84 protein-coding genes and 3 rRNA genes (1 of these 87 running past the window's edge) are annotated in these 115,343 nt (G+C 70.7%); 51 read left to right on the forward strand and 36 right to left on the reverse strand.

All coding sequences use genetic code 11. The features are described from left to right. Window positions 1–68 precede the first annotated feature (68 nt). The 4 genes from EDD93_RS15120 to EDD93_RS15135 are packed head-to-tail and all read left to right on the forward strand — an operon-like array spanning window position 69 to window position 4,403. A complete protein-coding gene (locus EDD93_RS15120) occupies window positions 69–749 on the forward strand; it encodes a peptidase (RefSeq protein ID WP_123525639.1) in 681 nt (226 codons plus the stop codon). 44 nt (window positions 750–793) lie between these two features. Further along, the gene (locus EDD93_RS15125) at window positions 794–1,840 is read left to right on the forward strand and encodes a hypothetical protein (RefSeq protein ID WP_185092323.1); all 1,047 of its coding nucleotides are present in this window, start codon (window positions 794–796) and stop codon (window positions 1,838–1,840) included. After that, on the forward strand, window positions 1,837–2,982 hold the full coding sequence (locus tag EDD93_RS15130; RefSeq protein ID WP_398903730.1) for a hypothetical protein: 1,146 nt from the start codon (window positions 1,837–1,839) through the stop codon (window positions 2,980–2,982). The genes EDD93_RS15125 and EDD93_RS15130 overlap by 4 nt, the downstream gene beginning before the upstream one ends. A gap of 38 nt (window positions 2,983–3,020) precedes the next feature. Next, complete coding sequence (locus tag EDD93_RS15135; protein ID WP_185092495.1) at window positions 3,021–4,403, forward strand: hypothetical protein; 1,383 nt, start codon at window positions 3,021–3,023, stop codon at window positions 4,401–4,403. 76 nt (window positions 4,404–4,479) lie between these two features. On the opposite strand, the gene EDD93_RS15140 is transcribed toward EDD93_RS15135, so the two are convergent. After that, window positions 4,480–5,976, reverse strand: a complete 1,497-nt coding sequence (locus tag EDD93_RS15140; RefSeq protein WP_123525641.1) for a peptide MFS transporter — start codon at window positions 5,974–5,976, stop codon at window positions 4,480–4,482. 419 nt (window positions 5,977–6,395) lie between these two features. Between EDD93_RS15140 and EDD93_RS15145 the strand changes: the two genes are divergently transcribed. Together EDD93_RS15145 and EDD93_RS15150 are read left to right on the forward strand one after the other, a co-directional pair. Further along, complete coding sequence (locus EDD93_RS15145) at window positions 6,396–7,073, forward strand: response regulator transcription factor (RefSeq protein ID WP_123525642.1); 678 nt, start codon at window positions 6,396–6,398, stop codon at window positions 7,071–7,073. A 15-nt stretch (window positions 7,074–7,088) separates the two neighbouring features. Next, complete coding sequence (locus EDD93_RS15150; RefSeq protein ID WP_123525643.1) at window positions 7,089–8,354, forward strand: ATP-binding protein; 1,266 nt, start codon at window positions 7,089–7,091, stop codon at window positions 8,352–8,354. Between the two features lie 89 nt (window positions 8,355–8,443). Here EDD93_RS15150 and EDD93_RS15155 read toward each other — a convergent pair whose 3' ends face one another. Next, complete coding sequence (locus EDD93_RS15155; RefSeq protein ID WP_398903735.1) at window positions 8,444–9,016, reverse strand: GtrA family protein; 573 nt, start codon at window positions 9,014–9,016, stop codon at window positions 8,444–8,446. A 334-nt stretch (window positions 9,017–9,350) separates the two neighbouring features. On the opposite strand from EDD93_RS15155, the gene EDD93_RS15160 reads away from it, so the two are divergent. Genes EDD93_RS15160 through EDD93_RS15170 form a run of 3 tightly spaced genes read left to right on the forward strand, consistent with a single transcriptional unit; the run spans window position 9,351 to window position 12,287 of the window. Then, window positions 9,351–10,544, forward strand: coding sequence for a 5-(carboxyamino)imidazole ribonucleotide synthase (locus tag EDD93_RS15160; RefSeq protein ID WP_185092324.1), 1,194 nt, complete (start codon window positions 9,351–9,353; stop codon window positions 10,542–10,544). Continuing rightward, window positions 10,541–11,080: a 5-(carboxyamino)imidazole ribonucleotide mutase gene (gene purE, locus EDD93_RS15165; protein ID WP_123525645.1), complete on the forward strand. Its 540-nt coding sequence runs from the start codon at window positions 10,541–10,543 to the stop codon at window positions 11,078–11,080. The genes EDD93_RS15160 and purE overlap by 4 nt, the downstream gene beginning before the upstream one ends. Before the next feature lie 7 nt (window positions 11,081–11,087). Further along, window positions 11,088–12,287 (forward strand): dipeptidase, encoded by a 1,200-nt coding sequence (locus tag EDD93_RS15170; RefSeq protein WP_123525646.1) that lies wholly within the window; start codon window positions 11,088–11,090, stop codon window positions 12,285–12,287. A gap of 44 nt (window positions 12,288–12,331) precedes the next feature. On the opposite strand, the gene EDD93_RS15175 is transcribed toward EDD93_RS15170, so the two are convergent. Then, window positions 12,332–12,691, reverse strand: a complete 360-nt coding sequence (locus EDD93_RS15175) for a VOC family protein (protein WP_123525647.1) — start codon at window positions 12,689–12,691, stop codon at window positions 12,332–12,334. A 102-nt stretch (window positions 12,692–12,793) separates the two neighbouring features. Here EDD93_RS15175 and EDD93_RS15180 point away from each other — a divergent pair, with 102 nt between their 5' ends. Then, the gene (locus tag EDD93_RS15180) at window positions 12,794–13,306 is read left to right on the forward strand and encodes a CGNR zinc finger domain-containing protein (protein ID WP_123525648.1); all 513 of its coding nucleotides are present in this window, start codon (window positions 12,794–12,796) and stop codon (window positions 13,304–13,306) included. 45 nt (window positions 13,307–13,351) lie between these two features. Here the strand turns inward: EDD93_RS15180 and EDD93_RS15185 are convergent, their stop codons facing one another. Further along, entirely contained in the window at window positions 13,352–14,695 is a 1,344-nt protein-coding gene (locus EDD93_RS15185; protein ID WP_123525649.1) for a UDP-glucose/GDP-mannose dehydrogenase family protein, read from the reverse strand. Window positions 14,696–14,872: 177 nt separating this feature from the next. Here EDD93_RS15185 and EDD93_RS15190 point away from each other — a divergent pair, with 177 nt between their 5' ends. Then, window positions 14,873–16,030, forward strand: a complete 1,158-nt coding sequence (locus tag EDD93_RS15190; protein WP_123525650.1) for an acyl-CoA dehydrogenase family protein — start codon at window positions 14,873–14,875, stop codon at window positions 16,028–16,030. Between the two features lie 100 nt (window positions 16,031–16,130). Here the strand turns inward: EDD93_RS15190 and EDD93_RS15195 are convergent, their stop codons facing one another. Further along, window positions 16,131–16,898: a phosphotransferase gene (locus tag EDD93_RS15195; protein ID WP_123527786.1), complete on the reverse strand. Its 768-nt coding sequence runs from the start codon at window positions 16,896–16,898 to the stop codon at window positions 16,131–16,133. A gap of 58 nt (window positions 16,899–16,956) precedes the next feature. Then, on the reverse strand, window positions 16,957–17,154 hold the full coding sequence (locus EDD93_RS15200; protein WP_123525651.1) for a hypothetical protein: 198 nt from the start codon (window positions 17,152–17,154) through the stop codon (window positions 16,957–16,959). Window positions 17,155–17,243: 89 nt separating this feature from the next. Between EDD93_RS15200 and EDD93_RS15205 the strand changes: the two genes are divergently transcribed. Further along, on the forward strand, window positions 17,244–17,699 hold the full coding sequence (locus EDD93_RS15205) for a hypothetical protein (protein WP_123527788.1): 456 nt from the start codon (window positions 17,244–17,246) through the stop codon (window positions 17,697–17,699). 31 nt (window positions 17,700–17,730) lie between these two features. Here the strand turns inward: EDD93_RS15205 and EDD93_RS15210 are convergent, their stop codons facing one another. After that, entirely contained in the window at window positions 17,731–18,882 is a 1,152-nt protein-coding gene (locus tag EDD93_RS15210; protein WP_123527787.1) for an MFS transporter, read from the reverse strand. Between the two features lie 160 nt (window positions 18,883–19,042). Here EDD93_RS15210 and EDD93_RS15215 point away from each other — a divergent pair, with 160 nt between their 5' ends. Together EDD93_RS15215 and EDD93_RS15220 are read left to right on the forward strand one after the other, a co-directional pair. Continuing rightward, on the forward strand, window positions 19,043–19,537 hold the full coding sequence (locus EDD93_RS15215; protein WP_123525652.1) for a hypothetical protein: 495 nt from the start codon (window positions 19,043–19,045) through the stop codon (window positions 19,535–19,537). Further along, window positions 19,534–20,340 (forward strand): class I SAM-dependent methyltransferase, encoded by an 807-nt coding sequence (locus EDD93_RS15220; protein ID WP_123525653.1) that lies wholly within the window; start codon window positions 19,534–19,536, stop codon window positions 20,338–20,340. Before EDD93_RS15215 ends, EDD93_RS15220 begins: the two co-directional genes overlap by 4 nt. Window positions 20,341–20,413: 73 nt before the next feature. Here EDD93_RS15220 and EDD93_RS15225 read toward each other — a convergent pair whose 3' ends face one another. The 3 genes from EDD93_RS15225 to EDD93_RS15235 form a co-directional block, all read right to left on the reverse strand. After that, on the reverse strand, window positions 20,414–22,105 hold the full coding sequence (locus tag EDD93_RS15225; RefSeq protein ID WP_123525654.1) for an alpha/beta fold hydrolase: 1,692 nt from the start codon (window positions 22,103–22,105) through the stop codon (window positions 20,414–20,416). Window positions 22,106–22,190: 85 nt separating this feature from the next. After that, the gene (locus tag EDD93_RS15230; RefSeq protein WP_123525655.1) at window positions 22,191–22,748 is read right to left on the reverse strand and encodes a TetR/AcrR family transcriptional regulator; all 558 of its coding nucleotides are present in this window, start codon (window positions 22,746–22,748) and stop codon (window positions 22,191–22,193) included. 139 nt (window positions 22,749–22,887) lie between these two features. Further along, window positions 22,888–24,198, reverse strand: a complete 1,311-nt coding sequence (locus tag EDD93_RS15235) for an LCP family protein (RefSeq protein ID WP_123527789.1) — start codon at window positions 24,196–24,198, stop codon at window positions 22,888–22,890. 119 nt (window positions 24,199–24,317) lie between these two features. Here EDD93_RS15235 and EDD93_RS15240 point away from each other — a divergent pair, with 119 nt between their 5' ends. Continuing rightward, complete coding sequence (locus EDD93_RS15240; RefSeq protein WP_123525656.1) at window positions 24,318–24,866, forward strand: acyl-CoA thioesterase; 549 nt, start codon at window positions 24,318–24,320, stop codon at window positions 24,864–24,866. Between the two features lie 90 nt (window positions 24,867–24,956). On the opposite strand, the gene EDD93_RS15245 is transcribed toward EDD93_RS15240, so the two are convergent. After that, window positions 24,957–26,321, reverse strand: coding sequence for an LCP family protein (locus tag EDD93_RS15245; protein WP_123525657.1), 1,365 nt, complete (start codon window positions 26,319–26,321; stop codon window positions 24,957–24,959). 279 nt (window positions 26,322–26,600) lie between these two features. Here EDD93_RS15245 and EDD93_RS15250 point away from each other — a divergent pair, with 279 nt between their 5' ends. Continuing rightward, window positions 26,601–27,632 carry a glycosyltransferase family 2 protein gene (locus EDD93_RS15250; protein ID WP_123525658.1) on the forward strand — a complete coding sequence of 344 codons (1,032 nt, stop codon included), beginning with the start codon at window positions 26,601–26,603 and terminating at the stop codon, window positions 27,630–27,632. Between the two features lie 87 nt (window positions 27,633–27,719). On the opposite strand, the gene EDD93_RS15255 is transcribed toward EDD93_RS15250, so the two are convergent. From EDD93_RS15255 to EDD93_RS15270, 4 genes are all read right to left on the reverse strand, one after another. Further along, window positions 27,720–29,438, reverse strand: coding sequence for an LCP family protein (locus EDD93_RS15255; RefSeq protein ID WP_123525659.1), 1,719 nt, complete (start codon window positions 29,436–29,438; stop codon window positions 27,720–27,722). 49 nt (window positions 29,439–29,487) lie between these two features. Further along, window positions 29,488–31,308 carry an LCP family protein gene (locus tag EDD93_RS15260; RefSeq protein ID WP_185092325.1) on the reverse strand — a complete coding sequence of 607 codons (1,821 nt, stop codon included), beginning with the start codon at window positions 31,306–31,308 and terminating at the stop codon, window positions 29,488–29,490. 224 nt (window positions 31,309–31,532) lie between these two features. After that, on the reverse strand, window positions 31,533–33,050 hold the full coding sequence (locus EDD93_RS15265) for an LCP family protein (protein WP_123525661.1): 1,518 nt from the start codon (window positions 33,048–33,050) through the stop codon (window positions 31,533–31,535). A gap of 242 nt (window positions 33,051–33,292) precedes the next feature. Beyond that, on the reverse strand, window positions 33,293–34,042 hold the full coding sequence (locus tag EDD93_RS15270) for a TIGR03089 family protein (RefSeq protein ID WP_123525662.1): 750 nt from the start codon (window positions 34,040–34,042) through the stop codon (window positions 33,293–33,295). A gap of 138 nt (window positions 34,043–34,180) precedes the next feature. On the opposite strand from EDD93_RS15270, the gene EDD93_RS15275 reads away from it, so the two are divergent. From EDD93_RS15275 to EDD93_RS15285, 3 genes are all read left to right on the forward strand, one after another. Next, window positions 34,181–35,518 carry an N-acetylmuramoyl-L-alanine amidase gene (locus EDD93_RS15275; protein ID WP_123525663.1) on the forward strand — a complete coding sequence of 446 codons (1,338 nt, stop codon included), beginning with the start codon at window positions 34,181–34,183 and terminating at the stop codon, window positions 35,516–35,518. Window positions 35,519–35,705: 187 nt separating this feature from the next. After that, on the forward strand, window positions 35,706–36,797 hold the full coding sequence (locus EDD93_RS15280) for an NDP-sugar synthase (RefSeq protein WP_123525664.1): 1,092 nt from the start codon (window positions 35,706–35,708) through the stop codon (window positions 36,795–36,797). A gap of 89 nt (window positions 36,798–36,886) precedes the next feature. After that, window positions 36,887–37,867 carry a DNA-3-methyladenine glycosylase gene (locus EDD93_RS15285; protein WP_123525665.1) on the forward strand — a complete coding sequence of 327 codons (981 nt, stop codon included), beginning with the start codon at window positions 36,887–36,889 and terminating at the stop codon, window positions 37,865–37,867. Window positions 37,868–38,123: 256 nt separating this feature from the next. Here EDD93_RS15285 and EDD93_RS15290 read toward each other — a convergent pair whose 3' ends face one another. The 3 genes from EDD93_RS15290 to EDD93_RS15300 all read right to left on the reverse strand — a co-directional run bounded on the left by EDD93_RS15290 (window position 38,124) and on the right by EDD93_RS15300 (window position 40,966). Next, on the reverse strand, window positions 38,124–39,440 hold the full coding sequence (locus tag EDD93_RS15290; protein ID WP_123525666.1) for a coenzyme F420-0:L-glutamate ligase: 1,317 nt from the start codon (window positions 39,438–39,440) through the stop codon (window positions 38,124–38,126). Then, entirely contained in the window at window positions 39,437–40,393 is a 957-nt protein-coding gene (cofD, locus tag EDD93_RS15295; RefSeq protein ID WP_123525667.1) for a 2-phospho-L-lactate transferase, read from the reverse strand. Before cofD ends, EDD93_RS15290 begins: the two co-directional genes overlap by 4 nt. Window positions 40,394–40,462: 69 nt before the next feature. Beyond that, complete coding sequence (locus EDD93_RS15300) at window positions 40,463–40,966, reverse strand: cysteine dioxygenase family protein (protein ID WP_123525668.1); 504 nt, start codon at window positions 40,964–40,966, stop codon at window positions 40,463–40,465. 720 nt (window positions 40,967–41,686) lie between these two features. On the opposite strand from EDD93_RS15300, the gene EDD93_RS15305 reads away from it, so the two are divergent. The 3 genes from EDD93_RS15305 to EDD93_RS15315 all read left to right on the forward strand — a co-directional run bounded on the left by EDD93_RS15305 (window position 41,687) and on the right by EDD93_RS15315 (window position 47,789). Continuing rightward, complete coding sequence (locus EDD93_RS15305; RefSeq protein WP_024494319.1) at window positions 41,687–41,950, forward strand: WhiB family transcriptional regulator; 264 nt, start codon at window positions 41,687–41,689, stop codon at window positions 41,948–41,950. A gap of 380 nt (window positions 41,951–42,330) precedes the next feature. Beyond that, on the forward strand, window positions 42,331–46,257 hold the full coding sequence (locus EDD93_RS15310; RefSeq protein WP_123525669.1) for a glycosyltransferase: 3,927 nt from the start codon (window positions 42,331–42,333) through the stop codon (window positions 46,255–46,257). After that, entirely contained in the window at window positions 46,254–47,789 is a 1,536-nt protein-coding gene (locus EDD93_RS15315; RefSeq protein WP_123525670.1) for a DUF5719 family protein, read from the forward strand. The genes EDD93_RS15310 and EDD93_RS15315 overlap by 4 nt, the downstream gene beginning before the upstream one ends. Before the next feature lie 97 nt (window positions 47,790–47,886). Here the strand turns inward: EDD93_RS15315 and EDD93_RS15320 are convergent, their stop codons facing one another. Then, on the reverse strand, window positions 47,887–48,315 hold the full coding sequence (locus EDD93_RS15320) for a metallopeptidase family protein (RefSeq protein WP_123525671.1): 429 nt from the start codon (window positions 48,313–48,315) through the stop codon (window positions 47,887–47,889). A gap of 323 nt (window positions 48,316–48,638) precedes the next feature. Between EDD93_RS15320 and EDD93_RS15325 the strand changes: the two genes are divergently transcribed. The 8 genes from EDD93_RS15325 to EDD93_RS15360 all read left to right on the forward strand — a co-directional run bounded on the left by EDD93_RS15325 (window position 48,639) and on the right by EDD93_RS15360 (window position 57,252). Further along, complete coding sequence (locus EDD93_RS15325; protein WP_185092327.1) at window positions 48,639–49,019, forward strand: DUF3499 domain-containing protein; 381 nt, start codon at window positions 48,639–48,641, stop codon at window positions 49,017–49,019. An 86-nt stretch (window positions 49,020–49,105) separates the two neighbouring features. Beyond that, complete coding sequence (locus EDD93_RS15330) at window positions 49,106–50,497, forward strand: phosphomannomutase/phosphoglucomutase (RefSeq protein ID WP_123525673.1); 1,392 nt, start codon at window positions 49,106–49,108, stop codon at window positions 50,495–50,497. A 306-nt stretch (window positions 50,498–50,803) separates the two neighbouring features. Continuing rightward, entirely contained in the window at window positions 50,804–50,986 is a 183-nt protein-coding gene (locus EDD93_RS15335) for a Trm112 family protein (protein WP_123525674.1), read from the forward strand. Between the two features lie 46 nt (window positions 50,987–51,032). Continuing rightward, window positions 51,033–52,169: an SIS domain-containing protein gene (locus EDD93_RS15340; protein ID WP_123525675.1), complete on the forward strand. Its 1,137-nt coding sequence runs from the start codon at window positions 51,033–51,035 to the stop codon at window positions 52,167–52,169. Between the two features lie 158 nt (window positions 52,170–52,327). Further along, window positions 52,328–53,536 (forward strand): mannose-6-phosphate isomerase, class I, encoded by a 1,209-nt coding sequence (manA, locus tag EDD93_RS15345; protein WP_123525676.1) that lies wholly within the window; start codon window positions 52,328–52,330, stop codon window positions 53,534–53,536. A 90-nt stretch (window positions 53,537–53,626) separates the two neighbouring features. Further along, on the forward strand, window positions 53,627–54,697 hold the full coding sequence (locus EDD93_RS15350) for a cation diffusion facilitator family transporter (RefSeq protein WP_123525677.1): 1,071 nt from the start codon (window positions 53,627–53,629) through the stop codon (window positions 54,695–54,697). Window positions 54,698–54,942: 245 nt separating this feature from the next. Continuing rightward, complete coding sequence (gene ahcY / locus EDD93_RS15355) at window positions 54,943–56,400, forward strand: adenosylhomocysteinase (protein WP_123525678.1); 1,458 nt, start codon at window positions 54,943–54,945, stop codon at window positions 56,398–56,400. A gap of 240 nt (window positions 56,401–56,640) precedes the next feature. Then, the gene (locus tag EDD93_RS15360; protein ID WP_123525679.1) at window positions 56,641–57,252 is read left to right on the forward strand and encodes a hypothetical protein; all 612 of its coding nucleotides are present in this window, start codon (window positions 56,641–56,643) and stop codon (window positions 57,250–57,252) included. A gap of 33 nt (window positions 57,253–57,285) precedes the next feature. Here EDD93_RS15360 and EDD93_RS15365 read toward each other — a convergent pair whose 3' ends face one another. After that, window positions 57,286–58,278: an RDD family protein gene (locus tag EDD93_RS15365; RefSeq protein WP_123525680.1), complete on the reverse strand. Its 993-nt coding sequence runs from the start codon at window positions 58,276–58,278 to the stop codon at window positions 57,286–57,288. A 120-nt stretch (window positions 58,279–58,398) separates the two neighbouring features. On the opposite strand from EDD93_RS15365, the gene EDD93_RS15370 reads away from it, so the two are divergent. The 4 genes from EDD93_RS15370 to rrf all read left to right on the forward strand — a co-directional run bounded on the left by EDD93_RS15370 (window position 58,399) and on the right by rrf (window position 65,261). Next, on the forward strand, window positions 58,399–59,406 hold the full coding sequence (locus EDD93_RS15370; RefSeq protein WP_123525681.1) for a stage II sporulation protein M: 1,008 nt from the start codon (window positions 58,399–58,401) through the stop codon (window positions 59,404–59,406). Between the two features lie 708 nt (window positions 59,407–60,114). Beyond that, window positions 60,115–61,640: ribosomal RNA gene (locus EDD93_RS15380) — 16S ribosomal RNA — on the forward strand. Window positions 61,641–61,939: 299 nt separating this feature from the next. After that, window positions 61,940–65,065 (forward strand): 23S ribosomal RNA (locus tag EDD93_RS15385). 79 nt (window positions 65,066–65,144) lie between these two features. After that, a 5S ribosomal RNA gene (gene rrf / locus EDD93_RS15390) occupies window positions 65,145–65,261 on the forward strand. The 16S, 23S and 5S rRNA genes sit together here, the layout of an rRNA operon. Before the next feature lie 152 nt (window positions 65,262–65,413). Here the strand turns inward: rrf and EDD93_RS15395 are convergent. From EDD93_RS15395 to EDD93_RS15415, 5 genes are read right to left on the reverse strand one after another with little or no spacing between them, the layout of a single operon-like run. Continuing rightward, on the reverse strand, window positions 65,414–66,724 hold the full coding sequence (locus EDD93_RS15395) for a DUF58 domain-containing protein (RefSeq protein WP_123525682.1): 1,311 nt from the start codon (window positions 66,722–66,724) through the stop codon (window positions 65,414–65,416). Window positions 66,725–66,735: 11 nt separating this feature from the next. Beyond that, window positions 66,736–67,737 carry a MoxR family ATPase gene (locus EDD93_RS15400; protein WP_123525683.1) on the reverse strand — a complete coding sequence of 334 codons (1,002 nt, stop codon included), beginning with the start codon at window positions 67,735–67,737 and terminating at the stop codon, window positions 66,736–66,738. Further along, window positions 67,734–68,960: a DUF4350 domain-containing protein gene (locus EDD93_RS15405; protein WP_123525684.1), complete on the reverse strand. Its 1,227-nt coding sequence runs from the start codon at window positions 68,958–68,960 to the stop codon at window positions 67,734–67,736. Before EDD93_RS15405 ends, EDD93_RS15400 begins: the two co-directional genes overlap by 4 nt. Then, window positions 68,957–69,646 (reverse strand): DUF4129 domain-containing protein, encoded by a 690-nt coding sequence (locus EDD93_RS15410; RefSeq protein WP_185092328.1) that lies wholly within the window; start codon window positions 69,644–69,646, stop codon window positions 68,957–68,959. The genes EDD93_RS15405 and EDD93_RS15410 overlap by 4 nt, the downstream gene beginning before the upstream one ends. A 4-nt stretch (window positions 69,647–69,650) precedes the next feature. Further along, a complete protein-coding gene (locus EDD93_RS15415) occupies window positions 69,651–70,844 on the reverse strand; it encodes a glycerophosphoryl diester phosphodiesterase membrane domain-containing protein (RefSeq protein WP_123525685.1) in 1,194 nt (397 codons plus the stop codon). Between the two features lie 140 nt (window positions 70,845–70,984). Here EDD93_RS15415 and mtnA point away from each other — a divergent pair, with 140 nt between their 5' ends. The 7 genes from mtnA (at window position 70,985) to EDD93_RS15450 (ending at window position 79,501) form a co-directional block, all read left to right on the forward strand. Then, window positions 70,985–72,130 carry an S-methyl-5-thioribose-1-phosphate isomerase gene (mtnA, locus tag EDD93_RS15420; RefSeq protein WP_123525686.1) on the forward strand — a complete coding sequence of 382 codons (1,146 nt, stop codon included), beginning with the start codon at window positions 70,985–70,987 and terminating at the stop codon, window positions 72,128–72,130. A 4-nt stretch (window positions 72,131–72,134) separates the two neighbouring features. Then, the gene (mtrA, locus tag EDD93_RS15425; RefSeq protein ID WP_187740742.1) at window positions 72,135–72,824 is read left to right on the forward strand and encodes a two-component system response regulator MtrA; all 690 of its coding nucleotides are present in this window, start codon (window positions 72,135–72,137) and stop codon (window positions 72,822–72,824) included. Between the two features lies 1 nt (window position 72,825). After that, on the forward strand, window positions 72,826–74,850 hold the full coding sequence (gene mtrB / locus EDD93_RS15430) for an MtrAB system histidine kinase MtrB (RefSeq protein WP_185092329.1): 2,025 nt from the start codon (window positions 72,826–72,828) through the stop codon (window positions 74,848–74,850). Window positions 74,851–74,935: 85 nt separating this feature from the next. Continuing rightward, the gene (locus EDD93_RS15435; RefSeq protein WP_260255921.1) at window positions 74,936–76,705 is read left to right on the forward strand and encodes an LpqB family beta-propeller domain-containing protein; all 1,770 of its coding nucleotides are present in this window, start codon (window positions 74,936–74,938) and stop codon (window positions 76,703–76,705) included. A gap of 113 nt (window positions 76,706–76,818) precedes the next feature. Further along, complete coding sequence (locus EDD93_RS15440; protein WP_123525688.1) at window positions 76,819–77,547, forward strand: ComF family protein; 729 nt, start codon at window positions 76,819–76,821, stop codon at window positions 77,545–77,547. Window positions 77,548–77,869: 322 nt separating this feature from the next. Then, window positions 77,870–78,559: a ribosome hibernation-promoting factor, HPF/YfiA family gene (gene hpf, locus EDD93_RS15445; RefSeq protein WP_123525689.1), complete on the forward strand. Its 690-nt coding sequence runs from the start codon at window positions 77,870–77,872 to the stop codon at window positions 78,557–78,559. Window positions 78,560–78,745: 186 nt separating this feature from the next. Then, complete coding sequence (locus EDD93_RS15450; protein ID WP_123525690.1) at window positions 78,746–79,501, forward strand: response regulator transcription factor; 756 nt, start codon at window positions 78,746–78,748, stop codon at window positions 79,499–79,501. A gap of 33 nt (window positions 79,502–79,534) precedes the next feature. Here EDD93_RS15450 and EDD93_RS15455 read toward each other — a convergent pair whose 3' ends face one another. Both EDD93_RS15455 and EDD93_RS15460 read right to left on the reverse strand, forming a co-directional pair. Next, window positions 79,535–80,710, reverse strand: coding sequence for a winged helix-turn-helix domain-containing protein (locus tag EDD93_RS15455; RefSeq protein ID WP_123525691.1), 1,176 nt, complete (start codon window positions 80,708–80,710; stop codon window positions 79,535–79,537). Between the two features lie 52 nt (window positions 80,711–80,762). Then, window positions 80,763–81,350, reverse strand: a complete 588-nt coding sequence (locus EDD93_RS15460) for a GNAT family N-acetyltransferase (RefSeq protein WP_123525692.1) — start codon at window positions 81,348–81,350, stop codon at window positions 80,763–80,765. A gap of 241 nt (window positions 81,351–81,591) precedes the next feature. On the opposite strand from EDD93_RS15460, the gene secA reads away from it, so the two are divergent. Next, window positions 81,592–84,414, forward strand: coding sequence for a preprotein translocase subunit SecA (secA, locus tag EDD93_RS15465; protein WP_123525693.1), 2,823 nt, complete (start codon window positions 81,592–81,594; stop codon window positions 84,412–84,414). A gap of 885 nt (window positions 84,415–85,299) precedes the next feature. On the opposite strand, the gene EDD93_RS15470 is transcribed toward secA, so the two are convergent. Further along, entirely contained in the window at window positions 85,300–85,719 is a 420-nt protein-coding gene (locus EDD93_RS15470; protein ID WP_123525694.1) for an Rv3235 family protein, read from the reverse strand. Window positions 85,720–86,007: 288 nt separating this feature from the next. Between EDD93_RS15470 and EDD93_RS15475 the strand changes: the two genes are divergently transcribed. Continuing rightward, a complete protein-coding gene (locus tag EDD93_RS15475) occupies window positions 86,008–86,514 on the forward strand; it encodes a DUF6912 family protein (RefSeq protein ID WP_123525695.1) in 507 nt (168 codons plus the stop codon). Window positions 86,515–86,562: 48 nt separating this feature from the next. Continuing rightward, window positions 86,563–87,234: an HAD family hydrolase gene (locus EDD93_RS15480; protein WP_123525696.1), complete on the forward strand. Its 672-nt coding sequence runs from the start codon at window positions 86,563–86,565 to the stop codon at window positions 87,232–87,234. Between the two features lie 31 nt (window positions 87,235–87,265). On the opposite strand, the gene EDD93_RS15485 is transcribed toward EDD93_RS15480, so the two are convergent. Beyond that, on the reverse strand, window positions 87,266–87,832 hold the full coding sequence (locus EDD93_RS15485) for a DJ-1/PfpI family protein (RefSeq protein ID WP_123525697.1): 567 nt from the start codon (window positions 87,830–87,832) through the stop codon (window positions 87,266–87,268). Window positions 87,833–88,423: 591 nt separating this feature from the next. On the opposite strand from EDD93_RS15485, the gene EDD93_RS15490 reads away from it, so the two are divergent. Then, window positions 88,424–93,457 carry an NAD-glutamate dehydrogenase gene (locus EDD93_RS15490; protein ID WP_123525698.1) on the forward strand — a complete coding sequence of 1,678 codons (5,034 nt, stop codon included), beginning with the start codon at window positions 88,424–88,426 and terminating at the stop codon, window positions 93,455–93,457. Between the two features lie 72 nt (window positions 93,458–93,529). Here the strand turns inward: EDD93_RS15490 and EDD93_RS15495 are convergent, their stop codons facing one another. Continuing rightward, complete coding sequence (locus tag EDD93_RS15495; protein WP_123525699.1) at window positions 93,530–94,309, reverse strand: ABC transporter ATP-binding protein; 780 nt, start codon at window positions 94,307–94,309, stop codon at window positions 93,530–93,532. Continuing rightward, window positions 94,302–95,252, reverse strand: coding sequence for an ABC transporter permease (locus EDD93_RS15500; protein WP_398903771.1), 951 nt, complete (start codon window positions 95,250–95,252; stop codon window positions 94,302–94,304). The genes EDD93_RS15495 and EDD93_RS15500 overlap by 8 nt, the downstream gene beginning before the upstream one ends. A gap of 117 nt (window positions 95,253–95,369) precedes the next feature. Here EDD93_RS15500 and EDD93_RS15505 point away from each other — a divergent pair, with 117 nt between their 5' ends. The 5 genes from EDD93_RS15505 (at window position 95,370) to EDD93_RS15525 (ending at window position 103,394) form a co-directional block, all read left to right on the forward strand. Next, window positions 95,370–95,987, forward strand: a complete 618-nt coding sequence (locus EDD93_RS15505) for a TetR/AcrR family transcriptional regulator (RefSeq protein WP_123525701.1) — start codon at window positions 95,370–95,372, stop codon at window positions 95,985–95,987. Between the two features lie 323 nt (window positions 95,988–96,310). Further along, the gene (locus EDD93_RS15510; protein ID WP_260255743.1) at window positions 96,311–99,844 is read left to right on the forward strand and encodes a bifunctional glycosyltransferase family 2 protein/CDP-glycerol:glycerophosphate glycerophosphotransferase; all 3,534 of its coding nucleotides are present in this window, start codon (window positions 96,311–96,313) and stop codon (window positions 99,842–99,844) included. A 322-nt stretch (window positions 99,845–100,166) separates the two neighbouring features. Further along, window positions 100,167–101,354 (forward strand): glycosyltransferase family 39 protein, encoded by a 1,188-nt coding sequence (locus tag EDD93_RS15515; RefSeq protein WP_260255744.1) that lies wholly within the window; start codon window positions 100,167–100,169, stop codon window positions 101,352–101,354. Between the two features lie 80 nt (window positions 101,355–101,434). Further along, window positions 101,435–102,949, forward strand: coding sequence for a bifunctional glycosyltransferase/class I SAM-dependent methyltransferase (locus EDD93_RS15520; protein ID WP_123525704.1), 1,515 nt, complete (start codon window positions 101,435–101,437; stop codon window positions 102,947–102,949). 70 nt (window positions 102,950–103,019) lie between these two features. After that, the gene (locus tag EDD93_RS15525) at window positions 103,020–103,394 is read left to right on the forward strand and encodes a hypothetical protein (RefSeq protein ID WP_260255745.1); all 375 of its coding nucleotides are present in this window, start codon (window positions 103,020–103,022) and stop codon (window positions 103,392–103,394) included. A gap of 72 nt (window positions 103,395–103,466) precedes the next feature. Here the strand turns inward: EDD93_RS15525 and EDD93_RS15530 are convergent, their stop codons facing one another. The 5 genes from EDD93_RS15530 to EDD93_RS15550 form a co-directional block, all read right to left on the reverse strand. Further along, window positions 103,467–105,641 carry a bifunctional glycosyltransferase family 2 protein/CDP-glycerol:glycerophosphate glycerophosphotransferase gene (locus tag EDD93_RS15530; protein ID WP_123525705.1) on the reverse strand — a complete coding sequence of 725 codons (2,175 nt, stop codon included), beginning with the start codon at window positions 105,639–105,641 and terminating at the stop codon, window positions 103,467–103,469. A gap of 400 nt (window positions 105,642–106,041) precedes the next feature. Beyond that, on the reverse strand, window positions 106,042–106,965 hold the full coding sequence (locus EDD93_RS15535) for a carbohydrate ABC transporter permease (RefSeq protein ID WP_123525706.1): 924 nt from the start codon (window positions 106,963–106,965) through the stop codon (window positions 106,042–106,044). Next, complete coding sequence (locus EDD93_RS15540; RefSeq protein WP_123525707.1) at window positions 106,962–108,386, reverse strand: carbohydrate ABC transporter permease; 1,425 nt, start codon at window positions 108,384–108,386, stop codon at window positions 106,962–106,964. Before EDD93_RS15540 ends, EDD93_RS15535 begins: the two co-directional genes overlap by 4 nt. A gap of 4 nt (window positions 108,387–108,390) precedes the next feature. After that, a complete protein-coding gene (locus EDD93_RS15545; RefSeq protein ID WP_185092330.1) occupies window positions 108,391–109,761 on the reverse strand; it encodes an ABC transporter substrate-binding protein in 1,371 nt (456 codons plus the stop codon). 229 nt (window positions 109,762–109,990) lie between these two features. Then, a complete protein-coding gene (locus EDD93_RS15550; RefSeq protein WP_123525709.1) occupies window positions 109,991–113,560 on the reverse strand; it encodes an FHA domain-containing protein in 3,570 nt (1,189 codons plus the stop codon). 499 nt (window positions 113,561–114,059) lie between these two features. Between EDD93_RS15550 and EDD93_RS15555 the strand changes: the two genes are divergently transcribed. Beyond that, window positions 114,060–115,343: the 5' portion of a serine/threonine-protein kinase gene (locus EDD93_RS15555; RefSeq protein WP_123525710.1), read on the forward strand. 357 nt of this gene lie beyond the right edge of the window; only the first 1,284 of its 1,641 coding nucleotides appear in the window; its start codon is at window positions 114,060–114,062; its stop codon lies off the right edge, out of view.

Consider the following 115,343-nt stretch of genomic DNA (forward strand, 5'->3'; position numbering starts at 1 on the left):
TGTGTCGTCAGCTATTTGGGCCGCACGGAAGCGGCGCACGGCGACTCCCGGCATGAGGGGAATTCGAGGTGTCGTACCAGAAGCGAACAGCTCTCGCGCTGGCGTCCGGGCTGGCGGGGGCGGTGGTGCTGATGGCCGCGCCCGCCGCCCACGCGACGGTCGTCGACGTCAACTACAAGTGCAAGACCCCGATCGGGGACAAGGCCGCCGTGTCGCCCATCGACATCAAGAGCGTCAAGAGCGGCGGCGGCTACAAGCTCACCATGTCCTTCCAGAAGGGCGTCTCCTCCAGCCCGGTCGAACTGGGCAAGGGCGCGATGAACCCCAGCGCGGTGATCAAGGTGGGCGGCGCCGACCCCGGCCAGGTCCAGGTGGCCGGAGCGGCCAACTCCGCCGCGATCCCGGCCAACAGCCCCATCAAGATCAGTGACCTGTCGGGCACCTACACCCCGAAGAAGAGCGGCAAGGTCGACTTCACCGCCGGAGTGCTCACCATCAAGGCACTCGGTACGACGACGACCTGCACCCCGTCCAACAACCCGGGCCCCTCGCTCTCCCTCGACGTCAAGGCCGCGGGCGGAAGCGGGGGCGGCGGCGGGCAGAGCACGCCGGACGGCGGGAGCTCCCTGCCGAAGACCGGACCGCTCGACTCGGCGGTCGCGCTCGGCACGCTCGGCGGGACGGTGCTGCTGACCGGCGCCGCCGGGGTGCTCTGGCTGACCAGGCGCGGGCAGCGGGCCGCGGGCTGACTCCCCGCGAACCGCAGCCGCCGTCACGCACCAGGGAGCCGCCCATGCCGCCGTTGACCGGTCATCTCACCCGCTTCGCCCCAGGGCGTGTCCGCGAAGTCCCGTCATCGCGCCGACGACTGGCACACGCGCTCGCCGTACCGCTGCTCGCCGCCCTGTGGTGGACCGACGCCACGACCGGGCCGGCCGGTGCGACCGAGCACCCGGCCGCCCCGGCGTGGACGGCGCAGCCCTCGGCCAACGGCGCCGGCCGGGACGGCGGCAGACCGTACTTCTACCTGGAGGGCCTGCCCGGCAGCGTCCTCCAGGACCGTCTCTCGGTCACCAACCCGGGCCCGGACCCGCTGACCGTACGGCTGCGCGGCGCCGACGCGTACAACACCGCGAAGGGCGGCTTCGCGGTACGCGGCGCGCACGGTTCCACCGGCACCGGGGCCTGGCTGCGGACGGCCACCGACAAGGTGACCGTGCCCGGCCGGACCCGCGCCGAGGTGCCCGTGTCCGTCACGGTGCCCGGCGACGCGCTGCCCGGTGACCACCCGGGCGCGATCGTCGCCGAGAGCGGCGGCCGCTCGGTGGGCGTCCGGGTCCAGCTGCGGGTCGGCGGGCCGACGCTGGCAGCGCTCACGGTCGAGGACGTCTCGGTGTCCGGCGGCACCATCCACTACACGCTGGTCAACCGGGGCAACGCGGTCCTCGCGCCCCGGCTCGCGGTCAGCGCCGACGGGGTGTTCGGCACGCTGCTGCGGCGCGACGCCCGCACGCTGCCCGTCGAGCTGCTGCCCGGTCAGCGGGCCCGGCTCACCGAACCGTGGCGGGACACCCCCGCCCTCGACTCCGCCACCGTCCGGCTGCGCGTGAGCGCGGCGGGCGGCGCGCACGACGAGGCGACGGCCCCGGCGCTCTTCGTCCCGTGGGTGCCGGTCACCGGGGGCGGGCTGCTGCTCCTGGCCGGGGCCGCAGCGGCCGCGTACGCCTACCGGCGGCGGGCGGCACGGCGCGGCGGGCCCGACGCCGGGGCCGCGCCGTCCCCTGACCTGCAACAGCACTCCGACGAGAGGCACTTGGTGAAGGCGGGAGCGGAATCGTGACTGGACGGACCGGACCGGCGGCACTCCGGAGCGACGGCCGCGGGCGGGCGGCCCCGCTGCCTGCCGCCCTGCTCGCCGCGTTGCTGGCCGCGATACTGCCCGCCCTGCTGCTGACCGCGGCCGGCGCCCACGCCGCCGGCCGCAGTGCGGCGGACCCGAAACCGGCGGTCACGCTCTCCGGGAAGCAGGCGGGCAAGGGCGGCGAGATCACGGTCAAGGGCACCGGCTGGCGGGCGGACACCCTGCTGATGATGCTGGTCTGCGGGCAGTCCAGCCCCGCGCGCGGGGTGATCGGCGGCACCAACTCCTGTGCCAACGCCGACGGCCGGGCCGTCACCACCGACTCCAAGGGCGCGTTCAGCAAGAAGCTGCCGGTCGCGGAGCCGCCCGTGCCGTGCCCCTGCGTGGTGCACGTCGCCACCGTCACCGGGGACCAGTCCGTGGCCGACGCCGTGTTCGTCGTCGCCGGACACCCCGTCGCCGCCCTGCCCAAGGAGGACGGGAACGGCAAGCTCGCCGTCCTCGCCACCACCCGGCTGGAGGGCGACAGCGGGATCCTCACCTGGTTCGGCGCCCCGCCGTCCCGCCGCCTCGTGCTCACCGTCGGCAATCTGGGCTCCGCCGCGGTCAAGGACCCGGTCTTCCAGGTCGGCACCGCGCACGGCGTCTACGCCCCGCAATGGGAGGAGCGGCAGTGGCGCGGCACCATCGAGCCCGGCCGCAAGGCGCGGATCGAGCTGCCCGTCGAGCTGACCGCCGGCGCCCACGGGGACTACCAGGTCTCGCTGAAGTACGGCACCAAGGTGCTGGCCGAACAGCCGTGGGGGGTCGGCCGGCCCTGGGGCGTGACGCTCTTCTGGATCCTGCTCTGCCTCGTCGTGCCCGCCGCCGTGTTCCGCATCGGCATGGCGGTCGTCGACAAGGTACGGCCGCGCTCCGCGCACGCGGCGGCCCGGCCGCGCCGGCGCCCGGACCGGTTCGCCGATGTGACGGCCCGGCTGCCGGGGCTGCGGCGGACACCCGCACCGTCCGAGGGCCCCGCGCCCTCGGCGGGCGCGGGCTCCACCACGGCCGCGCTGCCGTGGTTCACCCCTGATTCCGCACCGTCAGAGCACAGACCGACGACGAAGGGACATTCGTGAGTACGCAACGCAGGACGGTCGCGGCGGGAGTCGCGATGATGATCGGCGGGGCGGGCATGCTGCTGGCCGCGAGCCCTGCCCAGGCCGCCGACATCTCGTACAAGACGGAGTGCATCCCGCCGGCCATCTCCGGACTGCCGCCGGTGGAGGGCACCACACAGGTCCAGCTGACCGCACCCGCCGAGGCGAAGGTCGGGGACACCGTCGAGGTGGTGTGGAAGACGGTCGCGGCCGCCTCCAAGAACCCCGATGTCCTCGACCTGGACAAGGACACGGTCCAGCCGACCGGCACGATCAAGCTGGGCGGCGCCGCCACCGGCGATCTGAAGATGGAGGGACCGAGGCAGAACCCGGCGATCCCCAAGAACTCCGCGATGATCCTTTCGGACATGAAGGGCTCGCTGAAGCTGGAGAAGGCGGGTGACCTGACGCTGACGCCGGACGCGTACAACATCAACGTCTCCAAGCCCATCTCCACCGACACCAAGTGCACCCCCAAGGAGACGGTGAAGCCGGGCGCGACGATCAAGGTCACGGACGGCGGCGGCGGCACCACGGACGGCGGTACGGACGCCGGTGGCACCACCGACGGAGGCACCACCGACGGCGGCACCGACGCCGGTGGCACCGACGCCGGTGGCACCGACGCCGGTGGCACCACCGACGGCGGCACGAACGCCGGTGGTACGGACGCGGGCGGCACCGACACCGGCGGCTCTGACGCCGGCGGCGCCACCTCGGGTTCCGGCGGGACCGGCGGGGCCACCGACTTCCCGGGGAAGGAGGTCGCCGTCAACTTCACCTGCAAGTCGCCGGGGCCGCCCGACATCGCGGGCAAGGTGACGATCAACGCGAAGAAGAGCGGCGGCAGCTACGGGCTCACGGTCAAGACCGCCAAGGGCGTCATGAACAGCCCTGCGGACCTGCCGGCCGGTGCGCTCAAGCCGTCCATGCAGATCGTCATCGGCGGGGCCGACAAGGGCTCCGTGAAGGTCACCGGGCCCGGCAACCCCGACCCCCTGAAGACGGGCAAGCCGGTCGACCTGCCCGACATGTCCGGCACCTACAAGCCGGGTGCCTCCGGCAAGTCCACCCTCACCCCGGGCACCCTGACGATCGACGTCACGCTCGGCGCCTCGAAGATCAACATTCCGTGCACGGTCAAGGGCGCCACCAAGGCGTCGCTCGAACTCGACACCACCGCCCAGCAGGGCGGCGCCTCCGGCGGTGACACCAGCGGCTCCGGCGGAGCCGCTGCCGCGGCGGGCGGCGGTACGGCCTCCGGCGGCGGTCTCGCGGCCACCGGTGCCGAGGACAACGGCGCCCTGCGCGCACTCGGCCTGGTCGCCGGTACGGCGATCCTGCTGGGCGGCGCGGTGTTCACGTTCACCCCGTGGCGCAGGCTGCGCTCCGGCCGGTGAGCTGAGGCGGACATACGGCAGGGGCCGCCGCACCCGTGGAATCGGTGCGGCGGCCCCTGCCTGTGGAGCGGTGAGGTCAGCTCGCGTCGCCCATGTGCTGCGTGACCTTCCTGCGGTACATCCAGATGCCGACACCGGCGATGACCGCGAGGACGGCCTCGAAGGCGACGGCCCCGGTGGTGTTCAGGTCGACGCCCAGCTGCGGGGAGGTGAGCAGACCGGTCACCGAGTCGCCCGCGGTGACGGCGAGGAACCAGACACCCATCATCTGGGAGCTGTACTTCGCCGGGGCCATCTTCGTGGTGACCGACAGGCCGACCGGCGAGAGGCAGAGCTCCGCGACGGTCTGGATGAAGTAGATCGCCACCAGCCACATCGGGCTGACCCGGCCGCCGTTGGCGGCGGTGTCGATCAGCGGGATCATGAAGACGACGAAGGAGATGCCGATCAGCACGAGGCTGGACGCGAACTTGACGGCGGTGCTCGGCTCCTTGCCGCGCCTGTTCAGCCACAGCCAGCCCGAGGCGACCACGGGGGCGATCGCCATGATGAAGATCGGGTTCAGCGACTGGTACCAGGACGTGGGGAAGTCGAACCCGAACAGGCTGTTCGTCGTCGAGTTCTCGCCGAAGATCGACAGGGTCGATCCGTTCTGGTCGTAGATCATCCAGAAGACGGCGGCGACCACGAAGAACCAGATGTAACCCGACAGCTTGGACTGCTCGGTGTTCGTCAGCTCCTTGTCGCGCTTCATCCGTACCAGGACCGCGACCGGGATGATCAGCCCGGCGATGGTGATCGGCAGCAGCGCCCAGTCGGCGAAGTTGCCGGTCATGCCGAGCAGGCCGTAGAAGACCACCGCGACGATCAGCCAGATCAGGCCCTTGCGCAGGACCGAGCGCTTCTCCTGCTCCGTCGCCGGAGTGGAGACGACATCGCTCTCCGGGCTCAGGGTGCGGGTGCCGAGCATGAACTGGGCCAGACCCAGCGCCATGCCGATCGCGGCGAGCGCGAAGCCGAAGTGCCAGTTGACGTTCTCGCCGACGGTGCCGATGGTCAGCGGGGCGAGGAAGGCGCCGAGGTTGATCCCGATGTAGAAGAGCGTGAAGCCACCGTCACGGCGCGGGTCCTCCGGGCCGTCGTAGAGGTGGCCGACCATCGTGGAGATGTTGGCCTTCAGCAGACCGGAGCCGAGCGCGACGAGCACGAGTCCCGCGAAGAAGGTCGCGGAATTGGGCACGGCGAGCGTGATGTGACCCAGGATGACCACACCGCCACCGATGGCGACCGTCTTGCGCGGCCCCCAGAAGCGGTCGGCCATCCAGCCGCCGGGCATGGCGAGCAGGTAGACCATCGCCATGTAGACGGAGTAGATCGCCGTCGCCGTGGTGGCACTCATGTGCATGCCGCCGGGCGCGATCAGGTACAGCGGGAGCAGTGCCTTCATGCCGTAGAAGCTGTAACGCTCCCACATCTCGGTCATGAAGAGCGTGGCCAGGCCCCGGGGGTGGCCGAGGAAGGTCTTCTCTACGCCAGAGGGGCTGGCAGGGTCCTTCGTCAGGCTGGACGCCATGGTCGATCCTTGCTTGCTCGGGACGCGGCGCCTCGTGAAGCGGTACGCGCCCGGTGGGGGGAGGCCGGCACCGACGCGGGTACGCCCACCACGTCGGGATCCACGCCCGGTGCCTTCGTTGGCGTTCCGGGCCCGGCCCACAGGTCATTCACTGGACTTCCGGGCTGGCGGGTACCAGCCCCGCACACAAAAGAGACCCTGGGCGCTAATAGCTGCCCAAAGGTCTTTGAGTAGTGCAACAGGCGTTGAGACACCATACGACACGACAGAAGCCGATATGAAAGGACTTGAGACATGGATCACAGGCAGGAGTGCAACCACACTCCCATATTCGAAGGTCTGGACCTGAACGGGGCGCAGACCCGCAGGGCTTTTGGATCACCTCACTCCTTGTCCGCTGCGCGGACTACCATCACTCCATGACCCGTGTACTGCTCGCCGAGGACGACGCATCCATCTCGGAGCCATTGGCCCGCGCCCTGCGTCGGGAGGGTTACGAGGTCGAGGTCCGCGAAGACGGTCCGACCGCTCTCGACGCCGGCCTCCAGGGCGGCATCGACCTGGTCGTACTCGACCTGGGGCTGCCCGGAATGGACGGCCTCGAAGTCGCCCGCAGGCTCCGTGCCGAGGGCCACTCCGTGCCGGTGCTGGTGCTGACCGCCCGCGCCGACGAGGTCGACACGGTCGTCGGCCTCGACGCCGGCGCCGACGACTACGTCACCAAGCCCTTCCGCCTCGCCGAACTCCTCGCCCGGGTCCGGGCCCTGCTGCGCCGGGGCGCCACCGAGCCCGCCCCGCAGCCCGCCACCCACGGGGTCAGGATCGACGTCGAGTCGCACCGGGCCTGGATGGGCGACGAGGAACTCCAGCTCACCGCCAAGGAGTTCGACCTGCTGCGGGTCCTGGTCCGTGACGCGGGCCGGGTCGTCACCCGCGACCAGCTGATGCGCGAGGTCTGGGACACCACCTGGTGGTCCTCGACCAAGACCCTCGACATGCACATCTCCTGGCTCCGCAAGAAGCTCGGGGACGACGCCGCCAATCCGCGCTACATCGCCACCGTCCGGGGCGTCGGCTTCCGCTTCGAGAAGAGCTGACGTACAGAAACACTCATGCGCCGAAGACTGATCAACTCCACCCTCGCCGTGGTGCTCGTGGTGATCGCCGTCTTCGGCGTCTCCCTCGTCATCGTCGAGGCCCGCACCATCAGCAGCAGCGCCCAGGAGAGCGTCGACTCCGAGGCGCTGCGCGTGATCAGTGTCATCGAGAGCCGGCTCCTGGGCTCCGAGCGGATCAACCCCGGGGTGCTGGCCGAACAGGTCGACGACAAGCGCTACGCCCTGGTCAAGATGGTCGGCCGCGAACCCATCGAGGTGGGCGAGCGCCCGAGCGGCAGTGTGATCAGCGCCACCGAGGTGGGGGAGCACGGCGAGAAGGTCACCATCGAGGAGTCCCGCTCCGCCGTCACCCGCGAGGTCGGCCGCACCCTGATGATCATCGGCGCGGTGGCGCTTCTCGCCATCGTCTCCGCCGTCCTGCTGGCCGTGCGCCAGGCCAACAAGCTGGCCTCGCCCCTCACCGACCTGGCCGAGACCGCGGAGCGCCTCGGCTCGGGGGACCCGCGCCCGCGCCACAAGCGGTACGGGGTGCCGGAGCTGGACCGGGTCGCCGACGTGCTCGACGCCTCCGCCGAACGGATCGCCCGGATGCTGACTGCCGAGCGCCGGCTCGCCGCCGACGCCTCCCACCAGCTCCGTACGCCGCTGACCGCGCTCTCCATGCGGATCGAGGAGATCTCGGTCACCGACGACCCGGAGACGGTCAAGGAGGAGGCGAACATCGCCCTCACCCAGGTCGAGCGCCTCACGGACGTGGTCCAGCGGCTCCTGACCAACGCCCGCGACCCGCGGACCGGCTCTGCGGTCGTCTTCGATCTCGACGAGGTGGTCAAGCAGCAGATCGAGGAGTGGCGCCCGGCCTACCGGGGCGAGGGCCGTGCGATCGTCCGCTCCGGCAAGCAGGGGCTGCGGGCCGTCGGCACCCCGGGCGCGGTCGCGCAGGTGCTGGCCGCGCTGATCGAGAACTCGCTGATGCACGGTGGCGGCACGGTCGCCCTGCGTACCCGGGTCACCGGCAACCAGGCGGTCATCGAGGTGACGGACGAGGGCGCCGGCGTCCCTGCGGACCTGGGCGCCCGGATCTTCGAGCGGACCATCAGCGGCCGCAACTCCACGGGGATCGGCCTCGCGGTCGCCCGGGACCTGGCGGAGGCGGACGGCGGCCGCCTCGAACTGCTCCAGCAGCAGCCCCCGGTCTTCGCCCTGTTCCTCAGCCGGGTCGCCCTGAACAGAAAAGAACCGGAACGCCCGGTGCGATGACGGCCCGTGCGGTCCGCATCGTGCCACGCGCGGCCGGCTCGAGCCCCTCCGGCGAGTGAGGGCAAGGCGTGCGTCCGGACGCCCCGGCGCTACCGCCGAGCCGTGTCCGCCTCGACCCGAACGGCGGCCGCGGGCGCGGGCACGACAGGCACGGGCACCGAAACCGCAGCCGCCGCCTCCGCCTCACTCAGTACGGACTCTTTGTCAGGCAGCGCCTTGAACACCCAGCTCCGGTACGACCAGAAGCGGAACAGCGTCGCGATCCCGATACCGAGGATCTTGAAGACATTGCTCTGCACCGGGGTGTCCCAGCCGAACCCGTACGTCGCCGCGTACAGCACACCCATCTCGATGACCGCACCCACCGCGCTGAACAGCAGGAACAGTGTCAGCTCGCGGGTCCGTCCGCTCTTGTCGCGGTCCCGGTAGGTCCAGTAGCGGAAGCCGACGTAGTTGCACAGGATGGCGACGAACGTGGCGAGCAGGCCGGCCCGCACGGTCGGGATGTCCGTGTACCGCCACAGCAGGTTGGACACGGCGATATTGACGACCAGACCGACCGCGCCGACCGCGCCGAACTTGGCGATCTCCCGGCCCAGGAGATCCAGCCGGACCCGCAGGCCCTGTCCGGAGTTCCCCCGCGGCGTCGCGGAGTCCGGCACCGCCGCCTCCGGCGTTGTCGTCAGTCGCGATGTTCCCCGAGCTCTCGGCTTCGCTCGAGCAGGGGAGGCCCCACCCGCCGTCGCTCCGTCCTCCGCCTCGGATTCGACGGCACCGGACTCCGATCCTTCTCCCGCGCTGGAACTCCAGACAGGACCTGGTGCGCCCCGTTCACTCATGGTGATTGCTCAGCCCGTCTGTCGGTTCGTCTTCAGGTTCCGTCAACCCCGCCATGCTAACCAGCCCGCCGACCGCCCGCCCAGGAGTACCGGTACGGGTGTGGCGAGGCCGTGACGCCCGTACGGCGACTCCTGGGCGGGCGGATACCCTGGAGGAGTGACGTTCCCGGTAGTCGGCATGGTCGGTGGCGGTCAGCTCGCCCGTATGACCCACGAGGCGGGCATCCCCCTCGGCATCAAGTTCAAGCTCCTCAGCGACACCGCTCAGGACTCGGCGGCCCTGGTCGTGAATGAAGTCGTCGTGGGCGACTATCGCGACCTGGACACGCTGCGCGCCTTCGCGCGCGGCTGTGACGTGATCACCTTCGATCACGAACACGTGCCGACCGAGCACCTGCGGGCCCTGGAGGCGGACGGCATCCCCGTGCGCCCCGGCCCCGACGCGCTGGTGCACGCCCAGGACAAGGGGGTGATGCGCGCCAGGCTCACCGAGATCGGCGCGCCCTGCCCCCGCCACCGCATCGTGGAGGACCCGGCCGACGCCGCGGCCTTCGCGCACGAAATCAGCGGGGGCGGCGCGCAGCGCCTCGGTGAGGGGCGGTGGCCGGGCGACGGGTCGGGAGGCTTCCCCGTCATCCTCAAGACCGTGCGCGGCGGCTACGACGGCAAGGGTGTCTGGGTGGTCCGCTCCGAGGCGGACGCCGCAGACGCCTTCCGGGCCGGTGTCCCGGTCCTCGCGGAGGAGAAGGTCGACTTCGTACGGGAGCTGGCGGCCAACATCGTCCGCTCGCCGCACGGCCAGGCCGTCGCCTACCCGGTCGTCGAGTCCATCCAGGTGGACGGCGTCTGCGACACGGTGATCGCCCCGGCCCCCGAGCTGGACGAGCGCCTCGCCGGCGAGGCCCAGCAGCTCGCGCTGCGGATCGCGGCCGAGCTGGGCGTCGTCGGGCACCTCGCCGTCGAGCTCTTCGAGACCCGCGACGGGCACATCCTCGTCAACGAGCTGGCGATGCGCCCGCACAACTCCGGGCACTGGACGCAGGACGGCGCGATCACCTCGCAGTTCGCCAACCACGTACGGGCCGTCCTGGACCTCCCGCTCGGAGACCCGCGCCCGCGCGCCGCCTGGACGGTCATGAGCAACGTCCTGGGCGGTGACTACCCGGACATGTACCAGGCGTACCTGCACTGCATGGCCCGTGACCCGCAGCTCAAGATCCACATGTACGGAAAGGACGTGAAGCCCGGCCGCAAGGTCGGCCACGTCAACACCTACGGCGACGATCTGGCGGACGTGCGCGAGCGCGCCCGGCACGCGGCCGACTACCTGCGAGGAACGATCACCGAATGACTTCCCCCGCCTCCGCCGCACCGGTCGTCGGCATCGTCATGGGCTCCGACTCCGACTGGCCCGTCATGGAAGCAGCGGCCAAGGCGCTCGACGAGTTCGAGATCCCCTACGAGGTCGACGTCGTCTCCGCCCACCGCATGCCGCGCGAGATGATCGCGTACGGCGAGAACGCGGCGGGCCGCGGCCTGCAGGCGGTCATCGCGGGGGCGGGCGGCGCGGCCCACCTGCCCGGCATGCTCGCCTCGGTCACCCCGCTGCCGGTCATCGGCGTACCGGTGCCGCTGAAGTACCTGGACGGCATGGACAGCCTCATGTCCATCGTGCAGATGCCCGCCGGCATCCCGGTCGCCACCGTCTCCATCGCGGGGGCGCGCAACGCCGGCCTGCTGGCCGTCCGCATCCTCGCGGCCCAGGACGCGGAGCTGCGGACCCGCATGACGGAGTTCCTCTCGGACCTGAACGACCAGGCCACCGAGAAGGGCAAGCGGCTGCGCACCAAGGTGCAGGGCGCCGATTCCTTCGGCTTCGGAAAGTAGGACAGCGATGGACCAGCTGGAGCGGGCCCGGGAACTCCTCGCGGAGCACCCCGTCGTGGACGGCCACAACGACCTGCCGTGGGCGCTGCGCGAACAGGTCAACTACGACCTGGCCGCCCGCGACATCGCCACCGACCAGTCGGCCCATCTGCACACCGACATCCCCAGGCTGCGCGCGGGCGGCGTCGGAGCCCAGTTCTGGTCCGTCTACGTACGGTCGGACATGGCGGGCGAGGACGCCGTCAGTGCCACCCTGGAACAGATCGACGTGGTCGCCGAGCTGCTGGCCCGCCACCCCGGCGACCTGCGCCGCGCGCTGAGCGCCGACGACATGGAGGCGGCCCGTGCCGAGGGCCGTATCGCCTCCCTGATGGGCGCCGAGGGCGGCCACTCCATCAACAACTCGCTGGGCACCCTGCGCGCCCTGCACACCCTCGGCGTCCGCTACATGACGCTGACCCACAACGACAACATCGCCTGGGCCGACTCCGCGACCGACGAGCCGGGCGTCGGCGGGCTCTCCCCGTTCGGCCACGAGGTCGTACGGGAGATGAACCGCACCGGGATGCTGGTCGACCTCTCGCACGTGGCGGCCACGACGATGCGCGACGCCCTGCGCACGTCCACCGCGCCGGTGATGTTCTCGCACTCCTCGGCGCGCGCGATCTGCGACCACCCGCGCAACATCCCCGACGACGTCCTTGCCCAGCTCCCGGCCAACGGCGGCATCGCCATGGCGACGTTCGTGCCGAAGTTCGTCCTGCCTGAGGCCGTCGCCTGGACGACGTCCGCCGACGAGAACATGCGCGCCCAGGGCCTGCACCACCTGGACACCACCGAGCGGGGCATGAAGGTCCACGCCGCGTTCGAGGCGGCGAACCCCCGCCCGATGGCGACCGTGGCGACGATCGCGGACCACCTCGACCACATGCGCGAGGTCGCCGGGATCGACCACATCGGCATCGGCGGCGACTACGACGGCACCGCGTTCCTCCCGCAGGGCCTCCAGGACGTCGCGGGCTACCCGAACCTGATCGCGGAGCTGCTCGGACGGGGCTGGTCCGCCGCCGACCTGGCCAGGCTCACCTGGCAGAACGCGGTACGGGTGCTGCGCGCGGCCGAGGACGTGTCGCGCGAGCTGTCCGCCCGCCGGGGCCCGTCCCACGCCACGATCGAACAGCTGGACGCCCCGGACCCGACTGCCTGAGCCGGGACCGGGGCGCCCGGCGCCCCGCTTCTCTCCCGTTCTCTCTAGCCGGCGCAGAGACAGAACGGGTGACCTGCGGGATCGGCGTACACCCGGAAGGTCCGCTCCCGGTCATCCGCTTCGAGCACCGTCGCACCCAGCGCCAGCGCCTCCCGCTCGGCCGCGTCCAGATCGGGCACGGTCAGATCCAGATGGAACTGCTGCGAACCCTCCGGACGCGGCCACTTCGGCGGGACGAAGCCGGGCGCGGCCTGGAAGGCGAGCGGAGTGCCGGTGCCTCCCGTGAGATCCACCCAGTCCTCGTGCTCCTCGATCTTTCCGCCGAGCAGTCCGGCGTAGAAACCGGCCAGGGCGACGGGATCGGGGCAGTCCAGAACGACGGCACCCAGTACGGCAACAGCCATGACGCTTCCTCCTCGGGCAGATGCGGACAGGGGGTTACTGGTAAAGGCGCTCAACCAGTAACCGTTACTGCATGCTCCCGCAATGGGGGTAACGTCGCAACCATGATTGAGAGGGACTCCGCGCCCGGCGGACTCGCGCTGATCGAGGCCCTGGTCAACACCCTGAACGTGGAGACCGGCGCGGACACCCTCGACACGGCCGAAGGACGCGCCGGTCTGGCCCTCGCCGAGCCGGACGTCCCGGCGGCCCGCACGCTCCGCGAGGCCCTGCGCGCCGTCTGCCTGGCCCACGCGGGCCACCGTCCGCCCGAGGGTGAGTCGGTGTCCCTGCTGGACCGGCTGCTGGCCGGCGCGCCGCTGCGGGTCCGCGTGGACGAGGAGGGCGCGGCGGTGCTGCGCGCGGTCGAGGAGCCGCCCGGACTGACCGCCCGGGTCGCGACGGCCATCGCCGCGGCATCGGCGGACGGGACCTGGGACCGGCTCAAGGTGTGCGAGGCGGCGGACTGCCGCTGGGCCTATTACGACCGCAGCCCGGCGGGGCGGCGCCGCTGGTGCTCCATGTCGGTGTGCGGCGCCCGCGCGAAGATGCGCACGTACCGCGCGAAGCGCGGCTGAGGAGGGGCAGACCCGGACGCAGCGCTTCCGTCCCCGCCCCCGGGCCTAGGCCTTCGGGCGTCCCATCGCCCGGAACGTCCACCCGGCCTCGCGCCACACCACCGGGTCCAGCGCGTTGCGCCCGTCCAGGATGAGCTTGCGGCCTGCGGCCTCGCCCAGCGCCGCCGGGTCCAGCTCGCGGAACTCGCTCCACTCCGTCAGGTGCAGCACGACGTCGGCGCCGCGCACCGCGTCCAGGGCGCTGTCCGCGTAACCGAGCGTGGGGAAGAGGCGGCGGGCGTTGTCCATGCCCTTCGGGTCGAAGACGGTGACCTGGCCGCCCTGGAGGTGGATCTGCCCGGCGACGTTCAGCGCGGGCGAATCGCGTACGTCGTCCGAGTCGGGCTTGAAGGTGGCGCCCAGGACGCCCACCCGCTTGCCGAGGAACGAGTCGCCGCCGACGGCCTCCCTGGCCAGCTCCACCATGTGGCCGCGGCGCCGCATGTTGATCGAGTCGACCTCGCGCAGGAAGGTCAGCGCCTGGTCGGCGCCCAGTTCACCGGCGCGCGCCATGAAGGCGCGGATGTCCTTGGGCAGGCAGCCGCCGCCGAAGCCGATGCCCGCGCGCAGGAACTTCTTCCCGATCCGCTCGTCGTGGCCGATCGCCTCGGCCAGCTTGACGACGTCGCCGTCGGCGGCCTCGCAGACCTCCGCCATGGCGTTGATGAAGGAGATCTTGGTGGCCAGGAAGGAGTTGGCCGAGGTCTTCACCAGTTCGGCGGTCGGGAAGTCCGTCACCACGAACGGGGACCCCTCCGCGACCGGCCCGGCGTAGACCTCGCGCAGCAGCTTCTCGGCCCGCTCGCTCTCCACGCCGACGACGATCCGGTCCGGGTGCAGGGTGTCCTTGACGGCGAAGCCCTCGCGGAGGAACTCGGGGTTCCACGCCAGCTCGGCGCCGTCGCCCGCGGGTGCGAGCTCGGTGAGCCGCGCGGCGAGCCGGGCAGCGGAGCCGACCGGCACCGTGGACTTGCCGACGACCAGGGCCGGCCTGGTCAGAAGCGGCGCGAGCGATTCGAAGGCGCTGTCCACGTAGCTCATGTCGCAGGCGTACTCGCCGTGCTTCTGCGGGGTGTTCACGCAGACGAAGTGCACATCGCCGAATTCCGCCACCTCTTCCCACGAGGTGGTGAAGCGCAGCCGCCCGCTGGCGCCCTCGATGCCCGCGACATGCTTCTTCAGGATCTCTTCCAGCCCCGGCTCGTACATCGGGACCCGGCCGGCCGAGAGCATCTCGATCTTCTCGGGCACGACGTCGAGCCCGAGCACCTCGAAGCCCAGTTCGGCCATGGCCGCGGCGTGGGTGGCGCCGAGGTAGCCGGTGCCGATCACAGTGATCCTGAGGGCCATGTAGTGCTCCTGTGAGATGCGGGCAGACGTGCGGTGAACGAGCATAGTCGTGCCCCTGAATCGCTCCATTCCGGCTGTCGCGAAGCTCACGGCCCCAGCGCGTATGCCATTGCGGGGGCGGGCGCCTAAAATTAGGTTACTTAACGGTAGTTAGCTGCATCCTGGGGAGTGAGAGTCTTGGCGGGTTCGACCGATTTCGACCTGTACCGTCCGGCCGAGGAGCACGAGATGCTCCGTGAGACGGTGCGTGCGCTCGCCGAGGCGAAGATCGCCCCGCACGCGGCCGCGGTCGACGAGGAGGCCCGCTTCCCGCAGGAGGCGCTGGACGCCCTCACCGCCGCCGACCTGCACGCCGTCCACGTACCCGAGGAGTACGGCGGCGCCGGCGCCGACGCGCTCGCCACGGTCATCGTGATCGAGGAGGTGGCCCGCGCCTGCGTCTCCTCTTCCCTCATCCCGGCCGTGAACAAGCTCGGCTCGCTCCCGGTGATCCTCTCCGGCTCCGAGGACCTGAAGAAGAAGTACCTGGGCCCGCTGGCCAAGGGCGACGCGATGTTCTCGTACGCCCTCTCCGAGCCCGACGCGGGCTCCGACGCCGCCGGCATGAAGACCAAGGCCGTCCGCGACGGCGACTTCTGGGTCCTCAACGGCGTGAAGCGCTGGATCACCAACGCGGGCGTCTCCGAGTACTACACGGTCATGGCGGTCACCGACCCGGCCAAGCGCTCCAAGGGCATCTCGGCCTTCGTCGTCGAGAAGTCGGACGAAGGCGTCTCCTTCGGCGCCCCGGAGAAGAAGCTCGGCATCAAGGGCTCCCCGACCCGTGAGGTCTACTTCGACAACGTCCGCATCCCCGCCGACCGCATGATCGGCGAGGAGGGCACCGGCTTCGCCACGGCGATGAAGACCCTGGACCACACCCGCATCACGATCGCCGCCCAGGCCCTCGGCGTCGCCCAGGGCGCGCTGGACTACGCCAAGGGTTACGTCCAGGAGCGCAAGCAGTTCGGCAAGCCGATCGGTGACTTCCAGGGCATCCAGTTCATGCTCGCGGACATGGCCATGAAGCTCGAGGCGGCCCGCCAGCTCACGTACTCGGCCGCCGCCAAGTCCGAGCGCCTCGACGGCGACCTCACCTTCTTCGGCGCCGCGGCCAAGTGCTTCGCGTCCGACGTCGCGATGGAGGTCACCACGGACGCGGTCCAGCTGCTCGGCGGCTACGGCTACACGCGGGACTACCCGGTGGAGCGGATGATGCGCGACGCCAAGATCACCCAGATCTACGAGGGCACGAACCAGGTCCAGCGGATCGTCATGGCGCGAAACCTCCCGTAACGACACACCCCGCACCACGGGTTACCTGCCACGCTCACGCGCCTCGCAGCCGGGTCAGCAGACCGGCGCGGGGCGCGTCGCCGTGCGGCCGGAGGGCCGGTCAGGGCAGCAGGGCGGCTGCGAACCTCCCGCGGTGGGCCGTGAGCCATTCCTGGACGCGGTCCCAGCGTTCCCAGCCGCCACGGTCGGACAGCGCCCGGAGGTAGCCGGGGTCACCTTCCGCCACGCGGCCGGCGACGAAGGCCCGGCAGGCCGCGGTCGCCTGTTCGATGACCTCGGGCAGTTCGGCGCGTTCCTGTGACGAGAGGCCGTAGCCGTCGGCCAGGACGCGCAGGCGCGCCATGACGTCCAGCCCGGCGGGGTACAGGGCCGACGCGGACGTGGGATCGAGCATCGGAACCCAGTAGCGGGCGGTCATGGCGACGTCCCACAGCGGCCGGCCGGGGGCCGCCAGGTCGAAGTCGATCAGCGCGGCGGCCCGGCCGTCGCGGAACACGACGTTCTCCGGGCACACATCGTTGTGGCACAGCACCGTGCCGCCCGCCGGATCGGACAGCGCCCGGGGCCACTCGGCGCTCCTGTCGACCGGGATGCGCGCGCAGGCCTCGTGCAGCCGCCGCAGCAGGCTCCCCACCGAGCTCAGCGCCGCCTCGGTCATCGCCCAGCGCGGGAACGGCGGCAGGGCCACGTCACCGGGGAGGTACGTCAGCCGCTCGCGGCCGTCCGAGGTGAGGGCGACCGGGGTCGGCGCCGCGTCGAAGCCCTGCTCACCGAGGGCGGCGAGGTGGGCGTGCAGGGCGCGCGCGGTGCGCGGCGCGGGCCGCTCCACCACCGCACCACGACGGAAGACCGCGCCCACGTTCACCATGCCGCCGGCCAGCGGCTCGCCGTCCGCCGGCTCACTCCCGACCGCCACGCCGATCACGCTACCGCCCGGTCGGCGGCCCGAACACGTCTTCCGCGGAGGAGGCCGTGGCGGCCCGTTGCAGCCACTCGCTCAGGCGCCCGGGTCCGGTGCAGTCGGTGATCTTCTCGCGCATCTCGTCGGTGACGACGACGCCGCGGACTTCGAGGATCAGCAGGAGGCTCTGCGCCCGACCTTGGGCCTGGCCCTGTTCACCCATGCGAGTGATGAGCGGGCAGGGGAGCGGGACCGACGCTCGCGCGTACGCCGTTGTTCCGGGGCCGAGGACACTGCGGCATGATCGTGGCCATGGGACACCCTCATCTGCCGACAACCGAGGCCGCCGTCGCCGCTGTGCGCGAGGTCGCGCGCGCGTACAACCTGGAGGTGGAGGTCACCGACGACATCGGGGCGGACCAGACCTCCCGGCGCTCCTCGGCGGGTGCCTTCGCCGTGGTCGACGCGGACGGGGCGCTGCCGCACGAGGCGTTCGTGGAGCTGGGCGGTACGCCCGCCGTCACCGTTCAGGTGTTCCCCGAGGACGACGCGAAGATCACCGTGGACGGGGTGGAGTTCAACGACGTCCCCCGCGACTCCGTGCCCGCTTTCCTGCGTTCCGTGTACGGCGGGACGGCCCACGTGAAGGGGAAGCGTTTCCCGCCCGGCCGCTGGCTCGTCGTGCCGCTGCCGGGGGACGAGACGTACAAGGAGCTCATCGCGCGGACCATGCTCAGCCCCTGGCTCGTCCGCAGCACGCGCGGCTGAGGGAGCTTCCCCGGGCGTCCCGGGACCGCTGTCAGCCGCGCGTCGCGTCTTCCCGGGGGCGCGGGCTGCCGGCGGCGCCCGAGGGCAGCAGCCGCCCGCCCAGCAGGACCGCCCAGGCCGCGACCGTCAGCAGGCCGCCCAGCAGGAAGGTGCCCCGTACGCCGGAGTGCGTCAGGACCAGGCCGCCGAGCGCGGCGCCCGCCGCGATACCGGCGTTGTAGCCGCCGGAGTTGGCCGCCAGGGCCATGTCGGTGCGGCCGGGTGCGCAGCGCAGCATCTCGTTCTGCGTGGCCATGAAGATGGGGCCGAGCGCGCCGCCCGTCAGTGTCAGGAAGACCACCGCCGCCACCTGTTCGCCGCCCGTCGCGTACAGGCCGAGCATGCCCACCGCCTGCGTGGCGACCGCGGCGGCCGTCACCGTCTGCGGGAAGCGGTCCAGCAGCAGCCCGGTGACGCCCACTCCGGCCAGGCAGGCGAGGCCGAACACCAGGAGCAGGAGGTTGACCGCGCCCCCGGAGAAGCCGCTCACGTCGCCCAGGAACTTCACGACGTACGTGTAGCCCGCGAACGCGCCGGTGGCGGAGAGGGCTCCGGCCGCCAGCACCGTGCCGAAGCGGCGCGCGTCGGGGTGGCTCCCGTACGCCGCGTGCCCCTCGTCCGGGCGGGAGGTCGGGAGCAGGACGGCGATCGTCACCAGGGAGACGGACCCCAGGGCCGCCACCACCGCGACCGGCACCTGCCAGCCGCTCTGCCGGCCCAGCCACGTCCCGGCGGGCACCCCGAACACCAGGGCGAGTGAACCGGCCACGGACAGCGCCCCGACCACCCGCCCCCGCAGCCCCGGCCGGAACAGGCCCACCGCGACCGGTCCCATCACCGCCCAGAACAGCGCCTGGGCCAGCGCCGTCACCAGCCGGGCCGCGAGCAGCGGCCAGTAGGAGGAGGCCGAGGCCGCCACCAGGCTGGACACGACCAGTGCGCTCAGCAGGGCCGTGAGCACGTGGCGCCGGGGCATCGCCCGGGTGAAGTGCGCCAGCGGCAGGGACGCGACGGCGACCGTCACGCCGTAACCGGTGACCAGGTAGCCGACGGAGGGCAGCGACACGTGCAGGCCGTCCGCGATGAGCTCCAGGAGGCCGATCGGCAGGTTCTCCGCCGTGTTGAACGTGAACGCCGCCAGCATCAGGGCGGCGAGGACCGCCGGTCCTCTCCGCCTGCCGGCGAGTGCGACGATCACCTCGACAGTGTGGCAGACAACGGCGGACGCGGTCCGGTCCGGACGTACGGCCCCGGGGCGGGTGCGGTTCAACCGCCCCGGGGGCGGTGGCGTACCTTCCCTACCCATGACGGACATCTACGAGCCGCCCGGACCGGCCGAGTTGGTCGGGCTGTTCGAGGCGCTGGGTGCCGGGGACGCGGTGGGCTGGGCGGAGTCGGAGGCCGAGGAGGACATTCCTCAGCTGGCCCGGTTCCGGTTCCTGCGCATGGTCTGGCAGGACATCGACGCCTGGAGCGCGGCGGCGCCCGGCTGGGCCGAGGCCCGCCGGGAGGACGGCCCTGCGGGCGCGGCCGTCGAACGGGCGCTGCGGCTCGGGCTGACCCCGGCCGAACTGGGCGAGATAGCCCGGGAGATAGCGAAGGAGACCGCGTTCGGTCTGCTCCACGGGCTGGCCGGGCCGACGGACGGCGATCTGCCGCCCGCGACCGAGGCCCGGCTGCCCGGCTGGTGCCTGGCCGAACTGTCGCCCGACGGGCGGCCCACGGGGCGGGTTCTGCGCGCGCTCCACGAGGATCTGGACGAAGCGGAGCCGCAAGGCCCGGCCGGAGGTATCGCATGACCGCGTTCGACGTGAGTGAGCGGCGGATCTGGGAGGGTCGGGCCGAGAGCTACGCCCGGACCTTCGCCCGTCTCTGCGCCCATACGGTGCCCGCCCTGCTGGACGCCGCCGCCGTCGGCTCCGGGACCCGGCTGCTCGACGTGGGGTGCGGCAGCGGCAGCGTGACGGTCGCCGCCGTCGGCCGGGGTGCGGTCGTACGGGCCGTGGACGCCGAACGCGGCATGGCCGAGGCCACCCGGCGGGCGGCGCCCGGGGTGGAGGTGCGCATCGGGACACTGCCCCAGCTCCCTTACCCCGACGGCGAGTTCGACGCGGCCGTGGCCAACTTCGTGCTCAACCACGTGGGCCGGCCGCTGGATGCGCTCGTCGAACTGCGCCGGATCACCCGCCCCGGCGGCAGGGTCGCCGTGACCATCTGGCAGATGCCCGGGGGTGCCGGCCGGGAACTGGTCGGCAGGGCGGCCGAGGCGGCCGGACTGGTCCGGCCCGAATGGCTGGCCACCGTCGATGAGGAACACAACTTCCCGCGCACCGCACCCGGGCTGGCGGCGCTGCTCACGGCGGCCGGACTCAGGGACGTACGCAGCGAATCGCTGGCCTGGGAGCACCGGACCGACCCGGAGGAGTGGTGGGCGGGCCCCGCCGCCGGGGTCGCCGCGATCGGGCAGCTGGTCAACAGCCGGGGACCGGAGGGCGTGGCGGCGGCGAAGCGCGAGTACGACGTGCTGAGCAAGGAGTTCGCGTCGGAGGGCGGCGACCTGGTCCTGCCGCACCTCGCGCTGCTGGCCCAGGGGAGGGTGTAGCGGCGGCGGGCCGCCGGAGCCCCTGCCCGGCCGGTCCGGCGCCCGAGGACCGGCCGGCCTCCCCCCTTGTCCGTCAGGGGCGTTCGCCGGCCGTGGCGGCGCCGCTGAGGTGGCGGGCCACTTCGGCAGGGTGCGTCAGCTGGGGGTAGTGCCCGGCCCCGGCGAGTTCGGTCACCGGGTGGACCGTGGCGGCGGTCAGCGGGTCGGCCGAACCCACGATGATCCGGACCGGGACGGTCACCCGGTCCAGCAGGGCCCGTGACGTGCCGCGCGCGGCCGTCCCCGTACGCATGGCCGCCACCACTCGCCGCGCCACCCCGCGGCGGCGCAGGTCCGCCGCCGCGCTCTCGGCCGCCGGTCCGGCGGGGACGCCGAGGAACCGGGCCAGCCGGGCGGCGGACACCCGGCGCAGCAGCGGTACGGCGAGTGCCGAGCGGGTGAGCCGGGGCGGGGGCGCCTGGAGGAACGCGGGTGACACGAGGACGAGTTCGCTGACGCGGTCCGGATGGTCGACGGCGAAGCGCAGAGCGGGCCCGCAGGCCAAGGAGTGCGCGACCAGCGCCGGGCGGGTGCGGACCGGCTCCATCAGGCCGTCCAGCCAGGCGTCCATGGAGCGGTCCGTGGCGGCCGAGCGGCCGAGGCCCGGCAGGTCGGCCGCCAGGACCGGGCCGGGCAGGTGGCCGGCGAGGGGCGCCCAGAGGTCGGCGTTCATGGGCAGCCCGTGCAGCAGGACGTGGGCGGGACTGCGGCGCTCGCCGGCCACCCAGGTGCGGCTGCCCGCCACCGAACGGAAGCCGTACGGGCGCAGCCAGGGCGAGGCGGCACCGAACCGGGCGGCCACCAGGTCATCCGCCCAGGTGCCGAGGGCCTCGGCCGCCGGAGGCATCCGCAGACCGGCTCTCGCGGCGAGCGCGTGGGCGGAGTCCGTCGGGTACCGGTCGGCGGACAGGAACGACAGGGTCTCGGGGTCGGCCCCGGTCAGCCGGCGCGGCAGGCGTCGCAGCACGCCGACGGGAACGGCCCGGCGGGGCGCCCGGACCCCGGTGTGGCGGGCGACCGTGCCGAGCAGTTCGGGCAGGAGCGGGGTGGTGTCGTCGAGCACCCAGTAGTGCTCGCCCGCCGGCGCCTCGGGGACCTCGGCCAGGAACCGCGCGAAGTGGCCGACCGTCACGATGGGCAGGAAGGTGCCGGGGCCGCCGGGCACCGCGGGGAGCCGGCCGTTCCACAGGTCCTGGACGAGCGAGCCGAGACCGAGGTACTGGCCCGGCCCGATCACGGTGCTGGGATTGACGACGTTCAGCGGGACGCCCAGGGCGAGCGCGCGGTCCAGCACCGCGAGATGCCCTTCCGTCTTCGACGCCTCGTAGGCGCCCGTTGCCGGGTGGCCCGCAGCGGCGTCGGCCGCCGAGCCCACCCGGTAACCGCTGATGTGCACCAGCCGGCGCAGGCCGGGCAGCGCTGCGGCCCACTCGGCCACGTGGAGCGCCCCGGTGACGTTGACCGCCCGCGCCTCCTGGATGCCGAGGCCGAACGCGTACCGGGCGGCGGCGTTGTAGACGTCGCGCGCCTCGGGCAGTTCCGGGAGCGGGCGCGTGATGTCGGCGGTCACGACGTCCAGCCGGGCGGTGTCGACGCCCTGGGAGGCCAGCCACGGGGTGAGGGTGTCGTGGCGTACGGCTGCCGCCACCCGCAGGCCCCGGGTGAGCAGCTCGGCGACGAGGGAGCGGCCGATGAAGCCGGTCGCACCGAAGACGATCGCGTCCATGGTTCTCCTTCAGCGTGCGGTAATAGATCGGTCTGCATATTTTTTGAAGACAGAAAGGGCCCGCCGGTCACGGCGGGCCGGATCTTCAGCCCAGCAGTGCGCGGACCTGCCGCGCGACGCTGTCCAGCGGCTTCCTGCTGCGGTGTGTGCGGGCCAGCAGGAGCGCCCCCTCGATCAGGGCCAGAATCGTGACCGCGAGGTCGTCGGCGTCCGGGCGGCCGGCCAGCTGGGTGCGCAGCGCGTCCTCCCAGGATGCGTACACGTCCGAACAGGCCTGCTGGAGCGCGTCGTTGGCGGCGGCCGTCTCCAGGGCCACGGCGGCCACCGGGCACCCCTTGTGCCAGTCCGACGCCTCCAGCCTGTCACCCAGGTGTCTCAGGGCCACGACCACGAACTCGGCTGCCGGCAGCCCGGATTCGGCCAGTGCGCCGAGCGTGCCGGCGATGGTCCGGCCGGCCCGCCGGACCGACTCGCCGACCATCTGGTCCTTGCCCTCGGGGAAGTGGAAGTAGAGCGAACCCCGGGGCGCGCCGCTGGCCGCGATCACCCTGTTCAGCCCGGCGCCGTAGTAGCCCCCGGACTCGATCAGCTCCTGTGTCGCGTCCAGCAGTCGTTCCCGCGTCTCGGCGCCCTTCTGTCCCATGGGGTAAAAGTAGACCGATCTGCATATTCGAGCAAGCCCCCGATGCGAGCTGCTGACGCGAGCCCCTCACAAGCCCCTGGCGGCCGGGACGGCGAACGGCCCCGCCCGGAGGGGCGGGGCCGTTCGCTTCGTGTCCGGCTCAGTCGCTGGAGACGGTGACCTTCTCGTCGTTGTTGAGCTGCTCGACCAGCTGCTTGACCTTGGCCTTGTCCCAGACCAGGTTGCCGCCCGTGGAGCCGGAGATCGGCATGTTCATCGACTTGCCGTCGCCGCCCGTGACGCCCTTCATGGCGAAGAACATCTGGCCCAGGTCCCAGAGCGACATGTCCTTGTCGACGACGAGCGTGTCCAGACCGGCGCCCATCGTCGGGTACAGCTTGAACGGGTTGAGGATCGTCGACGGCGTGGCCGTCTGGTTCGCCAGCGCCGCGAGGAACTTCTGCTGGTTCTTCGTACGGTCCAGGTCGCTGGCCGCGAAGGCGTACCGGGTCCGGACGAAGGCGAGGGACTGCTCGCCGTTCAGCGTCTGCTTGCCCGCCTTGAAGTCAGCGCCCGAGTTCTTGTCCTTGAACGCCTTCGGGATGTCGAGCTCGACCCCGCCGATCGCGTCCACGATCTGGGCGAAACCGCCGAAGCCGATCTCGACGTAGTGGTCGATGTGCAGGCCGGTGTTGAACTCGACGGTGCGGACGAGCAGTTCGGGTCCGTCCTCGGCGTACGCGGCGTTCAGCTTGGTCGTGCGGCCCTTGCCCTCGTACTTCTTGCCGGAGTCGGAGCCGATGAACGAGGGGATCTCGACGTTCGAGTCACGCGGCAGCGAGACCAGCGTCGGGCCGTCGCCGCCGTCGTGCAGGATCATCATCGAGTCGGTCCGCTTGCCCTCGGCGGAGCCGGTGTGCAGCTTCTTCTTGTCCTCGGCGGTCATGCCCTCGCGGCTGTCCGAGCCGACGATCAGGTAGTTCGTGCCGTCGCCCGCCTTCGGCCGCTCGATGACCTTGGAGAGGTCGACGTCGCGCTTCAGCTTGGAGTCGGCCCAGAAGTACGTACCGATGGAGACGCCGAGCACCAGGACCACCAGGACCAGCGCGCCGATCTTGATCCGGCGGCGCCAGTCCGGCGCGGCCGCCGGGCGCCCCTGGACGTATCCGCCGTCGCCGGGACCACCGCCCTGGCCCCCGCGCCCGCCGCCGTTGCCGCCGCCGTAGACGTGGCCCGTGCTGTAGCCGCTGTCGTACTGCGGGCCGTCGTCGTAGCCGCCGGGCTGCTGCGGTACCTGCCGCTGTCTCGGCGGCGCGGAACGCCGCTGCGAGGGAGCGGGCTGCTGGGGCGGGACGGGGCGCTGGACGTGCGGCATCGCGCGGGCGCTCTCGGGCCGGTCGCTCGCGCTTCCCTGCCCGTAGCGGTTGCCGCCGCGGTTGTCGTCGTTCCAGCCCTCGGGCCAATCGTTCATGCCGTCCAGTGTGCAGGCCGAGCCCACTGCTATTACAGGGTGTAAGGGAAATCGGACCTGGGCTGTTGCGAAGCTGATGCATTGCGACGGCCCCGAAGCCCCCGCATAAGGTGGAGGGCATGACAGATCAGGCCCCGCGCCCGGAGGGCGACATTCCGGGCAAGCCGACCGCGGCCTCCCGGACCACCCTCAGCCACATCATGACCGGCAACGACACGAATCTGCTGGGCACGGTGCACGGTGGCGTGATCATGAAGCTCGTCGACGACGCGGCGGGCGCCGTCGCGGGCCGGCATTCCGGCGGCCCCGCCGTGACGGCCTCGATGGACGAGATGGTCTTCCTGGAGCCGGTCCGCGTCGGTGACCTTGTTCACGTCCGCGCCCAGGTGAACTGGACCGGCCGCTCCTCCATGGAGGTCGGCGTCCGCGTCATGGCCGAGCGCTGGAACGAGTCGACCCCGGCGCAGCAGGTCGGCAGCGCCTACCTGGTGTTCGCTGCGGTCGATGCGGACGGCCGCCCCCGCGCCGTACCGCCGGTGATCCCGGAGACCGAGCGCGACAACCGCCGCTACCAGGAGGCGCAGATCCGCCGCACGCACCGGCTGGCCCGGCGCCGCGCGATCCGGGAACTGCGCGAGAAGCGCGCCGCCGACGGCATCGAGGACTGAGGGGGCCCAGGGGCCGAGGCCCCGGGGCTCGCGCCGCTGTTACATACCCGGGCTCACGGGCACGTCACGCCCTCTGCGTACGGGGGCTGCTCACGGGCACGTCACCTCGTCGCCCGTGACGGCCCCGAACCTGCCCGGATCGGGCTCCTCGGCCCGGACCCGCTCCACCTTGGCGTAGTCCGCGCCCGCGGTCACCTTCATCGTGGGGCCCTGGCCCTTCACCGCCTTCAGCTCCGCCCCCGGCAGCGCCGCCGCCAGCGACTTCGCGGACCGGTCCCAGCGCGGGTCGTACGTGACCAGGGTGTGCTTGAGATCGCGCAGCTCCCCGTTGAGCGGGGCCCTGGTGGTGTCGAAGCCGGTGCCGTGCAGCGCGGTGTCGACGGTGCCGCCGAGGCCGTCCTTCGGGGTCCCGTTGTAGACCTGGACCCGGATCTGCTGCGGCGGCACGTCCACCTTCTTCGCCGGGGCCGGCTCGGGCCGCTTCACCGTGAGCGGCCGGTCCTCGCGCAGCGCCTGGAACAGCTGCTTCGACTTCTTGGGGTCCCACTTCACCGTCGAGCCGATGCCCTTGACCGGGAAGGCGACATCGCTCATCGGCACCGAGGTGAACTCGGAGGAGGAGGCGGAGAAGCCCCGCATCGCCTGGCCGAGGTCGAGCATCTGCTGCGTGTCGAAGCCCTTGTCGGCCCGTACCGACTTCAGCATCGACGAGGCGACCTCGCGGAACTTCACCGGGTTCAGCAGCACCCCGCTGCTGGTCGCCTGCTTGATCAGCGAGGCCATGAACTTCTGCTGGCGCTGCATGCGGCCCAGGTCGGCGGCGCCGTCGATGTGCCGGGAGCGGACGTACTGGAGGGCCTGGCCACCGTCCAGGTCATGGGTGCCGGCCGCGAGGTCGAGACCCGTGTAGGAGTCCTTCATCGGCCGGGTGGTGCAGATCTGCACCCCGCCCAGGGTGTCGACCGTCGTCATGAAGCTGGTGAAGTCGACCTCCAGGTAGTGGTCGACCTTGACGCCCGTCATGTGCTCGACCGTCCGCACGGTCAGACCGGGCCCGCCCTCGGCGTAGGCGGCGTTCAGCTTCACCGGATGGGCCGCGTGCTCCTCGCCGGTGTTCTGGTCCCGGTGCTCGGGGATCTCGGCGTAGCTGTCGCGGGGCAGGCTGACGATGCTGGCGCGCTTCTTGTCCGCCGACAGGTGCACCAGCATGATCGTGTCGGTGCAGTGGCAGGGCGCACCGCCCAGCCGGTACTTCGCCTTCTCCTCCTTGGTGATCCGGTCACGGCCGTCCGTGCCGACCAGCAGCAGGTTCATGCCGTGACCGCCCGCAGGCCGGTTCTTCATGTCCTTGAACGGGTCGATCCGGTCGATCCCGTTCTCCAGGTTCGTCACGACGGCATGGCCGATGCCACCGGCCCCGAGGACCAGCACGGAGAGGCCGGTCGCCATCCGCATGCCCCAGCGTGGTCTCTCGTCCTGCTTTCTTGGCCGCCTGCGCTGCGGGGGAGCGGCGCGCGGCCGGGGCGGACGGGGGGAGCGGTGCGGCGTGGGCACGGGGGACACCTCCGCGGTGCAAGGGGGACCTGTCGCACGGTAGGCCCATACGATCTGCATCCCGGCCCGCGACCCGGCGGCGCGCACCGGGTTCCCCCATTCGCGGTAACGTGGCGGCCGAATATCGCCGCCTGGTGGGGTTCGGACCCCCGGCGCCCCCGAGGACCCCCCGAGGACCACATGTCTGCCGCGCAGCACCCCGCCGTCTCCGTGATCATGCCGGTGCTCAATGAGGAGCGCCATCTCAGGAACTCCGTCCGGCACATCCTGGAGCAGGAGTACGACGGTGAGATGGAGGTGGTGATCGCGCTCGGCCCGTCCACGGACCGCACCGACGAGATCGCCGCCGAACTGGTCGCGGAGGACCCCCGGGTCCACACCGTGCCGAACCCGACCGGCCGCACCCCCGCCGCGCTCAACGCCGCGATCAAGGCCTCCAGCCATCCGGTCGTGGTGCGCGTCGACGGGCACGGGATGCTTTCGCCGAACTACATCGCGACCGCCGTCCGGCTCCTGGACGAGACGGGCGCGCAGAACGTCGGCGGCATCATGCAGGCCGAGGGCGAGAACGCCTGGGAGGACGCCGTCGCCGCGGCCATGACCTCGAAGATCGGCGTCGGCAACGCGGCCTTCCACACCGGCGGCCAGGCCGGGCCGGCCGAGACCGTGTTCCTGGGCGTCTTCCGCCGGGAGGCCCTGGAGAAGGCAGACGGGTACAACATCGAGTTCATCCGCGCCCAGGACTGGGAGCTGAACTTCCGCATCCGGGAGGCCGGCGGCCTGATCTGGTTCTCCCCCGAGCTGCGGGTCCAGTACCGCCCCCGCCCCTCCGTCCGGGCGCTGGCCAAGCAGTACAAGGACTACGGCCGCTGGCGCCACGTCGTCGCCCGCTACCACTCCGGCTCGATCAACCTGCGCTACCTGGCCCCGCCGACCGCCGTCGTCGCCATCGCGGCGGGCATCGTCGTCGGCGCCGCCGTCACCCCGTGGGCGCTGCTCGTCCCGGCCGGGTACGTCGCGGCCATCGCCGCCGGATCGGTCCCGGCCGGCAGGGGACTGCCGCTGAAGGCGCGGGCGCAGATCCCGGTGGCGCTGGCCACCATGCACATGTCGTGGGGGTACGGCTTCCTGACCAGCCCGCGCTCGCTGGCGAAGCGCGTCATCGCCAGCCGCCGCCCGGCGGTCAGCGAGCCGGGCACACCGGTGGCCTGAGCACGGCCGCACAGACGTGGGAGGGGGCGCCCGGTCCGGCCGGGCGCCCCCTCCCACGTTCGTTCCCGCGGACTCGCGGACGGACCGCTACATCTGGCGGTAGGGCCAGTACACGTCCATGCACTCGTCCGTCTTGGCCCCGTTGACCGACTCGGTGTCCTCCAGCGGGTCACTGTCGTCCGCCGCGGCCTCCGGGAACGTGGAACCCGTCCGCCAGTCCGAGCCGACCGTGAGCGTCAGCCCGGCCCCGTCCGGGGTCTCCTTCACGGCGTTCGTCGGCATCGAGAGCGCCTTGGCGAGCGACAGCGCGTCCGACCTGCCCTGTGCGCCGGAGCTCTTCGGATAGGTCACCTCGGTCGTCCGGGCCGAGCCGGGATCGGTCGAGGCGTCCGCCTCGGTGAAGCCCTTGGCCTTCAGCAGGTCCCGGACGACCCCGGCACGGCCGTCGGTGGCCGCCTGCCCGTCGCCGGAGGTGCCGTTGACGACCGTCACCCCGAGGGAGGCGGGAGCGCCGGCCTTCGGTCCGGCCGCCGCCTTCTTCTTCGCCTTGGCGCGGTCCTTCGGGTCGAGCGACTGGTCGTCCCGGATCAGCCCCCAGAGCTTGTCCGCGGAGCCCGGCTTCGGCAGCACGTGGGCCTCGGGGTCCTCGGGGTCCTGGATCCGGGGCATCGTCAGCATGTTCATCTTGTCCAGCGGCACGTTCTTCAGCTGCATGCCGAGGTCGAACAGCTTCTTCACCGTGCCGATCTCCTCGGAGACCTGGAGCGACTTCGTCCCGGTCTCGGCGAGGTTCATCAGCCGTCCGGTGTCCGTGAACGCGTTCTGGCTCTTCAGCTCACGCAGGACCGAGTTCAGGTACATGTGCTGCGCCTTGGACCGGCCGATGTCGCTCTCGAAGGCATGCCGGGTACGCAGCCACTTCAGCGCGTCCTCGCCCTTGATCTTGTGCCGGCCCGCCGTCAGCCGCAGGTGGGAGCCACCGGGCACACCGGGCTTGGACACGTCGTTGACGTTCTGCTTCACACAGACCCAGGCGCCGCCCACGGCATCCGCCATGTCCACCACACCCGCGAAGTCGACCATCATCCAGTGGTCGATGTAGACCCCGGTGAGCTTCTCCCAGGTGTCCAGCGTGCAGCCGGGGCCGCCGCGCAGCGTCTCGTTGATGATGCCGTTGCTGGCGGGGTACTTCTGGTGGGTGTCGGGGTTCTCGCAGGCGGGGATGTCGACGCGGGTGTCGCGCGGGATGCTGACGACCGAGGCGTTCTTCCGGTCGGCCGAGACGTGGAGCAGCATCTGCACGTCGGCCAGCGGTGTGCCGCCCACGCTCTCCTTCGACCCGCCGAGCTTGAGGTTCTCCTTGCTGTTGCGGCTGTCGGAGCCGATCAGCAGGAGGTTCAGCGGGGTCTGGCCCGCGGCGTTCGGCGCGGTCTTCTTCGCCGCGCTGTTGCCCGCGCTGCGCGCCCCCTTGCGGAGGTTGCCGTTCAGGTGCTCGTACCAGAGATAACCGGCCGCGCCGGTGCCGAGTATGACGAAGGCGAGGGAGAAGGCGATCCAGCGCAGCACCCGCCGCTTCTTCGTCCGGCCGGCGCGGCGGGAACCCCCGCGGCGCCCGCCGTGGCCGCCGGCGCGGCGGCTGCCGCCCCCGCCGTCGCCCCTCCCGGCCCGGCGGCTGCCGCCGCCTTCGCCCTCGGGCTCCGGGGCGTCGCTCTTCCCGTCCTCGTAGAGAGCGTCGTCCCAGCCGAGTTGACCGGCATGCCGGACCCGTGGCCGCGTTCCCTCCCCTGGCGTGCTGCTCCGTCCCACCGGGACCCCCCTGCTGCTCAGACTCGCGATATCGCGCAGTGACCCGGTGTCACTTGGCGCACTCTGCCTTGTCGGCACTGGCCTTCGGAATGTCGATCTTGGCCGGGCCGGTGATGGGGGTGCCTGCGGCCTTGAAGTCCGCCCCCAGTGTCAGCACCATCGCCTGGAGCCCCTCGGCATCGGTGGTGCCCTTCTTGAGCGCCGATCCCGGGAGCCCCATCATCGCGGCGAGCGCCCGCGCCTGGTCCGCCTGGTTCGGGGCGTACGCCAGCGTCGTCTTGGCTGTCTTCGCCGGGGCGTTGGCCTTGTTCGTGGACTTGAGGACGCCCTGCTCGTTCTGCAGCCAGGTCACGGTCTGCTGAGCGGCTCCGGGGACCCCGCCGCCGTTGTAGACGTCGACGCGTACGTCGCCGGCTGCGGCCTTGGTGCCCTTGAGGAGCGCGTCCTGCTTGCCCTTGGCCGCCTTCTTCTGCGCGGCCACCTCGGTCAGCGAGGTGTCGGCCTGCATCATCGAGAACAGCTGCGGAGCCTTCACCGGGTCCACCACGACGGTGATCGGCTTGGGCTCGGCCGGGTTGTCGATGACCGGAAGCGTCACGAAGCTGATGTTCTTCGTGTCGATCTTCGTGAGCTCCTTGGCCAGCGAGGTCAGCTTCGACGGCGAGCCGATGGCCTTGTCGACCGTCAGGGCCTTCGTCGCCGCGTCCGCGAGCTTGAACAGCTTCGTCGGGCTGGTCAGGGTGTCGTCCGACTTCATCTGCCGGATCATCGAGCCGATGAACTGCTGCTGGACCTTGATCCGGTCCAGGTCACTGCCGTTGGCGAAGCTGTGCCGGGTCCGTACGAACGCCAGCGCCTGCTCGCCCTCGATGGTGTGCTCGCCCTCCGAGAGGTCCAGATGCGAGTCGGCGTCCTTGACCGGCTTGGCGAGGCAGATCTTGACGCCGCCGACCGCGGTGGACAGCTGCTTGACCGCGTTGAAGTCGACCATCATGAAGTGGTCGACCTTGAGGCCGGTGAGCTCCTTGACTGTCTCCATCGTGCAGCCCGGGTCGCGGCCCTCCTGGCCGAGGCTGACGTTGAACCGGATGTTCTCGGTGCCCGGGATGACCTTGTCCGAGCCGTCCGGCTGCCTGGACTTGCATTCGGGGATGTTGGTGACGAGGTCGCGGGGGATGCTCAGCGCCGTGGCGTTGGTGCGGTCCTTGGAGACGTGGAACAGGATGTTGGTATCGGCATGGCCGGTACTGCCCTTGTCGCCGTAGCCCTCGTTGCCCTTGCCGGTGCGCTTGTCCGTGCCGATGACCAATATGTTGAGCGGCGCGTTGGCGGTGACGACGTCCTTGTTGCCGGCGTCGCCGATGTCCACGGTGTTCAGGTTGCCGCTGAAGTGCTGGTACAGCCAGTAACCGCTGATCGAGACTCCGACGAGCAGGAAGGCCATCACGCCGCCCGTCCAGAGCAGCGCCTTCTTGCGGCGGGCCTTGGGGGCCTTGCGCTTGCGGCGGCCGGCGCCGTTCTCGTTCGAGGACGGTCCCGCGCTCTCCTGGCCGCGCGACTCCTGGCCGCGGCTGTCCTGCCCGCGGGCCGAGCGCCGGCCGCCCTGCCTGGGCACTTCGCGGCCCGGACCGGCACCGCGTCCGCCGCCCTCGCGCGGGGAGTCCCGTCGCCGGCCCACGTCGTCACGGCCGGTGCCCTCGCGGCCGGCGTCTCTGCGCCGGGCGCCACGAGGTGCCGGAGTGGTCGGGGCGCCGCCCGAATCCCCTCCGGATTGGTGCAGTCGCAGTTCGTAGTCGCCGGTGTCCGGGTTGAGGACCCATTGGTCTGCGGGATCGATGTCTTCCGCCCGCCCACGGCCTTGTGCATCCACGGTTGCTTGAGTCCTCCGTCGGTGCCACGCGAGGCGCCTCCCCCGATAAGGCGCTCAATCTTTCGCTCCGGAAGTGCTCGGCCCGAGGGCCCGGAGCAACCGGATCGCGTCACACTATCCGTCCGGTTCGGCGCCGAGCGATGGGCGTGACATATTCCACGGCCCTTACAACCGGGCATTCTTCCCATTGCACGCCGAACGTTGATGTCTGCTTGGTAATTGCTTTACTGCTTGCACAGGTCGGTCGCGGCGTTGTTACCCGAATAGGTGGGTGTGGGGCTTGGGTTCCGAGTGCCCGATGCCCCGTCCGCAGGTTCGCCCGACCGGTTCTTGCTGTCTTCATCCTGTGAATGTTCCGAACCCTCCCCGTGGCCGCTGTTCCCGCCGTCGTCGCCGTTGAGCTGATCTGCGGGCACCACGGTGAGCGGCTTGTCGTCGCGCAGTTGCTTGAAGAGCCTGTCCGCGTCGGGCTGTACCAGTTCGTCCCGGTTCCGGTTGGCGGCGTACGGCTGCCTCGGAACGGTCAGGAACTGAACCTTGTCGGTCGGTACGTTGCGCATGCCGCGTACCAGTTCGTACAGGTCCTTCAGGGTGTCCAGCCCCGGGTCCGTGGTCAGCGCCTTCGTCGCCGCGTCCAGGACCGGGTAGAGCCGGGTCGGGTTGAGCAGTACGCCGTTGCTCTGCACCTTGTTGACGAGCGCGCCCAGGAACTGCTGCTGGCGGTCCATCCGTTCGGTGTCACTGCCGTTGCCGATCGACTTGCGCACCCGTACGTAGCCCAGCGCCTGCTCGCCGCTGAGCTTCTGGCGGCCCGCAGGGAGCTTGAGGTGGGCCGCGCTGTCGTTGATCGGGTCCTTGAGACAGATCTCCACGCCGTTCACCGCGTCGACCATGTCCTTGAAGCCGTTGAAGTCGACGACCATGTAGTGATCGAGGCGGACGCCCGTCATCTTTTCGACGGTACGGATGGTGCAGGCGGTTCCACCGAACTCGAAAGCCCAATTGAACTGGGCGAATTGCGGTCTGCTGGCAGTTTTGTCCTGCTTGTGGCAGGCCGGGATGTTCGCCATCAGGTCGCGCGGGATGGACATCGCGGTGGCGCTTTTCCGGTTCGCGGCCAGGTGCAGCAGGATCGTGGTGTCCGAACGCTGGCTGCCGCCGTCGTCGCGGCCGTACTTGCGGTTGTCCCCGGCGCGGCTGTCGGAGCCGATGAGCAGGATGTTCTCCGCGTCATGGACGACGGACGCGGGGCGCTCCTTCTCGTACGCCTTGAGCTCGGCGGCCGCGGAGGTGTCCGTCCTGATGTTGCCGTCGAGCTTCTTGTACAGCCACCAGCCGGTGCCCGCCGCGACGAGGACGACGAACGAGGCCCCGAGCGCGGTCCAGCGCAGCCAGTGCCGCTTGCGCTTGACGGTGATGTCGAGGGTCGGGCCGGCCCCCGGCCCCTCGGACGGGGACCCGTCCGAGGCCCCGGCGCCGGACCCGCCGCCCGAGCCGCCCCCGGTCCCGCTGCCCGAGCCGCTGCGGGTCTCGCCGCCCGGGGTGCTCCCGGGGGTGCTCTCCGAGCGGCGGTCGGAGGTGTTCCCCGGGTTCCCGGGAGCGTCCCCCGAAGTGTTCCTGTCCGAGGGGTTCTCCGGCGCGGGCTTCCCGCCGCGCTCCGCGCCGGGCGACCCGTCCGGCGTCTGGTCCTCGCCCGCGGCCGAGTCGTCGGGGTCGGCCGGAGTGCCGGCACTTTCGGTCACGTCTGCGTCCATCCTTCACGTTCGGCGGCGCGATGGGCCGCCGGTTGCAGAAGTAGACGGCTGAACCTCACGCTTGGTTGTGCCTTGAGTGGTCTGTACCGCAGATCATGTACCGGAGTTGACGTATCGCCCGGAGGGCTCGGCCCACGGTGGGCCGGACGGGTGACCCTCGGACCGCTTGTCGTACCGCGGCGCCCCGTCTCCCGCGTCTCCCGCGCGGAGCGCCGCCGTACCGGCCGCCGTCACACCGTCAGGGTGACCCGCTCGCTCTCGACGCGCTGCGCCAGCCCGTCCGCGCCCAGCTCCCCGAGGTGCCGGCACAGCACCACGGAACCCCCGGTCGCCAGCGGAGCGAAGAGCCCGGCACTGAGGCCGTCCCAGGTGTCGTACGTGCGCCCCGAGAGAAGCCGCGATCCGGCACCCAGGCCCAGCCCCGCACCGTCCGCGCGAGCCCGCGCGACCAGCTCCGCCGAACTGAGCGCCATGTCGCCCACGGTCAGCGCCGGCGCGTCCGGGTCCACCGGGGCGAACGGGGCGAACCGGTCGCCCTGTCCGGGCACCTCCACCGCGTAGTCCGCGAAGCCCTCGGGCGGCTGCGGGAACCTGCCGCCCATCGGGCGCAGCGCCAGTGCGATCCGCTCGCCGCGGCAGGCCCGCGCCACGTCCAGGGTGTCCGGTCCGGTGACGACGAGATCGGCGGCGGCCGGGTCGCCGCCCACCTCCGCGACGACGCCGGCCGAGGAGCAGGCGAGCAGCCAGACCGCGGACTGCCAGTGCGCGGGGAGCAGCAGGGCGAGCCGGTCGCCGGGCTCGGCGGCGAGATCGCCCTGCAGCAGGTTGGCGGTCTTGGCCACCCAATTGGCGAAGGTGGCCACCGACAGTTCCACGCGTTCTCCGGTGGCGTCGTCGTAGAAAGTGACCATGGGGCGGGCCGGGTCCGCGGCAAGCGCGGAACGCAGCAGGTCGGCAGGGGTGCGGTCGCTGGCGTTCATCCGCGCAAGGGTACGTGGCGGTGGCGGGCCGGGCGGGGCGCCGCGGGTGGCCCGTACACCGGTTCGGCAGACGGGCCGTCAATTGCCGGGAGAAACACCGGTCGCCGGAGATGTCCGGTTGTGCCAAGGATCATCTGTATGCGTGCCTTCATTGCATCCTCCATCGGTGTCACCTGTGCGGCAGCTCTCGCGCTGCCGCTTGCCGCGCCCGCCGGCGCCGCCTCCGACACCCCCGCCCACTCGACCACCACGGGCTCCGTGCCCGCCGAGGCGTCAGAACCCGCCGCACTGGCCGGTTCGACGCAGTCGCTCGCCCTCTCCCCGCTGTCCACCGCCTCCGCGCGGGCCCCCGGTGAACCCGTGCCGGTGGCGGGCGGACAAGGGCTGACCGAGCGCGACGTCCACCCGTTCTCCATGGTCGGCGTCGTCTGGGACGACGTGGACACCGAACTCCACGGCACCGCCCAGGTCCGTACCCGCTCCACCGGCACCGGCCGGTGGTCCGGGTGGCAGGACCTGGAGACGCACAACGCCGAGCACTCCGCCGACCCCGGCACCGCCGAACGCGCGTCGAGCGCCGTCCGGGGAGCCACCGCCCCGCTCTGGGTCGGCGCGTCCGACGGCGTCGAGGTCCGGGTGGACCCCGGCGCCCCGGACACGGCCGGCAGCCGTGGTGCCTCCGCCGCCCCCGTACCGCTGCCCGCCGGGCTGCACCTCGAACTCGTCGACCCCGGCGAGGACCCGCAGGAGCTCCCCGCCACCGGTGCCGCGGGCGCCGACCGCGCCGCGGTCCAGGGCGCCACCGCGCTCCCCGCCCTGAGCAGGTCCGCGACCGACGCGGCCGCCGGCTACGCCCCGGGCGCCAAGCCGTACATCGGACCCCGCCCGCGCATCATCACCCGCAAGGGCTGGGGCGCCGACGAGAAGATCCGCGAGAAGGCCTTCGCGTACACCAACACCGTCAAGGCGGCCTTCGTCCACCACAGCGCCACCGGCAACAACTACAGCTGCTCCCAGGCGCCCTCGGTGCTGCGCGGCATCTACCGCTACCACGTCAAGAGCAACGGCTGGCGCGACATCGGCTACAACTTCGCCGTCGACAAGTGCGGAAACATCTACGAGGGCCGGGCCGGCGGCGTGACGAAGGCCGTCATGGGCGCGCACACCCTCGGCTTCAACACCAACACCATGGGCATCGTGGTGCTCGGGAGCTTCAGCGGCACCAACCCGCCCGCCGCTTCGGTCAACGCCGTCGCCAAGCTCACCGCCTGGAAACTCGGCCTCTTCAAGGCCAACCCGAAGGGCAAGGTGACGCTGGTCTCGGGCGGAAGCAACAAGTACAAGAAGGGAAAGAAGGTCAAACTCAACGTCATCTCAGGCCACCGGGACGGTTTCGCAACCGAATGCCCCGGAGCGCGTCTCTACAAGAAGCTCGGCACGGCCCGGACCAGCTCGGCCCGGCTCCAGGGCCGCTGACCCGGAAGGAGCCGGGGCACCGACCGCGCCCGGGGCCTGCTGCGGGCTGCTGACCGAGGACACCCCGTCCGGTCTGCATACACTGGCCAGCCGAAGAAGCCGGTGTCCGATCCCCGCTGGGCCCGGGTGGGGATCGGACACCGGCTTCTCACCCGGCCCGGCCCCAGCAGGAAGCAGAGACAGTGCTGTGACAGAGGCAAAAGAAGCGATTCTCCTGGTCGGCGGCAAGGGAACCCGGCTGCGCCCGCTCACGGTGCACACCCCGAAACCCATGGTTCCGGCAGCGGGCGTCCCCTTCCTCACGCACCAGCTGGCGCGTGCACGGGCCGCCGGGGTCGAGCACATCGTCCTCGCGACGTCGTACCTGGCGGAGGTCTTCGAGCCGCACTTCGGCGACGGTTCCGAGCTCGGCCTCCACATCGAGTACGTCACCGAACGCGAACCGCTCGGCACCGGCGGCGCCATCCGCAACGTCGCTGCGCGGCTCACCTCAGGCCCGGACGAACCGGTCCTCATCTTCAACGGCGACATCCTCACCGGCCTCGACATCCGGGCGCTGGTCACCTCGCACGCCGACTCCGGGGCGGACGTCTCGCTCCACCTCACCCGGGTCGAGGACCCGCGCGCCTTCGGCCTCGTACCGACCGACGGCACGGGCAGGGTCACCGCGTTCCTGGAGAAGCCGCAGACCCCCGAGGAGATCGTCACCGACCAGGTGAACGCGGGCGCGTACATCTTCCGCCGGTCGGTCATCGACACCATCCCGGCCGGCCGGCCGGTCTCCGTGGAGCGCGAGACCTTCCCCGGACTGCTCGCCTCCGGCGCACATCTCCAGGGCATGGTCGACTCCACGTACTGGCTGGATCTGGGCACCCCGCAGGCCTTCATACGCGGCTCCGCCGACCTGGTGCTCGGCCGCGCGCCCTCCCCGGCCGTCCCCGGCCGGTGCGGCGACCGGCTCGTGCTGCCGACCGCCACCGTCGCTCCCGACGCCAAACTCACCGGCGGCACGGTCATCGGCGCCGACGCGGTCATCGGCGCGGGCGCCAGGATCGAGGGCTCCGCCGTGCTGGCGGGCGCGATCGTCGAACCGGGCGCGGTGATCACCGACTCCCTGGTCGGCGCGGGCGCCAGGATCGGCAGCCGTACGGTGCTGGCCGGCGCGGTCGTCGGCGACGGGGCCAAGGTCGGCGCCGACAACGAACTGCGCGACGGAGTCCGGATCTGGTGCGGGGCACATCTGCCCGCCGCGTCGGTCCGCTTCTCCTCGGACGAATGACCGGGGCGAGCCGCTCTCCCAGCACACCCCGAATGGCCGGAATCAGCCGTACCCTCGACAGGCACCCCCGACTACCGAGGACCTCACCCGTGGCAGGACGATTCGCTCCCCGCAGCGCCCCCCACGCGGCCGTACCACGCCAGGTGACGACGCCCGAACCGGCGGCGCTGACCCGCGACTGGACGCCGCCGGGCCCGTTCGACCTGCGGCTCGTCCTCGGCCCGCTGCGCCGGGGCCCCGCCGACCCCACCTTCCGGATGTCGGCCGACGGCTCCGTCCGCCGCGCCAGCCGCACCCCGGCAGGCCCCGGCACCCTCCACGTCGTCGCCCGCGAAGGACGGATCGAGGCGGCCGCCTGGGGGCCCGGCGCGGCCTGGCTCCTCGACCAGCTGCCGACGCTGCTGGGCGCGTCCGACGAACCGGAGGCCTTCACCCCGCGCCACCGGCTGCTCGCGGTGACCCACCACCGGCGCCCTGGCCTGCGGCTGCTGCGCACCGGCCTGGTGATGGAGTCCCTGATCCCGTCGGTCCTGGAACAGAAGGTCACCACGGACGAGGCGTACCGCGCGTGGCGGCTCCTGGTCCGCAAGTACGGCGAGCCCGCGCCGGGGCCGCAGGAGTACGGCCTCTACGTCATGCCGGACGCCCGCACCTGGTCACTGATCCCGTCCTGGGAGTGGCACCGAGCGGGCGTGGACAGCAAGCGCTCGGCGACGATCCTGCGCGCGGTCCGGGTGGCCCGCCGCATGGAGGAGGCCGCCGCCATGGAGCTGACCGAGGCGATGGCCCGCCTCCAGGTGATCCCGGGCATCGGGCCCTGGACGGCCGCCGAGACGCTGCAACGCTCCAACGGCGACCCGGACGCGGTGACGGTCGGGGACCTCCACCTGCCCGGCATCGTCGGCCACGCGCTGGCCGGCAACCGGAACGCCGACGACGAGGAGATGCTGACCCTGCTGTCCCCGTACGAGGGCCAGCGCCACCGGGCCACCCGCCTGATCATGCTCTCCGGCAACACCCCACCCCGCCACGCCCCAAGAATGACAAGAGGCGACATCGCCCGCCTGTAGACCCGGCCATTTCAAGCGTGCCGTGCGTCCGTACCGGGCCTTGCCAGTTCAAGCCCGTCCGGTGCCGCGTGTCCGTATGGGGCCTTGCCAATTCAAGCCCGCCAGGTGTCGCGTGTCCGTACGGGGCCCAGCGAATTCAAGCCCGTCCGGCGATTGAGGACCGGGGTCCGGGGCAGAGCCCCGAAGCCACCCCCGCCGAGGCGGACCCGCACCCCGCACCCGCACACACCGCCCCCCCCCCGGAACGGCCACCGCCTCACCGCACGGCGACAAACGCCTCCGCGTCCCGAACCCCCCGCGCCGGAGGCGCCCCCGCGGCCCGTCCCACCGCCACCGCGCCCAGCGGATCCCACGACGCCGGCAGCGACAGCACCTCCCGGACGACATCGCGGCAGAACATCGTCGAGGACACCCACGCCGACCCCAGCTGCTCACCCGCCAGCGCGACCAGGAAGTTCTGGATCCCGGCCCCCGCGGCGACCACGAACATCTCGCGCTCGGCCATGTCCCGCCGCTCGTCCCCGTACGTGTGGGAGCCGTCCATCACCAGGCACGGCACCACCAGATACGGCGCCCGGCGCAGCACATCGCCCCGCCGCACCCGCTTGGCGACCGACTCCTCGCTCTTCCCGTCACGCCGCAGATCCGCGATCCACGCGTCCCGCATCGCGTCCAGCAGCCGGGTCCGCGACTCGGGGGACTCCAGCAGCACGAACCGCCACGGCGTCGTGTGATGCGGCGCGGGCGCCGTCACCGCCGCGGCCACGGCCCGCCGCACCGCACCCGGGTCCACCGGCTCGTCGGTGAACTCGCGCACCGTGCGCCGCTGGGTCATCGCCTCCCGTACCGCCTCGGACGTGCCCAGCCGGAACATGTCATCGGCCGCGACCCGCACCATCGCCCGCGCACCGCCGTCCTCGGCCGGGTCCACGACATGGCCGAGCCCGCGCACCACCGCCACCGGCAGCCCGTTCGCCTTGCCCTTGACCAGGTCACCGGCGGAGGCCAGCTCGTCGGCGGTGGCGACCACGGTCGCGCTCAGCGGATTTCCGTGCGCGTCGCTCCCGCCGCGCAGATCGTCCAGGACCCGCACCCCGGCCGCTCCGATCGCGACATCGGTCAGCCCGTTGCGCCACGGGCGTCCGAAGGTGTCCGTGACGACGACGCCGACCTCGAGGCCGAGGGTGTCCCGCAGCCCGTCCCGGATCGCCCGCGCCGAGGCGTCGGCGTCCTCGGGCAGCAGCAGGACCGTTCCGGCGGGGGTGTTGGAGGCGTCGACCCCGGCCGCGGCCATGACCAGGCCCTGCCGGTTCTCCACGATCCGCAGCGTGCCGCGCCGGGCCACCACCCGTACCGTCTCGGCGTCGATCGCCGCCTCCCGGTCGGTGGCCTCGACGATCCGGCCCTCCGCCTTGGAGACGATCTTCGAGGTGACGAGCAGTACGTCACCGTCGGCGAGACCGGGCCCGGTGGCGGCGATCAGCTTCGCGAGGTCGTCCCCGGCCCGCACCTCGGGCATCCCGGGCAGCGCCCACACCCGGAACGCGGGCGCGGCGTCCGGGGCCGCGCTCATGCCCGTACCTCTTCCGCGAGGACCAGCGCCTGCCGGGCCATCTCGGCGGTGGCGGCGACATCGGTCATCATCAGCGGTACGGAACGGCAGCGGATGCCCGCGGACTCCACCTCGTCCACCGCACCCGCGTCCACGGTGTCGACGAGCCAGCCGTCGAGCAGCCCGGAGCCGTAGTGCTGTGCGACCGCCGCGGCCGTCGACTCGACGCCCACCGCGGCGAGCACCTTGTCGGCCATCCCGCGCACCGGCGCGTCACCGACGATGGGGGAGAGGCCGACGACCGGCACCCCCGCCTCGGCGATGGCTTCGCGGATACCGGGTACGGCGAGGATCGTCCCGATGGACACGACGGGATTCGACGGCGGGAAGAGGATGACGTCCGCCGAGGCGATCGCCTCCAGTACACCGGGCGCCGGCTTGGCCTGCTCGGCACCGACGGGCACGATGGCCTGCGCCGGGACGGAGGCGCGCAGCTTCACCCAGTACTCCTGGAAGTGAATGGCCCGGCTCTCGCCGTCGGAGTCGACCGCCACATGCGTCTCGACCCGGTCGTCGGACATCGGCAGCAGCCGGACCCCCGGCTTCCAGCGCGCACAGAGGGCCTCCGTGACGGCGCTCAGCGGATAGCCCGCGCCGAGCATCTGCGTACGGACGATGTGGGTCGCGAAGTCACGGTCACCGAGCCCGAACCACTCCGGCCCGACGCCGTAGGCCGCGAGTTCCTCCTTGACGTGGAAAGTCTCGTCGGTACGGCCCCAGCCCTGGTCCTCGTTGATGCCACCGCCGAGGGTGTACATCACGGTGTCGAGGTCGGGGCAGACCTTGAGCCCGAACAGATGGATGTCGTCACCGGTGTTGCCGATCACCGTGATGTCCGCGTCGGGCGTGGCCTCTTTGAGGCCACGCAGAAAACGAGCACCACCGATACCGCCGGCCAGAACCACAATGCGCATGCGGACAGTTTGTCAGGCGAGGAGCGCTGCCCGGCAGTGGGCCACCGACGGGCCGGCAGTGGCGGGCTGTCAGGCGGTGGCAGTGGCCGAGGCCGAGGCCGCGGCGCACTGGGCGGAGTGCATCGGCATGTCGGTCAGGCCGGGGTAGTAGATGTGCAGGCTGACGGCCGGTTCGAGGGAGTCGTTGACCACCTCGTGGACGTAGCCGGGCGCGAAGACGCGCTGGGCGCCGGAGCCCAGCGTCCGCTTCCCGCGGTCCGTGCGTTCTGTCAGTTCGCCGTCCAGCACGGTCAGTACGCCGGAGGACGGGCCGTGGTCGTGCAGCCCGCTGCCCTGGCCCGGGACCCAGCTGAGCAGCCAGGCGTCGTACCCGGGAAGGCTGAGGAGGCGGTGGTACCAGCGGGTGGTGGCGTCGTACTGGACCAGCGGGGCCCACCGGGAGCGGTCGGCCGCGATGGAGCGGGCGAGCCCGGCGAACTCCGCCACCGTGGCGGGGTGCTCACGGGCGGGACGCAGGAGGTGCTGGACCTCGAGGAGGTCGCCGGCGATCTGGAGGTCGCTGTCGCTGTTCATGGGTGCGGTGGTTCCTCGGCAGGAGTGCACGCGAGTGCGGGTGCGGGCTGGGTGCAGGGGCGTCGCGGGGACCGGCGGGACCGGGCTACGCGCCGTGCAGGCCGCAGGGGAGGGTCCGGGGGTCCGGGACGAGCTGTGTCGGGCTGGAGCGCGAGGGCTTCAACAGCTGAGACAGCTGGAACAGCAACAGCGAGCCTGAACAGCGCTGCGGAACCCACGGACGTGGGTGACGTGCATCGCTGAGGTCACTGGCATGACATCAAGGACAGCCGGAGAACCTCCGGCTGTCAACCCGATGCCCGATTTGAGGCTAATGTTTCACCTCATCCGGTTGCTCCGAGCGGAGAAAGGTTTGTGCAGCGCACTTCGGGGAGATGTGGCGCAACAGAAGCACCCGCAAACGTGGTTGCGGTCCCGTGACCCGACTGTGATCTTGATCGCTTCAGTGATCGAATCGCAACGTGTCCACCCTCCGTGGAGTTCCTGTCTGTGACGGGTGGATGCGTGACGGGTGAGTGAGGAGGCCCATGGCATATGTCAGGTTTTTGGTTATTTGAACACTTACCGCATAGGCTTGGTGCCGCAGAGTGAATACCGGGCCCAATAGCAGATCTGCGCTTGACTGGCACGAAGCTACACACTTGTAATTTCACTCGTGTCGTTCGGCCGATTCGATAACGGCCGCATCACGGGGACGCAAGAGACAGACGAGGGGCGCACATGACCGAGCTGTTCCAGCAACTGCTGGTCGAGGACGCGGACGAGGAACTCGGCTGGCAGGAGCGCGCGCTGTGCGCCCAGACCGACCCTGAGTCCTTTTTTCCTGAGAAGGGCGGATCCACCCGCGAGGCGAAGAAGGTCTGCCTCGCCTGTGAGGTCCGGTCCGAATGCCTTGAGTACGCACTCTCCAAAGACGAGCGATTCGGCATCTGGGGCGGTCTTTCCGAGCGCGAGCGACGACGTCTGAAGAAGGCCGCGATCTGAACAACGCCGCGATCCGGACAGGGCGCCATGTGAACAAGGCCGCCATGTGAACCACCCGGCCCGAGCGCCTGAGCCGAAGACCCTGAGCCCGCGCCGGAGAAGCCGGACTCCGGGGAGTGGACCGCTCCCCGGCCCCGCCACCGGCCCCGGCCGCCCATGGCCCGCCGCCTGCACCCTGCCCGCAGGCGGCGGGCCATTGCCGTGCCCGGCGCGCCGCCCCGGCCGCCCTCGTTCAACCGCTCCGCGCCACCCCGGTTATCCGTACCGTTAGTGTGGGGCCCCGTCCGAGACGCGCCAACGACCCGACAGGGCGCGCGTGTACACCGATGCAGCCCCCGGGGGTACGTTCCCCCGGACCCGGCCGGAGGGCCCGTACCTCGATGTCCGTGCACAGCCATTCGACGGCGCCGTACGCGGCCGCCGCCGCCCCAGAGTTCCCCCGGCATGTCGTCACCGCCGTGCTCGTCTCCCACGACGGCGCACGCTGGCTGCCCGACGCGCTCGCCGGGCTGCTCGGGCAGGACCGCCCCGTACAGAGCGTCGTCGCCGCCGACACCGGCAGCGCCGACGACTCCGCGCGCCTGGTCACCGAGGCGCTCGGCGCCGACCGCGTCCTGCACCTCGCGCGACGTACGAGCTTCGGCACCGCAGTCGAGGAGGCGAGCCGCACCGCCGGTGTCCTCACCCCGGACGACCTGCCGTACCTGAAGCGCCCCAGCAGCTGGGACCCGGTCACCAGGACCTGGCGCGACGACGCCTACGACCTGCCCGAACTGCCGCACGGCGAACCGGTGCAGTGGCTCTGGCTGCTGCACGACGACTGCGCGCCCGAGCCCGACGCACTCGCCGAGATGCTCCGCGTCGTCGACAACGACCAGCACGCCGCGATCGTCGGCCCCAAACTCCGCGGCTGGTACGACCGCAGGCAGCTCCTCGAAGTCGGCGTCTCCATCGCCAACAGCGGGCGCCGCTGGACCGGCCTCGACCGGCGCGAGCAGGACCAGGGCCAGCACGACCAGGTCCGCACCGTGCTGTCCGTCTCCACCGCCGGCATGCTGATCCGCCGTGACGTGTGGGAGGAGCTCGGCGGCTTCGACCGCAGGCTCCCCCTGATGCGCGACGACGTCGACCTGTGCTGGCGTGCCCACATGGCCGGGCACCGGGTGCTGATCGCCCCCGACGCCGTCCTGCGGCACGCCGAGGCGTCCGCACGCGAACGGCGCCCCATCGACTGCGCCGGGCGGTCCGTCGCCAGCCCGCACCGCGTCGACAAGGCAGGCGCCGTCTACACGATGCTCGTCAACGCCCGGGGCAAGCTACTGCCCTGGGCGCTGCTCCGGCTCGTCCTCGGCACCCTGCTCCGTACGCTCGCCTACCTCGTCGGCAAGGTGCCGGGACAGGCGCTCGACGAGGTCGCCGGACTCCTGGGCACCCTGCTGCGGCCGGGCAGGATCCTCGCGGCCCGCCGCCAACGCGGCAAGGGGGTCATCGACCCGGCCGAGCTGCGCGGGCTCTTCCCCGCCCCCGGCGCCACCGTCCGCGCCACCGTGGAACAGGTCGCCGGGAACTTCGGCGGCTCCACGGAGGCCGAGTCCGGCGGCTCGCGGCACGGCGCCGTCGAGTCCGGACCGGGCGGCGACGACGCCGACTTCCTGGAGATCGACCAGTTCGCCAAGTTGAAGCGGGTCGGCCGGAAGCCCGGACCGGTGCTCTTCGCCGTCCTGCTCCTGGTCTCCCTCGTCGCCTGCCGCAGCCTCATCGGCGGCGGCGCACTGGCCGGCGGCGCCCTGCTGCCCGCACCCGGCGACGTCTCCGAGCTGTGGGGCCGGTACGCGGACGGCTGGCACACCATCGGCACCGGCGGCACCCAGACCGCACCGCCCTACCTCGGCATGATCTCCGCGCTGTCCGCACTGTTCCTCGGCTCCACCGGATTCGCGCTCACCCTGCTGCTGGTCTGCTCGGTCCCGCTCGCCGGACTCACCGCGTACTTCGTCTCCCGTCCGCTGATCCCCTCGCGGCTGCTGCGGGCCTGGGCGAGCATCGCGTACGCCTTCCTGCCCGCCGCGACCGGAGCCCTGGCGACCGGCCGCCTCGGCACCGCCGTGCTGCTCGTCCTGCTGCCCCTGATCGCCCGCGCGGCCGTCTCGGCGCACGGGATGCGCGGCAGCGGCGACAGCCGGGGCAGCTGGCGCGCCACCTGGGCGTACACCCTGCTCCTCACCCTCACGATGGCGTTCACGCCCATCGTGTGGCCGCTCGCCGCGGTGCTCGGCGTGGGTGTCCTGGCGCTGCGCCGCAACGACATCACCGCCTACGGGCTCCGTTTCCTCGCCGCCGTCGGCACCCCGCTGCTCGTCCTGGCGCCCTGGTCGCTGTCCCTGCTGACCAGCCCCTCGTCCTTCCTGAAGGAAGCGGGCCTGGAGGCCGGTACGGGATCGGCCTCCGCCCTCGACCTGCTCGGGATCAGCCCCGGCGGGCCCAAGGCGGCGGGCGGCGTCCTGCTGCTCGGCATCGTGCTCGCGGCGCTGGCCGCGCTGCTGCGCGGGGAGCGGCAGTTCGCGGTCCGGGCCTCCTGGGCCGTGGCCCTGGTCGGCCTGGCCTTCGCCGGACTCGCCAACGGTTCGGGCTGGGCGGGACCGGCCACCCTCGTCTACGGCGCCGCGCTCATCTCCGCCGCGCTGATCGGCGCGGACGGCGCGCGCATCCGCGTCGCGGAGCTCAGCTTCGGCTGGCGACAGCCCGTCGCCGTCCTCATCGCGCTCGCCGCCGGCATCGCTCCCGTGCTGGCCGCCGTCGGCTGGATGATCGGGGGCGCCGCCGGCCCGCTGGAGCGGCGCGACCCGGTGCAGGTGCCGGCGTTCGTCGCGGAGGAGAGCGGCACCCGTGACCAGCCGCGCACCCTGGTGCTCGGGGGGACATCGCCCTCCTCGGTCGCGTACACCCTGGTCCGGGGCTCGGGCGCGCGCCTCGGTGACGGCGAACTGGCCGAGGCAGGGGGCGGCAACAGCCACCTCGACAAGGTCGTCGCCAACCTGGTCGCGGGCTCCGGCGCCGACCAGGGCAGCCAGCTCAGCGGCTTCGCGATCCGTTACGTCCTCGTGCGGGACGGCGCGCCGAAGCAGATGAGCCGGGTGCTCGACGCGACGCCCGGCCTGAGCCGGCTCAGCCAGCTGGACGGCAGCGCGCTCTGGCGCGTCGACCGCCAGGTCGCCCGGATCATGATCGTCCCGTCCGCCGCCGGAGACGAGCCGCTGCCGGTCGGCTCCAGCCCGGTCGAGGCGCACACGGACATCCCGGCGGGCGGCGCGGGCCGGGTGCTGCGGATCGCGGATGCCGCCGACCCCGGCTGGCAGGCCACGCTGGACGGGCAGCCGCTGACCCGCAAGACCGTCGACGGCTGGGCCCAGGGCTTCGAGCTCCCCACCGGGGGCGGTTCGCTGGACCTCACCTATGAGACGTCCATCACGCACTCCGCGTGGATCTGGGCCCAGGCCGCGTTCGGCGTCGTCCTGCTGGTGCTGGCCCTTCCGGGCCGCCGCCGGGAGATCGACGACGACCTGCCCGACGAGACCGTGCCGGTTCCCGCCGAGCCGGTAGCGGGGGAGGGCCGCCGGGCCCGCAGGCTGCGTGCCGCCGCCCAGGCGGAGGGCGAGGAGCCCGAGGAGGGCGACGAGGACGCCGAAACGGGGGAGCAGTCCCAGTACGCCGCCTCCCAGCCGCCGACCACCGAACCGGAACCGCAGGCCGACGACGGCCAGGAGGTCTTCGTGCCGCATCAGGCCGAGGCCGACACGGGCCAGTACGCGGCGGTGCCGCAGCAGGGCTACGGGGAGTGGGACGCCCAGCAGTACCAGGGCGCCGACTACCCGCAGTATCAGGAGGGCCAGTACCAGGGCGACCAGTACGGGGCCGGGCAGCAGCCCGCCGCCGGCTACGACCAGTACGGGTATCCGCAGCAGCAGGGCGACTACACGGCGTACGACCAGGGCCAGTACGCCAACGCCCCGTACGACGCGGCGAACCCGCAGCACGACCCCAACGCCCAGTACGGCACGGGCGGCGATCAGTACGGCAACACGCAGTACGACGCGAACGGCCAGTACGACGCCAACGGGCAGTACGACCCGAACGCGCAGTACGACCCCAATGCCCAGTACGGCGGCGGCCAGTACGGCGACCAGCAGGCGTACGACCCGCAGAACCAGCACCCCGGCCACAACCCCGAACAGAACCCCGACGAGAACCCCGCCCCGGGCCAGAACCCGTGGCCGACCGGTAACGCATCGCGAGGCGAGTCCGAGTGAAGTCCACCAGCCTGTCCCTCATCGCGGGGGCCGTCGCCCTCGCCGCCGTCACCGGGTTCGCCGCGCTCACCGTGCCCGGGGACGACACCGCGACGGCGGCCGGGGCGGCCTCCCGGCTGCCCGTGGAACGGTCCAGCCTGCTCTGCCCGGCACCCGGCCTCTCGGATCTCGCGGAGACGGCGTACACGTCCTTCACCCCGCCCGGAGCCGGCGGCGGCGAAGCCGGTACGGCCGAACTGAAGTCACCCGCGACAGACAAGAAGGACGACAAGGACAAGTCCAAGTCGGACAAGAAGAGCAAGGACAAGGAAAAGGACAAGGCGGCCGATTCGGACAAGCCTGTCGTTGCCCTCAAGGAGCCCGGCAAGCCGGTCACCGCCGACGTGTCCGGCTCCGACGCCCCCGCTCTCGTCGGTACCGCCACCGGCCGGCTCGCGCCCGGCTGGAGCGCCCAGCAGACCACCACCGTCGAGGCCGGCGACGGACGGGGCGTGCTCGGGGTCAGCTGCACGGCACCCGACACCGACTTCTGGATCCCGGCCGCGAGCACCGCGAAGACCCGCGAGGACTACGTCAACCTCACCAATCCGGACGACACCGCCGCGGTGGCCGACATCGAGCTGTACGGTCCGGACGGCACGCTGAAGTCCGATGTCGGCGAGGGCATCACGGTCCCCGCCGGATCCGGCGTCCGGGTCCTGATCTCGACGCTGACCAGCAAGGCGGCCGACGATGTGACCGTCCACGTCACCACGCGTACCGGGCGGGTCGGTGCGGTCGTCCGGGCTGCGGACAGCAAGACAGGCAGCGACTGGCTCACCGCCTCCGCCGCTCCGGCGGGCACCCTGGTGCTGCCCGGCATCCCGGCGGACGCGACCTCGGTCCGGCTGGTGGCCTTCGCCCCCGGCGAGGACGACGCGGACCTGAAGGTGCAGCTGCTCGGCAAGACGGGGCCGTTCGCCCCGGTCGGCAACGAGGATCTCCACGTCAAGTCGCGGATGACCGCCGGGGTCGACCTGAAGAACCTCACCCGCGGCGAGGCGGGATCCCTGCTGCTGACCCCCTCCCAGAAGGACAGGGCCACCCCGGTCGTGGCCGCGCTGCGGGTGGTCCGGGGCAAGGGCGCCAAGCAGGAGGTCGGCTACATCCCGGCGACGGGGCCGGTGGGCGCGCAGGCGACCGCGGCCGACAACCGGTCGAAGGGCTCGACCCTCTCGCTGACCGCTCCGGGCGCGGCCGGCACGGTGAAGGTCACGGCGTCCGCCGGCAGCAAGGGCGGCACCCCGGTCAGCAAGACGTACAAGGTCGCGGCGGGCACGACGCTCGCGGTCACCCCGCCGGCCCCGTCCGGCCTCAAGGGCACGTACGCGCTGACGGTGCAGACCCAGTCGGGCGGCCCGGTCCACGCCGCCCGCACGCTGGCGCTGCCGCAGGACGGCATTCCGATGTTCACGGTGCAGACCCTGTCGGACGACGGCGGAACGGTCGAGGTGCCGGCGGCCGAACAGGACCTGTCGGTCCTGGACGACTGAAGCGGCCGCAGCAGCTGAAGCGGCTGAAGGCGAACGGGCGGCGGGGGCGGCGGGAATCGGGCCCCCGCCGCCCGTCCCACGACTCCCGCCCGGTCCGCTACTCCTGCCCGTAGCGCGGGTCGACCGACTCCGGCGCGAGCCCGAGCAGCTCCGCGACCTGCTCCACCACGACCTCGTGCACCAGCAGCGCCCGCTCGTCGCGGTTCTTGGTGCGGATCTCGACGGGGCGCCGGTAGACGACGATCTGCGCCGGCTGCCCCTTCTCGGCGGACAACGCGTTGCCCAGCGGAACGGTGTCCTCCCCGGTGCTCGGCACGTCGAGGACCACGAAGTCGACCTCGGCCAGCTGCGGCCAGCGCCGTTCCAGCCGCTCCACGGAGTCCTGCACGAGATCACGGAAGCTGTCCGCCCGGCTGGCCGAGAGCGGCACCTGGGGCGGGGCGACGGGCCCGCGCATGCCTCGGCCGTGTCGGTCTCGGCGCCGCGGTCGCGGCTCGGACGGGTGGGGCGGTACGGGACTGTCCATCACCGACGCAGCGTAACGCTCCGCGCGGCGAGTGGACGGCGGCTGCGCGGGGACGAAACCGGCCTGTCCGCTCCTGAACATTCCGGCCACGGGGGAGCCCGTTTCCGGCCCCGGTCGTGACCGTTCCGCAGCTGCCCCGTGCACGCTTCCGGGGCGAGCGATGACCGGAAACCGCACCCTCATGACCTGCTTCCTTCTCCTGCCGCGCAGGTCAGGAGAGTTGCGCCGGGGGCGGCCGTACCCGGGGTCACAGGGCGACACGGTGGGGTGAGCTGAGGGAGAGTCGTCGCAGCCCGCTCAAGAGTGCGGTAGCGTCCAACATCGTGAGCCCTGTACGTCGCTGTTCGCGCACCGCGTGCGGCCGCCCTGCCGTCGCGACACTGACGTACGTCTATGCCGACTCGACTGCGGTCCTCGGCCCGCTCGCCACCTACGCCGAGCCCCACTGTTACGACCTCTGTGCCGAGCACAGTGAGCGGCTGACCGCGCCACGCGGCTGGGAGGTCGTCCGGCTCTCCGACCCCTCCGCGCCCGTGCGCCCCAGCGGCGACGACCTCGAAGCGCTCGCCAACGCCGTCCGGGAAGCGGCGCGTCCGCAGGACCGGGGCGACGGGCCCAGGGGCGGCGGCGGCCGTCGCAGCGCCGATCCGGCGGAGGTCGCCCGCCGGGGCCACCTCCGGGTACTGCGCTCGCCCGAGTCCTGAGCGGACGCCGGTACGCCCGGCGCACAGGGGGTTCTGGGCCGCCGGGTAGTTTGGCGGTCCGAAGAAACCCTCAGGAGGACCGTCCCGTGACTGCAGACCTGTCGCAGCTCGTGAAGGCGTACGACGTTCGCGGAGTCGTGCCCGACCAGTGGGACGAGGCCCTGGCCGAGCGGTTCGGAGCGGCGTTCGTCGAGGTGACGGCCGCGGCCGCGATCGTGATCGGCCACGACATGCGCCCCACGTCCCCCGCCCTGTCGGGAGCCTTCGCCAGGGGCGCGGCGGCCCGCGGCGCGGACGTCACGATGATCGGCCTCTGCTCGACGGACCAGCTGTACTACGCGTCGGGGGCGATGGACCTGCCGGGCGCGATGTTCACCGCCTCGCACAACCCGGCTCAGTACAACGGCATCAAGATGTGCCGTGCGGGCGCGGCACCGGTCGGCCAGGACACCGGCCTCGCCGAGATCCGCACCCTGGTCGAGGAGTGGTCCACGACCGGCGCCCCGCAGCCCGCCGCCACTCCCGGCACCGTCACCGAGCAGGACACGCTGACCGACTACGCCGCGTATCTCCTGTCGTTGGTGGACCTCTCCGCGATCCGCCCGCTGAAGGTGGTCGTGGACGCGGGCAACGGCATGGGCGGCCACACGGTCCCCACGGTCTTCGCGGGCCTGCCCGTCGACCTCGTCCCGATGTACTTCGAGCTGGACGGCACGTTCCCGAACCACGAGGCCAACCCGCTCGACCCCAAGAACATCGTCGACCTCCAGGCCAGGGTGGTCGCCGAGGGCGCCGATCTGGGCCTGGCCTTCGACGGCGACGCGGACCGCTGCTTCGTCGTGGACGAGCGGGGCGAGGGAGTCTCCCCGTCAGCGATCACCGCCCTGGTCGCCGCCCGCGAACTGGCGCGCAACGGCGGCAGCGGCACGGTCATCCACAACCTGATCACCTCGCACTCGGTCCCGGAGGTCGTCCGCGAGAACGGCGGCACCCCGGTCCGCACCAGGGTCGGCCACTCCTTCATCAAGGCGGAGATGGCCGCACACGGGGCGATCTTCGGCGGTGAGCACTCGGCGCACTACTACTTCCGCGACTTCTGGAACGCGGATACGGGCATGCTCGCCGCCCTCCACGTCCTGGCGGCCCTCGGCGGCGGGCCGGACCCTCTCTCCACCCTGGTCTCCCAGTACGACCGCTACGCCGGCTCCGGCGAGATCAACTCCACGGTCGACGACCAGCCGGCCCGCACGGCCGACGTCCGGGCCGCGTTCGCGCACCGCGAGGGCGTGACCACCGACGACCTGGACGGCCTCACGGTCACGGCCCCGGACTGGTGGTTCAACCTCCGCGCCTCCAACACCGAACCGCTTCTGCGCCTGAACGTCGAGGCCCGCGACGAAGCAACGATGAAGGCAGTACGCGACGAGGCCCTGACCCTGATCCGCCCCTCCCACCCCGCATCCGCCGCGACTCCCTGACCCACCCTTCCCTGTCCCATTCCAGCCCCTCCGGCGTTTGAGGAGCGGGGTCCGGGGCGGAGCCCCGGTTACGGGAAGGGGCGGGTAGGGGACAACGCCCGCCGCAGGCGCACCCGCACACACCCCCGCCCCCCGCCCGCACCCCCCACCCCACGCACCGCACCGCACACCCCACCCACCCCACCGCCGCATCCCCTCAACAACCCCCCCGGCCAGGCCGCGCCCCCGTCACCCCAGCGGTAGGCTGACGTCGCCCGATCCATGAACAAGAACACGCACTCGCGCCCGCCCGAAGGGACCCACCCCATGCCGCTCGAAGCCGGCCTTCTGGAGATCCTGGCCTGTCCGGCCTGTCACGCACCCCTCGAAGACCGGTCGGCGGCCGACAGCCCCGAACTGGTCTGCACGGGCAAGGGCTGCGGACTGGCCTACCCGGTACGGGACGGCATCCCCGTCCTCCTCGTCGACGAGGCCCGCCGCCCCGCGTAAAGGCCCACACCCCGGGTGATCAGCACGTGATCGGAGGACCGTCCCCATGCTCGACGAGTCGTTGCTCGACGCCCCGGAAGCCCTGGCCCGAGCCGACCGCCGTGGTCTGCTGCGCGGCGCCGCCGAGGCCGGGGCAAGGGTCCGTACCGCGGCCCGGCACGCGACGGAGGCCGGGATCCCCGCGCTGAACCCGGAGGGCCGCCCGCGCGCCGTCCTGGTCGCCGGCTCCGGCACCGCCGCATCCGGCGTCGCGGACCTGATCGCGGCGCTCGCCGGGGCCTCCGCGCCCGTCACGCGCATCCACCCGACCGGCGTCGCGCCCGCCGCAGGCGCGATGCGCTGGACGCTGCCCGGCTGGGCCGGCTCCCTGGACCTGCTGCTCATCGCCACCGCGGACGGCTCGGAGCCCGGCCTGGCGCTCGTCGCGGAACAGGCGTACCGCCGAGGCTGCAGCGTGGTGGCCGTCGCCCCCGGGCAGTCCCCGCTGCGCGAGGCGGTGGACGGCGTGCACGGCCTCGTCGTGCCGATGGCCTCCGCCCCGCACGGGGAGTACGACGCCGAGACGTCGGCCGCCGGCCCCGGCACCCTGTGGGCACTGTTCACGCCGCTGCTCGCGCTGCTCGACCGCGTCGGCCTGGTCACCGCGACCCCGGAGACGCTGCAGAGCGTCGCCGACCGCCTGGACCGCACGGCGGAACGCTGTGGACCGGCCATTGCCACGTACAGCAATCCGGCCAAGACCCTGGCCGCCGAACTCGCGGACAGCCTTCCCCTCGTCTGGACCGAGGGCGAGGCCGCCGCCCCGGTCGGACGCCGCTTCGCCGCGGTCCTGGCGGAGCTCTCGGGCCGCCCGGCCCTCGCGGCCGAACTCCCCGAGGCGCTTCCCGTCCACGGGGGCCTGCTGGCCGGGGCCTTCGCGGCCGGAGCGGACCCGGACGAGTTCTTCCGCGACCGGGTCGACGAGCCGGAGGCCCTGCGCGCTCGGGTCGTCCTGCTCAGGGACCGGCCCACGGGCGGTCTGAGCGCGGCGCCGGCGGCCCGCGAACTCGCCCTGGGCCACGAGACGCCGATCAGCGAACTCGAACCGGAGGAGGGCGGCAGGCTCGAAGCCCTCGCCGAACTCCTCGCGGTCACCGACTTCGCCGCGGTCTACCTGGCACTCGCCTCGGAAGCCCGCGCCTGAACGCCCACGCACGCACCACAGCACCACCCACGCACCACACCACGCGCACGCACCACCACACACCACAGCGCACCCGACACCACAGCACCCCGCACGCACCACAGCACCCCGCACCCGGCCAAGCGCCACGCACCCACCACAGCACGAGGACGAAACCCATGGACCGGCTCTCCAACACCGTGCGCCCGTACGCCTGGGGCTCCACCACAGCCATCCCCGCCCTGCTGGGTGTCGCCCCCACCGGCGAGCCCCAGGCCGAGATGTGGATGGGCGCCCACCCCGGAGCCCCCTCCCGGATAACCCGCACCGGCCCCGCCACCGCACCCGACGCGGCTCCCTCCACCCCGCAGCCCCCCGCCGAGCAGCCCCTCACCGAGGTCATCGCCGCCGACCCCGTGGGCGAGCTCGGCCAGGCCGCAGTCGAGAAGTTCGGCCCCCGGCTCCCCTTCCTCCTCAAGCTGCTCGCCGCCGGCGCACCGCTCTCCCTCCAGGTCCACCCCGACCTCGCCCAGGCACAGCAGGGCTACGCGGACGAGGAGCGCCGGTCCGTCCCGATCGACGCCGCCCACCGCACGTACAAGGACGCCAACCACAAGCCCGAACTGATCTGCGCGCTCACCCCCTTCGACGGCCTGTGCGGCTTCCGCCGGCCCATCGAGGCGGCCGAGGCGATGGAGGCGCTGGGCGTCGACTCGCTCAAGCCGTACGCCGATCTGCTGCGCGCCCACCCCGAAGAGGCCGCCCTGCGCGAGGTCCTCACGGCGATCCTCACCGCGGACCCGGCACAGATGACGGAGACGGTGACCGCCGCGGCCGCCGCGGCGGAACGGCTCGGCGGCGCGTACGCCCCGTACGCGCGCATCGCCCACCACTTCCCGGGCGACGCGGGCGTCATCGCGGCCATGCTGCTGAACTACGTACAACTCCAGCCCGGCGAGGCCCTGTTCCTCGGCGCCGGAGTTCCGCACGCCTACCTCGACGGCCTCGGCGTCGAAATCATGGCGAACTCGGACAACGTGCTGCGCTGCGGACTGACGCCCAAGCACATCGACGTGCCCGAACTCCTGCGCATCGTCCGCTTCGAGGCGACCGATCCCGGAATCCTGCGCCCCGAGGCGTCCCCGTCCGGCGAGGAGGTGTACGAGACCCCGGTCGACGAGTTCCGGCTCTCCCGCTTCGACCTCTCGGCCGGCGGCGACCCCGTCGACCTGACCGCGGCCACGCCCCAGATCCTGCTCTGCACGGCGGGCGCTCCCCGGGCCGGCGACCTCGGCCTCGTACCCGGCGACTCGGTCTTCGTACCGGCAGGGGAGAAGGCCGAAGTGTCCGGTACGGGCACGCTGTTCCGTGCCACTGTGGTGGCCTGACGTACCGTCCGCACCGCGGACTGCAACAATGTCCGGCCGTAGCGCGGCCACCGGAGCCGCAAGCACCGAACGAAGGGACACCAGGCACCCATGAGTGCGTCAGGCGGAACCAAGGCGATTGTGGCGGCGCTCGGCGCCAACCTCGCGATCGCAGTGGCCAAATTCGTGGCGTTCCTGTTCAGTGGCTCGTCGTCGATGCTCGCGGAGAGCGTCCACTCGCTCGCCGACTCGGGCAACCAGGGGCTGCTGCTGCTCGGCGGGAAGAAGGCCAAGCGCGAAGCCACCCCCCAGCACCCCTTCGGGTACGGGCGCGAGCGTTACATCTACGCCTTCCTCGTCTCCATCGTGCTGTTCTCGGTGGGTGGCATGTTCGCGGTGTACGAGGGCTACGAGAAGATCAAGCACCCGCACGAGATCGAGGCCTGGTACTGGCCGGTCGGCGTCCTGGTCTTCGCGATCGTCGCCGAGGGCTTCTCCTTCCGTACGGCCATCAAGGAGTCCAACGAGACCCGCGGCGCACTGTCCTGGACCCAGTTCATCCGCCGCGCGAAGGCCCCCGAACTCCCCGTGGTGCTGCTGGAGGACTTCGGCGCGCTCATCGGTCTTGTTCTCGCCCTCGCCGGCGTCGGCCTCGCCATCGGCACCGGCGACGGCGTCTGGGACGGCATCGGCACCCTCTGCATCGGCATCCTGCTGATCGCGATCGCGATCGTCCTGGCCGCCGAGACCAAGTCCCTGCTGCTCGGCGAGGCCGCCGGCACCGACCAGGTCGAGAAGATCAAGGCCGCGGTCGTGGACGGCGACACCGTCACCGGCATCATCCACATGCGTACGCTCCACCTCGGCCCGGAAGAACTGCTGGTCGCCGCCAAGATCGCGGTCCAGCACGACGACACGGCCACCGAGGTCGCCAACGCCATCAACGCCGCAGAGTCCCGCATCCGCGAGGCGGTCCCGATCGCCCGGGTCATCTACCTGGAACCGGACATCTACAACGAGTCCGCGGCCCGCTCCGGCACCAACCCGGCCAAGGACTCGACCACGGACCCGGCCGGATCAACCGCCGCGACCACAGCACCCACAGCGGCCGCACCCGCCCCCGCTCCCGTCCCCGACGAAGACCCCGACACCCCGGCCGATCCGACGGAAACCAGCCACTGAACGCGCCGTACTCGCCTTCGCGGCCGCTTCCGGACCCGGCGGGCTGGGAGCGGCTGGGCCGTTCGGTGTAGATTCGACGGCAGTGCCAGACGTCGCTGCTGATGGCGGTCGATCGGTCCGTACGACGGACCGGCCGAGGGAGAGAGGGCCTCCGACGGACTGCGCTGCGAGCCGCTCGGGCATTCGTGTGCCCGGGGCCGCAGAGCCGCCCATCCACCCTCGAACCATCTGAGGAGCAGCCCGTTATGACGACGGTCGCCAATCGACAGGACTTCAAGGTCGCCGACCTCTCCCTCGCGGCGTTCGGCCGCAAGGAGATCACGCTGGCCGAGCACGAGATGCCCGGTCTGATGTCGATCCGCAGGGAGTACGCCGCCGCGCAGCCGCTGGCCGGTGCCCGTATCACCGGTTCGCTGCACATGACTGTGCAGACGGCGGTGCTGATCGAGACCCTGGTCGCCCTCGGCGCCGAGGTCCGCTGGGCCTCCTGCAACATCTTCTCGACCCAGGACCACGCGGCCGCGGCCATCGCGGTCGGTCCGACCGGCACCCCGGACGCCCCTGCGGGTGTCCCGGTCTTCGCCTGGAAGGGTGAGTCGCTGGAGGAGTACTGGTGGTGCACGGAGCAGGCTTTGACCTGGCCGAACACCCCTACCGGTGGTCCGAACATGATTCTCGACGACGGTGGTGACGCCACTCTCCTCGTCCACAAGGGCGTCGAGTTCGAGAAGGAGGGGGCGGCTCCGGATCCGTCGACCGCGGACAGTGAGGAGTACGCCCATATCCTCGCGACGCTGAACCGTACGCTCGGTGAGTCCCCGCAGAAGTGGACGCAGCTGGCGTCGGAGATCCGTGGTGTCACGGAGGAGACCACGACGGGTGTGCACCGGCTGTACGAGATGCACCGCGACGGGACTCTGCTGTTCCCGGCGATCAATGTGAATGACGCGGTCACGAAGTCGAAGTTCGACAACAAGTACGGGTGCCGGCACTCGCTGATCGACGGCATCAACCGGGCCACGGACGTGCTGATCGGTGGCAAGACGGCCGTGGTGTGTGGTTACGGCGATGTGGGCAAGGGGTGTGCGGAGTCGCTGCGGGGTCAGGGTGCCCGGGTGATCATCACGGAGATCGACCCGATCTGCGCGCTGCAGGCGGCGATGGACGGTTACCAGGTCGCCACGCTCGATGATGTGGTGGAGCAGGCGGACATCTTCGTCACGACGACGGGCAACAAGGACATCATCATGGCCTCCGACATGGCCCGGATGAAGCACCAGGCGATCGTCGGGAACATCGGTCACTTCGACAACGAGATCGACATGGCGGGTCTCGCGAAGATCGACGGGATCGTCAAGGACGAGGTCAAGCCGCAGGTCCACACCTGGACGTTCCCGGACGGCAGGGTCCTGATCGTGCTGTCCGAGGGCCGCCTGCTGAACCTGGGCAACGCGACCGGCCACCCCTCGTTCGTGATGTCGAACAGCTTCGCGGACCAGACGCTGGCCCAGATCGAGCTGTTCACCAAGCCCGAGGAGTACCCGACCGACGTCTACGTGCTGCCCAAGCACCTCGACGAGAAGGTCGCCCGCCTCCACCTCGCCGCACTCGGCGTGCGGCTCACGACGCTACGCCCGGAGCAGGCGGCGTACATCGGTGTCGAGGTCGACGGCCCGTACAAGTCCGACCACTACCGCTACTGATCCCGAAACCGCGACGGCCTGCCGGTGACCGGCACAGTCACCACCGGTCGGCGACGACCGGCCACCGGCAGGCCCCGCGGCCCCGGACCCGGAGCCCGCAGACGCGACAGCGTCCAGCAGCCCGGTGACTCAGCGGCAAGGCGCCGCAGCGCATCCGCTACGAACGCAGGCCCCCGCACCCCCGTGTCGGGGGCCTGCGTCGTACCGCACCCGCACAGCCCGAGGAACCCGAAGGACCCCATGCCCCGCGGCCGGTATTCGCTCCACGATCTTCACGACCACACCCCCCTCGGTGAAGAGCACTTCCACTGCGCCCCCGGCCCCTCCGGCTGGCGCTATGTCTCCCAGACGACCGCCCCGTCCGGCGACCATCTCGGATCCATCGATCTCACTCTGGACGAACTCGGCCGCCCCATCCGTCTCGAACTCCACGCCGCGAGCTGGCAGGTACGCGGCGCCGCCCTCGAAGGCGTCACCTGGGTCCGCACCGATCCGACCGGCACTCACGCCAGCGAAGGCAACGTCCGGGCCCACACCTTCACCGGCACTTCGCCCGCCTTCCTCGTCGCGACCGCCCGTCTGCTCCGCCTCACCCCCGATTCCCCCGCGACCCGGGTCCGCGTCGTCGCCTTCACGGACCCGGTCCTCGCCCCCCGTACCGTCGACCAGTCCTGGGCCCTGCTGAACAGTGAAGCGCACGCCACTGACAACGGGCCGCTGATCGTGGACGAGTACCAGGTCAACGCCCTGGACACCGGCGAGCAGCACACCATCCACCTGGCCGGCGACGTGGTCCTCTCGGCCCCGGGCATCGAGCTCGAAGAGCTGGAGTCCCCGCCCTCGGCCCGTTAGGGCGTCCCGCCGGACCAGGACGGGCGAAGCGCCCTACGCGGGTGGCGCGAACCCGGTGGCGGGCGGCGGCGCGGGATCCGCCCCGGGAGCCGTCGCACCCCCGGCCGCCGCAGGCCGCACAGGCGATACGGAGACGGGGTGGGTGGCAGGGACCCCGGGCGCAGCCCCCGAGCCCCACGGCTGCTCGCTCACACCGGTGCCCCCGCCCGCCGGACCGGGGCCGGGCGGAAGCCCCGCCTGCGGTCCCTGGCTGCCGGAGCCGCCCGAAGCGGCCCGGGAGGCGGCGAACATCCGGTGCGCGTCCCGGGTCTGCCGCTCGTTCACCACGGCTGCCAGGTACGCGGCGGCGGGCACGCCCACGGGTGCCGGGACCCCGGTCCACCCGGAAAGCTCTCCCGCCAGCCGGCCGGCCATGGCCCGCCCCACGTCTGCGTCCAGTTGATGCATCCGCGTCAGGTACTGCCGTACGGCCAGCCACAGTTCGTCCGGGACCGCCGACAGATCCAGTCCGGCGAATCGCCCCACCAGCCAGGGCGGCGGGGGCGGGACAGTGGCGGACCGGCCCGCCGGCAGCCGCTCGCGGACGACGAGCGTCCCCGCGAAGACATCCCCGAGCCGTCTCCCACGCGCCGAAACCAGCGAGGCGACGGCAGCCACGACCCCGAGCGTCATGAGGATCTCCACCACGCCCATCGCCCCGCGCACCAGTGCGTGCCGGAAGCGGATCGGCCCCCCGTCGTCCCGCACCACCCGCAGCCCGCACGCCAGCTTCCCCAGCGAACGGCCGTGGCTGAGCGTCTCCACCGCGATCGGGGCGCCGACCAGTACCAGCAGGAACGTCGCCACGGAGACGGCGGCGAACGCCGCCTCGTCCAGTCCGGCCGTCGCCACGGCCAGCCCGACCGACACCAGGACGAACGCCGTCCCCACCACAACCAGATCGATGGCCAGCGCCAGCGCGCGGCTCGGCAGTTTCGCCGGCCGCAGCCCCAGCACGACCGCGTCCCCGGTCACGAGCTCACTCATCCCCGCCCACCCTTCGCCGTCCAGCCCTGCCCCACGGGGCCACAGTCTGCCAAGCTGACCCGCAAACGCGCCGCAGTAGTACGGACCCGTACGCACCCATGCCTGGAGCAGCAGCCGCCCATGGACCTCGACGTCTTCGTCAACGCCCACCGCAGCGAGTGGGACCGCCTGGACCACCTCCTGCACCGCGGACGCAAGCTCACAGGCGCGGAAGCCGACGAGCTCGTCGACCTCTACCAGCGCACGGCGACTCACCTCTCCCTGATCCAGTCCGGCGCCCCGGACCCACTGCTCATCGCGCGCCTGACCCAACTGGTGGCCCGCGCCCGCGCCACGGTGACCGGCACCCGCCGAGCCTCGTGGCGGGACGCGGCGCGATTCCTCACCGCGGGTTTTCCCGCGGCGGTCTACCGGGCCCGGCACTGGTGGATACCCACAGCGGTTCTCTCCGTGCTCCTGGCCGCGCTCATCGGCTGGTGGATCGCCGCCCATCCGGAGGTCCAGTCGGCCATTGCCGCCCCGGACGACCTGCGCCGCATGACCAGCCCAGGCGGCGAGTACGAGACCTACTACTCGAGCCACCCCGCGGCCTCGTTCGCCGCCCAGGTCTGGACGAACAACGCCCAGGCCGCTGCCATGTGCCTGGTGCTGGGCGCATTCCTCTGCGTCCCGGTGATCTGGATCCTCTTCCTCAACGTGCTCAACCTCGGCATAGGTATCGGCCTGATGTCCTCGGCCGGCCGGCTCGACACCTTCCTCGGCCTGATCCTCCCGCACGGCCTGCTCGAACTCACCGCCGTCTTCGTCGCGGCGGGAACCGGCCTCCGCCTGGGCTGGACGGTCATCGATCCCGGCCCCCAGACCCGGCGCACAGCACTGGCGCAACAGGGCCGCGCCGCGATCGGCATGGCCATCGGCCTCGCCCTGATCCTCTTCGTCTCGGGCGTCATCGAAGGCTTCGTCACCCCCTCCGGCCTGCCGACCTGGACCCGCATCGCCATCGGAATCGCCGCCGAGCTGGCCTTCCTCGCGTACGTCTACATCCTGGGCGGCCGAGCCGCCCGAACCGGCGAGGCCGGCGACATTTCCGAAGCCGAACGGAGCGCCGAACTCCCGGTGGCCGCCTGATGTGCGTAGGCCTCTCCTGACCTGCTAGTCTCCTCCTCGCCCCAGAAAACCGTTGACACGGAGGACTGGGGGAGGTAGATTCGAACGGTTGCCTCGAACTGGACAAGTTCGGGCCCAGCAGTTAGTGTCATCTCGCTCTCACCGGAAATTGAATTTCCGCAGAGCCAATTGATTCCCACTCTCTGGATCACGAAGCCGATCAGTTCGGCCCAAATGTTTCTGATAAAGTCGGATCAGCCGAAAGGCAAGGCCACTTCAACGGCCACCGGAAATCAAATTCGAACCGGAAACGGAACGAAATCGAGTCTGGTAAGGTTGGAACCGCCGGAAAGGGAAACGCGAAAGCGAAGAACTGGAAAGCGAAAATGCGAGGCCCGCTTCGACCGGGAATCGGACACGAAAGAGTCTGATAGAGTCGGAAACGCAAGACCGAAGGGAAGCGCCCGGAGGAAAGTCGCAGAAAATGTTCTGCGGTGAGTACAAAGGAAGCGTCCGTTCCTTGAGAACTCAACAGCGTGCCAAAAGTCAACGCCAGATACGTTGATACCCCGACCTACTTCGGTAGGTTCGAGGTTCCTTTGAAAGTCCTGGCAGACCACACTAGTGGTTCTACCAGGCAATGCACATAGCGAGGACATAGTGAACAGTCGGTCTTATTCCGACTCGACTGTTCCGCTCTCGTGGTGTGGTCCCGATTACGGGAAAACATTCACGGAGAGTTTGATCCTGGCTCAGGACGAACGCTGGCGGCGTGCTTAACACATGCAAGTCGAACGATGAAGCCCTTCGGGGTGGATTAGTGGCGAACGGGTGAGTAACACGTGGGCAATCTGCCCTTCACTCTGGGACAAGCCCTGGAAACGGGGTCTAATACCGGATAATACTTTCCCTCTCATGGGGGAAGGTTAAAAGCTCCGGCGGTGAAGGATGAGCCCGCGGCCTATCAGCTAGTTGGTGGGGTAATGGCCTACCAAGGCGACGACGGGTAGCCGGCCTGAGAGGGCGACCGGCCACACTGGGACTGAGACACGGCCCAGACTCCTACGGGAGGCAGCAGTGGGGAATATTGCACAATGGGCGAAAGCCTGATGCAGCGACGCCGCGTGAGGGATGACGGCCTTCGGGTTGTAAACCTCTTTCAGCAGGGAAGAAGCGAAAGTGACGGTACCTGCAGAAGAAGCGCCGGCTAACTACGTGCCAGCAGCCGCGGTAATACGTAGGGCGCAAGCGTTGTCCGGAATTATTGGGCGTAAAGAGCTCGTAGGCGGCTTGTTGCGTCGGTTGTGAAAGCCCGGGGCTTAACCCCGGGTCTGCAGTCGATACGGGCAGGCTAGAGTGTGGTAGGGGAGATCGGAATTCCTGGTGTAGCGGTGAAATGCGCAGATATCAGGAGGAACACCGGTGGCGAAGGCGGATCTCTGGGCCATTACTGACGCTGAGGAGCGAAAGCGTGGGGAGCGAACAGGATTAGATACCCTGGTAGTCCACGCCGTAAACGTTGGGAACTAGGTGTTGGCGACATTCCACGTCGTCGGTGCCGCAGCTAACGCATTAAGTTCCCCGCCTGGGGAGTACGGCCGCAAGGCTAAAACTCAAAGGAATTGACGGGGGCCCGCACAAGCAGCGGAGCATGTGGCTTAATTCGACGCAACGCGAAGAACCTTACCAAGGCTTGACATATACCGGAAAGCATCAGAGATGGTGCCCCCCTTGTGGTCGGTATACAGGTGGTGCATGGCTGTCGTCAGCTCGTGTCGTGAGATGTTGGGTTAAGTCCCGCAACGAGCGCAACCCTTGTTCTGTGTTGCCAGCATGCCCTTCGGGGTGATGGGGACTCACAGGAGACTGCCGGGGTCAACTCGGAGGAAGGTGGGGACGACGTCAAGTCATCATGCCCCTTATGTCTTGGGCTGCACACGTGCTACAATGGCCGGTACAATGAGCTGCGATGCCGCGAGGCGGAGCGAATCTCAAAAAGCCGGTCTCAGTTCGGATTGGGGTCTGCAACTCGACCCCATGAAGTCGGAGTTGCTAGTAATCGCAGATCAGCATTGCTGCGGTGAATACGTTCCCGGGCCTTGTACACACCGCCCGTCACGTCACGAAAGTCGGTAACACCCGAAGCCGGTGGCCCAACCCCTTGTGGGAGGGAGCTGTCGAAGGTGGGACTGGCGATTGGGACGAAGTCGTAACAAGGTAGCCGTACCGGAAGGTGCGGCTGGATCACCTCCTTTCTAAGGAGCATCTAGATTCCGCAAGGAATCCAGAGCCACTACGTCGGCAAATGATCGACGGTGGTTAGCTCATGGGTGGAACGTTGACTATTCGGCACGACAGGTTGTTTCTCACTAGTACTGCTTCGGCGTGGAATGTGGGAGGGGATCGGTCGGGTCGGGCACGCTGTTGGGTATCTGAAGGTACGGCCGTCATGGTCGTCCTTCGGTTGCCGGCCCCAGTGAACTCGCCCGGTAAGGGTGGGGTGATGGGTGGCTGGTCGTTGTTTGAGAACTGCACAGTGGACGCGAGCATCTGTGGCCAAGTTTTTAAGGGCGCACGGTGGATGCCTTGGCACCAGGAACCGATGAAGGACGTGGGAGGCCACGATAGGCCCCGGGGAGCTGTCAACCAAGCTTTGATCCGGGGGTGTCCGAATGGGGAAACCCGGCAGTCGTCATGGGCTGTCACCCGCTGCTGAACACATAGGCAGTGTGGAGGGAACGAGGGGAAGTGAAACATCTCAGTACCCTCAGGAAGAGAAAACAACCGTGATTCCGGGAGTAGTGGCGAGCGAAACTGGATCAGGCCAAACCGTATGCGTGTGATACCCGGCAGGGGTTGCGCATGCGGGGTTGTGGGATCTCTTTTTCACGGTCTGCCGGCTGTGAGACGAGTCAGAAACCGTTGATGTAGGCGAAGGACATGCGAAAGGTCCGGCGTAGAGGGTAAGACCCCCGTAGCTGAAACATCAACGGCTCGTTTAAGAGACACCCAAGTAGCACGGGGCCCGAGAAATCCCGTGTGAATCTGGCGGGACCACCCGTTAAGCCTAAATATTCCCTGGTGACCGATAGCGGATAGTACCGTGAGGGAATGGTGAAAAGTACCGCGGGAGCGGAGTGAAATAGTACCTGAAACCGTGTGCCTACAAGCCGTGGGAGCGTCGCTGTATGTGCTTGCACATGCAGTCGTGACTGCGTGCCTTTTGAAGAATGAGCCTGCGAGTTTGCGGTGTGTTGCGAGGTTAACCCGTGTGGGGAAGCCGTAGCGAAAGCGAGTCCGAATAGGGCGATTTAGTAGCGCGCTCAAGACCCGAAGCGGAGTGATCTAGCCATGGGCAGGTTGAAGCGGAGGTAAGACTTCGTGGAGGACCGAACCCACCAGGGTTGAAAACCTGGGGGATGACCTGTGGTTAGGGGTGAAAGGCCAATCAAACTCCGTGATAGCTGGTTCTCCCCGAAATGCATTTAGGTGCAGCGTCGTGTGTTTCTTGCCGGAGGTAGAGCACTGGATAGGCGATGGGCCCTACCGGGTTACTGACCTTAGCCAAACTCCGAATGCCGGTAAGTGAGAGCACGGCAGTGAGACTGTGGGGGATAAGCTCCATGGTCGAGAGGGAAACAGCCCAGAGCATCGACTAAGGCCCCTAAGCGTACGCTAAGTGGGAAAGGATGTGGAGTCGCAGAGACAACCAGGAGGTTGGCTTAGAAGCAGCCACCCTTGAAAGAGTGCGTAATAGCTCACTGGTCAAGTGATTCCGCGCCGACAATGTAGCGGGGCTCAAGCGTACCGCCGAAGTCGTGTCATTCCAGCACATACCCCCAACGGGGGCTGGGATGGGTAGGGGAGCGTCGTGTGCCGGGTGAAGCAGCCGCGGAAGCGAGTTGTGGACGGTTCACGAGTGAGAATGCAGGCATGAGTAGCGATACACACGTGAGAAACGTGTGCGCCGATTGACTAAGGGTTCCTGGGTCAAGCTGATCTGCCCAGGGTAAGTCGGGACCTAAGGCGAGGCCGACAGGCGTAGTCGATGGACAACCGGTTGATATTCCGGTACCCGCTTTGAAACGCCCAATACTGAATCAGGCGATGCTAAGTCCGTGAAGCCGGCCCGATCTCTTCGGAGTTGAGGGTAGTGGTGGAGCCGACGAACCAGACTTGTACTAGGTAAGCGATGGGGTGACGCAGGAAGGTAGTCCAACCCGGGCGGTGGTAGTTCCCGGGGTAAGGGTGTAGGCCGTGTGGTAGGTAAATCCGTCACACATTAAGGCTGAGACCTGATGCCGAGCCGATTGTGGTGAAGTGGATGATCCTATGCTGTCGAGAAAAGCCTCTAGCGAGTTTCATGGCGGCCCGTACCCTAAACCGACTCAGGTGGTCAGGTAGAGAATACCGAGGCGTTCGGGTGAACTATGGTTAAGGAACTCGGCAAAATGCCCCCGTAACTTCGGGAGAAGGGGGGCCATCACTGGTGATCGGATTTACTCCGTGAGCTGGGGGTGGCCGCAGAGACCAGCGAGAAGCGACTGTTTACTAAAAACACAGGTCCGTGCGAAGCCGTAAGGCGATGTATACGGACTGACGCCTGCCCGGTGCTGGAACGTTAAGGGGACCGGTTAGCTGACTTTCGGGTCGGCGAAGCTGAGAACTTAAGCGCCAGTAAACGGCGGTGGTAACTATAACCATCCTAAGGTAGCGAAATTCCTTGTCGGGTAAGTTCCGACCTGCACGAATGGCGTAACGACTTCTCGACTGTCTCAACCATAGGCCCGGTGAAATTGCACTACGAGTAAAGATGCTCGTTTCGCGCAGCAGGACGGAAAGACCCCGGGACCTTTACTATAGTTTGATATTGGTGTTCGGTTCGGCTTGTGTAGGATAGGTGGGAGACTTTGAAGCGGCCACGCCAGTGGTTGTGGAGTCGTCGTTGAAATACCACTCTGGTCGTGCTGGATGTCTAACCTGGGTCCGTGATCCGGATCAGGGACAGTGTCTGATGGGTAGTTTAACTGGGGCGGTTGCCTCCTAAAGAGTAACGGAGGCGCCCAAAGGTTCCCTCAGCCTGGTTGGCAATCAGGTGTTGAGTGTAAGTGCACAAGGGAGCTTGACTGTGAGACCGACGGGTCGAGCAGGGACGAAAGTCGGGACTAGTGATCCGGCAGTGGCTTGTGGAAGCGCTGTCGCTCAACGGATAAAAGGTACCCCGGGGATAACAGGCTGATCTTCCCCAAGAGTCCATATCGACGGGATGGTTTGGCACCTCGATGTCGGCTCGTCGCATCCTGGGGCTGGAGTCGGTCCCAAGGGTTGGGCTGTTCGCCCATTAAAGCGGTACGCGAGCTGGGTTTAGAACGTCGTGAGACAGTTCGGTCCCTATCCGCTGTGCGCGTAGGAATATTGAGAAGGGCTGTCCCTAGTACGAGAGGACCGGGACGGACGAACCTCTGGTGTGCCAGTTGTCCTGCCAAGGGCATGGCTGGTTGGCTACGTTCGGAAAGGATAACCGCTGAAAGCATCTAAGCGGGAAGCCTGCTTCGAGATGAGTATTCCCACCCTCTTGAAGGGTTAAGGCTCCCAGTAGACGACTGGGTTGATAGGCCAGATGTGGAAGCCCGGTAACGGGTGGAGCTGACTGGTACTAATAGGCCGAGGGCTTGTCCTCAGTTGCTCGCGTCCACTGTGTTAGTTCTGAAATAACGAACGGCCGTGTTGTGTTCCGGTGTTGGTTAATTTCATAGTGTTTCGGTGGTCATTGCGTTAGGGAAACGCCCGGTTACATTCCGAACCCGGAAGCTAAGCCTTTCAGCGCCGATGGTACTGCAGGGGGGACCCTGTGGGAGAGTAGGACGCCGCCGAACTCCTTTTAAAATAGTTAAGCCCCGTGCCCTTGTGGCACGGGGCTTTTCTGCGTTCCCGACCAGAACCGGTCCGGATCGGGATCTGTGCGGAGTCCGCCGTCCATTCCAGACGTACTCCGCACAGATCCCGATCAGACGCGGCCGTGGCCCTGCTACAAACGACCCGCTGCCTTGAGAGCCAGGTAGGCGTCGGCGAGAGCCGGCGCGAGCGTGTCGGGAGTGGCGTCGACGACAACGACGCCGCGCCGCTGGAGCTGGTCCGCAGTTCGGCGGCGCCGCGCCTTGGCCTGGGCGGCGGCAGCCGCCTCGTAAACCGCGTCCACTGTGCCTCTCGCGCCGGCCATCTCCTCGATGTGCGGGTCGCTGACCGCCGCCAGCAGCACAGTGTGCCGCTGGGTCAGGCGGGACAGGACCGGCAGCAGTCCCTCCTCGACGGGGGCCGCGTCGAGACTGGTCAGCAGCACGATCAAGGAACGGCGAGGTGCGCTCGCCAGCGCCGTCGCACTGAGGCCCCGCGCATCCGTTTCCAGGAGCTCCGGTTCGAGCGGAGCCATCGCATCCACCATGGCCGGCAGGACCTCCCCCGCGGCCCGGCGCTGAACGCGTGCCCGCACACGCCGGTCGTAGGCGAGCAGCTCAACCCGGTCGCCCGCCCGGGTGGCCAGCGCGGTCAGGAGCAGGGTCGCGTCCATCGCCGCGTCGAGGCGAGGGACATCACCTACCCGCCCTGCCGACGTCCGGCCCGTATCGAGGATGACGAGGATGTGGCGGTCGCGCTCGGGGCGCCACGTCCGCACGGCGACCGCAGACTGCCGGGCAGTGGCCCGCCAGTCGATCGAGCGGGTGTCGTCGCCCGGTACGTAGGCGCGAAGACTGTCGAACTCCGTACCCTCGCCGCGGGTCAGGACGCTGGTGCGGCCGTCCAGTTCCCGCAGTCTGGCGAGACGGGACGGCAGGTGTTTGCGGCTGGTGAAGGGCGGCAGGACGCGGACTGTCCAAGGAACTCGATGACTGCCCTGGCGTGCCACGAGGCCCAGCGGTCCGTACGAGCGGACAGTGATCTGCTCGGCACGTCGATCACCGCGGCGGGTGGGACGCAGCAGTGTGGTGACGCGGCGACGTTCGCCCGGTGGGATCGACAGTCTGTGTCGGGACGCGGACTGTTCCGCATCGCGTTGCCAACTGCTGGGCGGCCAGGCATCACGCAGGTGTGCACGCAGTCGCCGGCGGGAACGATTGACTACGGTGAGTTGCACTTCCGCCCTGTCACCGAGTCGAACGGTTGTATCACCAGATCGGGTGAACTGGAGCGGACGCACTGGCGCAGCCAGGGCGTAGTCGCACAGAATTGCTAGAGACAACGGGGCGTTGACCGCGAGCATGCCCGTCCAGCTCGGGGCCAGGATGCCTACTGGGAGTGACCCCAGAGCGGCGAGCAGTGCAGTGCGTCCGGTGAGGGCCACAATTCACCGCCTCATCGGGGTACGGGGACTTGGGCGAGAACTGCGGTGATGACGGAGTCGGGGGTGACGCCTTCCATCTCGGCCTCGGGCCGGAGCTGGACGCGGTGGCGGAGCGTGGGAAGGGCCAAAGCCTTCACGTCGTCGGGGATCACGTAGTCGCGGCCCGTGAGCCAGGCCCAGGCTCGGGCGGTGGAGAGCAGAGCGGTGGTACCTCGGGGTGAGACTCCGAGGGAGAGCGAGGGGGAATCACGCGTGGCACGACAGATATCTACGACGTAGCCGGCGATCTCGGGCGAGACGCTGGTCCTGGCGACAGCGGTGCGAGCGGCCTCCAGATCGGCTGGTCCTGCGACCGGGCGTATGCCCGCTGCCTTGAGGTCACGGGGGTTGAAGCCGTCTGCATGGCGGGTCAGGACGTCGATCTCGTCCGCGCGGGACGGAAGAGGCACCGTCAGCTTGAGGAGGAAACGGTCCAACTGGGCTTCGGGGAGCGGGTATGTGCCCTCGTATTCCACCGGGTTCTGAGTGGCTGCGACGAGGAAGGGGTCGGGGAGGAGGCGGGGGGTTCCGTCGACCGTGACCTGACGCTCCTCCATCGCCTCCAGGAGTGAGGACTGGGTCTTGGGCGGGGTCCGGTTGATCTCGTCGGCGAGCAGGAGGTTGGTGAAGACCGGTCCCTGCTGGAAGGAGAACTCGGCGGTGCGGGAGTCGTAGACGAGGGACCCGGTGACGTCGCTCGGCATCAGGTCGGGGGTGAACTGGACGCGCTTGGTGTCGAGTTCGAGTGAGGCCGCGAGAGCCCGGACCAGGAGGGTCTTGGCCACGCCCGGGACACCTTCGAGCAGGACGTGACCTCGGCAGAGCAGTGCGACGACAAGCCCGGTGACCGCCGGATCCTGTCCGACCACGGCCTTGGCGATCTCGGAGCGGAGGGCTTCCAGGGAAGCACGGGCCGTGTCGTCGCTCCGGGTGGTGTCGGCTGTCCCGGCGGGAACGGGGGGCGGGGCGGTCATGAGGTACGAACCTCCCTTTCGAGGGAGTCGAGTTGGTCTGCCAGACGGACGAGCGCGGCATCGTCGGAAGGAGCCGAGCCGAAGATCAGTTCTCGAAGGCCGCTGTCGGTCGTGCTGAGACGTGCGGAGACGGCGGGGAGGAGGGCAGCGGGGGAATGGGCATCCTGCGGGGAGACGCCTACGAGGGGGGCGATGCGGGTGCGCGAGGCGTGACGCAGTGAGTCGGCTGCCCGGTCGCGTGCGTTGGTCTTGCGGTGGAGGCGGGCGCGGCCCTCGGTGGACTCGGAGGCGCGGATGGCCACAGGCAGCCGTTCGGCGATTACGGGGCCCAGGCGGCGCGCCCGCCAGACGGCGGCGAGTACGGCGGCGAGGGCGAGTTGCAGGGTGCCCCACAGCCAGCCCGAGGGGATCAGATCCGTGAAGCTGCTCTCGCCACCCGCGCCCCCGTCTCCCGTGCCGCCGTCATTGTGCTCACCGCTGCTTGCGGTGGAACTGTCTTCGAGCGAGGGGAGGTACCAGACCAGATGCGAGCGGGAGCCGAGGAGTTGAAGGGCCAGCGAGGCGTTGCCCTGACTGTCCAGACGGTCGTTGTACAGGATGTCGGCGGAACCGAGGAGGACGGTGTCGCCCCCTGCCGGGTGCCGGAGGAGCAGCACGGTGGGCAGGCCGTCGGCCGGGTAGCAGGCGAGTGTGTCGAGGTTGTCCGCTGCGTATCGCAGACCGCCCGTCTCCGCTTCGCCGGCCTGGCGGGCCGCGTCCAGGGAGCACCGGGGCGCGCGTGTGGTCACCGGTGCGGAGGACTCCGCCCGGACGCCGGGGGCCAGTGCGTCCACGGAGAGAGGTCCCGCGGCGAGGAGCACGGTCCGGCCGGCCTTGTCGGTGGTCGCCGAGTGGAGCGTGTGCTGTTGATGGGGCGTCAGCAGGTTGGGGGCGGTGACGAGCAGCGTGGTGTCCGGACCGGCTGCGGACGTGGCGTCCTTGAGCGTGGTGACGACACGGACGGATACGCCTCGGTCCTTGAGGAGCTCGGCGACGGCCCGGCTGCCGTAGCGGTCTGCGGAGCGGGGATCGAGACGGCCGTGCCGGTCGCTGGAGTGGGTGGCCGCCAGGGTGATTCCGGCGGCGACGAGCACGAGGACGGCGAGCAGCAGCCCGCGTGTGCGGGTCCAGACCTGACGAGGAGTCGGGGAGACCGAGGAGGAAGCCGTGGTGACCACGCTCATCCGGCAGCTCCGGGAAGTGCGCCGGTTAGTTCGGGCTTGGCGGACTCGAGCTCCAGGTCCAGGGCGAGCACGGTTTGGTACGCCTGCTGGCCGGCGGTGCGGCCACCGTATGTGACGTCGTCGAACTGCCGGGCGGCCGTACGCAGGCGTGTGGCGTGCGCGGGGAGCGTCCGGCCGGCCTCCGCGGCGGCTTCGTCTGCTGTGCGGCCGGGGCGCGGTTCCAGCAGGGCGCGTTCTTCGAGGGAGCGGACGATGGCGCGCATCCGCTCCTGGACCGCCTGGTTCCAGCGGCCGGCGGCTGCGTGTGCCCCGGCAGCGGTGCGGTGTTCCGCAGCACCGCGGGGACCGGTTTCGAAGAGGGCGTCCGCCGGCCCGGGACCGCGTTGCGGAGTACCCAGCCGCCACCAGAGTGCGGTGGCCAGGGCGAGGACGATCAGTACCAGTACGACCAGTCCGGCCGGACCGCCGATGGCGGCGCCGGAGGCGGACGAGAGGAGGTCACCGACCCATTTCCACAGCTGGTCGAGAGCGCGTTGGAGGAAGTTCGGGTCGTTCTCGTGGTACATCGATTTGGACAGTTCGTGCCGTGCCGCCTCGCGGGCGGGCACCCGTGGGGTGTCCACGGGTATGCCGCCGCTCGCCCTGACCAACAGTTGTGCCACCGCTGTGCCGCCCGCCCCCGACACGGCGTCAGCTCCTGTTGTCGTAGCCCGGCAGGCCCGCTGCCCTGGCGAGTTCGAGGTCGAGTGCCTCGCGTCGGATGCGCTGGTCCACGTAGAGCAGCGCGGTGACGCCCGCGGAGAGCGGATAGGTGATCGTCGCGACGATCACGTCACCGATTCCGGAGATGATCAGGAACGCCCAGCCGAAACTGTTGGGGCCGTCGGAGAGGAACGCGCTCATACCGCCGCCGTCCACGAGGATCGCGATGATGCCGAACGGAATGCCGATCACCACGGTCACGATGAGAGTCAGCAGCCACGTGAGGGCCAGGATTCCGAACGTCCGCCACCACGCGCCCCGGACCAGTTTGGCGGAGCGTCGCATCGAGGCGGTGATCGACTGCCGTTCCAGCATCAGTGCGGGGGAGGCAAGGCAGAAGCGGACCAGGAGCCACGCCAGTACGACACAGGCGGCGAGCAGACCGAGGAAGGCGAGCCCCATACCTGCCGTGTCACCGAGCAGGTAGCCGGGGAGGAGCCCGACGGCCATGATGGCCACGGTCATGACAGCCAGCAGCAGCGTCAGGCCCAGCAGCGGCAGCAGCCGGGGCCGGGCCTCGGCCCACGCGTCGGAGAGGGTGACGGGGCGGCCGAGCACCGAGCGGCTGATCACCACGGTCAGCACCGCTGTGGTGAAGATCGTGGCGAGCATCGTGATGAGCAGGGACGGGGCAAGGTCCAGCAGGCTGGACCGGAGCGAGTCGGCTGCCTGACGCAGGGCCTCCGAGCCCGTGGCGTTCGCGTCGATCGAAGGCGGGTCGGGCAGCAGATAGCGCTGTATGAGGATGAGCGCGGTCTGGGCGACCACGGAAACGGCGAGCGTGAGGCCGAGGACCGTGCGCCAGTGGGCGCGCATGGTGGATACGGCGCCGTCGAGGATCTCGCCGACGCCCAGTGGCCGGAGCGGGATGACGCCGGGACGTGCCGCGTGCGGCCGGCCCCAGCCGGGCCCTGGCGGCCTGCCGCCCCAGCCGGGGGCCGGAGGCGGGGCGCCGGGGCCGGGACTGCTCGGTGGGGACCACTGCCCGGCGGGCGGCTGCGTGGAAGACCAGTTTCCCGCAGGTCCGCTGCCGTCGACCGGTTCGGAGGGCCGGGGAATTCCCGCCTCCTGGCCGTCGGAGGGGGCAGATCCGGGCGAGGCCCAGCCCGGAGAGTCGTTCATTCTCGCTCCTTAACGGTCCCGTCCGCTCATCGGGGCGGCAGGTTGGCAGCCATCGTGCCACGCGTTGCACCGGTCCGGTCCTGGTGCTCCATCTCCTTCGTCCCTTCATTTGTGGGCGGCTCACCGGGCAGACTGGGCGGATGGCTGATCAGGACGCGCAACCGCCGGTGGGCACCGCTCCCTCCGCGCTTTCCGTACTCCGCTGGGACGAGCCCCCGGAAAGTCCTGCGGTGGTGCTCCTCGACCAGACGCGGTTGCCCGCGGAAGAGGCCGAGCTGGTGTGTGCCGATGTGCCCGCGCTGGTGGAGGCGATCCGGACACTGGCGGTGCGGGGAGCACCGCTGCTGGGTATCGCGGGGGCTTACGGCGTGGCTCTCGCCGCGGTACGGGGTCAGGACGTGGACGCTGCCGCGGAGCTGCTGGAGCAGGCGCGGCCCACCGCGGTGAACCTCGGCTACGGCGTACGGCGGGCCGCCGGGGCGTACCGCACGGCGATCGGGAAGGGGGCAGGTCCCGAGCAGGCGGCGGCGGGGGCGCTGATGGAGGCGAGGGCCCTGCACCGGGAGGACGCCGAGGCGAGCGGCCGCATGGCGAGGTTCGGGCTCGCCCTCCTGGACGAGCTGCTGCCCGACGGCGGGCATCAGCTGCTGACCCACTGCAACACGGGGGCGCTTGTCTCGGGAGGCGAGGGAACGGCCTTCGCGGTGGCGCTCGGCTTGCACCGGGCGGGCCGGCTGAGGCGGCTGTGGGTCGACGAGACCCGCCCGCTGCTCCAGGGGGCCAGGCTGACCGCGTACGAGGCGGCTCGCAACGGCATGGCGTACAGCGTGCTCACGGACAACGCCGCGGGGTCACTGTTCGCGGCGGGTGAGGTGGACGCCGTACTCATCGGGGCGGACCGGATCGCCGCGGACGGCTCCGTGGCCAACAAGGTGGGGAGTTATCCGCTGGCGGTGCTCGCGAAGTATCACCACGTACCGTTCATCGTGGTGGCCCCGACCACGACCGTGGATCTGGCCACCGCGGACGGGGAGTCGATCACCGTGGAGCAGAGATCCGAACGGGAAGTGACTGAGGTCACATTTTCCCGCTTCGGGGCGGCCGGCCGGGAAACGGGTGGCGTGATCGTGGCACCACAGGGATCCCCGGCGTACAACCCCGCCTTCGACATCACACCGCCGGAGCTGGTCACGGCGATCGTCACGGAGGAGGGCGTAATCTCCCCGGTCACAGGGGTCGGGCTGGCAGAGCTGTGTGCCAGGTCATCGCAGATAACGATTAGCTAATGGGATGATGTCGATTATGAAGGGACGCGTCCTTGTCGTCGACGACGACACCGCACTGGCCGAGATGCTCGGCATTGTGCTGCGTGGTGAGGGGTTCGAGCCGTCGTTCGTAGCGGACGGCGACAAGGCACTTGCTGCATTTCGTGAGGCGAAGCCGGACCTGGTTCTGCTCGATCTCATGCTGCCCGGTAGGGACGGCATCGAGGTCTGCAGGCTGATCAGGGCCGAGTCGGGTGTGCCGATCGTCATGCTCACTGCCAAGAGCGACACGGTTGACGTGGTGGTGGGCCTGGAGTCCGGGGCCGACGACTACATCGTCAAACCGTTCAAACCTAAGGAGTTGGTTGCCCGGATCAGGGCACGTTTGCGGAGGTCCGAGGAGCCGGCACCGGAGCAGCTCACCATTGGTGATCTGGTCATAGACGTGGCCGGGCACTCGGTGAAGCGGGACGGGCAGTCCATCGCCCTGACCCCGCTGGAGTTCGACCTGCTGGTCGCGCTCGCTCGTAAGCCGTGGCAGGTCTTCACCCGTGAGGTACTGCTTGAGCAGGTGTGGGGATACCGCCATGCCGCTGACACCCGGCTGGTGAACGTCCATGTCCAGCGTCTGCGCTCCAAGGTCGAGAAGGACCCGGAGCGGCCGGAGATCGTGGTGACGGTCCGCGGCGTCGGCTACAAGGCCGGACCGAGCTGACATGTCCCTGGGTAGCGCTGCTCCGAAGCCCGGGGAGCCGGGAGTCCGTGCGGAGCGGGCTGCCGGCCCAGGGCACACGCCGTCCCACGTCGGGCTCTTCCTGCAGGGCGGCCGGTTGTTCCAGAACCGGGCGCCCGGCGGGCCGGTGCCGCGACTGCTGATGCGCTGGGTGCGGCGTCCGCTGCTGCCGGCGGTGCGGCTGTGGCGGCGCAACCTCCAGCTGCGGGTCGTCGCGGGCACGCTGCTGATGTCGCTCGGTGTGGTGCTGCTGCTGGGCCTGGTCGTGATCGGGCAGGTGCGCAACGGCCTGCTGGACGCGAAGGGCAAGGCCGCGCAGACACAGGCGGCGGGCGGGTTCGCGGCCGCCCAGGAGAAGGCCAACGCGCCGGTCACCCCTGCTCCCGGGCAGGGCGGCGATGCCGCGGACGGCACGACGGCCAACAACTCCTGGCGGACCGAGCTGGTCGACCAGCTCGCCAGTGGCGGGAAGAACGCCTTCAATGTCGTGGCGCTCAGCGCCGACGAGGGCTCCCGTGCGCCCAGAGGCTCGGGCAGCGTCGAGGCGGCGAGCATCCCGCAGAGCCTCCGCGAGTCCGTGAACAAGGGCCCCGGAGCGTTCCAGACGTACTCCCTGATCCGTTACGCGAACGGACAGGAGTCGCAGCCCGGTCTCGTCGTGGGCAAGCGGCTGTACGACATCGACCGCAACCCCTACCAGCTGTACTACCTCTTCCCGCTGACGCAGGAGGAGAAGTCGCTGACCCTGGTCAAGGGCACCCTGGCCACCGCTGGTCTGTTCGTGGTCGTGCTGCTCGGGGCCATCGCCTGGTTCGTGGTGCGCCAGGTCGTCACGCCCGTCCGCATGGCGGCCGGAATCGCCGAACGGCTCTCCGCAGGCCGGCTCCAGGAACGGATGAAGGTCACCGGCGAGGACGACATCGCCCGCCTCGGCGAGGCCTTCAACAAGATGGCCCAGAGCCTTCAGCTGAAGATCCAGCAGCTGGAGGAGCTCTCCCGGATGCAGCGGCGGTTCGTCTCGGACGTCTCGCACGAGCTGCGCACACCCCTGACGACGGTACGGATGGCCGCCGATGTCATCCATGAGGCACGCGTCGACTTCGACCCCGTCACGGCGCGCTCCGCGGAGCTGCTCGGTGATCAGCTCGACCGGTTCGAGTCGCTGCTCTCCGATCTGCTGGAGATCAGCCGGTTCGACGCGGGAGCCGCGGCACTGGAGGCCGAGCCGATAGACCTGCGACAGGTCGTGCGGCGGGTGATCGGTGGCGCCGAGCCGCTGGCCGAGCGCAAGGGCACCCGGATCAGGGTGGCCGGTGACGAGCAGCCGGTGATAGCGGAGGCCGACGCACGACGCGTCGAGCGGGTCCTGCGCAACCTGGTCGTCAACGCCGTCGAGCACGGTGAGGGCCGCGATGTCGTGGTGCGGATGGGGGTGGCCGGCGGCGCGGTCGCGGTAGCCGTCCGGGACTACGGGGTGGGCCTGAAGCCCGGCGAGGCGACCCGGGTGTTCAACCGTTTCTGGCGGGCCGACCCGGCCCGTGCACGCACGACCGGCGGCACCGGCCTCGGGCTGTCGATCGCCGTCGAGGACGCCCGGCTGCACGGCGGCTGGCTCCAGGCCTGGGGCGAACCCGGCGGCGGCTCACAGTTCCGGCTGACACTGCCGCGTACCGCGGACGAGCCGCTGAGAGGTTCACCGATACCGCTGGAGCCCGAGGACTCGCGGCGCAACCGGGAGAGCCGGGAGCGAGCGGCCGCGGCCCCCGCGCAGGCCACGGGCAGCGAGCACCGGCTGATGGCCGTGCCCTCCCAGCCGGCCGGCGCCGACCGCTCATCGCTGCCTGCCCACGCACCCGCGAACGCCCGGACCGCACCGGTCTCGGTGCACCCGGCGGCACTGCCGGGCAACGGCGCGCGGGTGGTGCCGCGACCCGCCGGGGAGCGCCCCGGCTCCAACGACTCCCCGGGACAGGATCCCGGGCGGGAGGACACGACTCGTGGGCACTGACCGTCATCAGGGCGGCCCCGGACGTGCGGCGGGGCTGACCGTGCTGCTGGGCTGCGGCGCACTGCTGCTCACCGCGTGCGGTTCGATGCCCGTCACCGGGGACGTCAAGGCCGTGGACGCCTCGCAGCCCGGCGACTCCCAGGTGCAGGTGTACGCGGTCGCGCCGCGTGACGGTGCCACTCCGAACGAGGTGGTCGACGGTTTCCTGGAGTCGATGACCAGTGATGACTCCGATTTCCGGACGACGCGCAAATACCTCACCCCGGAGGCGTCGAAGTCCTGGAAGCCGAGTGCGCTCACCACCGTGCTGGCCAAGGCGCCGAACCGGAGCGACCGCCCGGTCCACGAGAGCGACCGCAGCACCACCGAGGTCAGCTACACGCTGTCCGGCGAGAAGGTGGCGACGGTCGACGAGCAGAAGGCGTACCAGCCGCTGGCTCCGGTGGACTACGCCAGCACCCTCCATCTGGTGCGGCGCAACGGCCCGGACGGCAAGGAGTGGCGCATCGACACCGTGCCGGACGGCCTGGTGCTCGGGCAGTCGGACTTCAAGCGGCTCTACCGTTCCGTCAACAAGTTCTACTTCGCCACCGGGCTGTCCGAGGCGAAGTCCACACTCGTCGCCGACCCCGTCTACATCCGTAACCGGACGGACCCCACCACCGGCATGGACACCGTGACGCAGGCGGTCCGCAGCCTCCTGGGGGGCCCGACCGACTGGCTGCGGCCGGTGGTCGCATCACGCTTCCCCGCCGGGACGGCGCTGCGCAAGGACGTCATCTCGCTGACGCCCGACGACCGCAACGTACTGAAGGTCCCGCTCAACAAGAAGGCGGACGGGACCGGCCAGCGCTCCTGCCGGATGATGGCCTCCCAGGTGCTCTTCACTCTCCGGGACCTGACCTCGGCGCGGGTCGAGCAGGTGGAGCTGCAGCGCTCGGACGGTTCGCCGTTGTGCGTGCTCGGCTCGGACCAGGCGGAGGAGTACGCCCCCGACGGCTCGTCCGGCGGGCCCGACAGCCAGTACTTCGTCGACGCCAAGGGGCATGTGCAGCGCATTCCGGGGAGCACCAAGGGCAGCGGAGAACCGGAGGCGGTGCCAGGCCCGTTCGGTTCCGGTGCGGCGCGGGTGAGCGAGGTGGGCGTGGCCCGCGACGAGCAGTTGGCCGCGGCGCTCTCGCAGAACCGTGACGCGCTCTACGTGGCCTCCATCACCGAGGACGGCCAGCTGCCTGCCCCGGCGGTGACGAGTACGGCCAGTGGTGCGGCGGACCGTCTGACGGCGCCCAGCTGGGACGGCAGGGGCGACCTCTGGGTCGCCGACCGGGACCCGGACAACCCCAGGCTGCTGCGGCTGGCCGGTGGTGCGGGCAAGCCGCAGGAGGTCACGGTGCCCAGTCTGAACGGCAGCCGGATCAAGGGGCTGCGGCTGTCCTCGGACGGAGTGCGTATCGCGCTGCTGCTGACGAGCGACGGCCACACGACGCTGAAGATCGGCCGGATCGAGCGCCATGGCCCGCAGGACAAGCAGCAGATCTCCGTGGTGGACCTGCGCCAGGCCGCGCCGCAGCTCGCGGACGTGACCGCGATGTCGTGGTCGGGCGGCAGCCGTCTCGTGGTGGTCGGCAAGGAGCAGGGCGGCGTGCAGCAGGTCCGCTATGTGCAGGCGGACGGCTCGACCCCCTCCTCGGGCGTGCTGCCCGGGGTGAACCAGGTGCGGGCGATCGCCGCGGCGGACGACGAGCAGTTGCCGCTGATGGCGGACACGCAGGGCGACGGGATAGTGAAACTGCTGCCCGGGGACAACTGGCAGACGGTCCTCAAGGAGGGCTCGGCGCTGGTCTACCCGGGCTGACGCCCGGAACGCGTCCGGGCCCGTCCGGCCGAGCGCGTCCGCCGCCGGCGCGGGCCCCGGACAGGTTTTCCACAGGGGTGGTCGGGCGGCTCCGTCGGGGGCACAGTGGAGTCATGCGCGGGTGGTGGCGGGAGATCACCGGACTGGTCCTGCCAGTGGCCTGTGGGGGCTGCGGCAGACCGCGGACCGAGCTGTGCGAGGAGTGTGCCGCACAGCTCCACGGCGGGCCGCCCCGCCGGGTGAGACCTGACCCGGAGCCGGCCGGTCTGCCCGCGGTGCACGCAGCCGCCGGCTACGAGAACGCGGTACGGGCGCTGCTGCTGGCCCACAAGGAGCGAGGTGCGCTGGGCCTGGCCGGGGCACTCGGCAAGGCGCTGGCGGGCGCCGTGCGGGCCGGGGCGGGGCCACCGTCCGGTGGCGGACCGCTGCTGCTCGTGCCCGTGCCCTCCTCGCGCCGGGCCGTGGCGGCCCGAGGACACGATCCGACCCGCCGGATCGCCCTGGCGGCCGCGGCGGAACTGCGGCGTGCGGGCACCCCGGCCAGAGTGGCCGCGGTGCTGCGGCAGCGGCGTCCGGTGGCCGACCAGTCGGGGCTCGGGGCCGGGGACCGCCTGGCCAATCTCGCGGGGGCGCTGCAGGTGGTGGCCGGGGGTGCGCGGCTGCTGTCCGACGGGCGGGTGGTGCTGGTCGACGACCTGCTCACGACGGGGGCCTCGCTGGCCGAGGCGGCACGGGCGATCGGCCGCGCAGGCGGGCAGGCGCGCACCGGTCCGGGAGCGTGCCGCGCGGCCGTTGTCGCAGTATCTCCGTCCGCCTTCGAAATAAACCGGAACTGGAAGTGAACTTGCATCGTTGCAGGTAGTGAGTGGGTAAAAGGACCTGAACGGAGGTACGTGCGAGTAGCGGGTGCCGACAGGTGGCCGAGCAGGCTATGTTCGGTTGTGAGGAATGGTGAATGCCAGACCTCGGCGAATGCACCACCAGGTTTCGGGCAGGTGACCCACCAGCAGTTCAGAATCCGGAAATTCGGTGGGGTGCAGACCTCGCCGCCGGGGGAGGAGGAGGTGGAACCCACCGAGTCCGCGGCTCCGGTTACCACCGGGGCCTGGTGCAAAAGGGAGATGCTCCGCCGCTGAGCGGAGCGATCCGGGAACGGAGTTCTGCGTGGACATCGTCGTCAAGGGCCGCAAGACCGAGGTGCCCGAGCGGTTCCGCAAGCACGTGGCCGAGAAGCTGAAGCTGGACAAGATCCAGAAGTTCGACGGCAAGGTGATCAGCCTCGACGTGGAGGTGTCCAAGGAGCCGAATCCCCGTCAGGCCGACCGTTCCGACCGGGTGGAGATCACGCTCCGCTCGCGTGGACCGGTCATCAGGGCGGAAGCGGCCGCAGGCGACCCGTACGCAGCGCTGGATCTGGCCACCGGCAAGCTGGAGGCCAGGCTGCGCAAGCAGCACGACAAGCGCTACAGCCGTCGCGGTTCGGGCCGTACCCCGGCCGCTGAGGTCGCCGAAGTAGTGCCGGAAGCGGCTTCGTTCAACGGCGACGGCGAGCTGATCGCCGACGAAGTGACGAAGCCCGTGCCCACCACCAGGATCGGCTCGCTCGAGGTGCAGGGCGAAGGACCGCTGGTGATGCGCGAGAAGACGCACGTCGCGGCACCCATGTCGCTCGACCAGGCGCTCTACGAGATGGAACTGGTCGGACACGACTTCTATCTGTTCGTCGACTCCGACACGAAGGAGCCGAGTGTCGTCTACCGGCGGCACGCGTACGACTACGGCGTCATCCACCTGAGGACCGACCCGCTGGCCGCCGACGAGGCGGGCGGCGCGGGCGGGGCGCTCGGCGGCTGACACCACCGCTCCGTGGTGCCCCTGGAGCGCCTTGTGCGCCCCCAGGGGCACCCGCGTGCGACCACTGGATCACCGCTCTGACGTCCAGGCATGAAATCATGGCAGCCCAAGCCAATCGGTGCTCTGTGAACTGCCGTTGGCGGACAGTTTGTGAACTTCAGGCCGTGGCCTTCAGGGGGAGGAACGATGGCGGACACCTTCGGGCCCGTGCGCGATGCGAATGATGCCGGCGCTGCTTCCGGTGCCCGCACCGGAACGGACGATGACAGTGGTTCCCGCAAGGAGCCGATCCGGGTCCTCGTGGTCGACGACCACGCCCTCTTCCGCAGGGGGCTGGAGATCGTCCTCGCGCAGGAGGAGGACATCCAGGTCGTCGGTGAGGCCGGGGACGGGTCGGAAGCGGTGGACAAGGCCGCCGATCTGCTGCCCGACATCGTGCTGATGGATGTACGGATGCCCAAACGCGGCGGCATCGAGGCCTGTACCGCCATCAAGGAGGTGGCCCCCAGCGCGAAGATCATCATGCTGACGATCAGCGACGAGGAGGCCGACCTCTACGATGCCATCAAGGCGGGCGCCACCGGCTACCTCCTCAAGGAGATCTCCACGGACGAGGTCGCCACCGCGATCCGCGCGGTCGCGGACGGGCAGTCCCAGATCAGCCCGTCCATGGCGTCGAAACTGCTCACCGAGTTCAAGTCGATGATCCAGCGGACCGACGAACGCCGGCTGGTGCCGGCGCCCCGGCTCACGGAGCGTGAGCTCGAAGTCCTCAAACTGGTTGCCACGGGCATGAACAATCGCGATATCGCGAAGGAGCTGTTCATTTCCGAGAACACCGTGAAGAACCACGTCCGCAACATTCTGGAGAAGCTCCAGCTGCACTCCAGGATGGAAGCCGTGGTCTATGCCATGCGGGAGAAAATCCTTGAGATCAGGTGACCGGGCCGGGTAAAGCCCTGGGAATGCCTGGGGTCATGCCAGGAGGCGGGCGATTTCCCGGGTGAGCGGTCCGCGCAGCTCCGGTGCGTCGACCCGCTCCAGCCGGACATCCGTGCAGCCGACCCAGGACGCCGCCTCGACCAGCGCCTCCGCCATCGGCGGCACGGCCTTCGGGCCCGCCAGGGAGGCCTGCCGGGCGACCAGCGTCGTCCCCTCGCGGGCCGGGTCGACCCGGCCCTGAAGCCTGCCGCCCGCCAGCAGGGGCATCGCGAAGTAGCCGTGGACCCGCTTGGGCTTGGGAACGTAGGCCTCCAGCCGGTGGGTGAAGCCGAAGATCCGCTCGGTCCGGGCCCGCTCCCAGACCAGCGAGTCGAACGGCGACAGCAGCGTCGTACGGTGCCGGCCGCGCGGCTCCGAGGCCAGCGCCGCCGGGTCGGCCCAGGCCGGCTTCGTCCAGCCGCGCACCGTCACCGGCACCAGGCCGGAGTCCGCGACCACCGCGTCGAACTGCTCGGCCCTGAGCCGGTGGTAATCGGCGATGTCCGCGCGCGTGCCCACGCCCAGCGACTGCCCGGCGAGTGCCACCAGCCGGCGCACGCACTCCGCGTCGTCCAGATCGTCGTGGAGCACCGAGGCGGGCAGGGCGCGCTCCGCCAGGTCGTAGACCCTCTTCCAGCCGCGCCGCTCGGTGCACACGACCTCGCCGTACATCAGGGCCCGCTCGACGGCGACCTTCGACGCCGACCAGTCCCACCACTCCCCGCCGTTCTTCGCGCCGCCCAGCTCCGTCGCCGTCAGCGGGCCCTCGGCGCTCAGCTGCTTGATGACCTTGTCGTACACGCCGTCCGGCAGGTCGTGGTGCCACTGCGGGCGGGAGCGGTAGGCGCGGCGGCGGAAGGCGAAGTGCGGCCACTCCTCGACCGGCAGGACGCACGCCGCGTGCGACCAGTACTCGAAGGCGCGGCCCCCCGACCAGTAGGCGTCCTCGACCGGGCGGCGGCCTACCGCGCCGAGGCGCGCGTACGGGATCAGCTCGTGCGACCGGGCGAGCACCGAGATCGTGTCGAGCTGGACGGCGCCGAGATGCCGCAGTACGCCCGGCACCCCGGCCCGGCGGTCCGGGGCACCGAGGAAGCCCTGAGCGCGCAGGGCGATCCTGCGGGCCTGGTCGGCGGAGAGTTCGACTGCGGGAGGCTGCACAGGCGTCATGCCTCGAACCCTAGAGGGCGGCACTGACAGTCCGGCCGGGCCTTCGCGATATTCAGGGGCGGACGGGGCCGCTCGCCGGGAGGTAGGCGCAGGTCCCCGGCAGGCCGAGGTCGGACGGGAGCAGCGCACCGGTCCACGTATCGCGGCGCACTCCCTTGTTGAGCAGTCCGGAGCGCTGGTCGCCCTCCATACGGAAGCCGGCCCGAAGGGCCACCGCCCGGGAGGGGATGTTGCCGGTCTCGGCCCGCCACTCCAGCCGGTCCCCGCCCAGAGAAGTGAAGGTCCAGTGCGCGGCGCGGCAGACCGCTTCCGTCATGTAGCCGCGGCCGCGGTGCTCGCCGGCGGTCCAGAAACCCACCTCGTAGGTGCCCGGCTGGTTGCGGCGGTTGATGCCCAGTGCACCGGTCAGGGCCCCGCCGTCACGCAGTACGACGGCGAAGTTGTACATGGAGTCGTCCTGCCAGCCGTCGGGCGAGAACTGCCTGGTGAAGAGCTCCGCGTCGGTGCGGCTGTAGGGCGAGGGGACGACCGTCCAGCGCTGGATGCCGGGGTCCTGACAGGCGGCGTACACCTCGTCCGCGTCGTCCGGGGCGAAGGGGCGCAGCAGCAGGCGGTCGGTGGCGAGGGTGATCGGTTCCATGTACGGATTGTGCTGACCGGGCGGGGAACGGGGCGAGCACTTTTCGGGCTTCCCGGCACCTTCGGCGCCCTTCGTCCGTTGATCCGGCAGGGCACTGCGAGCTCAAGGCAGTGGCAGCCCTCCCGGCGCGGCGGGGTCCTCGCTTACGATGGCCGTTGCGGTGGGGCCCACCTGCCGTGCCCGCGCCAGAGTCCATAACACGACCCAGTGCCAGGCCCGACCGGCAAGGAGACCAGCCTCAGTGTCCGTCTTCAACAAGCTCATGCGTGCAGGCGAAGGCAAGATCCTGCGCAAACTGCACCGCATCGCGGACCAGGTCAGCTCCATCGAAGAGGACTTCGTCAACCTCTCCGACGCCGAGCTGCGGGCGCTCACCGACGAGTACAAGGAACGGTACGCGGACGGCGAGAGCCTGGACGACCTGCTTCCCGAAGCATTCGCGACCGTCCGTGAGGCCGCCAAGCGAGTCCTCGGACAGCGCCACTACGACGTTCAGATGATGGGCGGCGCAGCCCTGCACCTCGGCTATGTGGCCGAGATGAAGACCGGTGAGGGCAAGACCCTGGTCGGCACGCTGCCCGCGTATCTCAACGCGCTCTCCGGCAAGGGCGTGCACCTGATCACGGTCAACGATTATCTGGCCGAGCGTGACTCGGAGATGATGGGCCGGGTCCACAAGTTCCTCGGACTGGACGTCGGCTGCATCATCGCCAACATGACGCCGGCCCAGCGCCGTGAGCAGTACGGCTGCGACATCACGTACGGCACGAACAACGAGTTCGGTTTCGACTACCTCCGCGACAACATGGCGTGGTCGCAGGACGAGCTCGTCCAGCGTGGCCACAACTTCGCGATCGTCGACGAGGTCGACTCGATCCTGGTCGACGAGGCCCGTACCCCGCTGATTATCTCCGGTCCCGCCGACCAGGCCACCAAGTGGTACGGCGACTTCGCCAAGCTGGTCACCCGGCTGACCAAGGGCGAGGCGGGCAACCCGCTCAAGGGCATCGAGGAGACCGGCGACTACGAGGTCGACGAGAAGAAGCGGACCGTCGCGATCCACGAGCCCGGTGTCGCGAAGGTGGAGGACTGGCTCGGCATCGAGAACCTCTACGAGTCGGTGAACACTCCCCTCGTCGGGTACCTCAACAACGCCATCAAGGCCAAGGAACTCTTCAAGAAGGACAAGGACTACGTCGTCATCGACGGCGAAGTCATGATCGTCGACGAGCACACCGGCCGTATCCTCGCCGGCCGCCGCTACAACGAGGGCATGCACCAGGCGATCGAGGCGAAGGAAGGGGTGGACATCAAGGACGAGAACCAGACGCTCGCCACGATCACCCTGCAGAACTTCTTCCGCCTCTACGGCAAGCTCTCCGGCATGACCGGTACGGCGATGACCGAGGCCGCCGAGTTCCACCAGATCTACAAGCTCGGCGTGGTGCCGATCCCGACCAACCGGCCGATGGTCCGGGCCGACCAGTCGGACCTGATCTACCGCACCGAGGTCGCGAAGTTCGCCGCCGTCGTCGACGACATCGCGGAGAAGCACGAGAAGGGCCAGCCGATCCTGGTCGGCACCACCTCGGTCGAGAAGTCCGAGTACCTCTCGCAGCAGCTCTCCAAGCGTGGCGTGCAACACGAGGTCCTCAACGCCAAGCAGCACGACCGGGAGGCGCCGATCATCGCGCAGGCCGGCCGCAAGGGCGCCGTCACGGTCGCGACGAACATGGCGGGCCGCGGTACCGACATCAAGCTGGGCGGCAACCCCGACGACCTGGCCGAGGCCGATCTGCGTCAGCGCGGACTCGACCCGGTCGAGCACGTCGAGGAGTGGGCGGCCGCGCTGCCCGCGGCGCTGGAGAAGGCCGAGCAGGCGGTGAAGGCCGAGCACGACGAGGTCAAGGACCTCGGCGGGCTCTACGTCCTGGGCACCGAGCGGCACGAGTCGCGCCGTATCGACAATCAGCTGCGCGGTCGTTCCGGCCGTCAGGGCGACCCGGGCGAGTCCCGCTTCTACCTGTCGCTGGGCGACGACCTGATGCGCCTGTTCAAGGCGCAGATGGTCGAGCGCGTGATGTCGATGGCCAACGTGCCGGACGACGTCCCGATCGAGAACAAGATGGTGACGCGGGCGATCGCGTCGGCCCAGTCGCAGGTCGAGCAGCAGAACTTCGAGACGCGTAAGAACGTCCTGAAGTACGACGAGGTGCTCAACCGGCAGCGTGAGGTCATCTACGGCGAGCGGCGCCGGGTGCTCGAGGGCGAGGACCTCCAGGACCAGATCCGTCACTTCATGGACGACACGATCGACGACTACATCCGCCAGGAGACGGCGGAAGGGTTCGCCGAGGAGTGGGACCTGGACCGGCTGTGGGGCGCGTTCAAGCAGCTCTACCCGGTGAAGGTCACGGTCGTCGAGCTGGAGGAGGCCGCCGGGGATCTCGCCGGGGTCACCGCGGAGTTCATCGCGGATTCCGTCAAGGACGACATCCACGAGCAGTACGACGAGCGTGAGAAGACGCTCGGCTCCGACATCATGCGTGAGCTGGAGCGGCGCGTGGTGCTGTCCGTGCTGGACCGCAAGTGGCGTGAGCACCTCTACGAGATGGACTATCTCCAGGAGGGCATCGGCCTGCGGGCCATGGCGCAGAAGGACCCGCTGGTCGAGTACCAGCGCGAGGGCTTCGACATGTTCAACGCCATGATGGAGGGCATCAAGGAGGAGTCCGTCGGCTACCTCTTCAACCTGGAGGTCCAGGTCGAGCAGCAGGTCGAGGAGGTGCCGGTGCAGGACTCGGAGACCTCGCTCACCAAGGAGGACGCCGTTCCGGCCGCGCGTCCGGAGATCCGGGCGAAGGGGCTCGACGCTCCGCAGCGTCCGGACCGGCTGCACTTCTCCGCTCCCACGGTGGACGGGGAGGGCGGTGTCGTCGAGGGCGACTTCTCCAACGTCGACGGTGACGCGGTCGGAGCGGGTGCGGAGTCCGACGGGCTCACCCGGGCTGAGCGGCGCAAGGCGCAGAAGAGTGGGGGCGGTGGGCGGCGCCGCAAGAAGTAGCGCGCGCTGATCGCTGGATCACGGCCGGGGCCGGGCACCGTTTGGGTGTCCGGCCCCGGCCGTTGTTTGGGGTGGGGTGGGGTGGGGGTGCGGTGGGGGCTGGGGTGTGCTGCGGGTAGTGGGGCGCGGGTGGGGTGCGCCTGCGGCGGGCGTTGTCCCCTACCCGCCCCTTCCCGTAACCGGGGCTCCGCCCCGGACCCCGCTCCTCAATCGCCGGAGGGGCTGGGAGTACGCGGGGGGCGGGCTGGAAGGGGGCAGGGCGGAGGGGGCGCGTGGTGGGTTGGGAAGTGGTCGGAGGGGGACGGACGGCGGGCCGGCAGGGGTGGACCGGAGCGGGGTGGCCGGGAGGACCGGGGAGGGGGTGGGCCGGAGAAGGGCGGGCCGGGAGGGCTGGGCCGGAGAGGTGTGGCCGGTACGGGTAGCCGGGAGGGCCGAGGAGGGGCTGGGCCGGAAAGGGAGAAGAGCGGGCCGGTACGGGTGGCCGGTAGGGCTGGGCCAGAGAGGGGCGGCCCAGGAGGGCTGGGCCGGAGAGGTGTGGCCGGTAGGGCTGGGGAGAGCTCCCGGGCAGGGATGGCGGGTTCGGAGGGTCCGCGCAGGGTGGGCGTAGGCACTGGAAGGGGCTGTGTGCGGTTGTGGGGGCCTGTGGGTGGGTGGGGTGAGGGATTGGGTGGTTTGGGCTGCGGTCGGGCTTGTGGGGGCCGACGGGGGGCTTGGGTCGGTTGTCGGTCCGCTGGAGGTTGGCATCGGTCTGCCGGTCTGCCGGTCTGCGTGCGTCGTGGGGAGTGGTGCTGGGCTCGGCCCCTGGGTTGGGGCGAGCCCGGCACTGCTTCGGTCAGGGGTGGCGGGCTTGGCCCCTGGGTTGGGGCGAGCCCGGCACTGCTTCGGTCAGGGGTGGCGGGCCGGGGTGCTGCCCAGTTCCACCGCCGCGCAGCGCCAGCGGAGGTCGGGGCCCTGTTCCAGGCGGAAGGCCATGGCCCGGACCTGTTCGCCCGCCGCGATGCTCGCGCAGGCCTCGACCACGCCGGGGGCCGGCTGGGCGCCGCGGCACATGCGGATCACCGGGCGGGCGCCGCGGCTCCGGAGCGGGGTGGCGGGGGCCAGTTCGGCGAGCTGGTCGTAGGCCTCGCCGATGGTGTGGCCGAGCATCCAGTGGACGGGGCGCTGGCCGCTGAGTACGGCCAGGAGGCGTTCCGCGAACCACTGGTGGGGGCGGACGCGCCGGGGTGTCCGGAGGCGTTGCGAGGGGACGGTCTCGGGCCTGCGTGCGTCGTGCCGTCCGGCGGGCCGGGTCCTGTTCATGGTCACTGCTCATCGCCCCCGTGCTCAGAGGCCCGGCAAATACCGGGCGGTAACTTCTGCTGTGGATCTTCTACGGGGGTGGCGGACCGGCCGCAAGCGCCCCTGGGGCCGGGGGAGCGGGCCCGGAATTCACCTATCCGGGTGGTGGACCGGGTCCGGAGAGGGGTGCGGGGGCGGGGTGGGCAGGGTGAGGGGCGGTTGCCGGGTGGACGGGGCGGGGGCGGGACACGTAACCCCAAAGGGGGACGCCGCACGTATCCTGAGGGCGTCTCCGACTACGAAAGCGGCCAAGCCATGCGCGTGTACGTCCCCCTGACCCTCTCCGGGCTCGCAGCGGCGCACCGGGCGGGCGAACTGGGCCCCGGCCCGCTCACCGCCTACGCGGTGACCCCCGGACTGCGCGAGTGGTACGTCTCCGACGACATCGAGGAGCTGGAGTACGCGGCGCTCAACCGGGCCGCCTCCGCGTCGCTGCGGCTGATCGCCGGGGATCCCGGCGCCGCCCGCCGTCGCGTCGTCGTCGCGGTCGATGTGCCGGACGGGGACGCGGTCGCCGACCCGGACCACATCCTGGACGCCTCCTCGCTCGGTGAGGTCACGATCGCCTCCGCGGTGGCGCTGGCGAAGGCGGCCGCGGTGCACGTCGACGCGGACGAGGCGGACAAGGACGTCACGGCGGCCGCGGCCGCGCTGGGGGCGGCGGACCTCGGCGACGACGACGCGCAGTTCACCGTGGACGGCGCCGAGGACCACGAGCTGCTGTGGTTCGGCATCCAGGAGATCCCGAACCTGATCGGCTGAGGGCCGTCGCCTCGTCGTCTGTCAGTGGCTGCGGGTATTTTTCTTGGCATGGGGACGCAGGGGAAGTACCGCACACATCTGGTCTGGGACTGGAACGGCACGCTGCTCGACGACAACACCGCGGTCGTCGGCGCGACGAACGCCGCGTTCGGGGAGGTCGGCGTGGCGCCGATCAGCCTGGGGCAGTACCGGGAGATGTACTGCATACCGATACCCCGGTTCTACGAACGGCTGATGGGCCGGCTGCCCACCGAGGCCGAGTGGGACCAGATGGACCTGGTCTTCCACCGCCACTACACCGAGCAGCGCGGGAGCTGCGGGCTGACCGCGGGCGCCGCGGAACTGCTCGCGCAGTGGCAGCAGGCCGGCCGGAGCCAGTCCCTGCTGAGCATGTACGGGCACGACGAGCTGGTCCCCGTGGTGCGCGGATACGGCATAGAGCGGCATTTCGTACGCGTCGACGGCCGCACCGGGCGCTCCGGCGGCAGCAAGGCTCAGCACATGGAGCGGCATTTCGCGGCACTGGACGGGATATCCGCAGAGCACGCGGTGATCATCGGTGACGCCGTGGACGACGCGGTGGCGGCCGCCCACGTCGGCGCGAGGGCGGTGCTCTACACCGGTGGTTCGCACAGCCGGGCCAGCCTGGAGGCGGCCGGGGTGCCCGTCGTGGACACCCTGGCCGAAGCGGCGGACCTGGCCCTGCAGCTCGCCGCGTAGCGGCGGGAGCGCCGGCGGCCGGGCCCGGTCGTCAGGTGACCGGGGCCTTCGCGCGGAGCACGGTCAGGAACTCCCGCATCCAGGCCGAGTGGTCCGGCCAGGCGCGGGACGAGACCAGGGAGCCGTCCACCACGACCTCGTTGTCCTGGAAGTCGGCTCCGGCCGACTCCATGTCCGGTTCCAGCGCGGGGTAGGCCGTGACCCGGCGGCCCTTCAGCGCGCCCGCCGCGGCGGTCATCAGCGGGCCGTGGCAGATCTGGGCCACCGGGCGCTCCGTGTCGAAGAACGCCTTGAGGATCTCGCGCAGCCGGGCGTCGTTGCGGAGGTACTCGGGGGCGCGCCCGCCCGGGACGACCAGGGCCGCGTAGTCGTCCGGGTCGACCTCGTCGAACGCCAGGTCGGCGGGCCAGGTGTAGCCGGGCTTCTCCGTGTACGTGTCGAAACCGGGCTCGAAGTCGTGGACCACGAAGCGGAGCGTCTTGCGGGCGGGGGCGGCGATGTGGACCTCGTACCCCTCCTCCAGGAGCCGCTGGTACGGGTAGAGGACTTCCAGGGACTCGGCGGCGTCGCCGGTGACGATGAGGATCTTCGGTGCCATGGCGGGGCTCCCACGGTTCGTCGGCCAGTTGTGGATCAGCGGTTCCGGGTGCCGGTTCCGGCTACCGGGCCGGATACCAGAGTGCGGCAGCACGGCTCCGCGCGCTGTCCAGAGTGTCAAAGTCCGGGGCTTTCTTTTGTACACATACGGCTCGTGACGGTTACCGGGGCGGGGGAGATAGCCTGGACCCCGTGATCAGCGCGATAGCCCTCGGGGGCAGCGAAGCCCCCGGCCTGCGCCCGGAGTGCCACAGCACCCGGGCTCCGACTGATCCCCCCAGCCCGGTCCGACTGCCAAAAATGGCTAATAAGGTCCCGGGCATCTCTCATTGCGGCATAGCGTCGACGCAGACCGACCGTCACATGGGGGGTGGGAGAAGAAGCGGGGCTGGGTGCGTGCAGCTGCACGGCGGAGGATTGAGGCATGGCGGAGCCATGGTGATTGACGACAACGCCGCAGATGCGCGTGCCGAGCCCCGCGACGCCGCCCTCCCATGTGACGGTCGGTCTCGGACCGGAAACCCCGTGTCGTGGCGGTACGTCGTCTTTTACACCTACGTCACGCAACGGCGCGCGACAGGAGCCAGAGGACATGCAGACCAAGCTGGACGAAGCCAAGGCCGAGCTGCTCGCACGGGCCGCCAAGGTAGCTGACAACAGTCCGGGCGGTGGTGTCGGCGGGCCGGGCGGTGCCCCCCGGGTGCGCGTTGCGGCCACCGGGGCCGACAACGGCGACGGGGCCGGGCAGGAGCGTCCGGGCCAGGACGTACTGCTCGCCTACCTCCAGCGCTACTACCTCCACACCGCTCCGGAGGACATCGGCGGCCGGGACCCGGTTGACGTCTTCGGCGCCGCCTCCTCGCACTACCGCCTCGCGGAGAACCGCCCGCAGGGCACGGCGAACGTCCGGGTGCACACCCCGACCGTCGAGGAGAACGGCTGGACGTGCACGCACACGGTCGTCGAGGTCGTCACGGACGACATGCCCTTCCTGGTCGACTCCGTCACCAATGAGCTGTCCCGCCAGGGGCGCGGCATCCACGTCGTGATCCACCCGCAGGTCATCGTCCGGCGCGATGTGGCCGGCAAGCTGATCGAGGTCCTCACCGACGGCGCCGGCATCTCGACCGGTCCGCAGAACGGGCGCAAGAACGCCAAGGGGGCCAAGGACGCCAAGGCCGAGCTCCCGCACGACGCGCTCGTCGAGTCCTGGATCCACGTCGAGATCGACCGCGAGTCCGACCGCGCCGATCTCAAGCAGATGCAGGCCGACCTGCTGCGCGTGCTGTCCGACGTACGGGAGACCGTCGAGGACTGGGAGAAGATGCGCGACGCCGCGCTGCGCATCGCCGACGACCTGCCCGGCGAACCGCTCGACGACCTCGCCGACGACGAGGTGAACGAGGCCAGGGAGCTGCTGCGCTGGCTCGCGGCCGACCACTTCACCTTCCTCGGCTACCGCGAGTACGAGCTGAAGGACTCCGACGCGCTGGCCGCCGTACCCGGCACCGGCCTCGGCATCCTGCGCTCCGACCCGCACCACACCGAGGACGAGGCGCACCCGGTCAGCCCGTCCTTCGACCGGCTGCCCGCCGACGCCCGCGCCAAGGCCCGGGAGCACAAGCTCCTCATCCTGACCAAGGCCAACAGCCGGGCGACCGTGCACCGCCCCAGCTACCTCGACTACGTCGGCGTGAAGAAGTTCGACGCCGAGGGCAACGTCATCGGTGAGCGCCGCTTCCTGGGACTGTTCTCGTCCGCCGCCTACACCGAGTCCGTGCGCCGGGTGCCCGTCGTCCGCCGCAAGGTGGCCGAGGTGCTGGAGGGCGCGGGCTTCACGTACAACAGCCACGATGGCCGGGACCTGCTGCAGATCCTGGAGACGTACCCGCGCGACGAGCTGTTCCAGACGCCGCCCGACCAGCTGCGCTCCATCGTCACCTCGGTGCTCTACCTCCAGGAGCGGCGCCGGCTCCGGCTCTACCTGCGCCAGGACGAGTACGGGCGCTACTACTCCGCGATCGTCTACCTGCCGCGCGACCGGTACACCACCGGCGTACGCCTGCGGCTGATCGACATCCTCAAGGAGGAGCTGAACGGCACCAGCGTCGACTTCACCGCCTGGAACACCGAATCGATCCTCTCCAGGCTGCACTTCGTTGTCCGCGTCGCCCCCGGCAGCGAGCTGACCGCCCTCACCGACGCCGAGGCCGACCGCATCGAGGCCCGGCTCGTCGAGGCCGCCCGCTCCTGGGCCGACGGATTCCAGGAGGCGCTGAACGCCGAGTGCGGCGAGGAGCGCGCGGCCGAACTGCTGCGCCAGTACGGGCACTCGTTCCCCGAGGGTTACAAGGCCGACCACTCGGCGCGTGCCGCCGTGGCCGACCTGGTCCACCTCGAAGCCCTCAAGGAGAACGAGCGGGACTTCGCCCTCAGCCTGTACGAGCCGGTCGGCTCCGTCCCCGGCGAGCGCCGCTTCAAGATCTACCGGACCGGTGAGCAGGTCTCCCTGTCCGCCGTCCTGCCGGCGCTCCAGCGCCTCGGCGTCGAGGTCGTCGACGAGCGCCCGTACGAGCTGCGCTGCGCGGACCGTACGCACGCCTGGATCTACGACTTCGGGCTGCGGATGCCGCAGGGCACGGGCAACGGCGGCTACCTGGCCGACGACGCCCGCGAGCGGTTCCAGGAGACCTTCGCCGCCGTCTGGACCGGTGAGGCCGAGAACGACGGCTTCAACGCCCTGGTGCTCAGCGCCGGTCTGAACTGGCGCCAGGCGATGGTGCTGCGCGCCTACGCGAAGTACCTGCGCCAGGCCGGATCGACCTTCAGCCAGGACTACATGGAGAGCACTCTCCAGAACAACGTCCACACCACCCGGCTGCTGGTCTCGCTCTTCGAGGCCCGGATGTCCCCGGAGCGCCAGAGCGCGGGCACGGAGCTGACCGACGGGCTCCTCGAAGAGCTCGACGGGGCCCTGGACCAGGTCGCCTCGCTCGACGAGGACCGCATCCTGCGGTCCTTCCTCACCGTCATCAAGGCCACCCTGCGCACCAACTTCTTCCAGCGCGCGGACAGCGGCAAGCCGCACAGCTACGTGTCGATGAAATTCGACCCGCAGTCCATCCCGGACCTCCCGGCCCCGCGCCCGGCGTTCGAGATCTGGGTCTACTCGCCCCGGGTCGAGGGCGTCCACCTGCGCTTCGGCAAGGTCGCCCGCGGCGGTCTGCGCTGGTCCGACCGGCGCGAGGACTTCCGTACGGAGATCCTCGGCCTGGTCAAGGCGCAGATGGTGAAGAACACCGTCATCGTCCCGGTCGGCGCCAAGGGCGGCTTCGTCGCCAAGCAGCTTCCCGACCCGGCCGCCGACCGTGACGCCTGGCTGGCCGAGGGCATCGCCTCCTACCGGACCTTCATCTCGGCGCTGCTCGACATCACCGACAACATGGTGGCCGGCGAGGTCGTGCACCCCAAGGGCGTCGTCCGGCACGACGAGGACGACACCTACCTCGTCGTCGCGGCCGACAAGGGCACCGCGAAGTTCTCCGACATCGCCAACGAGGTCGCCGTCGCGTACGGCTTCTGGCTGGGTGACGCGTTCGCCTCCGGCGGCTCGGCCGGCTACGACCACAAGGACATGGGCATCACCGCCCGCGGCGCCTGGGAGTCCGTCAAGCGGCACTTCCGGGAGCTCGGCCACGACACCCAGACCGAGGACTTCACCGTCGTCGGCGTCGGTGACATGTCGGGTGACGTGTTCGGCAACGGCATGCTGCTCTCCGAGCACATCCGGCTCGTCGCCGCCTTCGACCACCGGCACATCTTCATCGACCCGAAGCCGGACGCCGCCGTCTCGTACGCCGAGCGGCGCCGCCTCTTCGACCTGCCGCGCAGCTCCTGGGCCGACTACAAGAAGGAGCTGATCTCCGCGGGCGGTGGCATCCACCCGCGCAGCGCCAAGTCGATCCCCGTCAACGCGCACATCCGCGAGGCGCTCGGCATCGAGTCGGGGGTCACCAAGATGACGCCCGCCGACCTGATGCGGACGATCCTCCAGGCCCGCGTCGACCTGCTGTGGAACGGCGGCATCGGTACGTACATCAAGTCCTCCGCCGAGTCGAACGCGGACGTCGGCGACAAGGCCAACGACGCGATCCGCGTCAACGGCGAGGACCTGCGGGCCAGGGTCGTCGGTGAGGGCGGCAACCTCGGCGCCACCCAGCTCGGCCGGATCGAGTTCGCCCGTACCGGCGGCCGGATCAACACCGACGCGATCGACAACAGCGCCGGTGTCGACACCTCCGACCACGAGGTGAACATCAAGATCCTGCTCAACGGGCTGGTGCGGGACGGCGACATGACCGTCAAGCAGCGCAACAAGCTGCTGGCCGAGATGACCGAGGAGATCGGCCATCTGGTGCTGCGCAACAACTACGCGCAGAACACCGCTCTCGCCAACGCCGTGGCCCAGGCGCCCTCGCTGCTCCACGCCCACCAGCGCTTCATGCGCCGGCTGGGCCGCGACGGCCATCTCGACCGGGCGCTCGAGTTCCTGCCCACCGACCGGCAGATCCGCGAGCTGCTCAGCGCCGGCAAGGGGCTCAGCCAGCCCGAGCTGGCCGTGCTGCTCGCCTACACGAAGATCACCGCGGCGCAGGAGCTGATCGGCACCAGCCTGCCGGACGACGAGTACCTGCAGAAGCTGCTGCACGCCTACTTCCCGAGGCAGCTGCGCGAGCGGTTCCCCGAGGCGGTCGACGGGCACGCGCTGCGGCGCGAGATCATCACCACGGTGCTGGTCAACGACACGGTCAACAGCGGCGGATCGACGTTCCTGCACCGGCTCCGGGAGGAGACCGGCGCCTCGATCGAGGAGATCGTGCGGGCGCAGGTCGCGGCCCGCGAGATCTTCGGGCTGGCCAAGGTGTGGGATGCCGTGGAGGCGCTCGACAACCGGGTGTCCGCCGATGTGCAGACCCGGATCCGGCTGCACTCGCGGCGGCTCGTGGAGCGCGGTTCGCGCTGGCTGCTCGGCAACCGGCCGCAGCCGCTGGAGATCGCCGGGACGATCGACTTCTTCCGGGCCGGGGTCGAGCAGGTCTGGGCCGAGCTGCCCAAGATGCTGATGGGCGCCGACCAGGAGTGGTACCAGTCGATCCTGGACGAGCTCACCGAGGCGGGCGTCCCCGACGAGCTGGCACAGCGCGTCGCCGGATTCTCGTCCGCCTTCCCGGCGCTCGACATCGTGGCGATCGCGGACCGTACCGGCACGGAGCCGCTGGCCGTCGCCGAGGTCTACTACGACCTCGCCGACCGGCTGTCCATCACCCAGCTGATGGACCGGATCATCGAGCTGCCGAGGGCCGACCGCTGGCAGTCGATGGCCCGTGCCTCCATCCGCGAGGACCTGTACGCCGCGCACGCGGCGCTCACGGGTGACGTGCTGAGTGTGGGCGGCGCCACCGCGACACCGCAGGAGCGGTTCGAGGCGTGGGAGGAGAAGAACGCGGCGATCCTGACGCGGTCGCGCTCCACGCTGGAGGAGATCCAGGGGTCGGACGCGTTCGACCTGGCGAACCTGTCGGTGGCCATGCGGACGATGCGGACGCTGCTGCGTACGCACGTGTAGCGGTGTAGGTGCTGAGGACGAGGCGATTGCCGGGTGCGCCCGGCGGCCGCCTCGTCCTCTTGCTTCTTCCGGTTACTTCTTCTTGGTGAACTTCTCGTAGGCCGCGACCACTTCCTTCGCCGGGCCGTCCATCCGCAGCGTGCCCGCCTCCAGCCAGATCGCCCGGTCACAGGTCTCGGTGATCGACTTGTTGTGGTGGCTGACCAGGAAGACCGTGCCGGCCTGCTCGCGCAGTTCGATGATCCGGTCCTTGCTACGGCGCTGGAACTTGGCGTCGCCGGTGGACAGCGCCTCGTCGATCAGCAGGACGTCGTGGTTCTTGGCGGCGGCGATCGAGAAGCGCAGCCGGGCGCCCATGCCGGAGGAGTAGGTGCGCATCGGCAGGGTGATGAAGTCGCCCTTCTCGTTGATGCCGGAGAACTCGACGATCTCCTCGTAGCGCTCGCGGATCTCGGCGCGGGTCATGCCCATCGCGAGGCCGCCGAGCACGACGTTGCGCTCGCCGGTCAGATCGCTCATGAGCGCGGCGTTCACCCCGAGCAGCGAGGGCTGGCCCTGCGTGTGGACGCGTCCCCTGGTGGCGGGCAGCAGACCGGCGATGGCCTTCAGCAGCGTCGACTTCCCCGAGCCGTTGGAGCCGATCAGCCCGATCGCCTCCCCCTTGTACGCGGCGAAGCTGACCCCCTTCACGGCGTGCACCTCCCGCACCCCGGGGGACTGCCGGCGCGAGGCGAGCCGGCTGAGGGCGGAGGTGGCGCTGCCCTTGCCGGCGCGGGCGCCGTTGACCTTGTACGTGATGTGGACGTCGTCGACGACGACCGTCGGTACTCCGGGCGAAGTGCTGTCAGCCACGTCCGTAACTCTCCTCGGCCTGCCAGAAGTAGATGAATCCGCCGACGCCGCACACCAGTGCCCAGCCGGTGGCGATGAGCCACACGTGCGGGGGCAGCTGTCCGCCGTCGAAGCTGTCGATGAGGGCGAACCGCATCAGGTCGATGAAGACGGCGGCCGGATTGATCTCCAGCGCCAGCTTCACCGCGTGCGGCACCCGGTCGCCCTGGAGCATCGTGCCGATGCTCCACATGACGCCCGACGCGTACATCCAGGTGCGCAGGATGAACGGGGTCAGCTGGGCGATGTCCGGGGTGCGCGCGGCGAGGCGGGCCATGACCATCGAGATGCCGGTGTTGAAGACGGCCTGCAGGGCCAGGGCCGGCAGGGCCAGCAGCCAGGAGGGCTGCGGGTACTGGCCGAACACCAGGAGGATCACCACCAGCGCGCCCAGTGAGAAGACCAGCTGCTGGAGCTGTTGCAGGGCCAGTGCGACCGGCAGTGAGGCGCGCGGGAAGTGCAGGGCACGTACGAGCCCGATGTTGCCGCTGATCGCGCGGGTGCCCGCGGTGATCGAGCTGCTGGTGAAGGTCCAGATGAAGACGCCGGTGACCAGGAACGGTACGTAGTCCGGGACGCCGTGCTTCGTCTTCATCAGGACGCCGAAGATGAAGTAGTAGACCGTCGCGTTGAGCAGCGGGGTCATGATCTGCCAGATCTGGCCGAGCTTCGCCTGGCTGTACTGGGCGGTCAGCTTGGCGGTGGCGAACGCCGTGATGAAGTGCCGCCGCCCCCACAGCTGTCGTACGTACGCGGGAAGGGCCGGCCGGGCCCCGCTCACGGTCAGCCCGTGCCGGGCGGCCAGGGCTGCGAGCTCTCCCGGCGCGTACACGGGAGGGGACGTGGCCGGCGGGGTGACCACCGTCGTCGCCGGGGCCGCCGGGGCTGTTGTCTGGCTCACCACGATCGCTTTCGTCGAGGGGCGGGAACACACACGAGCGACGGGACGGGACCGTATCGTCGCAACGCCGAGGGTAGGACGTCAGTACGTCGCAACGCAACCGTTTCGTCGTGACGGTCTATGATTCTGGCCATGACCACCGACCCCGGAAGCCGCCGCCGTGCCCCCGCCGGAGCCGCCGTGCTGCGCGAGGACGTCACCGATGCGATCCGCAGCGCGGTCTTCGAGGAGCTGGCCTCGGTCGGCTTCGCCCGGATGTCCATCGAGGGCATCGCCCGCCGCGCCGGCGTCGGCAAGACCGCGGTCTACCGTCGCTGGAAGTCCAAGCTGCACCTGGTCCTCGACCTGGTCTCCGCCGTCGCCGTGCAGGGCATGCCCGCCCCGGCCACCGGCTCGCTGTACGGAGACGTGCGCGCCGTGCTCGAACTGGCCGCCTACGCCCTGCGCCACCCGCTCGCCTCCCAGGTCATCCCGGACCTGCTCGTCGAGGCGGCCCGGAACCCGGAGATCTCCGACACCATCAAGGCCGCGCTCCTGGACCCGCAGCTGGGCATCGCCGCCGTCGTCGTACGGGACGCCGTGGCGCGCGGGGAACTGCCGGAGGGCAGCGACCCCGACCGCGCCCTCGACCTGATCGTCGGCCCGCTCTACTGGCGCCTCGCGGTGGTCCGGGGCGAGCTGCCGCCGGGGTACCTGGACGACCTGGCGGCCTCGGCCGTGGCGGCGCTCACCCGCTGAGCGCGCGCCCCCGGCCGATTCCGTACACCGGGGTGATGTCCCGCACAGAGGCGTCCGAGCGCGTTTTTCGGGGGTCCCCGGGCATCCGCTACTGTGGTCGGCGGGCCGCCCACCGGGCCGTCCGGAGCATGCGCCGAGCGTGCGCCAGGACCGTCCGGGCGAAGCCCCAGGCACTGCCGTCACCCCCTCCGAGCGGCGTTGCCCACGGGGTGAGCACGGGGCAGGCGTAGTCACTCGTTCGGGACCGTAACCGGTGACCCCCGACCGTATTCACGGTTGAGCCATACGGACAGCCAGGCCCCCGATGAACGGACGTGCTCAACATGCCGCCACGGCTCAGTGTCGTTGTCCCCGTCTACAACGTGGAACTCTTCCTGACGGACTGTCTGAAGTCCCTCGCGGAGCAGACCATGACCGACCTCGAGGTGGTGATGGTCGATGACGGGTCCACCGACGGCAGTGCGGCGCTGGCCGCGGAGTTCGCCGCGCAGGACGACCGCTTCCGGCTGGTGAGCCAGCAGAACGGCGGGCTGGGGCACGCCCGTAACACCGGTGTCCGCAACTGCGATCCGGAGAGCCGCTACCTGGCCTTCGTCGACAGCGACGACATCATCCCGCCGAACGCGTACGAACTGCTCGTCGGAGCGCTGGAGGAGACCGGCTCCGACCTCGCGTCCGGCAACGTGCTGCGGCTGCGCGCCGGCGGCAAGCTCCAGCAGTCGCCGATGTTCCGCAAGCCGATGGCGACGACCCGGATGCGCACCCACGTCTCCCGCGACCTGGAGCTCCTCGGGGACCGGATCGCCTGCAACAAGGTCTTCCGCCGCTCCTTCTGGGACAAGCACGAGTTCGCCTTCCCGGTCGGCGCGCTCTACGAGGACATCCCCGTCGTGCTGCCGGCCCACTTCCTGGCCGGTTCCGTCGACATCGTGAAGGACCCCGTCTACCACTGGCGGGACCGGCCGGGGTCGATCACCACCAGCCGGGCCGTCGTGCGCGGCGTCCGCGACCGGGTCGCGCACGTACAGGGGGTCTCCACCTTCCTCGCGGAGAACCGCCCGGCCGCCGACAAGAACCACTACGAGGCGCACGCCCTCGCCAACGACCTCTGGTACTTCATGGAGGTGCTCCCCGACGGCGACGAGGAGTACCGCGAGGCCTTCCTGACGCACTGCAACGCGTTCATCGACCAGGTCGACCCGAAGGTCCTGGACGGACTCCCGCTGCGGCTGCGCCTGATGTGGTACCTGGTGCGCGAACACCGCATGGCGGAACTGCTCGCGCTCCTCGCCTACGACAAGCGCGAGCCCGGCGCGTTCGCCGTACGCGGCGTGCGCCGCCGGCAGGCCGGGTACCCGGTGCTGAAGCAGCCGGTCCCGGCCCAGGTGCTGCGCGTGGCCGACCGCGACCTCCCGCTCGCCGCCCGGCTGCGGGACGCGCAGTGGCGCGACGGCAAGCTACACCTCACGGGATACGCCTACATCCGTAACCTGCCCGTGAGTTCGGGCCCGAGCGAGCTCCGGATCGGCTGGCTGCGGGCCGGCCGGCGCCACGTGGTGCCGCTGCGGCTGCGCAGGACCGACGAGCCGGAGGCCACCGCGCGCTCCCGCCAGAGCCTGCACGACTACGACCGGGCGGGCTTCGAGGCGGTCATCGACCCGGCGAAGCTCCGCATCGCCGCCGACGGCACCCCCAAGCAGCGCAGCTGGAACCTGGAGATCGGCATCGCCAGGAACGGCCTGCTGCGCCGCTCCTTCCCCTCCGTGCGCGAGGCCACCGTGGCGCCGCCCGTCTACCGGCCGGACGGGGACCACCGCATCGCCCCGGCCTTCGACGGCGACAAGCTGGTGCTGCACGCCGAGCGGATCGACGCCCGGTTCGAGACCCACCGCGCGGGCGACACCGCCGGCACCGTCGTGGTGTCCGGCATGGTGCGCGACCGCCTCGCCAAGGACGAACTGCGGCTCGGCCTCACCCACAAGGCCACCGGCGCCGCCTACGACGTCCCCGTCACGGTCGGCGGGGGCACCGAGTCCTCGGCGGCGGGGTGGCGCCGTTTCACCGCCGAACTCCCGCTCGCGGCCCTTACCGAGGCCCGCCCGGCCGACGACACGCCGAAGAGCCTCGGCTACAGCGTCCACCTCGTCGGCCCCAACGACCAGAGGACGCCGATCGACGTGCCCGGCCCGGTGCTGCCCGGCCGCTACCCGCTCGGTGACGGCGAGGCCGGCGTGCGCCGCGAGCTCGCCTTCGTCACGAGCGCACGCGGGAACCTGCTGATCGGCGACCGCACCGTGCAGCCCTTCGTCGAGCTGGCGGGCTGGACCGACGACGGACAGCTCTTCCTGGAGGGCAGCTACCCCGAGGACCCCGAACACCCCGTCGAGCTGGTGGTCCAGAACAGCGCCCACCGCGAGGAGACGACCTTCCCGGTCGAGTTCTCCGGCGACGACGACGCCCGGCGCTTCCGCGCCGCACTGCGCCCCGACGCCGTCGAGGGACCCGGTGGCCCGCTCCCGCTGGGCGAGGGCAACTGGTACTTCTTCTTCCGCGAGAAGGGCGCGGGCGACGAGAGCGGCGACACCGCGCTGCGCATCCCCGCCTCCGCCTTCCGCACCCTGCCCGCCACCCGCACCCTCACCGGCCGCGACTACACCATCGCGCGGCGCTTCGGCGACCAGCTCCTGGTCGTCTCCGCCCCGGTGCTCACCGCCTCCGAGCGCGGTCTGCGCGCCAAGAAGCGGCTGAGCGACGCCTACGCCGTACAGCGCACCGCGCCGCTGCGTCAGGCAGCGCTCTACAGCACCTTCGACGGCCGCCAGTTCTCCGACTCGCCGCGCGCGGTCTACGAGGAACTGGTCTCCAGGGGCACCGAGCTGGAACACCTGTGGGTGGTGCGCGACCAGCAGGCCGTCATCCCCGCGGGCGCCACCGCCGTGGAGCACGGCTCGGCCGCCTGGCACGAGGCGCTGGCCCGCAGCCGGTACGTCGTCACCAACACCCAGCTGCCCGAGTGGTTCGTGCGGCGCGAGGACCAGACCGTCGTCCAGACCTGGCACGGCACCCCGCTCAAGCGGATCGGTCTGGAGCTCGCCGGTACGGCCCAGGCGAACGCCGCCTACATCGGCACGCTCAGGGAACGCGCCCGCCAGTGGAGCTTCCTGGTCTCCCCGAACACCTTCTCCACCCCCGTCCTGCGCCGCTCGTTCGGCTTCGAGGGCGAGGTCCTGGAGTGCGGCTATCCCCGTAACGACCTCTTCCACGCCGCCGACCGCACGAAGGTCGCCGAGACGGTACGGGAGCGGCTCGGGATCCCCAAGGGCAAGCGGGTCGTGCTGTACGCGCCGACCTGGCGCGAGGACCAGCAGCTGGGCGGCGGGCGCTACTCGCTCGGCCTCCAGCTCGACCTGGCCGCCGCCGAACGCGAACTCGGCGCGGACACCGTGCTGCTGGTGCGCCGTCACTACATGGTCACCGACCGCCTGCCGGACAGCGGCACCGGATTCGTCCGGGACGTCTCGCGCTACCCGGACGTCGGCGAGCTGATGCTGATCAGCGACGCGCTGGTCACCGACTACTCCTCGCTGATGTTCGACTTCGCCCAGACCGGCCGCCCGATGCTGTTCCACACCTACGACCTGGAGCACTACCGCGACACGCTGCGCGGATTCAGCTTCGACTTCGAGACGCGGGCCCCCGGCCCGCTGATCCCGGGCTCCGACGACCTGATCGACGCCCTGCGCGACCCGGTCCGGGCCATCGCGGGACACGCGGAAGCCTACGAGGCATTTCGGCGCGACTTCTGCGACCTCGACGACGGCCGCGCGACCGCCCGGGTGGTCGACCGGATGCTGTAGCCCGCTCCCCGCGCGAAACGCCGCCCCCGCAGGGGCACCCGTGCCCGGCCGGTACCCGTACCGGCCGGGCACCGGCATGTGACGAACCCCGGGGCGGCACCGCGGTGGACGGAAACTGACGTACGGACTGTACGAACCGCGTGAACCGTTCGAGTGATTCGACGCATTCGGTGTTTGCGCCTTCTCGCCGCACATCCGGGCCGGGAGCCGGAAAAGTGTGCTCATCGGTGCGTTGCATAGCGTCGCCGGGTTGCTACGTTCTGCTTTCATGGGTATCCGAATGCGGTGCGAATCCTGGGACGTGCGACGCGCAAGAGCCGTTGTGCTCATTGCCGCGGCCGCCGGCCTCCTGACTCGCATGGTCATCGCGGCGAATTCGCCGGGCCCGGCCGATGTCCGGATCTTCGCGGGATTCGCCAAGGCGGTCACCGTGTACGGGCCCGTCCGGATCTACGAACACCCGCTGCCCGGACTTCCCGTCTACAACCACCCGCCACTGGCCGGCTGGATGCTGCTCGGACTGAACGGCCTTTCCGAACTCGGAATGTCCTTCGCCACCCTCATCCGGGCACCCGCCTCCCTCGCCGATTTCTGCTGCGCGATTCTCGTCTTCGAGATCGTCCGCAGGCGCTCCACCCAGTGGACGGCGCTGCTGTGCGGTGTCGGAGTCGCCGTCAGCCCGGTCCTGATCGCCACCTCCGGCTATCACGGCAACACCGACGCCGTCGCCATCGTGTTCGCCCTGGCCGCCGCGCATCTGCTGGCCGACCGGAAGTCGCCGCTGGCCGCCGGGGTGGCCGCGGCGCTCTCGATCAGCGTCAAGTTCATTCCGGTCGTGGTGATCCCGGCGCTGTTCGTCGCCGCGCTGCGCGGCGGCCGGCCCGCCCTGGTCCGCTTCGCCGCCGGCTTCGGCGCACTGTTCGCACTGGTCTGGGGGCCGGTCCTGGCGACCGTGCCGCAGCACCTCGAGGAGAACGTCCTGGAGTACGCGGGCGGCAGTTACCGGCTCTGGGGGCTCGTCCGGTTCGCCGACGTACTCGGGCTGCCGGAGTCCGTCATCACGTTCATGCAGGGCGGCGGCCACTTCCTCTTCGTGCTGGTCTGCGTGGCCGCCGGGGTCTGGCTCGCGTGGCTGCGGCCCGCGCAGCTGCCCGGCGTCGTCGCCGTCACGCTGGGCCTGCTGCTGCTCCTGTCCACCGCCTCCGCCCTCCAGTACCTGACCTGGGCGGCCGCCGGAACGTTCGTCCTCGGGTTCTGGGAAGGGCTCGCGTACAGCTGTGTGGTCGGGCTGACGGCCGTACTCGGCTACAGCGGGCGCTCCGCCGTGCGCTGGAGCGAGCCGGTCCTGGAGCTGGGCGCCGTCGGCTGGATCGTCCTCGCGGCCGGCCTCGCCACCGGCGTCCGCCGCATCCTCGCGAGCCGTCCTGACGCACCCCCGGGGCCCCCCGCCGGGCCCTCCCGGCTCGCCGCCCCCCGTACCTCGCAGTGTTCCGGCTCCGCCGTCAACTGACCGCGCGTACCCGGACCGCACCCCCACTGACCTGTTCCCGACCCCAGCACCGAGCATCGAGCGCAACTGGAGAACCCCCCGTGAAGGAAAGCCCGAGTCCCAGGATCGGCATCCTGGTGGTCGCGTACAACGCGGAGACAACGCTGGAGAAGACCCTCGACCGGATTCCGGAGGATTTCCGGTCCCGGGTCGACGAGATTCTCATTCTCGACGACGCGAGTCACGACGCGACCTTCACCGCCGGCTGCCGCTGGTCGCAGTCGGAGGGAATGCCGCGGACCGTGGTGATGCGGCACACCAAGAACCTCGGATACGGCGGGAACCAGAAAGCCGGATACGCGCTGGCGGCCGCTCACGGACTGGACATCATCGTGCTCCTGCACGGCGACGGACAGTACGCCCCGGAACTGCTCCCCGAAATGGTCGCGCCCATCGAACGCGGCGAGTGCGAGGCGGTGTTCGGGTCCCGGATGATGAAGTCCGGGCAGGCGCTCAAGGGCGGTATGCCGTTCTACAAATGGCTCGGCAACCGCGTTCTCACCCGGCTGGAGAACGGCCTCCTCGGTTCGCGGCTGACCGAATTCCACTCCGGGTACCGCGCCTACAGCGTCGAGGCGCTGAAGCAGCTGCCGGTCGACCGGAACACCGACGCCTTCGACTTCGACACCCAGATCATCGTCCAGCTGCTCGACGCGGGAATGCGGATCAAGGAGATCCCGGTGCCCACGTACTACGGCGACGAGATCTGCTACGTCAACGGCATGAAGTACGCCAAGGACGTCGTCAAGGACGTCATCGAATACCGCCTGGCGGTCAAGGGGTTCGGCACCTGTGCCTGGATCCCGAAGCCCGTCGAGTACGCCTTCAAGGAGGGCGACGGCTCCTCGCACGCGGTCATCCTGGAGAAGATGCGCAAGCTGCCGCCCGGCCGGGTCCTGGACCTCGGCTGCTCCGGCGGTCTGTTCGCCGAACGCCTGGAGGCACTCGGCCACGAGGTGACCGGGGTGGACTTCGTCGAGGTGCCCGGGGTGCGCGAGAAGTGCACCTACTTCCACCTCGCCAACCTGGAGGAGGGCCTGCCGCCCGAGGTCGGCGTGGACTTCGACTACGTCGTCGCCGGGGACGTCATCGAGCACCTCTCACGCCCCGAGCGGGTGCTCAGCGAGGTCGCCACCGTGCTCCGGCCCGGCGGCCAGGTGCTGCTGTCCGTGCCGAACTTCAGCCACTGGTACTCACGGATGCGGGTCGCGGTCGGGGCCTTCGGTTATGACCGCCGGGGCATCCTCGACGAAACGCATCTGCGCTTCTTCACCCGGGCCAGCCTGCGCCGCACCGTACGCAACGCGGGCTACGACGTCCTGGACCTCGCCTCGACGGGGGCGCCGTTCTGGTCGCTGCTCGGGCGCGGCCCGCTCGCGTCGGTACTCGGCGGGCTGTCGAGGCTGCTGACCCGGATCCGGCCGACGCTGTTCGGCTATCAGCACGTCGCACTGCTCACCCCGCATGCGGCCGAGACGATCATCGCTGGAGAGCACGTCGATGTACAGGACATCCTCAACCGACAGTACGTCCCTGCCGACCGGGTCGGCGTCTGAGGCGACCGTCCCCCCACCCACCCCGGCCCACGTGTCCGAGAACCCGGCCGCCCCCGTCAGGAGCAAGGTCTTGACCGTTCCCAGTCTGCTGCTGCTGCTGTTCGCCGTGTTCTCGTCGGCGGGCGGCCAGATCATGCTCAAGCACGGGATGAAGGGCGCCGCGGCCGCCGCCGGGCAGCACGGCGGCTCCGTCGCCCTGCGGGCCGCCACCAGCCCCTGGGTGGTCGTCGGGCTGGTGATCTTCGCGGTCTCCGCCCTCGCCTGGATGTCCACGCTGGCCAAGGTGCCGCTCTCCATCGCGTACCCGTTCAACGCGCTCGGCTACCTGCTGATCGTGCTGGCCGGGGCGACCGTGCTGCACGAGCGGACCTCGATGTGGACCTGGGGCGGCTCGCTGCTCGTGGTCGTCGGCCTCGCCACCGTCATGGCGGGCCAGCAGGGCTGAGCCCGCGCACCACGCGAAGGGCCCGCCTCCGGAACGCTCCGGTGGCGGGCCCTTCGCCGTACGAGGGCGGGGTCAGGCGGCTTCGGCCGCCGGGGGCTCCTCGCCCAGGATCACCCGGCGCACCACGCGCTCGGCGGCGCGGCCGTCGTCGTACGGGCAGAACCGCTCCCGGAACGCCTTCAGCAGCGCCTCGTTCGCCGGGCTGTTCCAGCTGCCGTCGGTGAACGCGAGGGCCAGCTCGTCCGTGGTCGTCGCGACGGCGCCCGGGGTCTCGCCGGGCTTGCCGGACAGCAGGTCGAAGACGACGCCGCGGACCGTGCGGTACGTCTCCCAGTCCGGGGCGTGCACCACGATCGGGCGGTTCAGGTGGGCGTAGTCGAACATCACCGACGAGTAGTCCGTGACCAGGGCGTCGGCCGCGAGGCAGAGGTCCTCGATCCTCGGGTGGTCGCTGACGTCGATGATCTGCGCGTTCTCCGGGAGACCGGCGCCGCCGTAGAAGTAGTGCGCGCGCACCATCACCACGGTGTCCGGGCCCACGGCCTCGCAGAACCGCGCCAGGTCGAGACGGCTGGTGAAGCCGGCCTCGTAGTCGCGGTGGGTGGGCGCGTACAGCAGGGCGCGCTGCCCCGGACGGATGCCGAGGCCCTCGCGGATCGTGTCGATCTGCTCCTGCGTCGCCGTCGCGAAGACGTCGTTGCGGGGGTAGCCCGTCTCCAGCGAGCGCGCGGCGCTCGGGTAGGCGCGGGACCACACCTCGGTCGAGTGCGGGTTGGCGGAGACGCTCCAGTCCCACCGGTCGACCCGCTTGAGCAGCCGGTCGAAGTTGAGCCCCTGGGCGGCGGCCGGGTAGTTCTGCTGGTCCATCCCCATGATCTTGAGCGGGGTGCCGTGGTGCGTCATCACATGGATCTGACCGGGGCGCTTGACCAGGTGGTCGGCGAAGTTGACGTTGTTGAAGAAGTACGTGGCACGGGCCAGCACCGACCAGTAGCGGCGGGTGCCCGGAACCACGTAGTCGATGCCCTTCGGCAGCGAGTCCACCTGGTTCTTCGACACCACCCAGACCCCGTGCACATCGGGGGCCAGCTCCTGGGCCTTGCGGAAGATCGCCTCGGGGTTGCAGCTCACGCCGCGGTTCCAGTAGGCCGCGTAGACGGCGAGCTTCGGGTCCAGCGGAAGCTTGCGCTGCGCCTTGTAGTAGCGCGCGGTGAACGACTTCTTCGCCTTCGCCCGCGCGGTGGTGGGCGCGGAGCGCAGGCTCCGGCGGGTGGCCAGCGCGGTGTCCAGGGCGCCGAGCGCGGCGTACTTCCCGCCGCTCAGCAGCTGCGGCCGGAGCCCCTTCGCGCCGCCGGGGAACTTGAACCCGTCGGGGCGGTGGGCGCTGTGGAACGCGGCGACGGCGCTGACGTACTGCCTGCGGCGCTTGGTCACCGCCGGGTACGCGGACAGCAGCTCCTGGACGGCGCGGTCGAAGAGCAGCCCGCGCACCGGCTTCAGGGCCGGGCGGGCCTCGACGGCCTTCATCAGGTCCGCGTAGGCGTCGACCAGCTCCAGCGGCGTCGAGCCGGCTGTGGGCTCCCCCTCGTCCGCGAGGCCGGGCAGGTAGCGCTGCTGGCGGTGCTCGACACAGGCGGTGCCCAGCGTGGCGACGGAACCGGCCACGGCGAGCGTCAGGAGCGCGTACATGCGCTCACCGTGCGGGCCGGGCCCAAAGGCCAGGCTCTCGCGCTCGGCGACGGAACGGCGGACCGCCCGGTTCCAGGAGACGGGCGCGATGTCCAGGAGGTCCTTGCGCGCGGCCAGGGTGTGCGGGCCCGCAGGCATGCCGCTCAGCAGCTCCAGGGACCGGGTCGCCCGGGTCTTGCCCCGGAACGGGCGCTTGCGGTGGCCGAAGACCAGCACGTCGGGGTCACCGGTGGAGTCCAGCCGGTCCACGATCTCCCGCAGCGCGTCCGGCAGGTAGATGTAGTGACCCTCCAGGAACAGGAGGTAGTCGCCGGTGGCCCGCTCGGCGCCCGCGTTGCGCCGGCCGTGGGCCCCCGAGCCGCCGGGCAGGTGGATTGCCTGGACCCGGCTGTCGAGTGCGGCGAACTCGTCCAGCACGAGTCCCGAGCCGTCCGGAGCGCCGTCATCCACACCGATCACCTCGATGTCCGTGAAGGACTGCGAGAGCACCGACTCCAGGCACTCGCGCAGGCTTCCTCGGGCGCGGCGGACGGGGATGATGACACTCAGCCGGGGCATACAGACTCTTTCTCGGACTGTGCGTACTGGGGCGCAAACAGGTTACTGCGGAGCGCCCAGCAGGACGGGCAGGGGGCTGGCAACGGTGCGATGGCGGGGAGGCGGGAGGGTCTGGTCCCGGTGGGCGGCTGCGGTGCTCGGCCGCGCGGCCAGATGAAGGCCCCACTTATCATACTACGCACACCCTTAAGTGAACCTTGGACCTCTTGCGGCGCACGGGGCGGCGGAATCGCGGCGTCGCCGCCCCGTGGACCACGGAACCGCGGGTGGGCCCAGGCGCCCCGGGCGTGCGTACGGGGCAGTCCATGGTGACCGGTCGGACTGCCCCGCGTTGACGCGCTTACTGCCCCCGGGAGGTTGACGCGCATACCCCCGGGAGGGCGTGGATCACGCCCGGCGGCTACTTGACCGCACCCGCCATGACGCCGGAGACGAACTGGCGCTGGAAGGCGAAGAACACCGCGAGCGGAATCACCATCGAGACGAAGGCGCCGGGCGCCAGCACGTCGATGTTGTTGCCGAACTGCCTTACCTGCTGCTGGAGTGCCACCGTGATCGGCGGCGAGCCGGAGTCCGCGAAGATCAGCGCGACCAGCATGTCGTTCCACACCCAGAGGAACTGGAAGATGCCGAGCGAGGCGATCGCCGGACCGCCCAGCGGCATCACGACCCGGGTGAAGAGCCGGATCTCGCCCGCCCCGTCGAGCCGCGCCGCCTCCAGCAGTTCTCGCGGGATCTCCGCGAAGAAGTTGCGCAACAGGAAGATGGCGAAGGGCAGTCCGAAGGCGGTGTGGAAGATGATCACACCGAAGGTCGTCTCGAAGATGCCGACCGCCCCGAAGAGTTTGGAGACGGGGATCAGCGCCACCTGCACCGGGACGACCAACAACCCGACCACGACCAGGAACCACCAGTCGCGGCCCGGGAACTCCATCCAGGCGAAGGCGTATCCGGCCAGCGAGCCGATCACCACGACCAGCACGGTCGACGGGACGGTGATCATAACGGTGCTGAACAGCGAATCGGTGATCGTCGAATTGTCCAGCAGCCGCTGGTAGTTGTCGAAGGTCAGCTCGGACGGGACGGTGAAGACCTTCCACCAGCCGGTCGCCGCGATCTTGTCCGCGCTGCGCAGCGAGGACAGCAGCAGCCCGATGGTGGGCATCAGCCAGAACAGGGCCACCAGGATCAGGACGACCCGCATCACGCCGCCGCCGGCCCGTGCCGCGATCCGGGCGCCGAGCGACCGTCCGCCCTTCGCCGTGCCGGTGTCCGGGGCGTCGCCCGCCCCGGCGGGCGGGGCCGTGGCCGTGGGTGCCGTCATCGGCGCCCCTCCTTCCGTATCCGCCTGATGTTGAAGAGCATCACCGGGACCACCAGCAGCAGCAGGAGTACGGCGATGGCGCTGCCGATCCCGAGGTCCGCGTCCGTGCCGAACGAGGACCGGTAGAGCTGGAGCGCCAGCACGTTCGCGTCGTCCTGCGAGGAGCCGGGCGCGATGATGAAGACCAGGTCGAAGACCTTCAGGACGTTGATCATCAGCGTCACCAGCACCACCGCGAGGACCGGGGCGAGCATCGGCACCGTGATCCGGCGGAACACCTGCCACTCGTTCGCCCCGTCGACCCGGGCCGCTTCGAGGAGTTCGCGCGGCAGGCCCGCCAGGCCGGCCGCGATCAGCACCATGGCGAAGCCCGCCCACATCCAGACGTAGCTGCCGATGATGCCGGGCGTCACCAGGCTCGGTCCGAGCCAGTCGACGCCGTTGTACGGCTCCCTGAAGTTGGAGGCCGGGAGCCGGAGTTCGGCGCCGTCCGCCGCCGCGGGCAGGGTGAACGTGCCGTCGGCGCCGGCCGTTGCCGAGGCGACCACGTCGCCGTCCCTGACGGCCTCGACCTTGATGCCCTTGAGCCCCAGCTCCTTGGGGTCGATGACGTTGGGCTTGCCGCCGCCGCCCTTGGTGAAGTCCAGCCAGGCGGTGCCGGTGATCTTCCCGTCGGCCGCCTTCGCGGGGGTCCGGGCGGGCTTCGCGTCGCCGGGCATCTTCGCGGGCGCCACCCCGACCAGGGGCAGCTGGACCGGCTCCCCGGCCCGGACCGGCGCCTTGGTCACGAAGGAACCGCCGCCGGCCGCCTTCAGCGGGTGGACGGGCAGCGGATGCGCCTTGGGGAACCCCGTCGAGGCGGAGAACGTGTCGTGCACGCCCACCGCCACGGCGTTGGCGACCCCGCGCTCCGGCGCCTGGTCGTACACCAGCCGGAAGATGATGCCCGCGGCGAGCATCGAGATCGCCATCGGCATGAAGACGATCAGCTTGAACGCCGTGCCCCAGCGGATCCGTTCGGTCAGCACGGCGAAGATCAGGCCGAGCACCGTGGAGACGGTCGGAGCGAGGACGACCCAGATCGCGTTGTTCTTGATCGCGGTGAGGATGGTGTCGTCGGTGAACAGGGCCTTGTAGTTGTCGAGCCCGGCGAATCCGGTCCCCGCCTGGTCGAAGAACGACCGGTAGACGGAGTACACGATCGGATACACCACGAGCGCGCCGAGCAGCACCAGCGCGGGCAGCAGAAAGAGCGCCGCGATGACCCTTCGGGTACCGGTCACGCTTCTGCGGCCGGGCACCCGGCGTACGGGCGGCTGCCCGGAGCCGGGCTTCCTGGGGGCGGGTACCGAGGTCCCGCCGCGGGATCCGGTGTCGGCGGAGGGCGCCTTGTCGGCGCCCCCCGCTGCGGCTGTCGTCATCCCGTCAGCTCTTGTACGCCTTGGCCGCGTCGGACTCCAGTTTGGCCTGGGTCCCCGCGATGTCCTTCGGGTTCTTCAGGAAGTCCTGGAGGCTCTTCCACTCACCCTTGCCGGGCGTCCCGCCGAACGACTGCGGGGCCTGGTCGGACATGTCGAACCGGACGGCGTCACCGGCCGCGATCAGTGCCTTCGCCATCGTGCGCTGCACCTCGTTGGGGTACGCGGCCACGTCCAGGGTCTTGTTGGGCGAGATGAACCCGCCCTGCTCGGCCGCGATCTTCGCGGCGTCGGCGGAGGCCAGCCAGGTCAGCAGGGCCTGGGCGCCCTTGCTGTCCTTGAGCGCGACTGCCGCGTCCCCGCCGGTCACCACGGGCGAATCGGCGCCGACCGCGGGGAACGGGAACACCTTGGCGTCCGTACCGATCTTGGCCTTGGTCTGCGCGATGTTGACGCCGACGAAGTCGCCCTCGAAGACCATCGCACCCTTGGGCTGGTCACCGCCGGTGAAGGTCTGGGTGACCGAGGCCGGGAACTCCGTCTGGAGCGCGCCGTCGGCGCCGCCCGCGATCAGGGCGGGCTTCCCGAACAGCTGACCGAGCGTGGTCAGCGCGTCCTTGACGGACGGGTCCGTCCACTTGATCTTGTGCTGGGCCAGCTGGTCGTACTTCTCCGGGCCCGCCTGGGAGAGGTAGATGTTCTCGAACCAGTCGGTGAGCGTCCAGCCGTCCGCGCCGGCGACCGAGACGGGGGTGACGCCCGAGGCGGACACCGTCTCGGCGGTGGCCATGAAGTCCTTCCAGGTCTTCGGCTCGGACGCCCCGGCGTTCTCGAAGGCCTTGGCGTTGTACCAGACCAGCGACTTGTTGGCGGCCTTGAAGTACACGCCGTACTGGGCGCCGTCCACCGCGCCCAGGTCCTGCCAGACCTTGGAGTAGTTCTTGGCCAGCTGGGCCTTGGCCTCGGCTCCGGCGGGCTTCGCCCACTTCTTCGCGACGGCCTGCTGGATCGCGCCGACCTGCGGGATCATCGCGACGTCCGGCGGCTGGCCGCCCGCGATCTTCGTACCGAGGAAGTTGACGATGGGGTCCTGCGCCGGGACGAAGGTGACCGTCGCTCCCGTACGCTTCTCGAACTCCTTCAGGACCTTGACGAAGTTGGCTTGTTCCGGACCCGTCCAGACCGCCGCGACGGAGATCTTCTCGCCGTTCAGTTTCGGCAGTGCGACGCTCGACGTGCTGTCCTTGCTGCCTTCGGAGCCGCCCCCGTCGGCCTTGCCCTTTCCGCCGTCACCGTCGTCACCGCAACCGGTGAGTGCCAGTGCTCCGATGGCTGTGAAGACCATGGCGGCCCTGCGAATCCGAAGCGTTGTGCGCATCCCTGCCCCGTCTCTCCTGTGCGCGTGCACCGACCGGCACCGCCGGACTCCCGACGGTGCCGGTCATTCTTCACTTGGTCGTGTGCGCACAGTCCTACGCCCGGCACTCGGGTGCCGCAATACCGGAATCGGGCCCAACTCGATGATCGTGATGGGCTCGTGACGTCAAGTCAGTGACGGTATACGGAGATTGGGGACGACCGGCCCGTACCTCCGGGCCCGTCGCCCCTCAGGGATGAGCGGGTGCGAGCGGCGCGAGCGGCGCCGCGTTGACCGAACGCGCCGCGCGCTCGAGGGCGCTGGCCAGCAGCGCCAGGTCGGTCGGCCCGTTGCCCAGTTCGCGCACCGGGCGACGGGTGGGCGGGTCGCCCATCCGCTCCCACTCCAGCGGTACGACCGTGGGCCGCAGCGTCGCCGTACGCGGGATGCGGCCCGTGACCCGGCCGCCCTGGAACGGCGTCACCCGCCCGTCCGGATGGCCGAGACGGCCCCGTCCCGGCGCCGGATCGTCCGGCGACGGCGGGACCGGGCCGGAACGGGGCTGGTCGAGCACGACCCGCAGCCGGGCCCCGCGCGCCAGGTCGGTGTCCTCCGTGCGGTCCGGGCGCGCGGACGTCGCGACCAGGTGGACGCCGAGCCTGCCGCCCTCCCTGGCCACCGTCTCCAGCGCCCTGACGACCGAACCGGCGGCCGGCCGGCCGGGACTGCCGAGTGCCGGGGCGATCAGCGCGTCGAAGTCGTCCACGAGCACGACGAGCCTGGGCAGCGGTGACGGGCCGGGCTCCGGCTGCCGGGCCATCGGCCGCAGCTGCAGGGTGCCGCCCATCTGCGACTCCACGTCACCGTGCTGTCCGCCGGGGGCGCTCGGCTGCCGCTGACCGGCCGCCCGCCGGGCCGCGTCGGCCCGGTCGTGCCACTCGGCGAAGCCGAGCCCGCCGAGCAGCTCGGCCCGCCGCTTCACCTCGGCGCCCAGCGCCTGCGCGAACTCCCGCATCCTGACTGGGTCGGAGGCCACCAAGTGGGTGAAAGCGTGGGGGAGTTCGGTGCACGGGCGCAGGCTCTCGCCGCGCTCGCCACCGGCGCCGTCGACCAGCAGGATGCCGAGCCGGTCGGGCCGGGCGGCGGCCGCCAGCGACGCGGCGACGGCCCTCAGCAGCTCGGTGCGCCCGCTGCCGCCGGGCCCCTCGATCAGGAGGTGCGGCCCCTCGTCGGCGAGATCCACACTCACCGGGCCCCGCGGACCGGCCCCGAGGACCACGACGGGCCGCCCCGCGAAGGCGGCGCCCTCGTCGCCGCGGACCGCCGGGTGCGGCCCGGTGTCCGCGGTGGCGATCCGAGGGGCGTCGCCCTGGCGCGGACCGCTGACCCGGCCCGAGGAGCGCCCCGAACCGGCCGACCGCAGGCTGTCGCTGTCCCGCACATCCGCGGACCCGTCCCAGGCGCGGGTGTCGGAGCCGGGCAGGGTGCGCGAACTCTGCGGCTCCCCGGTCCCCGCCTCCTGCCGCTGCCCGCCCACCCGGGGATGCGGGGTGCGGCCGGAGGCGGATCCGCCGGCGCGCTCGTACGCGCCCGCACGGCCGGCGTAGGGGGTACGGCCCGAGCCGCCGCCTTCGTACGCGCCCTGCCGGTCGGGGTAGGGGGTACGGCCCGAGCCCGGCCCCTCCGCGCGGGGCTCGGCGCTCGTGCGCTGCGCCCCCACGCGCGGTCCCGGGGCGCCGTCGCCCGCGCCGCCCGTCCAGCTGCCCGAACCGCGCACCGTCGCGCCCGGCTGGTCCGCCGCCGTCGAGGCCCAGCGGGCCATCAGGGAGGCCGGGGTGGCGCGGGCCAGGCCCAGCTCGTCCAGCAGGCGGGCGGAGGGCGGGAGCGCCACCGCGGCCGGCCGGCCCGGCAGCCCCGACGGGCCCTCCGCGCGCAGCGGGGCCAGCGCCCGGCCGAATCGTTGCGCCCAGTGCGCCGACACCGCGTCCACCGCGGCGACCGTGCCGTGGCCCGCGGCCCGGCCGCCCGCCGTGCGCAGCAGCCGCAGGGCCGTCGCCACGTCCCCGCTGAGCATCGCCACCGCCCCGCACTCCCGGAACGCGATGGAGGCGTGGCACGCCGCCTCGTAGGTCGCGGCGACCGGCGAAGTGGGGGTGGCGGCCGGGGTCTCGGCCAGACAGATCAGATGGATGCCCGCCGCCGCGCCGGCCGAGGCCAGCCGGGCGGTGTCCTCGCGCAGCGCCGAGGAGCCCGGGTCGCCGTCCACGATCACCACGGTGAACGGGCCCTCGTAGTGCCGGGCGGCCTCGGCTACCGTCGCCCGGTCCAGGCTCGCCCAGCCGGGGCCCAGCGGCCCGTCGTCCAGCCGGCGCACCAGTTCCGTGGTCCTGGCGACGGCCTGCTCACGGTCGTACGCGAGGAGCAGCCGGCAGTCCTGGCCGTGCATCGGGCGCAGATGCGGCAGCCAGCCGAGCCAGGACCACTCGCGCCTGCGCTCGTCCAGACCGCGGGCCCGGTCCGTGCTGATCAGCACGATCTCCAGATCGGCGGGGGAGTGCAGGGCGGCGAGCTGCGCCACGGCCGAGCGGGCGAGGCCCGTCAGCCGGTCCCGTGGTCCGGCGAGGCCCAGTGAGCCCGCCTCGCGCAGTCCCACGGTCACCGGCACGGCGGGCAGCTCGGCCCGCTCGGTCGTGCCCAGCCGGACGACCAGCGCCTCCGGATGCGCGATACCGCGCTCCCACAGCCGGGGGCCGGGGCCGAGCGCGGTCAGCAGGACGGCGGCCGGGTCGGGCCAGGTGCCCTCAGGGGCGGTGGGCAGTGCGGTGAAGGTGGCGGGGGCCGGGGCCGGCGCGGCCGTCTCGTCGGGCGCGCTCTCGTGCACCGGATCGCCCTTGCCGCCCGCGAGCCGCCGGGCCCAGGCGCCTATGCCGCGCCGGGGCGCCTCCTCGTCGAGGCGGCGGCCGGGGTGCCCGGGGCCGGGCCTGGCCGTGGCCTGCCCGCCCGGTTCGTCGTCCGGGCCGTGCTCGTGGCTGTGGCCGTATCCGTGCCCGTGCCCGTGTCCGTGTTCGTGTTCGTGGAAGCCGGGTTCGGTCTGGGCGCCGGGTCCGGGCGGAGCGGCCGCGCTGTACGCGTGGCCCGAACCGTCCCCGTAGCCGGGGCCCGGGTCGGCCGGGGCCCTGGTCACCCGCAGATGGCCCTCGCCGTCCGGCGCCGTTTCCAGCGTCGGGGTGCGCGCCCCCGAGGTCAGCCGGAGCGTCGACTCGCCCAGCCGCAGCAGCGCGCCGGGCTTCAGCCGGACCGGCCGGTCGCGGACCTCCTCGCCGTCCAGCGAGGTGCCGTTGGTGGAGCCCAGGTCGGCCACCGAGACCCGGCCGTCGTCCGAGACGGTCACCGCGCAGTGCAGCCGCGAGACGTCGGGGTCGTCGAGCGGGACATCGGCCTCGGCCGAGCGGCCGATCCGGATCTGCCCGCCGTGCAGCAGGTGGACCCCGCCCGCGTCCGGTCCGGCGACCACGTGCAGCTGCGCCGGAACGGCGTCGTCCGTCGACTCGTCCTCGCCCGGGGCCTGGAGCGAGAGCACCGCCCCGTCGATCAGCGGCGGCTCACCGAGGGCGCTGCGCTGCGCGTCGAGCCGCTCCCGCCCGGCGAACAGCACGACCGCGCCGCTGCCGAGGGAGCCGTCGGGCCCGGAGACGGCCGCGGCCAGGCCGGATGCCACGGTGGCCAGCGCCGTCCCCGCGGGGGCGGTGACCAGCACGTCGCAGGCGCGCGCCGGGGTCTGGCCGCTGCGCGGCGCGAGGACGGTCAGCCGGATCTGCATCGCCGTCAGCGGTCCCTTCTGCGCGGGGTGCCCGGCAGGGGAAAAGCCCTGTGATTCCCCCCACCCGGCACGGACGCGTCGTCCGGTACAGGTTCGTCACGTACCGCAGGGCTCCCGACCCCACGGTTCCGTGCTGGGGGCATCCTCGCACCTGCCGCTGACAACACGCCCGGGGGCCACCGCTAAGTGATCTTGAAAGGTCTGCTGTGCGCACAAAAGTGCCTGCTTGAACCGTTCCCCGCCCCCTCCGACACGGTCCGGGCCGGCGCCCGCAGATGTCGCGCCCCCCTCGCCGCGGCAACCATCGTGACGAACTGAGCGTCTTCCTCCGCAACCGGTGCACCCCGGGCGCGGAGACCCGGCCCCTCGGGGAATTACGGACAAACCGGCAACCGGGCGGAGTCGGTCACCCACCCCCGGGCAGGCTCTAGAGTGGGCCGGAAACTCCTGGAGGAATCCGGGGGACCGCAAGCACCACGATCAGCAGGGAGCGCATGACGTGCGGCCGGTAGGCAGCAAGTACCTGCTCGAGGAGCCGCTGGGACGCGGCGCCACGGGCACCGTCTGGCGCGCCCGCCAGCGCGAGGCCGCGGGAGCCGAGGCGGCCGTCACAGGCCAGCCCGGCGAGCTCGTCGCGATCAAGGTCCTCAAGGAGGAGCTCGCCAACGACGCGGATGTCGTGATGCGGTTCCTGCGCGAGCGCTCCGTGCTGCTGCGGCTGACCCACGAGAACATCGTGCGCACCCGTGACCTGGTCGTGGAGGGAGACCTCCTCGCCCTGGTGATGGACCTGATCGACGGCCCCGACCTGCACCGCTACCTCCGCGACAACGGCCCGCTCTCCCCGGTCGCAGCCTCGCTGCTCACCGCGCAGATCGCGGACGCGCTCGCCGCCAGTCACGCCGACGGCGTCGTCCACCGCGACCTGAAGCCCGCCAACGTGCTGGTCTCCGAGCGCGACGGCGAGATGCACCCGATGCTCACCGACTTCGGCATCGCCCGGCTCGCGGACTCCCCGGGGCTGACCCGGACGCACGAGTTCGTCGGCACCCCGGCCTACGTGGCGCCCGAGTCCGCCGAGGGCCGCCCGCAGACCTCCGCCGTCGACATCTACGGTGCCGGGATCCTGCTCTACGAGCTGCTCACCGGCCGCCCGCCGTTCGCCGGGGGCACCGCCCTCGAAGTCCTGCAGCGCCACCTCAGCGAGGAGCCGCGCCGCCCCAGCACGGTCCCCGCGCCCCTGTGGACGGTCATAGAGCGCTGCCTGAGCAAGGACCCGGACCGACGTCCCAGCGCCGAGAACCTGGCCCGCGCGCTGCGCACCGTGGCCGCCGGTATCGGCGTGCACGCGAACTCGGCGCAGATCGCCGCCGCCGACGGGGTGGCCGTCCTGCTCGCGCCCGACCCGGCGCCCACCGCCGTCCCGGAGACGCCCGGCGCGGCGGACCCGACGCAGGTGCTGCCGAGCAACGCCGGCTCGTACGACCCGAACGCGGCCACCAGCGTCATGCAGCACAACGCCGGCCAGGGCGGCGGCCACGCCGATCCCACCGCGGTCATGCCGCCCGTCCCGACGCAGCCCGAGGGCGCCCCGCAGCCCGACGGGCCGCACCCGTGGCAGTCCCAGCTGCAGGCCGCCCGCGACCGCAACGACCAGACGCAGGTCCAGTACCTCGACCCGAGCCAGGACCCGCTGCGCCGCCGCCCCCAGCGCCAGCCGCAGCAGCAACAGCAGCAGCAGGGCCGCCAGCAGCAGTACCCGCCGCAGAACCGGCAGCAGTCT

Source organism: Streptomyces sp. 840.1, assembly GCF_003751445.1.
Classification (GTDB): domain Bacteria; phylum Actinomycetota; class Actinomycetes; order Streptomycetales; family Streptomycetaceae; genus Streptomyces.

Excerpts from the sequence above, each read along its gene's own strand:
- EDD93_RS15125 (WP_185092323.1), top strand. The coding sequence starts at position 794 with ATGCCGCCGTTGACCGGTCATCTCACCCGCTTCGCCCCAGGGCGTGTC.
- EDD93_RS15135 (WP_185092495.1), top strand. The coding sequence starts at position 3,021 with ATGATCGGCGGGGCGGGCATGCTGCTGGCCGCGAGCCCTGCCCAGGCC.
- EDD93_RS15140 (WP_123525641.1), bottom strand. The coding sequence starts at position 5,976 with ATGGCGTCCAGCCTGACGAAGGACCCTGCCAGCCCCTCTGGCGTAGAG.
- EDD93_RS15145 (WP_123525642.1), top strand. The coding sequence starts at position 6,396 with ATGACCCGTGTACTGCTCGCCGAGGACGACGCATCCATCTCGGAGCCA.
- EDD93_RS15150 (WP_123525643.1), top strand. The coding sequence starts at position 7,089 with ATGCGCCGAAGACTGATCAACTCCACCCTCGCCGTGGTGCTCGTGGTG.
- purE (WP_123525645.1), top strand. The coding sequence starts at position 10,541 with ATGACTTCCCCCGCCTCCGCCGCACCGGTCGTCGGCATCGTCATGGGC.
- EDD93_RS15170 (WP_123525646.1), top strand. The coding sequence starts at position 11,088 with ATGGACCAGCTGGAGCGGGCCCGGGAACTCCTCGCGGAGCACCCCGTC.
- EDD93_RS15175 (WP_123525647.1), bottom strand. The coding sequence starts at position 12,691 with ATGGCTGTTGCCGTACTGGGTGCCGTCGTTCTGGACTGCCCCGATCCC.
- EDD93_RS15180 (WP_123525648.1), top strand. The coding sequence starts at position 12,794 with ATGATTGAGAGGGACTCCGCGCCCGGCGGACTCGCGCTGATCGAGGCC.
- EDD93_RS15185 (WP_123525649.1), bottom strand. The coding sequence starts at position 14,695 with ATGGCCCTCAGGATCACTGTGATCGGCACCGGCTACCTCGGCGCCACC.
- EDD93_RS15195 (WP_123527786.1), bottom strand. The coding sequence starts at position 16,898 with ATGGTGAACGTGGGCGCGGTCTTCCGTCGTGGTGCGGTGGTGGAGCGG.
- EDD93_RS15200 (WP_123525651.1), bottom strand. The coding sequence starts at position 17,154 with ATGGGTGAACAGGGCCAGGCCCAAGGTCGGGCGCAGAGCCTCCTGCTG.
- EDD93_RS15205 (WP_123527788.1), top strand. The coding sequence starts at position 17,244 with ATGGGACACCCTCATCTGCCGACAACCGAGGCCGCCGTCGCCGCTGTG.
- EDD93_RS15210 (WP_123527787.1), bottom strand. The coding sequence starts at position 18,882 with ATGCTGGCGGCGTTCACGTTCAACACGGCGGAGAACCTGCCGATCGGC.
- EDD93_RS15215 (WP_123525652.1), top strand. The coding sequence starts at position 19,043 with ATGACGGACATCTACGAGCCGCCCGGACCGGCCGAGTTGGTCGGGCTG.
- EDD93_RS15220 (WP_123525653.1), top strand. The coding sequence starts at position 19,534 with ATGACCGCGTTCGACGTGAGTGAGCGGCGGATCTGGGAGGGTCGGGCC.
- EDD93_RS15225 (WP_123525654.1), bottom strand. The coding sequence starts at position 22,105 with ATGGACGCGATCGTCTTCGGTGCGACCGGCTTCATCGGCCGCTCCCTC.
- EDD93_RS15230 (WP_123525655.1), bottom strand. The coding sequence starts at position 22,748 with ATGGGACAGAAGGGCGCCGAGACGCGGGAACGACTGCTGGACGCGACA.
- EDD93_RS15235 (WP_123527789.1), bottom strand. The coding sequence starts at position 24,198 with ATGAACGATTGGCCCGAGGGCTGGAACGACGACAACCGCGGCGGCAAC.
- EDD93_RS15240 (WP_123525656.1), top strand. The coding sequence starts at position 24,318 with ATGACAGATCAGGCCCCGCGCCCGGAGGGCGACATTCCGGGCAAGCCG.
- EDD93_RS15245 (WP_123525657.1), bottom strand. The coding sequence starts at position 26,321 with ATGCGGATGGCGACCGGCCTCTCCGTGCTGGTCCTCGGGGCCGGTGGC.
- EDD93_RS15250 (WP_123525658.1), top strand. The coding sequence starts at position 26,601 with ATGTCTGCCGCGCAGCACCCCGCCGTCTCCGTGATCATGCCGGTGCTC.
- EDD93_RS15270 (WP_123525662.1), bottom strand. The coding sequence starts at position 34,042 with ATGAACGCCAGCGACCGCACCCCTGCCGACCTGCTGCGTTCCGCGCTT.
- EDD93_RS15275 (WP_123525663.1), top strand. The coding sequence starts at position 34,181 with ATGCGTGCCTTCATTGCATCCTCCATCGGTGTCACCTGTGCGGCAGCT.
- EDD93_RS15290 (WP_123525666.1), bottom strand. The coding sequence starts at position 39,440 with ATGAGCGCGGCCCCGGACGCCGCGCCCGCGTTCCGGGTGTGGGCGCTG.
- cofD (WP_123525667.1), bottom strand. The coding sequence starts at position 40,393 with ATGCGCATTGTGGTTCTGGCCGGCGGTATCGGTGGTGCTCGTTTTCTG.
- EDD93_RS15300 (WP_123525668.1), bottom strand. The coding sequence starts at position 40,966 with ATGAACAGCGACAGCGACCTCCAGATCGCCGGCGACCTCCTCGAGGTC.
- EDD93_RS15305 (WP_024494319.1), top strand. The coding sequence starts at position 41,687 with ATGACCGAGCTGTTCCAGCAACTGCTGGTCGAGGACGCGGACGAGGAA.
- EDD93_RS15310 (WP_123525669.1), top strand. The coding sequence starts at position 42,331 with ATGTCCGTGCACAGCCATTCGACGGCGCCGTACGCGGCCGCCGCCGCC.
- EDD93_RS15320 (WP_123525671.1), bottom strand. The coding sequence starts at position 48,315 with ATGGACAGTCCCGTACCGCCCCACCCGTCCGAGCCGCGACCGCGGCGC.
- EDD93_RS15335 (WP_123525674.1), top strand. The coding sequence starts at position 50,804 with ATGCCGCTCGAAGCCGGCCTTCTGGAGATCCTGGCCTGTCCGGCCTGT.
- EDD93_RS15340 (WP_123525675.1), top strand. The coding sequence starts at position 51,033 with ATGCTCGACGAGTCGTTGCTCGACGCCCCGGAAGCCCTGGCCCGAGCC.
- manA (WP_123525676.1), top strand. The coding sequence starts at position 52,328 with ATGGACCGGCTCTCCAACACCGTGCGCCCGTACGCCTGGGGCTCCACC.
- EDD93_RS15350 (WP_123525677.1), top strand. The coding sequence starts at position 53,627 with ATGAGTGCGTCAGGCGGAACCAAGGCGATTGTGGCGGCGCTCGGCGCC.
- ahcY (WP_123525678.1), top strand. The coding sequence starts at position 54,943 with ATGACGACGGTCGCCAATCGACAGGACTTCAAGGTCGCCGACCTCTCC.
- EDD93_RS15360 (WP_123525679.1), top strand. The coding sequence starts at position 56,641 with ATGCCCCGCGGCCGGTATTCGCTCCACGATCTTCACGACCACACCCCC.
- EDD93_RS15365 (WP_123525680.1), bottom strand. The coding sequence starts at position 58,278 with ATGAGTGAGCTCGTGACCGGGGACGCGGTCGTGCTGGGGCTGCGGCCG.
- EDD93_RS15370 (WP_123525681.1), top strand. The coding sequence starts at position 58,399 with ATGGACCTCGACGTCTTCGTCAACGCCCACCGCAGCGAGTGGGACCGC.
- EDD93_RS15400 (WP_123525683.1), bottom strand. The coding sequence starts at position 67,737 with ATGACCGCCCCGCCCCCCGTTCCCGCCGGGACAGCCGACACCACCCGG.
- EDD93_RS15405 (WP_123525684.1), bottom strand. The coding sequence starts at position 68,960 with ATGAGCGTGGTCACCACGGCTTCCTCCTCGGTCTCCCCGACTCCTCGT.
- EDD93_RS15415 (WP_123525685.1), bottom strand. The coding sequence starts at position 70,844 with ATGAACGACTCTCCGGGCTGGGCCTCGCCCGGATCTGCCCCCTCCGAC.
- mtnA (WP_123525686.1), top strand. The coding sequence starts at position 70,985 with ATGGCTGATCAGGACGCGCAACCGCCGGTGGGCACCGCTCCCTCCGCG.
- mtrA (WP_187740742.1), top strand. The coding sequence starts at position 72,135 with ATGATGTCGATTATGAAGGGACGCGTCCTTGTCGTCGACGACGACACC.
- mtrB (WP_185092329.1), top strand. The coding sequence starts at position 72,826 with ATGTCCCTGGGTAGCGCTGCTCCGAAGCCCGGGGAGCCGGGAGTCCGT.
- EDD93_RS15435 (WP_260255921.1), top strand. The coding sequence starts at position 74,936 with ATGCCCGTCACCGGGGACGTCAAGGCCGTGGACGCCTCGCAGCCCGGC.
- EDD93_RS15440 (WP_123525688.1), top strand. The coding sequence starts at position 76,819 with ATGCGCGGGTGGTGGCGGGAGATCACCGGACTGGTCCTGCCAGTGGCC.
- EDD93_RS15450 (WP_123525690.1), top strand. The coding sequence starts at position 78,746 with ATGGCGGACACCTTCGGGCCCGTGCGCGATGCGAATGATGCCGGCGCT.
- EDD93_RS15455 (WP_123525691.1), bottom strand. The coding sequence starts at position 80,710 with ATGACGCCTGTGCAGCCTCCCGCAGTCGAACTCTCCGCCGACCAGGCC.
- EDD93_RS15460 (WP_123525692.1), bottom strand. The coding sequence starts at position 81,350 with ATGGAACCGATCACCCTCGCCACCGACCGCCTGCTGCTGCGCCCCTTC.
- EDD93_RS15475 (WP_123525695.1), top strand. The coding sequence starts at position 86,008 with ATGCGCGTGTACGTCCCCCTGACCCTCTCCGGGCTCGCAGCGGCGCAC.
- EDD93_RS15480 (WP_123525696.1), top strand. The coding sequence starts at position 86,563 with ATGGGGACGCAGGGGAAGTACCGCACACATCTGGTCTGGGACTGGAAC.
- EDD93_RS15485 (WP_123525697.1), bottom strand. The coding sequence starts at position 87,832 with ATGGCACCGAAGATCCTCATCGTCACCGGCGACGCCGCCGAGTCCCTG.
- EDD93_RS15490 (WP_123525698.1), top strand. The coding sequence starts at position 88,424 with ATGCAGACCAAGCTGGACGAAGCCAAGGCCGAGCTGCTCGCACGGGCC.
- EDD93_RS15505 (WP_123525701.1), top strand. The coding sequence starts at position 95,370 with ATGATTCTGGCCATGACCACCGACCCCGGAAGCCGCCGCCGTGCCCCC.
- EDD93_RS15510 (WP_260255743.1), top strand. The coding sequence starts at position 96,311 with ATGCCGCCACGGCTCAGTGTCGTTGTCCCCGTCTACAACGTGGAACTC.
- EDD93_RS15530 (WP_123525705.1), bottom strand. The coding sequence starts at position 105,641 with ATGCCCCGGCTGAGTGTCATCATCCCCGTCCGCCGCGCCCGAGGAAGC.
- EDD93_RS15535 (WP_123525706.1), bottom strand. The coding sequence starts at position 106,965 with ATGACGGCACCCACGGCCACGGCCCCGCCCGCCGGGGCGGGCGACGCC.
- EDD93_RS15540 (WP_123525707.1), bottom strand. The coding sequence starts at position 108,386 with ATGACGACAGCCGCAGCGGGGGGCGCCGACAAGGCGCCCTCCGCCGAC.
- EDD93_RS15545 (WP_185092330.1), bottom strand. The coding sequence starts at position 109,761 with ATGCGCACAACGCTTCGGATTCGCAGGGCCGCCATGGTCTTCACAGCC.
- EDD93_RS15550 (WP_123525709.1), bottom strand. The coding sequence starts at position 113,560 with ATGCAGATCCGGCTGACCGTCCTCGCGCCGCGCAGCGGCCAGACCCCG.